The organism is Caloramator sp. ALD01 (genome assembly GCF_000472625.1).
GTDB classification, from domain to species: domain Bacteria; phylum Bacillota; class Clostridia; order Clostridiales; family Caloramatoraceae; genus Thermobrachium; species Thermobrachium proteoclasticum.
In genome coordinates this window covers 1-110,932 of the sequence record NZ_AXAA01000007.1, presented here as the reverse complement: position 1 = coordinate 110,932, position 110,932 = coordinate 1, and the positions used below count along the sequence as shown (strand labels likewise).

The window sequence follows — 110,932 nt, the reverse complement described above, 5'->3', positions numbered from 1 at the left end:
CGTGAACTCTACGAGTTTCAGAATTACAACGAGGACAAGTATGAGGCTTCTTTTTCATTTCTAAATAAATTTCATAGCAAACATTATCAAGTACTTTTGTTATAATAACATCTTTAAAACCAAGTAAATTTTTGATACAATTATTAGTGTGCACTTGTAGGATGCCTCCTTTCAGGTAATATTTTTGTAGTTAATTTAATTTTACCAGGCATCTAAAACAGGTGCATATTTTTTTTGTAAAAAAATATGCTGGGGCTACGCCCCAACATTTATTATAGAACCGTTTTTTATAGGTATTTTTTTAGATGTTTTGCAAAAAATATCTAAAAAAGAGGTGATAGTATGAAAAGGCTTACAGATATTTTAAATAAAAAGGTTGTTACTTATTCAGGAGAGGATTTAGGAAAAATAATTGATGTTTTATTTGATTGCAGAAAGTTAAATGTTACAGGTTATATAATTTCTAAAAGAAGAGGAATATTGAGTAGGTATTATTTTGTGACCCCAAAACAAATTAATATAGTATCTGATGTTATTATAATTTCTAATCTTGATAAAAATTTAAGCAAAATTAAATATAAGGTGATTAGAAAATTGAGTTTAGCTGAGAGATTAGGTAATAGTGTTTTTTCAAAAAATACAAGTTATTTAGGCAGTTTAAAGGATATAATATTCGATGAATATACTGGAGAAATAAAGGCACTTTGTGTAACAAATGGTATACTAAATGATTTGATAAATGGTAGAAATATAATTTTGGTTGATAAGGACACTAAGTTTAAATCTAAATTTATAATTGTAAATGATGACATAAGAATCTTAAATAAAGCATCAATTAATAAAATACTAAGGTAGTGTTTATTTATGATTAATAAAAAAACATTTATAATTTATTTTATATTTTTTATATTGTTTGTTTTAAGTTTATATATAATTAAAGACTTGCTTGAACCTATCATTGTTTCAATAATATTTGCATACATACTTTATCCTATAAAAAGACATCTTGAAAAAAGAGGTTTTTCTTCAAAATTGGCGGCATTAGTAGCACTAATCTTTATTATAATTCTAATAATATTTGTTTTTCTTGTAATTGTACCAAGTATAATAAAAGAAATATTTATTATTGCATCAAGCATTGACATTATAGAGGATACGCTTAAAAGGTATTTTATATTTTTAAATAGAATTCCAGCATATCTTAAGGGAAATATAGAAATTTTACTCAATAAAGTCAAAAATAATATTACATTGTACTTAGACAAAATATTTGTAAATACAATTGTTGTTTCAAAAAAGGTTCCATTATATTTATTAACACCAATATTCACCTATTATTTTTTGATAGATACAGACTATTTTAAAAAACAATTAGTAAACATAGTTCCAGCTAAATTCAGATTAGCATTATTTGAATTGGCTAAGGATATAGATGAAATTATAGGAAAATATATAAAGGGTCAGTTAATTCTATCAATTATTATATCAGTTTTTACCTTTATTGGACTTGTTGTGCTTAAAATTAGATTTCCTCTTTTTATTGCTATAATAAATGGATTTACAAATATAATACCTTATTTTGGACCTGTTTTAGGCTTTATCCCTGCACTTCTTATAGCATTAACTCAATCTATAAATAAAGCGATTATAGTTACAATCTTTTTCTTTATAATTCAAGAGGTTGAGAGTAGTATAATAGCACCAAAAATATTAGGAGATAGTTTAGGTATTCATCCTGTTTATATAATTATTATTTTGTTAATAGGTGGAAAATTTTTTGGAGGAATTGGACTTTTATTAGCAGTACCTATTGCAGGAATTATAAAAGTAACTTATAATTATTTATTGAAAAAAATATTTTAAAAGGCAATGAAGGGAAGGAGTACATACTAATGCTGTTTCAGAGAGAAGGTGGTTGGTGAAAACCTTTACAGATAGGTATGGAAGCAGTCCCTAAGCTGTGTGCTGAAATTTAAGTAGGCATTACCGTTGGCTGTCGTTAAGGCTTTAAGTGACCATTTTGGTAAATAGGGTGGTACCGCGGAAGTAATCTTTCGTCCCTAATTTTTAGGGATGAAGGATTTTTTTATTTAATTTTATATGGAATTATAGCATTTATACACTAAGGAGGTTAGAAGTATGAATTATATGGGTTTGAATGAAATTAGAGAAAAATATCTATCTTTCTTCGAAAGTAAAGCACATTTAAGATTACCAAGTTTTTCTCTTGTTCCACAAAATGATAAAAGTTTATTATTAATAAATGCAGGTATGGCACCACTTAAACCATATTTTACAGGGCAAGAAGTTCCTCCAAGTAAGAGAGTTACAACTTGCCAAAAGTGTATTAGAACAGGTGACATAGAAAGAGTAGGTAAGACAGCAAGACACGGTACCTTCTTTGAAATGTTAGGTAATTTTTCCTTTGGTGATTATTTTAAAGAAGAAGCAACTGCTTGGGCTTGGGAGTTTGCAACAGAGGTTTTAAAACTTCCAAAGGATAGACTATATGTAACAATATATGAAAATGATGATGAAGCCTTTGAAATATGGACAAAGAAGGTTGGTGTACCTGCAGATAGAATTTATAGAATGGGTAAAGAGGATAATTTCTGGGAGATAGGCCAAGGGCCTTGTGGACCTTGTTCAGAGCTATATTTTGATAGAGGAGAGGATAAAGGTTGTGGCAAACCAGATTGTAGGGTAGGATGTGATTGCGATAGATTTATTGAATTTTGGAACCTTGTATTTACACAATTTAACAAAGAAGAAGATGGCACATATTCAAAACTTGAAAATCCAAATATAGACACTGGAATGGGATTAGAGAGAATAGCAACTATTATGCAGGGTGTAGATTCAATTTTTGAGGTAGATACTATAAAGGCAATTTTAGATAAGGTATGTCAAGTTGCTAATTACAAATATAATACAGATGATAAAAAGGATGTTTCTATAAGGGTTATTACTGACCACATAAGAAGTGTTACATTTATGGTAAGTGATGGAATACTTCCTTCAAATGAGGGACGTGGATACGTATTGAGAAGACTTTTAAGAAGAGCTGCAAGACACGGCAAACTTCTTGGAATAAATAATGCCTTTCTGTATGATATATGTGATGTGGTAATTGAAAATTCAAAGGCAGCTTATCCAGAATTAGATGAAAAAAGAGAGTTTATAAAGAAGGTTATAAAGCTTGAAGAAGAGAGATTTGATGAAACTATAGATCAAGGATTAAGCATTTTAAATGGATTTATTGAAGCATTAAAAGTGAATAACAAAAATGTTTTAGATGGAGAAAGTGCATTTAAGTTATATGATACATATGGTTTCCCAATTGAGCTTACAATAGAAATTTTAGAAGAACAAAATATGACTGTTGACTTAGAAGGATTTGAAAAAGAAATGGAGGCTCAAAAAGAAAGAGCACGTTCAGCAAGAGAAGAAACTAATTATATGGGAACAGATTTAGACATATATGCCACTTTACCAGCTGATTTAAAAACAGAATTTGTTGGCTATTCAAACTTAGAAACAGATGCAAAAATACTATATATAATTAGAGAAGGACAATTTGTTGAAACTGCAAAGGATAATGAAGAAGTAACATTAATATTAGATAAGACAACCTTCTATCCAGAAATGGGTGGTCAAGTAGGCGATACGGGTGTTATAGTAGGAAAGGATTTTGAAATTAATGTTTTAGATTGTAAAAAGACACATAACAATAAAATAATACACATCTGTAAGGTTGTTAAGGGAGATGTAAAAAGAGACGCTGAAGTTATAACAAAGGTTGATGCACAAAGAAGGATGGATATTGCAAGAAATCATACTGCAACACATATATTACACAAGGCATTAAGAGAAGTTTTAGGTAGCCACGTTGAACAATCAGGTTCCTTAGTTGCAGGTGATAGATTGAGATTTGACTTTACACATTTTGAGGCAATGTCAAGTGATGAAATCAAGAAGGTAGAGGCATTAGTAAACGAAAAAATATTAGAGTCTTTAAGTGTTGAAACTATTGAAACTTCACTGGATGAAGCTAAAAAGATGGGGGCTACAGCACTATTTGGTGAAAAATATGGAAGTAAGGTTAGAGTTGTAAGAGTAGGTAACTTTAGTATGGAACTTTGTGGAGGAACTCACGTTTCAAATACATCAACAATAGGTATGTTTAAAATAATCTCTGAAGGTGGAGTTGCAGCAGGCATTAGAAGAATTGAAGCTGTAACAGGCAGAGGTGCTATTGATTTTATTAATTCGGTTGAAGCTACACTAAATGACGTTTCGAAGGTTCTAAAGACTACAACTAAAGAAGTAGTTAGAAAGGCTGAAGGCTTAATTAATGAACTTAAGGAAAAAGAAAGAGAAATTGAGGCTTTAAAGAGTAAGATGGCCAACAGTGTTGCTGATGAAATTGTAAATTCTGCAAGAGATATAAAGGGTGTAAAGGTTGCTACAGCTAAGGTAGACTTAGATGCGGATGGTTTAAGAACATTGGGAGATAGACTTAAGGAAAAATTGGGAACTTGTGTAATAGTTCTTGGAAGCAGCAAAGAAGGAAAAGTTGTATTTGTTTCTATGGCAAGTAAGGATGCAGTACAAATGGGAGCACACGCAGGAAACATAATAAGAGAAGTTGCAAAAATAGCAGGAGGCGGCGGAGGTGGAAGACCAGACATAGCACAAGCTGGTGGTCGTGATGCCTCAAAGATAGATGAAGCATTAAACAAAGTATTTGATATTGTTGAAACTATGATAAAATAATGGTATATTATGTATAAAGAATAAACAAAGGAAGGTGTTATTATGGCAGAGCACCATGAAACAATGAAGTTTAATTTTGAGTTTGAGCCTAATCAGAAGGTTAGAGAGGTATTAGATGAAGTATATCAAGCTCTTAAGGAAAAGGGATATAATCCAATAAATCAATTAGTTGGATATATATTATCAGGTGATCCAACGTATATAACCAGTCATAAAAGTGCAAGAACAATAATTAGAAGAGTTGAACGTGATGAAATATTAGAGGAGCTTTTTAAAGTATATCTTGAAAACAAGTAAAATGTTGCATTGGGATTATCCCAATGCAACTTAATTTTAAAAGGGTGATTTATGTGGAATACTATTATTTAGGTAAAACTAATTTAAAGGTATCAAAATTATGTTTTGGTAGTTTAACTGTTGGCCCACTTCAAGCAAATTTACCTATTGAAGATGGTGCTAAAATTATTGCACACGCCTTTGATAAAGGGGTAAATTTTATAGATACTGCAAAACTTTATAAAACTTACCCATATATTAAAAGAGCCTTAGAAATAACTAAAAATAAAAATATAATTATATCCTCTAAATCCTATGATTATACCTATGAAGGAATGAAGGAAAGTGTACAAGAGGCATTAGAATGTTTAGGTGTTAAAAAAATAGGTATCTTTATGCTTCATGAACAGGAGAGCAGATTAACATTAAAGGGCCATTGGGATGCATTAAGGTATTTAGTTGATGCAAAGAAAATGGGATTGATTGAAGCAGTAGGGGTTTCAACCCACGCTGTAGAGGTTGTAGAAGCAGCTGCCACAATACCAGAAATTGAAGTTATACATCCTATTGTAAATATAAAAGGATTAGGTATAATTGATGGGACTATTGATGATATGCTTAAGGCTATTAAATTTGCATATGTTAATGGAAAGGGTATTTTTGCAATGAAGCCCTTAGGTGGAGGAAATCTACTTAATTCATATGATGAATGTTTAGAATTTGTTTTAAATATACCCTATGTTCATTCTATAGCGTTAGGTATGCAAAGTATAGAAGAGGTAGATGCTAACATAGCTAAATTTAATGGTAATGAAATAGATGAGAATTTAAGAAATAAACTTAAGAATAAAAAGAAAAGACTTTTAATCGAGGATTGGTGTTCAGGCTGTGGTAAATGTGCAGAAGCCTGTCCTAATAATGCACTTTTTATAAATGAAAATAGTGCAAGAGTTAATCTAGAAAAATGCCTTCTATGTGGCTATTGTTCACAATATTGTAGAGATTTTTGTATAAAAATTGTGTAGGAGGATACAATGAGAATATTAGGTTTAGATGTAGGTGATAAAACTATAGGAGTTGCTGTCAGCGATCCATTGGGGTGGACTGCACAGGGTGTAAAAACAATAAAAAGAATAGGAATTAAAAAAGATTTGCAAGAGATACTAAATATAATAAAAGAATATAATGTAGAAAAGATAGTTGTAGGCCTTCCTAAAAATATGAATGGTACATTAGGGCCACAAAGCGAAAAAGTATTAAATTTTTGTGATAAATTAAAGGAAGTCTGTAATTTGGAAATAATATTAGAGGATGAGAGGCTTACAACGGTTGCTGCAGAGAGAATGTTAATAGAGGCTGATATGCACTGGTCAAAAAGAAAAAAAGTAATAGATACTATTGCAGCAACATATATTTTACAAGGGTACCTTGACAAAATAAAGAAATAATTTAGTTGACAATTTTTAAAATAAAACTTACAATCTAATTATAAACAAGAAAGAGGTGAATTTTATGGAAAATATGGATAATGTAATCGTTTTAACAGATGAAAATGGTCAAGAAACATCTTTTGAATTTATAACTGACTTAGAAGTTGATGGAAATGTTTACTATGTACTTTATCCAGTTGATTCAGAAGAAGAGGATGCTGTAGTATTTAAGGTTGAAGTTGATGAAGAGGGCCAAGAAGTACTTTCAGTTATAGAAGATGATGATGAGTTTGAAAAGGTTGCTGAAGCATACCAAGAATGGTTAGACAGCGACGAAGATTTTGAATTTGATGAAGAATAAAGAGGATGTACCTTCGGGTATATCCTTTTTTTATGCTAAAGGGAGGTATACTATGGGATACAAGATAGCAGGAAATAAAAAAGAAGCAATATTTATAAAAAGATTAAATAGATTTGAAGCTATAGTTGAAGTCGATGGCAAGGAGGAACTTGTACACGTACCTAATACCGGGAGATTAAAGGAACTTTTGATTCCTGAAACAAAGGTATATTTATTGGATAGCAATAATATGAAGAGAAAGACAAGATATTCCTTAATGTTTGTAAATAAAAATGACAAATTAATCTGTATCAATTCAAGCTTAGCCAATAGGGTATTAGAGGAGGCAATAATAAAAGGAGATGTATATTTAGGAGATGGTGAATTAAAAAGGGAAGTAACTTATGGGAATAGTAAATTTGATTTTTACATAAAAGGTGAAAAGCATACATTTATAGAAGTTAAATGTGCTACATATGAATTAGATGGGATTGCAAGGTTCCCAGACGCACCAACTGATAGGGGGAGTAGGCACGTAGAAGAATTGATTAATTTAAAAAAGCTTGGTTATGAGAGTAAAGTAATTTTTATTGCATTTATGGATTACGCAAAATATTTTACTCCTTATAAAGAAATGGATGATAAATTTTATAAAACTCTTTTGAAGGCAAAAGAGAATGGTGTAGACATTAAATGTTTTAGATGTTATATAACTCTTGATGAAATTGGCATTTTAAATGAAATTCCTGTTAAATTAGATATTGACAATCATTATCATTAATCATATAATATAATTGAAAATGAATTTCAATACTAAAAGGGGGATGTTAGTATGACACTTGATATGGCTAAAAGGGGACAAAAGATTTATATAAAAAAAATAAATGATGAAAAAATTAAAGTTCAAGCAATAAGACTTGGAATATATGAAGGTACAAAGGTTGACTGCTCTTTAAAAATACCATTTGGGCCAGTAATATTAAGTAATAGGATGCAGGAGATAGCTGTAGGAAGAACTTTAGCTAAAAAAATTGAAATAGACGTGATTAAGGAGGGAGCTTGATGGATTGTTGCTCAGGAATAAAAATTGACATTCCTAAGGGATTTAAAAAGCTTGTCTTAGCAGGTAACCCTAATGTAGGAAAGTCAGTTTTTTTTAATGCTTTAACGGGTATGTATGTAGATGTTTCTAATTTTCCAGGTACAACAGTTGATGTTTCACACGGAAAGTTTGAAAACTACGTTGTAATAGATACTCCAGGTGTATATGGGGTATCATCCTTTAATGACGAAGAAAGAGTTGCAAGAGATGTAATTCTTTATGGAGATGTCATACTTAATGTTGTTGATGCTCTCCATCTTGAGAGGGATTTATTTCTAACTCTACAGATAATTGATATGGGCAAACCTGTAATTGTTGCACTAAATATGATGGACGATGTTGAAAGAAATGGAATTAAAATTGATATAGATAAATTAAGTGAACTTTTAGGAGTGCCTGTAATTCCGACAGTTGCTGTTAAGGGAAGAGGGTTAGAGGAAGTTAAAAACAATATTAAAAATGCTAAAGTTGGAAACATTGATAATAAAATTAAAGAATATCTTGAGGAATATAAAAATAAGGTAGAGCACCAAAGTGAAGCTTTGATGCTTCTTGAAGATGATGATGCGATTTCAGAGAGATTAAATATTAAAACATCAGGTAAAAGAGAAGAGATATATAGGTTAAGAAGAGAAAGAGTAGATAAAATAGTTGAATCTGTAATAATTAAAGAAGGTAAAGGAAATAGACTAAGACAAAAGATAAGCTCAATGACTTTGAACCCTATAACTGGAATACCGATACTTGTGGTAGTTCTTTATTTGGTGTTTAAAGTTATAGGTGTGTGGGTTGCAGGAGATGTAGTTGGAGTTACAGAAGAAACTATTATGGTTGGGTATTATGAACCATTTATTAGAAATATAATTTTAAAAATATTTAATCAAAATACCTTTATGTATAGACTTTTAGCTGGTGAGTTTGGAATTTTAACTTTAACACCAACTTATGTGATTGGATTGTTAACACCACTTGTGATTGCTTTTTATTTCTTTATGTCTCTTATGGAGGATTCAGGATATCTACCAAGAATAGCAGCTTTAGTAGATAGAGTTTTATCCTTCTTTGGATTAAATGGAAGAGCAATTATCCCGATTATCTTAGGGTTTGGTTGTATAACTATGGCAACAATAACAACAAGACTTTTAGGAACGAAAAGGGAAAAAATAATAGCTACTATTCTGTTAGGATTTACAATACCTTGTTCAGCACAGCTTGGTGTCATTGCTGGGATGATAGCGCCACTTGGAACGAAATATATACTTATTTATGCATTTACAATATTAATAGTATTTGCTTTAACAGGTACAATACTAAATAAGACTTTGCCTGGTGAATCATCAGAGCTATTTATAGACCTTCCTCCTATGAGATTGCCTAAGATTTCTAATGTATTAAAAAAGACTTGGACAAAAACCATAATGTTTTTAAAAGAAGCAACACCCCTATTTGCATTAGGTGCTCTTATAATAACGCTGCTTGAAGAAACAAAAATAATATATAAAATACAGGATGTGTTTAAACCTATAACAGAAAGCCTTTTAAGACTTCCTAAGGAAGCTGCAAATGCATTTATTATGGGAATAATAAGAAGAGATTTTGGGGCTGCTGGTCTTACTGAGTTAAGTTTAACACCAGAGCAGACTGTAGTTGCCTTAGTTACTATTACATTATTTGTTCCCTGCATTGCATCAATTATTGTTATTTTTAAAGAGCGTTCTAAAAAGGAAGCAGCTTTAATATGGTTAGGTAGTTTCGTTCTTGCATTTTTAGTTGGTGGAGTTCTTGCTTTCTTAATTGTATAAGGAGATGATTATATGGAGATTAAATGTCCAACATGTGGAATGTTGGTAAAAAATTCGACTATATGTCCAAGATGTAGAACAGAATTGAATTCTTGCTTAAAGTGTTCAGGCAATTGCTTAAAGTGCCAGTTAAAGAAGAAGTAATTAATTACTAAAACTGTTATCAAGTTATGTATTAGCCTTATAAAGGATTTTTTAGGCATTTTCAAAAGTGTAACAAATATGCCATTTTGAAATCCTTTATGGGGCTTTTTCAATTGCTTATCACTTGACAATAGTTAAAATACAGTGTACACTCAAATTAACATATATTAGAAGCTGAGGTGCTATTTATGTTTAAAGAGGATGCAGAAAAGCTAAAGCATACTTTAAAAAGTCAAGGATATAAATTGACACCACAAAGAAGAGCCGTACTTGATGTTATTATAGATAATGAAGGTAAGCATTTATCACCTGAGGAAATATATGATATAGTAAAACAAAACTGCCCAGATATAGGACTTGCTACAGTATATAGAACACTTAATTTATTAGAAAAAATGGGTGTAGTGTGTAAAATGAATTTTGATGATGGATGTAATAGATATGAACTTGTTCACGATGAAGAGGACCACCAACATCATCATCTTATATGTAGAGGCTGTGGTAAAGTGGAAGAGGTTGAAGACGACCTTCTTGAAGTTTTAGAAGAAAAAATAGAAGAAAAATATAATTTTAAGATAAATGACCACAGCGTAAAGTTTTATGGATATTGTAGCGAATGTAGAAAGAACTTAAGGCAGTAAAATCTGCCTTTTTTTTATAAAAAGTATTTGATTATTTTTGTATTGAATATATTTTAATTGTGTATATCAAAATATTAATTTGATACTTTATTTTATTTAAATTAGATGATTTTTGTATATCAGGAAAGTATTCTTTTTTACAAAATGTAAAAAATAAAAAAAGAATAACATATTTGAGTTGATTAATTAAGTTAATATACAGTATAATAGCAGTATTGGTAATGTTCGGCTAAAAATAAAAAGGAGGGAAAGTATTTGACAAGAAAAGAAAAAGTGAAGGTAATTCCACTTGGTGGAGTAAATGAAATCGGTAAGAATATGACCGTTGTAGAATACAAAAATGAAATTATTGTTATTGACTGCGGTATGATGTTCCCAGAGGAGGAGATGTTTGGTATAGACATAGTTATTCCAGACATATCCTATCTATTAAAAAATAAAAATAAGGTAAAGGGGATAGTTTTAACCCACGGACACGAAGATCACATTGGAGCGTTACCATATGTTTTAAAACAGTTAAATGTACCTGTTTATGGGACTCGTTTGACTCTTGGTATTGTTGAAACAAAACTTAAGGAGCACGGGCTTTTAAGTGATTGCACATTAAAGGTTGTAAAACATAATGATGTTATTACCTTTAATGATTTAAGCGTGGAATTTATTAAGAACAGCCATAGTATTGCAGATTCTTGTTCTCTTGCTATACATACGCCATTAGGAACAATATTACATACTGGTGACTTTAAAGTAGATTACACTCCAATTGATGGTGTAGTTATGGATTTTGCAAGGTTAGCAGAATTAGGTAGACAGGGAGTAATTTTACTTCTTGCAGATAGTACAAACGTAGAAAGACCAGGGTATACAATGTCAGAAAGAACAGTTGGAGAAACTTTCCAAAAGATATTTAATGAAACAAGAGGAAGAATTATTGTTGCAACCTTTGCATCAAATATTCACAGAATACAGCAAATAATTGATGCAGCAATGAAGTACAAAAGAAAGGTTGCTATTTCAGGAAGAAGTATAGAAAATATTGTTGAGGTTGCTTCAAATCTTGGGTATTTAAGAATTCCAGAGGATTTATTTATAAGTATTGATGATATAAATAAATACCCAGATCATAAAATTGTTATAATAACAACAGGCAGTCAAGGGGAACCAATGTCTGCATTAGCAAGAATGTCTGTATCAGAGCATAAAAAGGTTGAAATACAAAGAGGAGATTTAGTAATAATTTCTGCAACACCTATTCCAGGTAATGAAAAGTTTATATCAAGAGTTATAAATCAGCTATTTAAGAAGGGTGCAAATGTGGTATACGAATCGTTGGCGGATATTCACGTATCAGGACACGCTTGCCAAGAGGAACTTAAATTGATACATACTCTTGTTAAACCTAAATATTTTATGCCAGTTCACGGTGAATATAGACATTTAAAACAGCATTCACTTTTAGCACAAAAACTTGGTATGGATGAAGATAATATATTTATAGCAGATATAGGTCAGGTATTAGAAATAACACACGATGGTGCTAAAATAAATGGAAATGTTACTGCAGGACAGGTTTTAGTAGATGGCCTTGGAGTTGGTGACGTAGGTAATATAGTTTTAAGAGATAGAAAACATCTTTCACAAGATGGTATTTTAACTGTAGTTGTTACAATTGAAAAAGAAACTGGTAAAGTAATAGCAGGACCAGATATAATCTCAAGAGGATTTGTATATGTTAGAGAGTCAGAGGATCTAATAGAAGAATCAAAGAAGATTGTTAAGAAGGTATTAGATAATTGTGTAATGAATCAAATAAAGGATTGGGCTACAATTAAATCAAATATAAAGGATGAATTGAAAACATACTTATATGAAAAAACAAAACGTAATCCAATGATTCTTCCAATAATTATGGAAATATAAATTGTAGGGGGGATTATGATGAATATCTATGATAAGGCACACGAGCTTGCAAGATTACTAAAAAATTCACCAGAAGTAATTGAATACAAAAAAATGATGGAGAAGATTAAAGAAAATGAAGAAAACAAGAAAATAATTGAAGACTTAAGAAAAAAGGAATTTGAAGTTTATTCTAAGCAACTACAGGGAATTCAAATAACAAAAGAAGAAATGGAAGCTATAAATAATCTATATGGAATTATTCAGCACAATTCAGTGATTAGAGAATACTTAGAAGCCGAGAGAAGATTTTCTATAATGTGGCAGGATATAATTAAAATATTAGGTGAAGCTGTAGATATTGATTTTAATAACATATAGAATGGGGGTCTTTTATGAAAAAGCCAACTATATATTATGTTAAGGCAGGGCTTATTGCAGCACTTTATGTTGTGTTAACACTACCCTTTGCAAATTTTTCATTTGGGCCTATACAATTTAGGGTATCTGAGGCACTAACAATTTTGCCTTTATTTGAAACATCAGCAATACCTGGGCTTTTTATAGGTTGTATGCTATCTAATATTTTTGGCGGATTTGGGTTAATAGATATAGTTTTTGGAAGTTTAACGACTTTAGCAGCAGCTTATTTAACATCAAAGGCACCTAATAAATATATAGGTGTTTTACCACCAATTCTTTTAAATGCATTAATTATACCAATTTGGGTAAGTAAAATGTCAAATACTCCATACATAGCAACAGTTGGTACAATTGGTTTTGGAGAATTTGTTTCAGCTGGTATATTAGGAGTTATACTTGCTACTGCAATTGAAGTTTTGACAAAAAAACACACACGTTGACAATCATATTCATTTTTCGTAAAATAAATATGATTATTATATAGGATATCGTTATGATATCCTATTTATTTTTTTGTTATGGAGGGACATAGATGAACAATTTAAACATAAGAAATGTAGCAATAATCGCACACGTAGACCACGGAAAGACTACACTTGTGGATGCAATGTTAAAACAAAGCGGAATCTTTAGAAGCAACGAAAAGGTAGAAGAGAGAGTAATGGATTCTAATGATTTAGAACGTGAAAGAGGCATTACAATTCTTGCTAAAAACACTTCAGTATATTACAATGACATAAAGATAAACATTGTTGATACTCCTGGGCACGCTGATTTTGGAGGAGAAGTAGAGAGAGTTTTAAAGATGGTAGATGGAGTACTGTTACTTGTTGATGCCTTTGAAGGGGTTATGCCTCAGACAAGATTTGTTTTAAGAAAGGCACTTGAATTGAAACTAAAGCCTATAGTTGTAGTTAATAAGATAGACAGGCCTGATGCAAGACCTTTAGAGGTTGTTGATGAAGTTTTAGATTTATTTATCGAACTTGGTGCAGATGATGAACAATTAGAGTTTCCTGTAGTTTATTGTTCTGCAAAAGAAGGAATTGCAAAATATTCACTTGATGAAGAATCAAATAATTTAAAGCCACTATTTGAAACTTTAGTTGACAATATACCTTCTCCAGAGGGAGATATTAATCTTCCATTACAGATGCTTGTAACTACGATAGATTCAAATGAGTATGTTGGAAGAATAGGAATAGGTAAAGTTTATAGAGGTAGAATAAGGAAAAATCAACAGGTTGCTGTAGTGGGTAAGGATGGTTTAGTTAGAAATGCAAAGGTTGTTACATTATATACATTTAATGGACTAAAGAGGGAAGAGATAGAGGAAGGCGTTGTAGGTGATATAGTCGCAGTTGCAGGAATAAGTGATATAAATATTGGAGAAACAGTATCAGATATTGAAAATGTTGAAGCACTACCCTTTGTTGAGATTGATGAACCTACATTATCTATGACATTTTGTGTTAATGACAGCCCATTTGCAGGTAAAGAGGGAGAATATGTAACAACAAGACATTTAAGGGACAGACTATTTAAGGAACTTGAAACAAATGTTGCACTAAGGGTAAAAGAAACAGATTCACCGGATGCCTTTGAAGTTTCAGGAAGAGGGGAACTGCATTTATCTATTTTGATAGAAACAATGAGACGTGAAGGATATGAGTTCCAAGTATCAAAGCCACAGGTAATATATAAGGAGATAGATGGAGTTTTACACGAACCAATTGAATACTTAACAATAGATGTTCCTGAAGAATTTATGGGGGCGGTAATGGAAAAATTAGGTACAAGAAAAGCAGAAATGGTTAATATGACATCAGCAATTAATGGATATGTAAGGTTAGAGTTTAAAATACCAGCAAGAGGATTAATAGGATATAGAAATGAATTCTTAACAGATACTAAGGGTAATGGAATAATGAATCACGTATTTAATGGCTATGAACCATATAAGGGGGATATACAAGAGAGAAGTAGAGGAATGCTTGTTGCTTTTGAGACAGGTGAAGCTGTAACTTATGGATTGTACAATGCACAGGAGAGAGGTACGTTATTTATTACACCTGGTACACCAGTATATCAAGGTATGATAGTTGGTATGTGTTCAAGAAATGAGGATATAGATGTTAATGTATGTAAAAAGAAGCACGTAACAAATATGAGAGCAGCAGGTTCTGATGAAGCTTTAAAATTATCTCCACCAATGGAGCTTACGTTGGAAAAATGTATAGAACTTATTTCATCTGATGAACTTATTGAAGTTACACCAAAAAGTATTAGAATGAGGAAAAAAATATTAGATTCAACAATGAGAAAGAGGGAAGCTGCAAGAAAAAAGCAATAGGAGGTTTTTGGGTTTATGGGTAAAAGTAAAAAGATTTTCATTGTGTTTCTTTTGATTATGGCAGTTGTTCTGGGAAGTATATACTATGTGATAAATGTTCCAATGTCTAAGACAAATAATAAGGGAGTAGATTTCAGAATTGGAACGAAGGCGGATATAGACTTTGTTGCAAAGAGTTTAAAAAAGAAGGGGTTAGTTAGAAGTTATCTTGTTGCTAAATACTATTTTAAGCTAAATAACTTGAAACTTAATGTAGGACCATATGAATTCAATCAAACTATGTCTTTAAAGAAAATATTTAATATGATAAATAACGGTGAAACTGATAAAAATATTATTATGGTAACAGTTCCTGAGGGATTTACGGTAAAACAAATAGCAGAAAAATTAAAAAGCTTAGAGATAATAAAAGATATTGATTCTTTTTTAGAAGAAGCTCAAAATGGCAGTTTTAATTATGAATTTTTAGATGGGATCAAAGATAGACCTTCAAGACTTGAAGGATATCTTTTCCCTGATACATACGAAATAAAAAAAGGAATGTCTAATTATGAAATTATAAATATTATGTTAAAAAGATTTGATGATGTTTATAAAAAGAATATAAAAGGAAAAATAAAAAAAGAAAATATGACATTAGATGATGTAATTAAATTAGCTTCAATTGTTGAAAGAGAAGCAAAGGTTAAGGAAGAAAGACCAATTATAGCAGCAGTTTTTTATAACAGACTTGAAAAGGATATAAAATTAGAATCCTGTGCAACAGTTCAATATGCTTTAGGAAGAACAAAAGAAAAACTATCCTTTGATGATTTAAAGATAAATTCACCATATAATACTTATATTATAAAGGGTTTACCAATTGGACCTATATGTAACCCTGGTTTAGCTTCAATAGAAGCAGCTTTAAATCCAGCGAATGTTGACTATTTATATTTTTTAGTTGATGAAAGTAAAAGGGATGGTAGTCATTTTTTCACCAAATCCTATGAAGAGTTCTTAAGAAAAAAGCACAGTAATAAATGATTATCTTCTATTTAGTTGGAGGAGATTATGAGTAAAATAGTTCACGATTATGTTGAAGATTATATAAGGGGTTTAATAACTGAGAATAATGAATTATTAAATGAGTTAAGATTGTATGCCGAGGAAAATAATGTTCCGATTGTTCACAAGGAAGTAGCACAATTTCTAAAGGTTATAATTAAGGCAAACAATATTAAAAGAATTCTTGAGGTTGGAACTGCAATTGGGTATTCAGCACTTTTAATGGCTGATGCTGCAGGAAGTGATTGTGAAATTGTAACAATTGAAAGAGATGAAAATATGTATAATACTGCCTTAGAAAATATAAAAAGGGCAAAGGCAGAAGAAAAAATAAAAATAATTAAGGGAGATGCCCTTGAGGTTTTAGATAAATTAGATGGTAAATATGATATGATATTTATTGATGGAGCAAAGGGACATTATAGTGAAATGCTTAATAAAATAAATAGACTTTTAAAATTAAATGGAATTGTATTTGCTGATAACGTTTTATTTAGAGGTATGGTTTGTTCAAATGAACTGCTCATAAGGAGAAAAATAACAATTGTAAAAAGGATGCGTAAGTATCTTAAGGAAATATCTGATTCATCAACATTTGAAACAGTTGTTCTTCCTGTTGGAGACGGGGTGGCCTTGAGCACCAAAATAAAGGAGGAATTATAATGAAGAGGGTAGAATTATTAGCACCAGCTGGTAATTTAGAAAAGTTGAAGACAGCATTTGTTTATGGAGCAGATGCAGTTTATATAGGTGGGGAAAATTTTAGCCTAAGAGCTATGGCAGATAACTTTACAATTGAGGAAATGAAGGAAGGAATTGAATTTGCACATAATTTAGGTAAAAAGGTGTATGTTACAATAAACATATTCCCTCATAATAATGATTTAATTGGACTTCCTGCGTATATAAAAGCATTAAGGGAGATAAATGTTGATGCTGTGATTGTATCAGATTTAGGTATTTTTTCAATTGTAAAAGAGGTTGCACCAGACTTAGAAGTTCACATAAGTACACAGGCCAATAATACTAATTATAAATCAGCAGAAGCTTGGTATAAATTAGGAGCAAGTAGAGTTGTATTAGCAAGAGAATTAACACTTGATGAAATAAGAGAAATTAGGGATAAAGTCCCAAAAGATTTAGAACTTGAAGCGTTTGTACACGGTGCTATGTGTATATCCTATTCAGGTAGATGTCTTTTGTCAAATTATATGACCAATAGAGATTCAAATAGAGGTATGTGTGCTCATCCGTGTAGATACAAATATTATTTAGTTGAAGAAAAAAGACCTGGACAATATTTTCCTGTCTTTGAGGATGAAAGAGGAACATATATTATGAATTCTCAAGATCTATGTATGATAGAATACATACCTGAGCTAATTAGAGCAGGTATATCAAGTTTCAAGATTGAGGGACGTATGAAGAGTTCCTATTATGTTGCGTCAGTTGTTAAAGCCTACAGGGAGGCGATAGATTCTTATTATGATTTAGGAGATAATTATAAATTCAATCCAAAATGGCTTGAGGATGTATCTAAATCCAGCCATAGAGAATTTTCAACTGGTTTTTATTTTGGAAAACCACAAAAACAAATATATGATAGTTCATCTTATATAAGAACTCACGATATAGTAGGGCTTGTTTTAGATTATGATAAAGAGACAAAAATGGCAACAATAGAGCAAAGAAATAGAGTATTTAAAGGAGAAAAGGTTGAAATATTAACTTCAAAGGGATCAAATTTTGAATTAACTATAGATAATATGTGGAACGAGGAAGGACAAGAAATTGAAGTTGCACCTCATCCACAGATGATATATAAAATAAAGTCAGAAAAAGAATTAAAGCCATACGATATGTTGGTAAAAGAGAAAGGGGATTGAAATGAGTAGACCTATAATTATTGGTATTGCAGGAGGAACAGGTTCTGGTAAAAGTACGGTAGCACAGGAGATTTATAATAGTCTCCCAGAAGAGAGCATTGCAGTTATAGAACAGGATAATTATTACAAAGATCAAAGCCATCTTTCATTTGAGGAAAGAATAAAAACTAATTATGATCATCCAGATGCCTTTGATACAGCCTTGTTACTTGAACACCTAAAAAAGTTGTCAATGGGAGAGGCAATAGACAAGCCTATATATGATTTTTCAAATCATACAAGAAAAAAAGAAACTGTCAGGGTTGAACCAAGAGACATAATAGTTTTAGAAGGTATTATGATTTTAGTTGAGCCAGAAATTAGAAATATGTTAGATATTAAGATATTTGTAGACACAGATGCTGATGTTAGAATAATAAGAAGAATTAAGAGAGATATAAAAGAGAGAGGAAGGACATTAGACTCTGTTATTGATCAATACATTAATGTGGTTAGACCAATGCATCTACAATTTGTTGAACCTACAAAGAGATATGCAGATATAATTATACCTGAAGGTGGATACAATAAAGTAGCAATAGATATTATGATTGCAAAGGTTAATGAAATTGTTAGAAGAAAGCAAGGACTGAAATAATATTTTACTATGATTAGCTCTACAGCAATATTGTAAACTGTCTGTAGAACTATAAATTTTTATAGTTAATGTATAATTATGTATTTATGATTTGAAAAATTTATGATATAATAAAATTACACATAAGATTACTATGAACAAAACCCTCCTGAGCTGCATATAATGTACATAGGCCTATCAGGGGGGTGTTTTATTGATAATAGAAACTATATGTAGCTTTTTAGATGGACTATTTCTACTTGCAGGCTATATAACAAATGGGACTTCATTTCCAAAACCCCTCACCGAAGAGGAAGAAAAGAGATTGTTTAATGAATATAAAAATGGTAATCAACAGGCAAAAGCAGAACTTATTACAAGAAATTTAAGATTAGTAGCTCACATAATTAAAAAATTTGGACCTATTGGTAAGGATTCTGATGATTTAATTTCTATAGGCACTGTTGGATTAATTAAAGCTATTGAAAGCTTTGATTATGATAAGGGAAACAGACTTGCGACTTATGCTGCAAGATGCATTGAAAACGAGATACTAATGTATATGCGTTCTGTAAAAAAGGTGAAAACAGAGGTATATCTACAGGATCCTATTGGTGTAGATAAAGAGGGGAATGAAATATGCTTGATGGATGTTTTAGGTACTGAAAGTGATAAAATATTGGATGAAGTAGAAAGTAAAATTTCTATTAGAAAACTCTATAGGATTATAGATAAGGTTCTAGAAGAAAAGGAGAAAATAATAATAAAGCTCCGCTATGGATTATGTGGAGAACCAAAGACACAGATGGAAATTGCACAGATGTTAGGTATATCAAGGAGTTACGTATCAAGGATTGAAAAAAGAGCACTTAAAAAATTGGCTAAGGAAATGCAAAGATAAAATCTATATAGTGTATTGTTCTATGGTGCCGAGAATTTTAGTTCAAGGCACCTTATTTTTAAAATATCAAAATATTAGTAATTTTATTTAGACATTAGACTGATATTTTGATAAAATATAGAAAAATATAGATAAAGGTGGTAAGTATGAATAATTTATTAAAGCCTGATTATTATTTTAAAAGTATTTATGATATAGATTTAAAGTGGCTAAATAAACAAAATATAAAAAATGTAATTTTAGATATAGATAATACATTGGTTTGTTGGGGTGCTAAACAAATTGATGATAAAGGAAGAACATTTATTGAGGAACTTTTAAAAGAGGGATTTAGAGTATGCCTACTTTCAAATAGTTCAGCAAAACGAGTTAAAAACTTTATTAGTAATGATAAGATTTTATACTATACAGGATTTGGTATAAAACCAATGAAGAAAAAATTCTTAGGTGCAATTAAGCTTTTTGATAACAATATAGAAGAAACTTGCATTATTGGGGATCAAATATTTACTGATATATTGGGAGGTAATAGAGTTGGTATAAAAACTATTCTTGTTGATCCTATAGATTCGAGGGAGTTTATAACGACAAAATTTTTTAGAAGATTAGAAAAGAAGATAAAAGTAGATTTAAGATACAGCTAATATTAGGAGTTTAAATAATAAAATTCCTGTGCATAATTTTATTAGCCTAATTTAGGAGGAGATATATTGAGTAGCACAGGAATTTTATTTAATATAGAAACTAAAATCATAAAAGATAAAAGTAAACTTGATGTGTTAAAAGAATATAAACAAATGAATAGTTGTTCTACAGAGGATGCTCTTTTAGATTTAGGTTTTGTTTTAGAAGAGCAATTGTTAGATGACTTAAAATATAATTTAGGATTGGAAGTAGTGGATTTAGATAAAATTTCAATTAATCAAAAGGCAATTGATTTGGTTTCATCTGAATTAATATTTGAAAATTCTATATTACCCTTTGATGAAGATGGAGATATCATAAAGGTTGCTACATATAAATACATTGATTCAAGTATTATTGAAAAAATAAAACAGGTATCGGGACGAAGAGTTAAATTGTATTTAAGTAGAAGAAGCGATATTAAAATTAATATAGAAAAGCATTATAAGAGTAAAAAAATACTTTATTTAGCAGATAAAGTAGAAGAGAGTATAAGTAAATTAAATACTAATTTATATACCCAGCAGTTAAAGATTAATAATTCACCCGCTATAAATTTGATTGATGATATTTTACATATGGCCGTTAATATTAATGCAAGTGACATACATATAGAACCTATGATAAATAGTTTAAAAATTAGGTTTAGAATTGATGGTGAACTTATTGAAATGTATAGTTTATCAAAAAATATAACTCAATGTGTTATAGGTAGAATAAAGGTTTTAGCAAATATGGATATATCAGAAAAGAGGTTGCCACAGGATGGTAGAATAGTTGTTAATATGGATTCAAAGTTAATAGACTTCAGAGTAAGTTCTATTCCGACAATTCACGGTGAAAAAATTGTTATTAGAGTATTAAAAAAGAATAATATCAATTTAAGTAGATTAGAGTTAGGCTTTAATAAAGCAGAAGAAGATATCATAAGAAGATTGATAATACAAAATAGTGGATTGATTTTAATATGTGGTCCTACAGGTAGTGGTAAGACAACAACCTTATATTCAATTTTAAATGATTTAAATGGTAAGAATAAAAATATTATTACTATAGAGGATCCTGTTGAATATATGATAGATGGAATTAATCAAATAAACATAAATCCTAAAATAGGATTGGATTTTTCAAGCTGTCTTAAGGCTGTCTTAAGGCAAGACCCAGATATTATAATGGTAGGTGAAATTAGAGATTTAGATACAGCAAGAATAGCACTAAGAGCGGCAATTACAGGACACTTAGTTTTAAGTACAATTCATACCAATGATGTAGCATCTGCTATTTTAAGGCTTGTTGATATGGGGGTAGAAACATATTTAATTTCTTGTGCTGTAAAGGGTATTATCTCACAAAGATTAGTTAGAAAAATCTGTCCATACTGTAGGGTTGCTTATTATGCAACAGAATATGAAAAGAAAATATTAGAATTAGATGATAAAGAGGATATTTTGTTAAGTAGAGGAGTTGGTTGTAAGGAATGTAATGGCAGTGGATATATGGGTAGAATAGGTGTATTTGAGGTAATAGAAATTGATAAAGAGATTAGAAATATGATAATTAAAAATCATAATATTGACATATTAAGGGATTTGTGTATTAATAAAGGTATGAAAACTTTGAAAAATTCCTGTAGAGAAATGGTTATATCTAAAATAACAACTATAGATGAAATGGTAAAAATCATTTCTAATATTGATTAGGGGATACAAAGGGAGGATAGATATGCTAAGATTTCAAGAATTGTTAGAGAAAGTTGTAGAAATAGGAGCGTCAGATTTACACATCACAGTTGGAATCCCTCCAACGGCGAGAGTAAATGGTTCTTTAGTTCAAATAACTGATGAAAAATTAACAACAGAAATGGCAGAACATTATGTTAAGGAGGTTTTAAGTGAAGAGCAATATAAAAAGTATTTAGAAGTTGGGGAATTGGATTTTTCTTATTCAATTCAAGGTATTGGCAGATTTAGAGTAAATGCTTTTAGACAAAGAGGTAGTGATGCAATGGCATTAAGGGCAGTTGCAGCCCAGGTACCTACACTTGAAAAACTTAATATGCCTTCAGTTCTTAAAGAACTTACAAATAAAACAAGAGGACTTATATTAGTAACAGGCCCTACAGGAAGTGGTAAGTCAACAACGCTTGCAGCAATGATTAATGAAATAAATCAAAACAGAAGTTGCCATATAATTACTCTTGAAGATCCTATTGAATATCTTCACAAGCATAAAAAAAGTATAGTTAACCAAAGGGAAATTGGACACGACTCAAAGTCCTATGCTAACGCACTTCGTGCAGCATTAAGAGAGGACCCAGATGTAATATTAGTTGGTGAGATGAGAGATTTAGAGACAATTTCAATTGCTATAACAGCGGCTGAAACAGGTCACTTAGTTTTATCAACTTTACATACAATTGGTGCCTCAAAAACTGTTGACAGAATAGTGGATGTTTTTCCACCTTATCAACAACAACAGATAAAAGTTCAACTTTCTGCTGTTTTAGAGGGAGTAATATCGCAGCAACTAATAAAAAGAGCAGATGGAAATGGACGTGTTTGTGCTATGGAGATAATGGTTGCGACTCCAGCTATAAGAAATCTAATAAGAGAAGGAAAAACTCATCAAATAGATTCAGCAGTTCAAACAGGTGCAAAGTATGGAATGAAAACAATGGATATGTCTCTTGTAGAACTTTACAAAAAAGGTTTAATAACTTATGAAGATGCACTTAATTATTCAGTTGATAGAGATATTGTTATGAGGCTTTTAAATCTATAGTTTTTGGCTGTGGGGTGTTTGTATGCCAAAATACTTTAATAGAGAAAAAATAATAAAGGATAAATTATTAAGTAGATTAATACAAACTGAAGGTATTGAGGTAACAGACACTGTTCTTAAAAGGAGCAGTGTCTCTCCTATTTTTAATATAAAAAAGATAGATATAAAATTTGAAAGAAAATTGAATAGTAAGGATTTTTATTTTATATGCAAGCAATTACATATTTCAAGTCAATCGGGTTTAGATATTTTAAGAACTATTGAGCTTTTGATTGAACAATCAGAAGGAAGGCTAAGAAATGTTTTTGAAGATGTTTATAGCAATGTACAGACTGGATTGCCGTTATCTAAAGCCTTTGAAGATACTAAAAAATTCCCATATTTTTTTATTAATATGATAAGGGTTGGTGAATTAAGTGGCAATTTAGAGGAAATCTTTAGTATGCTGTCAGATTACTACTATAAACAATACTCGTTAAGTAATAAGATTAAACAGGCAACCGCGTATCCAAAGTTAGTATTTGTATTGACAATAACCATTATGATGGCTCTATTTAATAAAATTATACCTATGTTTTCAGATATATTATATCAATTTAATAAACAAGAAGTTCCCTTACCTACTCAAATTGTTATTAAAACATCATATTTTATAAGAGAATACCAAATAGCTATTTTAAGTTTTTTGATATTATTATTCTTAATTTTAAAAATTAATAAAAGAATAGATTCAGCAAACAAGGCAAAGGAGTATATATCTATTAATTTACCTATTATTAAGAAAATAAATGTATTAAATACATCTGTTCAATTCACAGCTATTTTAGCAATGCTAACAAATGGTGGAATTCCAATTGGTAGGTCAATAGAAATATTAACAAATGTAGTTGAAAATAGATTTATAAAAGAGAAGTTTAAAAGGGTAGCTTTAGGGGTTCAAATGGGAGTTAGCCTAAGTGAGTCGCTATCACAGGTTGATTTTTTTCCTAAAATGCTTATAAATATATTAAGAACATCAGAGGAAACGGGTACATTAGATAAAACCTTAAAAAATATGTCTGAGTATTACTATCTTGAACTTGATGAGTATATTAAGAGGGTTATGGTTTTTGTAGAACCTACACTAATAATATTAGTTGCAGTACTGATAGGATTTATAGTTATGGCTTTGATGTTACCAATATTTAAGATTTATAGAAGCATAATTTAAAGTTTAAACCATAAAAACCTGTCAATAATTATTATTGAAATTATTGACAGGGAGGTATCTATATGAAAAAAAAGAAGGGTTTTACACTAATTGAGCTTATTGCAGCAATAGCCATAATTGGTATTTTGGCAGCAACCTTAATACCAGAAGTAACAAGCTATACTGTAAATGCAAAAAATACTAAACTTAGGTCTGAGGCAAGGATGCTTTTAAATGCAATTGAACTTTATAATGCCTCTGTTCAGGGAACGACTAATGGAGAATTAAATGCAAACACACAAATATCAGATTTATCAATTGATGCAAACAATCCTAATGCGACTGGACTTAAAAATTTGATTGATAAACTTACAGAAAAAAACAGTGAGTTATTAAATTATACTATCAATGAATTAAAAGCCCTTGTAGAAGAAGGTACTTTAAAACCAGTAGCAAATCAAAATTAATAAATCTAATCTGGAGGGGAGTTTATGGAAACTACATATTTTATTTTTTCTATAATTTTTGGACTGATTATAGGTAGTTTTTTAAATGTATGCATATATAGAATTCCAAGGGAGGAATCAATAGCATATCCACCATCCCACTGTACAAATTGTGGATATAAATTAAGGTGGTATGATTTAATTCCAGTAATTAGCTATGTCATTTTAAAAGGGAGATGTAGAAGTTGCAGGCAAAGGATTTCAATTATTTATCCAATTATTGAAATTATGACAGCTATTTTGTTTGGAGTACTCTATATAAAGTTTGGAATTAGTATTGCCTTTTTTAAATATGCAGTATTGTTTTGTTTTTTAATAGTTATTGGTACAATTGATTATTTAACTCAAGATGTATATTTTAATACAACATTAATGGGAATATTGTTTGGTATTTTTTTTGTTATTTTAGAAAAGTATTATTTAAATATTCCAATAAAAAGCAGCATATTAGGAGGTTTACTTGGAGCTTTATTTATAGGAGCAATAGTGTTTTTAACAAAGGCTATGGGTGAAGGCGATATTGAAATTTGTCTGCTATGTGGAATCTATTTAGGCTTTATAAATACATTTTTAATGCTCCTTTTATCCTTTATAATTGGAGGGGTTGTAGGCCTACTACTTATACTTTTTAAGATAAAGGGAAGAAAGGATTATATACCATTTGGACCTTTTATTTCGTTAGCCACAATTATAGTTGTTTTATTTGGTGATGTGATAATTAACTGGTATATATCACTCTTTTAAAGAAGGGATATTTTGAATAAAAGAGGTTATACATTAATTGAAATAATATGTACTATAGCTATTATAATAATTTCCTTAAGTGTGATTAATTTGGATTTAAATTTGTTTAAGAAGGATATATTAGATAGTACTATTGAGACTATAATTACTGATATGCAGGAGGCAAAAATGCTGGCAATAAACAGCAGAATAAATGAGGTTAAGGTGTTTTTTACATTAGATGAATATCAACACGATTTTAATGGCTATGAAATATACATTGGAGGACAAAATAGAAAGGTATTAAAGAAAAGAAGACTAAATAAGGATTATATAATTAGTAGGGTTAAAAGCACTATTCCTGAAAACGGAATAGTTATTTTTAAACCAGATGGTAATATATCTCCTCACGCCTGTACTATATCAGTTTATGATAAAAATACTAATAAATTTAGAAATATTACATTAACGATAGGATACACAAGGATTATGGAGGTTAAGTGATAAGTTTGAAAAAAAAGGGTTTTACTCTAATAGAAGTTGTATGTGTATTAATGTCAATTGCTATTTTAATCCCAGTTATAGCAGAAATAAATATGAGCAATATAATTTTATATAGTAAAAATAGAGATAACAATAATATGTATTTAATTGCGATGTCCCTTTGTGAGATGTATAAAAAGAGTAATACTTATTATGATGATTTAAAATGCAATATATATTTAAATTCTTCTTATGAACTTTTAGATACAATTGACCAAAATATATTTAGTTTAAACAAGGATAATAGTGAAAGATTTATTGTTATTCTTCAGTTTAAATATCTTGATACTAATCTTTATCAATTAAGTGTTGAGGTTAAGGATAGGGTAAATGGAGATTCTTTAAAATTATCAAGTTATAAATAGGTGATTTATTGATGAAGAAAAAAGGATTTACATTAATTGAATCTATTGTAGCTCTTTTTATATTTTTAATTATAGTGTTTATTTCATTGGATTTTTATAGCTTTACTATTGGTATAAACAAAAAGGTAGGTAAAGATAACTCAGATATAATAAATGCTACTATTGCATTAGATTTTATTTCTGATAAAATAAGGACTGACAAAATACAGCTAATAAATTCGATGAATAAAAATAGATTGGAGATTTTTAAGACATCCGATGGAGGTATTTTATATATAAAAAATGGAATTTTAAGATTTAATGTAGATTCGCAACAAATAGTGCCTCAAATAGATTATGTTTTGGTTGAGAAAAAGTCAGAAAAATTATATAAGATAACTATAACAACAAGTTTAAATAATAAGTACACTTGCTTTATAGGTGAAGCATATGAAAAGTAGAGGTAGTGTAGCAACATATTATATACTTATTGCATTCTTGCTTATTACATTAGTATTTATGACTACATCGATTTTGATGAGTTCTAATATAATTCAAAATAGTACACTTTTATCAGAACAAGCCTACAACAATGCTGAAGCGGGGTTGCTTTATGTTTATAGGAATATAATTAAAGTGGAAGGAGAAATAGCAAAAGATAGAACAGTTGTCTTAAATTTTGATAATAATAACAGTGTTGAGGTGGTTTTTAAAAATAAAAAATATGAGAAAAAGTATACTATATCTGTAAAAGGTAGATGTGGTACATACATAAAATCCATTTATAAAGAAATAAGTTATAAATAATCTTAAGTTAATTTTATTAAAACATTAAGTTTATATATTGATTTTTATTTCAATATTTATAGATTTACTCAAGATAAATTAATTATATAATAAAGGTGATGCTTTATGAATATTGTATTGATAGGTATGCCAGGATGTGGAAAAACAACATTGGGTAATATTTTGGCACAAAGGTTAGGCATACCTTTTTTTGATTCAGATAAAGTTTTAATTGATACTTATGGAGAAAGCATAGAGGAGATGTTCCATAAAGGAGAAGCTTATTTTAGGCAAAAGGAATCAAAAATAATTGAAATACTATCAAAAAAGGACAGATGTGTCATATCAACTGGAGGAGGAGTAGTTTTAAATTATAATAATATATTAAATCTTAAAAAGAATGGTGTAATTATATTTATAAATAGAAATATAGAAGATATAAGTAATACATTGAGTTTGGAGGGTAGACCGATTATAAAAGACAAAAATAAACTGTATGAACTTTATGAGCAAAGAATAAGTCTATATAAAAATTATTGTGATTATGAAGTTGAAAATTATAATTTAGAAGAAACAATTGATAAAATATTAGAAATATGCAAAACATATATTTAAAGCATTTAAAGGGAGGATAATATGACAGCAAAATTTGGACCATCTGGTAACTCAAAAGGTTTTTATGATGAAGGGTATAAATCTTCAGTAGATATGCCAAAATGGTTAAAGGAAAAGGGACTTGATGCTTATGAGTATTCCTTTGGACGAGGAATCAACATAGGATTTGAAACAGCTGAAAAGATTGGTAATGCTGCCTTTGAAAACAATATACTTCTTTCTATACACAGTCCATACTATATAAATTTTGGGAGTTCTGATGTTGAAATGCAGGATAAATCCCAAGAATATTTAAGAAAAACCTTAATACTTGCTGATAAAATGAGGGCTGATCGTGTAGTTTTGCATCCTGGTTCAGTAGGTAAAATCTTAAGAAAACAGGCCTTTGAAAATTTAGTTGTAGCTATAAAAAAATCATTAATTATGCTTAAGGAATTAAACCTATACGGTAAAATTTTTATATGCCCTGAAACTATGGGAAAGAAAAATCAATTAGGTACATTAGATGAAATTTTAGAGATATGCCAGATAGATGAGACATTAATTCCTACAATAGATTTTGGACATATTCATGCATTAGGCAGAGGTGCTATTAATTCAATTGAAGATTACGAATTTATTTTCAACAGAATTGAAAATGCATTAGGTAGATATAGGTTAGATAATCTACACTGCCATTTTAGCAGAATAGAGTTTACGGAGGCAGGAGAAAAAAAGCATTGGACATTTAATGATACACAATATGGACCAGAATTTGAACCATTAGCAGAACTTCTTGTAAAAAGGAAAATATCACCAAGAATTATATGTGAATCAAGAGAAAATATGGCTGAAGATTCACTTAAGATGAAAAAAATATATATAGAATATCTTACTAAATTAAACTATAGTTTGCAATCTGAGCAATAATCTGCTAAAATACTATTGTTATTGTATGTTAAGGGTGATATTATGAAGGTATTGGTTGTAAATGGTCCTAATTTAAATTTATTAGGTGTTAGAGAAAAAGAAATATATGGTAATTTAAGTTATGAAGAGCTGTGTTCTTATATAAAGAAAAATGCAGAGGAATTAAATATACAAGTTGAAATCTATCAGAGTAATATAGAAGGTGAGTTGATTAACTTTATACATAATAATTATAAAGATGCTGATGGATTAATAATAAACTTAGGTGCATATACCCACTATAGCTATGCTTTATATGATTGTATTAGGTCAATAAATAAGCCAACAATAGAAGTACATCTTACCAATATATATGCAAGAGATGAATTTAGACACAAATCCGTTACTGCACCAGCCTGTATTGGTGTAATAACTGGCTTAGGAGAAGTAGGTTATAAAATTGCCTTAATGGCAATAAAAGATATAGGGGGTAACAAAAATGAGTGAAAAGAGATTACAAAAATTTTTAAGCAAGTTTAATGAATTAAATATTGATGCAGCTTTAGTTTATAAGGATGAAAATAGAAATTATCTAAGTGGTTTTACTGGAGATGATAGTTTCTTATTTATTACAAAGGAAAAGGCATATTTTATAACAGATTCAAGATATACTGAACAGGCACAAAATGAAGTAGCTGGTTTTGAAGTTTTAGAATATAAGCCACCAATTTATGATTTTATAAAAATGCTATCAGATAAACACAATATAAAGAGATTAGGTGTAGAAGAAGACAGAATGTCATTTGCCGATTATATTACATATAAGGAAAAACTTGAAGGAGTAGAAATAGTAAAACTTGAACAAACTATAGAAAAGATAAGAATGATTAAAGATGAAGAAGAAATAAAATTAATAGAAACAGCAGCAAGTATAGCAGATAAAGCATTTGAACACATCTTAAATTATATAAGACCTGGTGTTTCTGAAATTGAGGTTGCGTTGGAATTAGAATTTTTTATGAAAAGAATGGGAGCTTCAGCTTTATCATTTCCAACTATAGTAGCATCAGGTAATAGGTCATCATTGCCTCACGGTACAGCTTCAGAAAAAATAATAAATGAAGGAGAATTTGTAACTCTGGATTTTGGATGTGTATATAAAGGTTATTGTTCAGATATGACAAGAACAATTGTTGTTGGTAAAGCAAATGAAAAGCAAAAAGAAATATATAATACAGTATTAGAGGCAAATGAAGCTGCACTTAAGGCTGTAAAGCCTGGAATAAGTTGTTTTGACCTTGACAAAATTGCAAGAGACATTATAGTAGAAAGAGGATATGGTGAAAGATTTGGTCATGGATTAGGACATGGAGTTGGAAGAGAAGTTCACGAATTACCATATGTTAATTTTAGAAGTAAGTTTAATTTAGAAACAGGTATGGTTATAACAGATGAACCAGGTATATATATACCTGGCTTTGGAGGAGTAAGAATTGAGGAATTAGTTCTTGTTACTGAAGATGGATATAGAGTTCTTTCAAAATCACCAAAGCATCTTATTGAACTGTAGTTTATAATTAAAAATTAACTATAAATTTACTATGGAGGGATTATATACAATGATTACAGCAGGAGATTTCAAAAAAGGTTCAACTTTTGAGATGGATGGACAAGTTTATACTGTTATTGAATTTATGCACGTAAAGCCAGGAAAGGGTGCTGCTTTTGTTAGAACAAAACTTAAGAATGTTGTTACTGGAGCAGTTATAGAAAAATCCTTCAGCCCAACAGAAAAGTTCCCAGAAGCAGTAATTGAAAGAAAGGAAATGCAATACCTATACAATGATGGTACTCTATATTATTTTATGGATACTCAAACTTATGACCAAGTACCACTTAACTACGAAAAGGTTGAAGATGCAATTAAGTATCTAAAGGAAAATATGAATGCAATAATCAAGTTCTATAAGGGTGAAGCGTTCTCAGTAGAACCACCAACATTTGTTGAACTTGAAGTTGTTGAAACAGAGCCAGGAGTTAGAGGAGATACTGCAACTAATGCTATGAAGCCTGCAACAGTTGAAACTGGTGCAACATTTATGGTACCTCTATTTATAAACCAAGGTGATATAATTAGAATAGATACAAGAACTGGTGAATATATGTCAAGAGTATAATGCATACTAATAATAGAACAGTGGCTTCGGCCACTGTTAATTAATATATGAAGGAGGAAAAATTATGCAAAATATTAAGGAAAGGGTTGCATATCTAAAGGGATTATCAGATGGTCTGGGAATAACTCACGAAACAAAGGAAGGCAGGCTACTTATTGCTATTATTGATGTTTTAGATGATATAGCAGAATCAATTGAAATGCTTGAGGAAAATCAAAATGAATTAGACGAATATGTAGATGCAATCGATCAAGATTTGGCTGATGTTGAGGACGAAATATTCGAAGACTATGATGATGACGATTATGATGAAGATTTTGAAGATTATGATGATTTTGATGAAAATGGTTTTGTGGAAGTAGAATGTCCTAATTGCCACGAAAAGGTTTATTTAGATAAAGATATGTTTGAAGATGATGATGAAGATGGAGAAATAGTTTGTCCAAACTGTGATAAGCCAATATATTTTGTTGAACACTGCCATTGTGATTCAGAAGAATGTAATTGCGATAAAGAATGAAAAACTTATAAAACATATGTATTCATTTTAGCTCTATGATGGAATGCTTTAAAATCCATCATAGAGCTTTTTTATTATTAGTTTAATTTTTTTGCATATTTTAATGAGGGAAAGACTCCCTCATTTTTTTGTAATAAATAACTTTAATTAAAAATATAATTTGTATTAAGAAAGGGGGAGGGTAGATGAATACATATGAAAAGGAAAAAGTTATACAAACGTTTAAAAAGGATATATTTCCAATACTAACAGAAAGAATTAGGGAACCAATAATTAAAATGAAGAATTTTGGTTTTTATGAAATTGAGGAAATAAGGCTTAGAGCAAATAAACCTCTAATGTTATATAAAAATAATCAAGGTTTTTTTTTAGATGAAAAGGGTGAAATAAAAAGTGAAAATGGTCTTATAGTTACTAAAGATGATATAGAAAAAACATATTTATTAATGTGTGATTATTCGCTTTATACAATGGAGGAGGATATAAAACAGGGTTTTTTAACATTAAAAGGTGGACATCGTGTTGGTATTGCTGGGAAAGTTGTAAGTGAAGGTGGAAAAATCAAGACAATAAAAAATATATCCTGCCTAAATATAAGAATTGCAAAGGAAGTTAAGGGCTGTGCACTAAATTTAGCAAAATCTATATATAAAGATGGTATAAAACATACTCTTATTGTTTCGCCACCTGGATGCGGAAAAACAACAATCCTTAGGGATTTAGTAAGACTATTGAGCAATGGTATAAAGGAAATTGAGTTATCAGGGAAAAAGGTTACTGTTGTTGATGAAAGAAGTGAAATTGCATCCTGCTATTTAGGGGTACCACAAAATGATGTGGGTATTAGGACTGATGTATTGGATGGATGCCCAAAGGTTGATGGTTTAATGATGGCAGTAAGAACAATGTCTCCAGATGTTATTGCAGTTGATGAAATAGGAAGTATAAAGGATGCAGAAGCAATTATGGATGCAATAAATACAGGAGTTAAGGTAATATCTACAGTACACGGCAAAGATTTGGATGATGTATTAAAACGAAGAGGAATAAAATTATTGTTTGAAAATGAATGTATAGATGTTGTTGTTTTTTTAAGTAATAGAAATGGGCCAGGTACTATAGAAAATATTATAAAAATAAACTAAAGGGGGATGATAATATGCTTAAGATTTTAGGTGGTTTGATGATTATTTTATCTACTTCAGCTATGGGATATCTTTATTCCTTCGGCTATAAGGAAAGGGTTCGTCAGATTAGAGAACTTCAGTTTTGCATAAATAGTTTATCAAGTGAAATACTGTATTCCTCTAATCCCTTGTGGGTGGCACTTAATAATGTTTCAAAAAACTGTTCTTCACCTTTTAAGGAGCTTTTTAGTAAGATGTCCAACTATTTAAAGGAAAAAAAATTAGAATCAATAGGCGAATGTTTTAATTTAGCCTTCAGTGAATGTAAACAGAATTTATATTTAGAGAAGGAAGATGTAGAAATATTAAATACATTTATACAGGGGCTTGGGAGCAGTGACTTTGAGGGCCATAAGAAAAACTTTAATATTGTTTTAAAAAAGCTTGAAGGGATTGAAAAGGAGGCAGAAGTAACAAAAGAAAAAAATGAAAAACTCTATAAATACTTAGGTGTTTTAGGAGGACTCTTGATTGTTATTATTTTAGTGTAAGGAGGAATTAGGGTATGCAGCTTGATTTAATTGAAATTTTAAAAATAGCTGTATTTGGTATTATATTAGCTATCTTAGATAAGGTATTAGAAAGTGTAGATAAAAAAGAAATTTCAACTTTAGTTTCAATAATTGGTTTAATAATGATTTTAATTATGACAGTTTCTTATATGTCAAATCTATTCAAGAGTTTAGTTGCGATGTTTCATTTATAGAGGGTGATTAGATGGAGATTGTTCAAATTGTTCTTATGGCTTTAATATTGGCTGTAATACTTACTCTATTGAGCAAGGAAAAAAAGGAAATTGCTATACAGGTAAGTATATTATTTGGAATAGTAATTTTCTTTATGATGCTAACTAAATTTACTGTTGTAATTCAAGCTATGCAGGAAATTGCATTAAAGGCAAATATTGATTATACATACGTTAACATTGTATTCAAAATAATAGCTATTTCTTATATTGCCTCCTTTGGTATTGAAATATGCAAAGATATTGGACAATCCTCGTTGGCATCAAAAATTGAATTTGCGGGGAAAATATTAATTTTAGTTATGGCAATACCAATTATAATGGCAGTAATGGAGATGGTGCTAAAATTATTACCGTAGGTGATGAAAATGAAATATAAATACATATTAATTTTTTTAATTATATATATGTGTATACCTATTAAACCTTTGGCTTTAGGTAAAAGTATAGATAGTCCTAATGTTGATCTTCAACAGATAGAAGAGACAGCAAAAATAATACAGCAGAGAAGTGATTATATACCTAATTTTAGTTTTAGTGAACTTGTGGAAGAATATAAAAATACGCACTCATTAAAAGGTGTAATTAAAAATCTTTTAGATGGTTCCAAAAAGTATATTTTTAAAGAGATTCTGGCAAATTCAAGACTGATGATTGAACTTCTTTTTTTAGGTGTGTTTTGTGCTCTTTTGAAGAATTTACAATCCTCTTTTTCAAGTACATCAGTATCTAATATAGCTTTTTATGCCTGCTATTTACTTATAGTTGTAATAATAATTAAGTCTTTTACGTTAATTGTTGCTTTAAGTAGAGATACGATAGAGCAGATGATAAATTTTGTTAATTCCCTTATGCCATCTTTAATGATATTAGTTGCATCAGTTGGTGGTTTTGCTACTGCAACAATGCTTGATCCAGCGATTATGTTCATAAGTAAACTTTTTAGCGATATAATTAAAGATTTTATATTACCTTTAACCTTTTTAATTGTTGTTTTGAATATAGTAAACAATTTAAGTGATGATATAAAGATATCAAAGTTAATAAAGTTGCTTGAACAGACTACTCTTTGGGTATTAGGATTTATTATGACAATTTTTGTTGCCTTTATAACTATTAGAAGTAGCACATCTGCATCAATTGATCAAGTAACATTAAAGACAACTAAATTTATGGTAGATAGCTTTATACCAATAGTAGGTAAATCCTTATCTGATGCAGTAACCACAGTAGCAGGTTACTCAATGATTTTAAAGGATGCAATAAGTGTTGTTGGTCTCGCTGTTATGTTGAGTATATGTATTTTTCCACTTATAAAACTTATAATACTGGCTTTTATTTTTAAATTTGTTGGTGCTATTATGGAGCCTATTGTAGATGGAAAGATAATTGATTGCTTATCATCGGTTGGTGGAGCAATTACCATTTTGTTTTCAAGTATTTTATCCGTTGCGATTATGTTTTTTATAATTATAACTATAATCGCTTCAACAGGTAGACTTTTAATTACGGTAGGGTGATGCAGATGATTAATTTTTTAAAGGGTTGGATAACTACAATAGTTACTTTGATTATATTTTTAACACTTGCTGAATTGATACTTCCTGAGAATTCAATGAAGAAATATTCAAAATTTGTAATTGGAGTAATAGTTATTCTTAACATACTTATGCCTGTGTTTAAATTGTTTGATAAAAGTTTTAATTTGGAATCAAGTATATCATTATACGAAAAAAAGTACGAGCCAATTTTAAACAATAATGAAAATGCAGTTTCTCTTCAAAATAGAATGCAGGAAGTAACTATAAATGAATTTAAAGAAAAGCTTAAGGAGAATATCGAAAAAGATGTATTTAAAAATACAGGTAAAAAAATAACGGTAAAAAGAATTGATGTTAATACAAAAATTGGTTCGGATGATTTTGGAAGTATAAAATATATTGAATTAAAAAAGGACTATTCTTCTGATATAAGACCAGTTGATAAGGTTGTAATAGGAAACAACAACTCGAATAATTTATATGATAATAAAGACAAGGATATTGTTAACTACATTACAAAATCATATAGAATTTCTGAAGAAAATATAGTTTTTGTAAAGTGAGGGATGAGTATGGGTTTTAAATTTAATTTTAAGTTAAATGGAGAAAATATAAAAAAGTATATGATTAATTGTTTGATAGTATGTTTAATAGGTATTTTAATTATGTTGGCAGCAAATATTTTATCTTCAAACTATAGAAGAAATAACAATAATAACGAAGATGCAGAACAAACAAATAGCAAAAATGTAGAAGTTAATTTAAGCACAAGTTATGAAGATAAGATAAAAAGAGAGCTTATTGATATATTATCACAAATTAAGGGTGTAGGCAGAGTCAATGTTATGGTATATTTTGAAGGAAGTACCGAATCGCAGCCTGCTTATAACATAAATGAAAATAACAGAACTATACAGGAAAAGGATAGTCAGGGTGGAACAAGAACAACTAATGAAAATAACAAAAGTATAAATGTGGTTATGATGAATGAAGGAAGTTCACAAAAACCATTTATTTTAAAACAAGTAAATCCATCAATTGGAGGCGTTATAGTTGTAGCAGAGGGTGCTGAAAATCCTATAGTTAAGGAGACAATTAAAAATGCAGTTAAAACAGTCTTGAATTTACCTGCCAATAAAGTTACCGTTGAAGCAATGAAAAAATAGAGAATATAAGTTTTAATAGTTACATATAAATTATTTAGAAATAATATTTTGGGGGGAGTTAAATGGAACAATTTAGAAAACAAACTGCAATAATCGCTGTGTTGGTAGTACTTATTACCTGCTCTGCTTGGTATGCAAAGAAGTTTAATGATCAATCAAAGGGTGTTTCAAATCTAAAGGACAAAACAACTCAAACTTCAAAGAGCAATTCGAACTATTTTGTTGAAGCAAGAAGTGGAAGAGATAATCAATTAAGTATTCATAAGCAGGAACTTGAGAATATCATCAATAACAAGAATTCTACTAAGGAAGCAATAGCACAAGCCCAAGCTAAATTAATATTACTGGCAGATTGGGCAGATAAGCAAGCAAGAGTTGAACAATTAGCAAAGCAGAGAGGTTTTGAGGACGCTGTATGTTTTATCAATGAAAATGGCGTTGAACTTTGTGTAAAGAGTGCAGAGGACTTAACCAGTGAGCAGGCAGCACAACTTATGGATGATGTAGTTAGAACAACAAGTATATCACCAACAAAAATAATTATTAAAAATCAAAAATAATAAAATTTGTAAATAAAACTATTGATTTTATTTAATATTAGTTGTACACTAATATTTGAAGTAATTTGTAAATATTTAGATTTTATATATTCGGGCTTTTAGCCCGAAAATTATTACTTTTTGAAAAATTGGAGGTGGATTTAATGGGTGAGAATACAATTTATACAAATGGAATAGGAGAAGTTGTTATAGCACCTGAAGTGGTTAGTATTATAGCATCGATTGCAGCAACAGAGGTTAAAGGTGTAGTTGGAATGTATGGTGGCTTTACAGAGGAGTTTGTTGAAAAATTTGGTGTAAAGTCATCAAATAAGGGTATTAAAGTTCAAATTAATGAAGAAGGAGAAGTTGTAATTGATTTGAATTTGATAATAGAATATGGTGTTAGAATACCTGATATTGCATTTGAAGTACAACAAAATGTTAAAAGATCAGTAGAGACTATGACTGGATTAAAGGTTTTAGATGTTAATATTCATATTCAGGGAATTAATATCACAAAAGAAAATAAAGAAGAGGAAAAGAAAAATAAATAAGAATGTGAGAGGCTCATATAAATGCGATATAGACAGGCATTGTATGAGCTTCAAATATGAAATAGGGGTGAGCAAATGAATAAACTATTAGGAAGTATTTACATATTAATAGTAACTGCCATTTTGTTTTTTTTGTTTTCAATTTCAGTAGGAGTATATGACTATAGTTATTTTATAAACATATTAGACAAAAATTATAATTCTATATATACTATACTTGTGATTAGTGTATTAATATTAATAAATTTAGTTATTTTAGCAGGGCTTATAAAATCTAATAAAAACAATTTTCATTTAATAAAATATACAACAGAAGGTGAAATCACAATTACCTTTGAAACAATTAAATCGATTGTATATAAAGCTGTATATCAAATAAGGGGATTTAAAGAAATAAAGGTATTTGTGAAACCACAGGGTGATAAAATAAGCATAATGATAAAGGGAGTTATTCTACCAGAGCTTAATATACCTCAAACAGTAATAGAAGTTCAAAAACTTGTAAAGGAAAAGGTTGAGGCTTTAGTCGAAATACCTGTTGAGGAAGTTAAAGTGGTTGTTGAAAATTTATCAACAACTACGAGGCTTCGTTAAAGGAGCGATTTAAATATGAATAGGGAAGCATTCATTAAATTTTTAGTAGAAAATAAGGGGAAAATTTTGGGGGTAGCTATAGGTTTAGCATTTTCAATTCTTGTTTTATTAATAGGTTTTTTTAAAACTGTGTTTATTGTATTTTGTGTTCTTTTAGGTTATTATATTGGCAATAAGATTGATAATAAAGAAAACATATTAGAAACAATAGAGAAAATAATACCAAACGAATGGAAGTAATGGAGGAATGCATATGAGTAGAAAAGCAGCAAGAGAAATGGCTATGAAATTAGTATTTCAGATGGAGCTAACTAAGGAGTCCGCTGTTGAAACATTTAATAAAATTAATGAATTAGATGAGTATAATAATTTACAGGACCAGTTAGAATACATTGAAGATTGTGTTAAGGGAGTAGATAAGAATAGACAATTATTAGATGAGTACATAGAAAAATATTCAAAGGGTTGGAAAATAAATAGAATTGCTAAGGTAGATTTAGCAATAATGAGACTTGCACTTTATGAAATGCTTTATAGAGAAGATGTACCTAATGCTGCAGCAATCGATGAAGCGATTGAATTAGCAAAAAAATACGGTGGAGACAATTCACCATCCTTTATAAATGGTATATTAGGAAATATTATTAAGGAGCTAAAAAATGAGTAGAGTACTTGGAATAGATACAAGTAATTATACAACCTCTATATGTATAGTTGAGGACAATAAAGTAGTTTGCGATAGGCGAAAAATTTTATATGTAGAAAATGGAAAAAGGGGCTTGAGACAATCAGAAGCCCTTTTTCAGCACATAAAAAATATTCCAGATTTGCTTAATGATAATAAAGTTTCAAAAATAGATGCAGTATGTGTTAGCACAAGACCAAGACCCTACTACAATTCATATATGCCTGTATTTAAGGCGGGTGAATCTATAGCAAAATCAATTTCAAGTGTGCTAAAAATTCCATATTATGAAACAACGCATCAGGAAGGGCATATAGAATCTGCAAAGTTTTCAATTGGGTTTAATGAAGAAGAATTTATTGCTATTCACATTTCAGGGGGAACCTCTGAAATATTACTTTACAAAGATAACACTAATCCTTCCATAGAACTTATTGGAGGTACAAAGGATATAAGTATTGGACAATTTATTGATAGAGTAGGAGTAGCTTTGGGATTTGATTTTCCTGCAGGTAAATATATAGATGATTTAGCCATAAATACTTCTAAAACTGAATTAGTTATTCCGTCTAAGGTAGATGGGTTTTATTTTAATTTGTCAGGACAAGAAACAAAGGCCATAGGATTTTTAGAAAAGGGTTATCCTAAGGATGAAATAGCTCTATCTACGATGAAATGCGTTGTTAAGACATTGGATAAATTAATAAATAATATTGTTGTAAAGTATGATAAAAAAGTATTATTGTTTGGAGGAGTTGCTTCAAGTAAATTTATTAGTAGTTACTTAAATGAAAGATATAAAGGGAGAGTATATATATCAAAACCAGAATATTCATTAGACAATGCTGTTGGTGTCGCTTTAATAGGATATAAAAGGTTAAATCAAAATAGGAGAGATAAGAATGAACAATAATGCTTTAACTGTAACAGAACTTAATTTATATATTAAGGATATAATCGAAAACAATATTCAACTATCTAATATAATTGTAAAGGGCGAAATATCGAATTTTAAGCATCATAGTTCAGGTCATATGTATTTTACTTTAAAGGACAATGATAGTAAAATAAAATGTGTAATGTTTAAGGGGTATAACTCTTATTTAAAGATTAAATTGGAAGATGGTATGAAGGTTTTAGCAAGAGGATATGTATCTGTATACGAAAGAGATGGAGTTTATCAGCTATATTGCACGGATATTAAAAAAGATGGATTGGGAGATCTATACTTAGCATACGAAGAGTTAAAGAAGAAATTGGAGCAGGAAGGTTTATTTGATGAAAAACATAAAAAGAAACTTCCCCTTTTACCAAGAAGAATAGGAGTTGCAACATCAAGTACAGGTGCAGTTATAAGAGATATTATTAATGTTGCAAGTCGTAGATTTTATAACGTAAATATACTCTTGTATCCTGTAAAGGTACAGGGGGAAGGTGCTGCTGAAACAATTGTAGAGGCAATAGAATATTTTAATGATAGGGATGATATTGATGTCATAATTATTGGTAGAGGTGGAGGCTCTATTGAGGAACTTTGGGCATTTAATGAGGAAATTGTAGCAAGAGCAATCTATAAAAGTAAAATACCAATTGTTTCAGCTGTAGGACACGAGACAGATTTTACAATAGCCGATTTTGTAGCAGATATAAGAGCTTCAACTCCTTCACATGCAGCAGAAATAGTGGTTCCTTCATATTCAGAGCTATTATACAAAATAACAAGTTTAAAAACAAATCTATATAACAGCGTTAATAATAGAATTAAAAGGGATAAGATTTTAATTGAAAATCTGTCTTCCAAAATAAAGCTAAACTCACCACAAAATAAAATCAATGTGCATTATCAGTATTTAGATAATTTAAGGGACAAATTAATCAATAGCACAAATAACACATTAATAAAGAAAAAGCACAATCTAATGCTAACAGTACAAAAGTTAGATGGTTTAAGTCCATTGAAGTCAATAAGTAGAGGATTTGCTGCGGTTGTAAAGAATGAAAAGTTAATAAAAAGTATAGAGCAGGTAGAAAAAAATGATATAATAGAGGTATATTTTGAAGATGGAAAATTAGATTGTATTATAAAGGAAAAATCGGAGGTAAAAATATGGCAAGAGTAAAAAAGGATGGGTTAACCTTTGAAGAAGCAATAAAGAGGCTTGAGGAAATAGTTTATGAAATAGAGGATAAGGATTTGAGTTTAGAGGATACAATTGTTAAGTTCAAAGAAGGTATGGAACTTGCAAATCTTTGCAATAAAAAGTTAGATGAGGCGGAAAGAAAAATTAATGTACTTTTAAAGGGTGAAAAACAGGAATTAGTCGAAGATAATTTTACCGTTGAGGTGGAAAATGATGCTTTTTAATCAACAACTAAAAGAAAGACAACAAATGGTTAATGTAAGATTATCTGAACTTTTGGATAGTGCTAATATACCAAATGTAATATACGAACCGATGAAATATAGTGTTGATGCAGGAGGTAAAAGAATAAGACCTATTTTAACACTTTCAATAACAGAGGCTTTAGGTGGAGATTTAAAGGATGCCTTAGATTTTGGATGTGCAATTGAGTTTATTCATACATATTCTTTAATTCACGATGATTTGCCAGCGATGGATAATGATGATTTTAGAAGAGGAAAACTAACTAATCATAAAGTTTATGGAGAAGCAATTGCTATTCTTGCTGGGGATGCCTTATTGAACTTTGCCTTTGAGGTTCTTTCAGAAAAGCTTGAAGAAAACAATAATCCATTATATGTAAAGGCTGTTAAAGAGATAGTTAAGGCATCTGGTTCAAGAGGTATGGTTGCTGGTCAAGCAATTGATATTAAAAGTGAAAATAAACAGTTAAAATTAGAAGAGCTTTATAATATGCATAGATTAAAAACAGGTGCAATAATAGAAGCAGCTTGTGTAGCTGCAGCGTATATTTCAAATAGAGAAGAAAGTGTTAAAATTATAAGAGATTTTAGTAGACACCTGGGAATAGCCTTTCAAATAGTTGATGATATATTAGATTTCATAGGTGACGAAAAGAAACTTGGCAAAACTGTAGGGAAGGATAAAGAAGCTAATAAAGCAACTTATGTTACTATTTTAGGTATTGATGAGGCTAAAAAGCGAGCACAAGAACATTCTAAAATAGCAATAAAAATTGCAAATGATATTGATAAAAGTGGATTTTTATCAAAGTTAACAGAATATCTTCTATTTAGAGATAATTAAATTATATTATCTAATTCCAAACTTGTATAAAAAATTATATTGTATGTATGATATAATTATGTTACAATAACATTCTGCTTAGGGTGGTGCAGTATTCTAGTCAGCTTAATCCATTCTGAAGGCGGGGCTAAAAATCCGCCAAAGGGCACATCGATGAAGTTCCTTGTGCTGGCTCGCTACGCCCAGTAGTGGGTTGGTACTGGGAGTAAGGGGGATGGGGCGACCGCAATGGCATGCGTAATCGACCCTACCCCCGCGGAGACCCTAAATTGTGGAATCACGAGGTTCTATGATTAGGGATTAAACCTGCATCGTGGTTGAAGCTGCGTGCAGTGTAGCCTGCCTTGAGCGAGTGTGGTGGAGGGTAGATCAGGCTTAATGGTGAAGGGCCCTCACTATTAAGTTATTGCTACAGGAAACCACATTTGCAAAAGAGGCTAGGAATGGATGATGCTGTTGAGGAAAACTCCTAGACTGTTCCAATAAGGAGGCAATTGAGGGATTGCAGTGTGGACTAAGTGGTAATCCAGCCCCATATACGGCAACGGTATGGGTTTTTGGTTAAAGGGAAACCGCCAAAATGGCGACGTTTTGGTCCAAAAACGGGAAATCCTGCTGGACCTAAGCCGCAAACTTAACCTCAATTGCTACCACCCGAGTACATAAAAGGTGGTATAAATGGGTAAGACAAATAAAAAAATCAAACTACATAAAAAGAAAACGAGTGATAAAAATGCAAATATTAAATGGATAGTTTTAATTATAATATGGACATTTATAATATCAGCAAGTATAAGTTTTGTATCAAATTCTCTACTTAGTGGTGTGGGAATTTTTTTTGCATTTTTCGTATTAGTATCGATTATACTTATAGGTATTATTTTTGATATAATAGGTGTGGCTGTAACTGCAGCAGAAGAAGCACCATTTCATTCTCTTGCCTCAAGAAAAGTAATAGGTGCTAAAACAGCCGTAAAACTAATTAGAAATGCTGATAAGGTATCTAATTTCTGTAATGATGTTATAGGTGATATTTGTGGAGTTGTAAGTGGTGCTGCAGGAGCAATTATTATATCAAAATTAATATCTAAAGGTATTAGCAACAATCAAACAGTTTTATCACTAATTGTGAGTGCTACTATTGCTTCGCTTACTGTCGGAGGAAAGGCAATAGGTAAAAATTTTGCAATGACACAAAGCAACAACATAGTGTTTAAAACGGCATGGATTATAGAAACAATTAGATTAAATAGAAAATAGGGTGAAAGTATGAGGTATTTAGAAAAAATAAATAAACCAAATGATATAAAGAATCTTTCAATTAATGAATTGAATTTATTATCAGGAGAATTGAGGGAATTTTTAATAGATACTGTATCAAAAACAGGTGGCCATTTAGCATCAAATTTAGGTGTTATTGAGCTAACATTGGCTTTATTTTATGTTTTTAATTTTGAAAAGGATAGAATAGTTTGGGATGTAGGGCATCAAACTTATATACATAAAATACTAACTGGAAGAAAAGATAAATTTTATACACTTAGAAAATATGAAGGTATAAGTGGATTTCCAAAGCCCACAGAGAGTAGTTATGACCATTTTGTTACTGGGCATAGTAGTACTTCTATATCAGCAGCTCTTGGAATGGCAAGGGCAAGGGATTTAAAGGGTGAAAAACATAATGTTATTGCTGTTATAGGTGATGGTGCTTTAACTGGTGGTATGGCCTTTGAGGCTTTAAATGATGCAGGAAGTTCAAAAACTAATTTAATTGTTATATTAAATGATAATGAGATGTCCATATCACAAAATGTGGGTAGTTTATCTTGTTATTTAAGTAAGATAAGAACAGCCCCTGCCTATATAAATTTTAGAGATGAAATAGAACAAATGTTAAAAAAGATACCGGCAGTTGGTAATAATTTATATAAATCAGCTGAGAAGTTTAAGGATGGATTAAAGCATCTTGTAGTACAAGGAATGTTATTTGAAGAATTAGGATTTAAATACTTAGGTCCAATAGATGGACATAACATTGAGGTTTTAACTGATGTATTAAAAAGAGCACAGACAATAAAGGGACCTGTAATTATTCATACTATAACAAAAAAGGGAAGAGGATACTGCTATGCTGAAGAAAATCCAGAGATTTTTCACGGTGTTGATGCCTTTGAAATAGAGACAGGGGAAAGAATAGCTAAGAGGAAGGAAACCTATTCAAAGGTTTTCGGAGAAGAAATAGTTAGGGAAGCAGAAGATAATAACAAAATAATTGCTATAACAGCTGCAATGCCAGATGGTACAGGTCTGACAGAATTTTCAGAAAAGTTTCCTGAGAGATTTTACGATGTCGGTATTGCAGAACAGCATGCAGCTACTATGGCAGCTGGTCTTGCTAAGGAAGGTTTTAAACCAGTATTTGCTGTATATTCTACATTTTTACAAAGAGCCTTTGATCAAGTTATACACGATATTTGTATACAAAGGCTTCCAGTAATTTTATCTATTGATAGGGCAGGAATAGTTGGTGAAGATGGAGAGACTCATCAAGGAGTATTTGATTTATCTTACCTTAGATTGATACCAAATTTAACTATACTATCACCAAAGGATTTAGTTGAGTTTAGGTATATGCTACGCTGGTGTTTTAAACAAAATAATCCAATAGCTATTAGGTATCCAAGAGGTGGAGATTTAGATATAAAGTTTGATAAATATGATGATATAAATCTTGGTAAATGGGAAAGATTATTAATAGGTAACAAAGTTACAATTCTTGCAGTTGGCAAAATGGTTCAACATTCAATGAAGGCAGCAGTAAGATTAAAAGGTAGAGGAATAGATGTTGAACTTATAAATTGTAGATTTATAAAGCCATTAGACAAAACAATGTTAGATAATCTAATAGAAAGATCAGATCATATATTTACAGTTGAGGATAATGTCTTATATGGCGGTTTTGGTTCTGCCATTAATGAATATTTAATAAGCAAAAATTATAAAGGAAAGGTTGTAAATATTGCTTTTCCTGATGAATTCATACCACACGGTAGTGTTGATATACTTTATAAAAAATATGGTTTAGATCCAGATGGAATATATAATACAATAATAAAAAACATTGATTAAGAGGAGAGAAAGATGGCGGATAAGGAAAGAATTGATGTTTTGTTAGTTGAAAAAGGCTTTTTTGATTCAAGAGAAAAGGCAAGAAAGAATATTATGGCTGGCCTTGTCTTTGTAAATAATCAAAGAGTGGATAAACCAGGCGAAAAGGTTAATGTTGACTCTGAAATAGAAGTAAAAGGACAAGCAATTCCCTATGTAAGTAGAGGTGGGTTAAAGCTTGAAAAGGCAATAAAATCCTTTAATATTAGTTTAAATGATAAAGTTGCAATGGATGTTGGAGCATCAACAGGTGGTTTTACAGATTGTATGTTAAAAAATGGTGCATCTAAAGTGTTTGCAATAGACGTTGGATATGGACAAATGGCTTGGGAACTAAGAAATGATAAGAGAGTAGTTTGTATGGAAAGAACCAACATAAGATATGTAACTAAGGAAGATATTGGAGAACCCATAGATTTTACTTCAATAGATGTATCCTTTATATCATTAAAACTTGTTTTGCCAGTAGTTAAAGAACTTTCAAAGGAGGAGGCTGAAGTCGTATGCCTCATAAAGCCGCAGTTTGAAGCTGGAAGAGAAAAGGTAGGCAAAAAAGGTGTTGTGAGAGATAAAGAGGTTCATATTGAAGTTATAAAATCAGTACTTGAGTTTGCAATTTCTATAGGTTATTCTTTAAAAGGATTGACTTTTTCACCTATAAAGGGCCCAGAAGGGAATATAGAATATTTAGCCTATTTGATAAATAAACAGGATTTAGCACAAATATATGATAAAATGATACAAGATGTTGTAGAAGAAGCTCATAAATCATTAAATGCGTAGAAGGAAAAAAGGATGTTGTGTAGAATTTTTTATTAGGGAGTGAATTATGTTAAAGGTTGGGATTTTTGTTAATAGAGAAAAGGATGAGGGTTTTAAATTCACAAAAGATATAATCAAGTGGTTATTGAATAATGGTTTTATAGTTTACATAGAATATGATTTAAACATATACAACAACAACCTTAATATAGTGGATAAGGATTTAATGTACAGTAATTCGGACTTTATTATTGTTTTAGGTGGAGATGGAACAATATTAGGCGTTGCAAGGGACTTGATAAGATATAATACCCCAATTTTAGGTGTGAATCTTGGAAATTTAGGATTTATTACAGAAGTTGAACTTAAAGATATATTAAATTCACTTGAAAATATAAAAAATGGAAACTATAAGATTGAAGAAAGAATGATGCTAAAAGCAGATATTTATAGAGAAAAGTATAAACTAAAAACCTATTATGCACTAAATGATGTGTGTATAACAAGAGGATATATGTTAAAGCTTGTAAAGCTAACGGCATTTATTGGACATAATTTAATTGATAAATATAATGCAGATGGATTGCTTATATCAACACCAACTGGTTCAACTGCATATTCCCTTTCAGCTGGTGGCCCAATTGTAAGTCCAACAATGAATTTAATGCTAATTACACCAATATGTCCTCATTCATTAAAATCAAGAACGATTGTTGTTCCAGATGATGATGAGATTATAATTGAAGTTGATGCATCACAAAATGGGAAGGTATATTTAACAGCCGATGGTCAAGAAGGTTGTGAATTGTTACCAGAAGATAGGATTCACATAAATAAAGCACAAAATTCATTGAGGCTAATAAAAACTAATAATAGATCTTTTTATGATATATTAAGAAACAAACTAAAAGATAGATAAGCGGGAAGAGAGGGGAATTTATGAAGATTTCAAGACACGCAAAAATTCTTGAAATAATAAACAATAAGGAAATTGAAACCCAGGAGGAGCTTGTTGATGAGTTACGTAAAATTGGAATGGATGTAACTCAAGCTACAGTTTCAAGGGATATTAAGGAACTAAAGTTAATAAAGGTATTGACTAAAGATGGTAAGTACAAGTATGCCTCTATGGCACAAGGGGATAATTATCTAACAGAAAAATTAGTCAGCATATTTTCACAAACAGTTTTAACTATAGACTATGTAAATAATATGATAGTTTTAAAAACTTTATCTGGTTCAGCATCAGCAGCAGCTGAGGCAATTGACACATTAAGATGGGATGGAATAGTAGGTACTATTGCAGGAGACAATACTATTTTTGTTATGGCAAGGTCTAATGAGAAGGCAGAAGAATTAGTTGCTAAATTTAGAAGATTAATAAACGAATAAGGAGGCATAATATGCTTCTAAAACTGAGGATAAAAAACTTTGCATTGATTGATGAATTAGAACTTGATTTTTCTGGAGGATTTAATGTTTTAACTGGAGAAACAGGGGCAGGAAAGTCAATCTTAATAGATTCTGTAAGTTTTTTAGTTGGTGAAAAGTTTAATAGAGAGATAATTCGTACAGGTTGTGATTATGCTTATGTAGAGGGTATTTTTGAAATAAAGAATGATAAGATTAACTATTTATTGAGGGAAAACGGAATAGACAATGATGATTATTTGATACTTGCAAGGGAAATTAATCAAAATAATAAGAGTATATTAAGAGTTAATGGTAGAACAACAAGCTTATCTTTTATAAGAGAAATAAGTAAATATTTAATAGATATACACGGGCAACACGAACATCAATCTCTATTAGACGAAGCAAAGCATATTGATATTTTAGATTCATTTTGTGGAGATGCTTTTAAAAGTATAAAAATAGGTTATAGAGAATTATTTGAAAAGTTAAAATCAATAGAGAAGGAAATAGATAGACTGACTCAGGATGAACAATTAAGGCTTAGAAAAATAGATTTATTAAAATTTCAGGTTCAAGAAATAAATGATGCACAGCTAAAAGAAGGAGAAGAAGAAGAGTTAATTCAAAGAAGGGATATACTAAAAAATGCAGAAAAAATATTCTCCTGTTTAAATTTAGCCTATCAGAAGATTTATAGCAGTGATGATTATGAGAGTGCATTTGATTCTATAGGTTCAGCTATGGTTAGCTTAGAACAGATATCTCAATATGATGACAAATTGAATACAATAAAGATGGCTATAGAAGAAGTTTATTATAAATTAGAAGATGCAATTGAATCAATAAGAGAATATAAAGATAAAATTGAATATAATGATGAAGAGTTAAATGAAATAGAAAATAGATTGGATCTAATTAATAAGCTAAAGAGAAAGTATGGTAAGGATATTAAAGAAATTTTAAATTATTATAATAATATTAGTATTGAGTTGGAAGAATTAGAAAAGAGCGACGAAAAATTAGAAGAACTAAAAAAGGAATACGAAAATATATTAAATGAGCTAAACTTAGTAGCATATAAAATAACTAATATAAGGAAAGAGACTGGTATTAAATTAAAGGAAAAAATAGAGGCAGAATTGAAGTACTTAGGAATGGAAAAAGCAGTTTTTGAAGTTGATATTACAGAAAAGGATAAATTTGATAATAATGGAAAAGATGAAGTGAGATTTCTTATATCATCAAATATTGGTGAACCTTTAAAACCTTTACATAAAGTTGCATCTGGTGGAGAAATATCAAGAATTATGTTAGCAATAAAAAGTGTTGTTGCTGATGTTGATAGTATTCCTATATTAATCTTTGATGAAATAGATACAGGTATTAGTGGAAGAACAGCACAGAGTGTGGCAGAAAAAATGGTACTTATCTCAAAGAAACATCAAATACTTTGTGTAACACATCTTCCGCAAATTGCATCAATGGGAGACAAGCATTTTAAAATACAAAAAATTGTAATTGATAACAAAACTATTACATTAGTAAGTGACCTACAAAATCAAGATAGAATAGATGAGATTGCAAGAATGCTTGGTGGAGCAATAGTGACAGAGCTTACTAAAACTAATGCAAAAGAAATTTTATTATTAGCAGAGCAACTTAAAAATCAAATAAGACATTAATAGGACTTAATTATTAAGTCCTCAGCCTGTTCAAAAAGTTATATATTGATTAGCCCCATGAAGGATTTCTTGGGCATTCGTTCATTTTGCTAAGCAATTCTAAGCTTTTCTTTGTTTGAAAAAGTCCTACCCTCGCGATGCCATCGTCCTGATGGCCGCTCGGCTCGGCACGTCCTGTGCCGAATTACGGACTTTTTCAAAGTCGAAAACCTAAGAATTGCTAAAGCTCATGAAAGAGCCTATTGAAATCCTTTCATGGGGCTTTTTCATACTTTAGTTAACAATTAAGTTTGTCAACAATCTGATAGGACTTAATTATTAAGTCCTTTTTGTTATACAAAAAATGTAAAAGTCAATTTTGTAATTTTTATATTTTAAAATGTAATAGTTTTTTATTTAAACATAACCTTACAAATAAAGTTTATGATGTATAAGTTTCATTCTATATTATAGTATATGTAGACATAAAAAAGGTTAACTTAAAATTAAAGAAAGGAAGGTGGAGTTATAAAGAATGGCAGAGGAGTGATAAAATGAAAACCAAAGCAAAAAAATCAGCAAAATTTATGCTGTTTACTATATTAATATTTTTAACATTTTTTATAAGTTATATTAATCAAATACCTTCTTCAATTAACGTTACTAAAGATGTAAATTATATAAAACTAACAAAAAGCAATATCATTAAACTTACCACAAGTGACATAGATTTAGTGAGTTCTCAAAACAAAAACAGTGTAAAAGGTTATGTTAAACTATTTGGGTTAGTTCCCATAAAAGAAGTAACTATAAATTTTAATAAGGATAGGAAGGTTTATGCAGGTGGTCATTCAATAGGAGTTAAACTTTATACTGAAGGTGTATTGGTTGTTGGTTTTTCAGATATTGAAACAAATAGTGGGAAAAAGCAAAGTCCAGCTGTTGTATCAAATGTTCAAATAGGTGATATGATTGTAGAAATTAACGGAAAAAGAATTAAATATATTAAAGATTTATCGGAAGAAATATCAAAATCGAATGGAAATGCTCTAAACTTAAAATTAAAACGGAGGGATAAATATATAGATACAACAATAAATCCGGTACTCAATAAAAACAATCAATATAAGCTTGGAATGTGGGTTAGGGATTCAACATCTGGTATAGGAACTTTAACGTTTGTTGATCCAAAACTAAAAAAATTTGCAGCTTTAGGTCACCCAATAAATGATATTGATACAGGGCAGTTACTAACTGTTAGAGAAGGAAGTATATACAAGGCAAAAGTTATTGATATAACAAAGGGTGAAAAGGGAAAGCCTGGTGAACTAAGAGGTGCCTTTAGTGAGGATGATGAAATAGGTAATTTGACCAAGAACACATTATGTGGAATATATGGTAGTATAAAAAATTTAAATGATTTTGTAAAATCAAATTCAAAGGAATATACTATTGCAAGTCAAAATGAAATTAAAGAGGGACCTGCAAAAATTTTAGTGGAAGTAGATGATGATGTCAAAGAATACAATATTAATATAGAAAAAATCAATAAACAAAGTTCACCAAATTCAAAAAGTATGGTAATAAGAATTATCGATAAGAATTTAATTGAAAAGACAGGTGGAATTGTTCAAGGAATGAGTGGAAGTCCAATTATACAGGATGACAAATTGGTAGGTGCTGTAACTCACGTATTTGTCAATAGACCTGATATGGGGTATGCAATTTTTGCTGAATGGATGTATAATGAGTTAGATGATGGTTTTTAATGAAGAAAGCTGCAAAATGCAGCTTCTTCATTAAAAAAATTTATTTTCTTAGAAGGAAATTAAATGTATTTGTCGAATAGTTTTATTATGAAATTAATTAGGATTAGGCGGGTAGGGGAGGTCAAATTATGAATGGTGAAAAAATAAAAATTGTCATTGCAGATGATAATAAGGAATTTTCAACAATACTTAACGAATATCTTAGCACTCAAGAGGATTTTGAGGTTTTAGGAGTAGCAAAGGACGGTAATGAAGCAGTTGATTTAGTTCAAAAAACTAACCCTGATGTATTAGTATTAGACATAATAATGCCCCATTTAGATGGTCTTGGGGTATTAGAAAAAATTAACGCATTTGAAGATACAAAGATTCCGAAGGTAATAGTTTTGTCAGCTGTGGGACAGGACAAAATAACTCAAAGAGCAATAAATTTAGGGGCTGAATATTATGTAGTTAAGCCATTTGATATGGAGATATTCTCAAAAAGAATAAGACAGATGTTTAATCAAGGTGCTGTTGAAACAAGTAAAAAAGTAACATTTGTAAGATCTGAACCAACAATAAATAAGTTAAACAATCCCAATAATTTAGAAGCGGAAATAACAAATATAATACATGAAATTGGTGTTCCAGCACATATAAAGGGATATATGTATCTAAGAGATGCTATTCAAATGGTTGTTAATGATATTGAACTTTTAAGTGCAATAACAAAGGAACTTTATCCATCAATAGCAAGAAAATATAATACTACTCCAAGTCGAGTAGAAAGGGCTATAAGACACGCTATAGAAGTTGCATGGGCAAGAGGACAAGTAGAAACTATAAATAAAATATTTGGCTATACTATTCACAATGATAAGGGCAAACCAACTAATAGTGAATTTATAGCTATGATTGCAGATAAATTAAGATTAAAACAAAAATTAGGTTAAAATAATCCATTTAAATGGATTATTTTTTTTAAAAGGAGTGATTATATGTTTAAAGAAAAGACACTAAAAAGTAATTATTTGTTTAAAGGAAAAGTAATTAATCTAAGAATTGATGAAGTTGAGACTTATTCGAATAGAATATCCACACGAGAAATAGTTGAACATAATGGCGGAGTGGGAATTGTAGCAGTTGAGGATGGAAATGTATTTCTTGTTAGACAATATAGAAGACCCTTTGATGAGATAATATACGAAATACCAGCTGGAAAGCTGGAAATGGGTGAAGAACCTTTAAGTTGTGCATATAGAGAATTAGAAGAAGAAACTGGCTATAAGGCTTTAGATATGAAGCTGATGACTTCAATTTATACATCTCCAGGATTCTGTACAGAAAAATTATATATTTATTTTTGCGATAAAATGGTGAAAACTAAAACTAATTTTGATGAAGATGAATATTTAGAATTAATTAAGGTACCTATTTTAGAAGCAAAAAAAATGATATTAGACGGTACTATAAAGGATGCAAAATCAATAGTGGGAATATTAATGTTAAACGATTTTATACATAAGTAAAGAATATTTTAAAAAGCCTCCTCATATATTTAAATTAGACTAAAGAGGAGGTGTATTATTATGCCAACAATGAATAATAATAATTTTTTTTCTAAACATTTAAAGGAAAATTTTTTACTGTATTTTTTTGTAACACTTTTTTTTGCGATAGGATTATCTATAGGGGCTTTTATGTCTAAGGGTTTAGATACAAACAGTAAGCAAAGTGTATTAGTATATATAAACAATTTTTTTCAAATAGTAGGTAATGAGAATGTTGATACTTCTTCTATTTTTATAAGATCTTTAAAAAATAATGGACAAACTCTTTTACTTATACTAATTTTATGTATTACATATATCGGTGTTCCTTTGATATTTATTTTTGATGCATTCAAAGGCTTTATTTTAGGTTTTACTATATCATTTTGCTTACAAACTATGGGATATAAAGGGTTACTGTTTTTATTTATAACAGTTATTCCTCAGAATGTAATATATATTCCTTGTTTAATTGTTGCATCTGCTATAGCAATAGAGCACGGCTTTTGGATATATAAGAAAAATATACAGAAGAGTAGTTTTTTAAAACAAAAGAATGGCTTACTTGATATTACGTTGGTTTTTATATTTTTATTTTTGATAATGTTGGTTGGAAGTTTATATGAATCCTTTGTGGTTCCCTTCATATTAAAAAGTTTATCAGGGTATCTTATCATACAATAGGTGATTTTTATGAAGAAGATTAAAAAATTAATTTATAATTTTATTTTTGTTTTTTTATTGATGCTATTTATTTATATACTATTAAAGGGGTTTCGTTCTTTTATACAATTAAAGCCTGATGGCGATGCCAGACTTGTAATGTATAATCTTGATAAAAAAGAAAGTAAAATATTTTTAATAAGGTTATTAATAAATAGGGCTTTTTTCCGATAATAAAATGAAGGAATTTATAAAAAAATGTAGAATAAAATAAGTATAATATATATACAAAGGGGTACTGCAAATGAATGAATTAGTTAAAGATTTTATTAATGAAATTGCATTAACTAAATCTTTAAGTCGAAATACAATTGAAAGCTATAGTAGAGATTTACAACAATTTTTAGAATATCTAAAAAATGAAAATTTAGATTATAGAAAAGTAAAGAGAACTAATATTATTGCTTATATATTATACCTTCAAAAGGAAGGAAAAGCTACATCATCCATTTTAAGAAGTTTGGCAACTCTTCGTGCCTTCTATAAGCAAAATATAGTTAAGGGATTAATCGAACAAGATCCTACAATTGATATCGAAGCTCCAAAGGTTGAAAAAAAGTTCCCTGAGATATTAACTATTGATGAGGTTGAAACACTTCTTGCAATGCCAAATGAAGGAGAACCAAAAGGAGCAAGAGATAAGGCAATGCTTGAGATTTTGTATGCAACTGGTATTAGGGTAACAGAATTAATAAATCTAAATATAGATGATGTAAATTTGCTTTTAGGATATGTAAAATGCAATGGTTCAAAAGAAAGGATTGTTCCAATAGGAAAGCTTGCAATAGAAGCATTAACAAATTATGTGGAAAAATATAGATATACATTCTTAAAAAATGAAGAAGAGTGTGCTTTGTTTTTGAATCATAGAGGAGAAAGGCTAACAAGACAAGGATTTTGGAAAGTAATAAAGTATTATGCCAAATTGGCAAATATACAAAAAGAAATAACCCCTCATACCTTAAGACATTCATTTGCAGCACATTTAATAGAGAATGGAGCAGATTTACGTTCGGTTCAGCAAATGTTAGGACATTCTGATATATCAACTACTCAAATCTATGCAGAATTATTAAAAAACAAAATTAGTGATGTTTATAAGAAGTCTCATCCAAGGGCATAAACGATATAAAATTCTCTAAAAGATAAAAAAACAATCTTTTAGAGAATTTTATTTTTAATTTTTAAAGATTTAGTTAACTTAATAGTTTAAAGTCTTTTCTTTTTTGAAAAAATAAGATATAATAAAAATCCCAAGATTATTAAGAAAATTATTAAAACAAGAGGTGATTTTATGGTTAATAGGGTTACATTAATTGTACTTGATAGTGTAGGAATTGGGGAGTTACCAGATGCACACGAATATAATGACCAAGGAAGCAATACTCTTGGTAATATAGCAAAGGAGATTAAAAACTTTGAGCTTCCTAATCTGCAAAGACTTGGTTTGGGGTATATAGAAGGGGTAAATGAATATAAAAAAGTAGATAATGTAATTGGTTCATATGGTAGATCACTTGAGATGTCAAAGGGTAAAGATACAACTACAGGCCATTGGGAAATATCAGGACTCATTTTAGAAAAGGCATTCCCAACATATCCAAATGGATTTCCTAAAGAGTTAATTGAGGAATTTGAAAACAAAATAGGTAGAAAAGTCATAGGAAATAAACCTGCATCGGGAACAGCTATTATTGAAGAATTAGGAGATGAACACGTAAGAACGGGATATCCAATTGTTTATACTTCAGCAGATAGTGTTTTTCAAATTGCTGCACACGAAGAAATAATTCCATTAGAAGAGCTTTATAAAATGTGCCAAATAGCAAGAGATATGCTAAAGGACGAACATGGAGTTGGTAGAGTAATTGCAAGACCATTTGTGGGAACAAGTGGAAGCTATAAAAGAACTCCAAACAGAAGAGATTTTTCAATGAAGCCATTTAAAAAGACATTGCTAAATTATATTGCAGAAAATGGTATGGATGTTTGTGCTGTTGGTAAGATAGAAGATATTTTCGGAGGATATGGTATTACAAAGGCTGTACATACAAAAAATAATATGGATGGAGTAGATAAAACAATTGAATATTTAAAGGAAAATACAAGAGGGTTAATATTTACAAATTTAGTTGATTTTGATATGGTGTACGGACATAGAAATGATGTTGAAGGATATGCAAGAGCGTTAAAGGAATTTGATGAAAGAATACCAGAAATCATTAATAATTTAAAGGATGATGATATTCTTATTATAACAGCTGACCATGGATGTGATCCAACAACACCAAGTACTGACCACTCCCGTGAGTACATACCAATTTTCGTTTATGGAAAAAATATTAAACCGGGAGTGAATATTGGTACAAGAAAGTCCTTTGCTGATATTGGTAAAACAATTGCAGAATTATTAAATATAGAAACTGATATTGCAGGAGAAAGCTTTGCAAAGGAAATCTTAAAATAACAGGAGGTCATATACAATGAATTATATGGAGAAGTTAAATGCAGCATGTCAATATATTAAAGATAAGATAAAGGAAGAACCTAAAGTAGCGATTATATTAGGTTCAGGTCTTGGTAGTTTAGCTGATGAAGTTAAAAATAGAGTTGAATTAAACTATAATGAAATACCAAACTTCCCAGTATCAACAGTTGAAGGTCATGCAGGAAAATTTATATATGGTGAATTGAACGATAATAAGGTTATTATGATGCAGGGAAGATTCCATTTCTATGAAGGGTATGATATGCATACAGTAACTTTCCCAATAAGAGTTTTAAAATTATTGGGTGTAGAAAAGTTAATAGTTACTAATGCTGCTGGTGGTGTTAATACTAATTTTAAGCCTGGAGATTTAATGATAATAAATGACCATATTAACTTTTCAGGTACAAATCCTCTTATAGGAGCAAATTTAAAGGAATTTGGACCAAGATTCCCAGATATGTCAAATGCTTATTGTAAAGAATTAATTAATACTGCAAAGGATGTGGCAAAGGAATTAGGAATAGAATTAAAAGAAGGTGTTTATTTTATGATGACTGGTCCATCCTATGAAACACCAGCAGAAATTAGAATGATTAGAATTTTAGGTGGAGATGCAGTTGGTATGTCAACTGTCCCAGAGGTAATTGTTGCTAATCACAGTGGTATGAAGGTTTTAGGTATTTCCTGCATTACAAATATGGCTGCAGGAATATTAGAAGTTCCATTAAGTCACGAAGAAGTTATTGAAACATCCAACTTAGTTAAGGATAAATTTAAAAATTTAGTAAGCGGAATTGTGGCAAGAATGTAAAGGGGGAATACATATGAGAATGTATGATATAATTCTTAAAAAGAGAAATGGCGAAGAATTGACAAAAGAAGAAATAGACTTTTTTGTTGATGGGTATACAAAAGGAGAAATACCAGATTATCAGGTTTCTGCACTATTAATGGCAATATTTTTTAATAAAATGACGAAGAGAGAAACTGCGGACTTAACAATGGCAATGGTTAATTCAGGAGAAACTATAGATTTGTCAGAGATACAAGGAATAAAAGTAGATAAACATAGTACAGGTGGTGTTGGAGATAAGACTACTCTTGTACTTGCTCCAATGGTGGCAGCCTGTGGAGTTCCAGTTGCCAAAATGTCAGGAAGAGGCTTAGGACATACAGGAGGTACAATAGATAAACTAGAATCTATAAAGGGCTTCTCTGTTGAAATGACAAAAAAACAATTCATAGAAAATGTGAATAGAATTAAGATGGCAGTTGGAGGACAAACAGCTGATTTAGCTCCAGCTGATAAAAAGTTATATGCTCTAAGAGATGTTACTGCAACTGTTGATAATGTTTCGTTAATTGCATCAAGTATAATGAGTAAAAAGATAGCAGCAGGTGCAGATGCGATTGTTCTTGATGTTAAAACAGGTACTGGTGCATTTATGAAAACATTAGACGATTCCTTTGAACTTGCTCAAGAAATGGTGGATATAGGTACTAATGTAGGTAGAAATACTATAGCAGTTATTTCAGATATGGACCAACCATTAGGATATGCTGTTGGTAATGCTTTAGAAGTGAAAGAGGCAGTTGAAACACTTAAAGGAAAAGGACCAGAAGATCTATTAGAACTATGTATTGTTTTAGGAACTCAAATGCTACTTCTTGCAGGTAAAGCAAAAACTGAAGAGGAAGCAAGAAAAATGTTACAGGAAACAATAACATCAGGATCTGCTTACGAAAAGTTTAAGGAGTTTGTAAAGGCACAGGGTGGAGATGTTTCAGTAATTGAAGATTTAGAACTTTTACCAAAGGCACAACATATTATAGAAGTTAAGGCAGATAGAGAAGGTTATATTACAAAAATTATAGCTGACCAAATAGGTATATCTGCATTAATATTAGGTGCAGGTAGAGAGACTAAGGAGAGTCCAATAGATCCTGCAGTTGGTATAATAATCAAAGAAAAGGTTGGAAGCTATGTAAAAAAAGGAGATGTAATAGCATATCTATATGCTAATGATTTAAATAAAGCAAAGATATCAGAACAAAAATTATTAGAGGCGTATCATATAGAGGAACAAAAATTAGAAGAAAGACCATTGATTTTTGGTATTGTTACAAAGGATGGAATAAAGAGATTTTAATTTTTAAGCGGCATTAACTTAAATTAGTTAATGCCGCTTTTCTTTTTTGTTATTTGTTTTTATTAATACATTTTGAAAAACAGGGAAAACTAACAATAAATAAAAATCTTTAGGGAGGGAAATAAAAATGAATAAAAGATTAAACGTAATTTTCCTTACTATACTACTTGTTTTTATGTTTACATATCAAGCAAAGGCGGAAGTAAAGGTTGAACCAAATTTGAACTGTAGGTCAGCAATATTAGTAGAATTTACAACAGGTAAGATACTGTATGAATACAAATCCCACGAAAAACTTGCACCTGCAAGTGTTACTAAAATAATGACTATGCTTCTTGTTATGGAAGCTATAGATAGTGGTAAAATAAAGCTATCTGATAAAGTTGTTGTTAGCGAAAATGCTAAAAGATTAGGTGGTAGTACTATGTATCTTGAGACTGGCGAAGTTAGAACTGTTGAGGAACTTTTAAAGGGAGCAGCAGTAGAATCAGCTAATGATGCTTGTGTTGCTTTAGCAGAATTTTTATGTGGAACAGAAGAAGAATTTGTAAAAAAGATGAACGAAAGGGCAAAAGCATTAGGAATGAATGATACACATTTTGTTAACAGCTATGGTTTTTATGATCCTAATCACTATACATCAGCCTATGATATAGCAATTATGTCAAGGGAATTATTAAAGCATTCCAAGATATTAGATTATACAACTATTTGGATGGAGACAATAACTGAAGGCAGAAAAACACCTTTTACACTTGTAAATAGGAATAAGATGTTAAAGGCATATAAAGGTTGTGACGGATTAAAAACAGGCTATACAAAGGAAGCTATGTATTGTATTTCAGCAACAGCTAAAAGAGGAAACGTTAGACTAATATCTGTTATTATGGGGGCTCCAAGTGCAAAAGAAAGAAATGCAATGGCAGCACAATTGCTTGATGTCGGATTTGCAAAATATGATAGTTTTGATGTAGTTAAAAAGGGTGAAGTGGTAGGTGAAGTTAGTATTCCTAAAGCAAAGCCTGAAAGTGTAAAGGTTGTTGCAAAGGATAACTTGAATGTTGTTGTTGAAAAGGGTAATAAACCGAATATTCAAAAGAAAATAGAAATTTTTAAGGATTTAAAATTACCAATTAATAAAGGTGAGACAGTTGGTGTAATAAAGGCGGTAGATGGTGATAATGTTTATGGTCAAGTAGAAGCTATAGTAGATCGTAAGATAGAAAAGATGAAGTTTATAGATACTCTAAATAGAGTATTTAAGAGTTTCTTAAACGCTAATTGAGGAGTTGAATTATCAACTCCTTCAGATTGTTGACAAATCCACTTGTAAGCTAAAGTATAGAAAAGCCCCATGAAAGGATTTCAATAGGCTCTTTCATGAGCTTTAGCAATTATTGCTTTTCGGCTTTGAAAAAGTCCGTAATTCGGCACAGGACGTGCCGAGCCGAGCGGCCATCAGGACGATGGCATCGCGAGGGTAGGACTTTTTCAAACAAAGAAAAGCTTAGAATTGCTTAGCGAAATGAATCGATGTCCAAGAAATCCTTCATGGGGCTAATCAATATATAACTTTTTCAACAGCCAGGAGGAGTTGAATTATCAACTCCTTTTTGTTTAAATATATTTTTTATGTTATACTATTTAAGGTGGGTGGTATAAATGTATGATAATGTAGTAAGAAAAATTATAGAAATATTAAAAGAATATAAAATAAAGTTCTATTTAGTTGGAGGTGCTGTTAGAGATTTAATAATTGGTATAGATCCAATTGATTATGATTTCGTAGCACAGGTAGATAGAAAAAAACATTTAGAAATAAGTCAAAGTATTTCCAAAAAATTAAATTGTGAATTTATCTATAATAAACATTACTGCACCGCAAAGTTTATTATAGATGGAGAGGACATTGATTTTGTAATGGCAAGGCAGGAAACATATGATGGAATAGCTTCAACTCCATTGGTAAAAGAAGGTACATTATATGAAGATTTAAAAAGAAGGGATTTTACTATAAATACAATTGCCTATGATATTTTGAATGATAAATTTATTGATTATTTTAACGGGATAAATGATATAAAAAATAAAAAAATTGTAGTATTACATTCAAAAAGCTTTAGAGATGATCCAACTCGTTTTTTTAGAGGAATAAAATATGCAAGTAGATTAAATTTCAATTTTTGTAATTATACATACGATTTAATGAGAGATTGTGTAGAAAATAAATATTTTGATTACCTACCTATAAGTAGAATCAGAAGGGAGATTGATGATTTACTAAAAATAGATGATTATAAAGTTGTTATTACGCTATTTATTTATTTTGATTTTTTTAATGAGTATTTCAACTCCTCAATTGATATAAACATACCTATAGGTAATTTTAAACTACTTGAATCTGAAGAAAAATATATATGTTTATTCTTTAAAAATAATGAAGAGACATTAGAGATAATAAAAAATAGACTGAGTTTATCAAAAAATTTCATTCAAAAATGTTTGAAATTAAGAGAATTAAATGGTATTCTAAAGTATGATGATTATGATGTATATAGATATTTAGTATTAAATAAAAAGCAATTTAATAGTGCATTACTCTTAAATTGCTTTAGGGATAAAAGAATTGATAACTTTGCAAAAAATATAAATTATAAGATAGACAATGATAAGATATTAAATGTAAATCCAAGGGATAGAAGTGATTATATTGTAAATGCTACAGTACAACATTTAATTGATTTAGGAGGTAAAAATGTTTAATCGTTCTTTAAGTGAATTAATATTTGTAAGTATAGCTGTTATTGTATCATTAACTATTCACGAGTATTCACACGCTTTAGCAGCTACTTTGCTTGGGGATGACACACCAAAGGCATATGATAGGTTAACTTTAAATCCTTTTTCACATATAGATATAGCAGGTTTGATTGCACTTTTAATAGTTCGCTTTGGATGGGCAAAACCTGTACCTGTTAATCCTTACAACTTTAAAAATAAAAGAATAGGTATAATAATAACATCTTTGGCGGGACCATTATCAAATATAATTCTTGCATTTTTTTCTATTGTGATTTTATTTAAAGTGAATTTTACACAGGAGACACTTGGAGTTGCTGAATTTTTAAAAATATTATTTTTTATAAATACAGGACTTGCTGTTTTTAATATCCTACCAATTCCACCTTTAGATGGATCAAAGATATTTGCAGAATTATTTAGGGGTAAGGTAGCCTACTATATCTATTCTATGGAGAGGTATTCAACAGTTGTATTGCTTATGTTGCTTTGGTTTACTCCGTTTAGGAATCTATTAGTATTTATGAATCAGAAATTAGGTATTTTACTAATAAGATTAGCAGAAATTTTAATTTAAGGTGAGGTTAAATGTCAATAAATATTAAAATAGAAGTATTTGAAGGGCCATTAGATCTACTATTACATCTTATTAAAAAGGCAGAGGTAGATATATACGATATACCTATAGCAGAAATAACAGAGCAGTATATTCAATATTTAAAGACAATGGAGGAGCTAAATTTAGATATAGCGAGTGAATTTTTAGTGATGGCAGCAACATTACTTGAGATTAAGTCAAAGATGCTCCTACCAAGAAAGAAATCACAGGAGGATGAACAGGTTGAAGAGGATCCAAGAAAAGAGATAGTTGAAAAACTTATAGAGTATAAAAAATATAAAGAGTTTGCAGAACAGTTAAAAATGATTGAGGAACAAAGTTCAATTTATTTTAAGCCACCAGAAATAATTGATGATATTGAGAGTAAGGATGTATTTTTCAAAAATATAACCTTAGAAAATTTAATGTTTGCATTTAAAAAAGTAATTGAAGCATATGAAAGAAGAACAAATAAAAAAAATCTGATAGATGAAAATATAAGCCATGATGAATATAGAATTGAGGATAAGATGAATTATATTATAGGATTAGTTGAAGTCTATAAAAGAATTAGGTTTACGCGTTTTTTTGAGGAAGCAAAATGTAAACTTGAACTTATTGTAACATTTCTTGCTATGCTTGAACTTATAAAAATAAAAAAAATAAGAGTATATCAAAGTGGAAATTTTGAAGATATATATATAGAAGGGCAGGAGGAAGAATGGCAGAATCAGATTTTTTAAAGGAATTTGGACTATCTGAGAATACTGAAAGAATAAAGGGTATTATTGAGTCAATCCTCTTTGCAGTTGGAGATGGAGTTGAAATTAAAGAGTTATCTTCAATTATTGATATTGACTTAAAAGAGTTAAAAAGCATATTAAAGGATTTATCTTTAGATTATGAAAAAGATAATAGAGGGTTAATGTTAATTGAATACAATAATAAAATTCAATTGGCAACAAAACCTGAGTATTCAACATATATTAAGAAGATTTTAAAGCCAGAATCTAAGCAAAATTTATCACAAGCAGCAATAGAAACATTAGCAATAATTGCATATAAACAGCCAATAACTAAGGTAGAAATAGATGAAATTAGAGGTGTAAGAAGTGATAGGGCAATAAGCACTCTTCTTGAAAGGGGACTTATCAAAGAGAGTGGAAGGCTTGATACAACAGGTAGACCAATACTTTATTGTACAACAGATGAGTTTTTAAAGTATTTTGGGTTTAAAAATATTAATGAATTACCTGAGCTGATTGAATTAAAATTGGAAAATGAGGAAGAATAATATAATAGATTATTCTTCCTCATTTTTTTAATTTAGGTGGTTTATTATGATATATGTTATATTGTTAATTTTTATATTAATACTGTTTATTCCTATAAATATATCAATAATTTATGATGAAAAAAGGTTTTATATTAAAATTTACAATTTTAAAGTAATAAATTTAACTAAAAAAAAGAAAACTAATAGAGTAAAACAAAAAACTAAAATAAAGTTTGATTATAGACTTATTTTTCCTTACATTAAACCAACAGTTAAAAATATAAATTATCTTATAAAAAGAATAAAATTAAGATTAAGATATAATATAAAAGTTTCAAGTAGTGATGCATTTTATACTGCAATGATTTTTGGAGTTTTAAATTCCGTTTTACCTGTTTTATTTACATATTTATCAATTAATTATAAGTTTAATCATAATGGAAGTATTTATTGTGATTTTAATTCAACAAAACCAAAACTTGAGTTTACAATATTTATAAGTTTAAATTTAATGATAATAATAATATTTTTAATAAAATCTTTTTTAATCTTAATAAAAATTTACAAGGGTGGTGTTTTATATGGCAGAGCATCCAATAGAAGGATTAATGAGAACTACAATGGATAATTTAAAAAAAATGATTGATGTTAACACAATTGTTGGTGAACCTGTTGAGACAAAGGATGGAAAAGTTATTATACCAATTTCTAAAGTATCAATGGGATTTGTATCGGGTGGAAGTGAATTTAAGCAATCAGACTCAGACAAAAATAATTCTTCATATCCATTTGGAGGAGGAAGTGGAGCGGGAGTTTCAGTACAACCAATTGCATTTTTAGTTGTTGGTGAAGATGTTAGACTATTACCTGCAACTGAAATGAACTATGTTGAGAGATTACTTGACAACGTTCCTGAACTTTTAAAGGATTTAATAAAAAATTTTAAAAAGAAAAAAGAAAATAAGGAAGATGAAAATTTTAATCCATCATAAGAGTAATTAACAATTACTCTTATATAGGAGTGTTCAAAATGAAAAGATACTTAAACATATTATTATTAATACTGATTTTTATACTCTCGTCAAGTTTAAAAATGCATTCAGTTCCTACAAGTAAAAAAATAACATTAAATTCCTATGCTGCTGTTGTAATAGATCAGAATTCAGGTAGAATTTTATACAGTAAAAACAGTGATATAAGACTTCCTATGGCAAGTACAACAAAAATAATGACTACTATAGTTGCATTAGAAAAGGGTAATTTAAATGATAAGGTAATAATAAGTAAAAAAGCAGCTTCAATAGGAGGTTCAAATGTTGGGCTTATTGCTGGTGAAAAAATTTCGTTAGAAGAGTTATTATATGGATTGATGTTGCGTTCAGGTAATGATGCAGCTATTGCTATAGCAGAACACATAGGTGGAAATGTAGATAATTTTTTAAAGATGATGAATGAAAAGGCAATTGAAATTGGTGCATTTAATACATCCTTTAAAACACCTCATGGACTTGACGCTGATGGCCATTATACAACGGCTGAAGATTTAGCTAAAATTACAGCGTATGCTATGAAAAATGAAATTTTTAATAAAATAGTTTCAACAAAAGAGATATCTTCAGGTATTAGTGGTAAATTTAATAGAAGTTACTCTAATATAAATAAATTCTTATATAGAGTTGAAAATGCCGATGGAGTTAAGACAGGTTATACAGGTGGTGCGGGGAAATGTTTAGTTGCATCAGTGAGGCACGATTATGGTAGATATATTTGTGTTGTTTTAAATAGTTCCGATAGATGGAAGGATGCAGAGGAACTTGTGAAATATGCAAAAGAAAATTATAAATTTATAAAGCTTTATAATAAAGGTGATGAAATAAAAAGTCTAAGAGTATTTGGAGGAAAATCAAGATATATAATATCCTTAACCGAAAATGATGTTTTTATTCCGATAAAATCCGAAGAGGCCCAATATATTAGAACAGAGGCATTTGTTCCTTCTGTAATCTTCTCACCTATAAAAAAGGGTGATGTTTTAGGTAATTTAGTTATCTATTATGACGGAAATATAATTGCTAAATATCCTGTAGTTAGTGATAGAGATGTTGACAGGAAAAATTTAATAAATACAATAACTGATACCTTTAAAAGTATAACAATTAAATAATTATATGCGGGGCTACCTATATTTAGGTAGCCTTTTTGTAACAATTTTTTATAAACTGAATAATCTATAAAAGAAGGGGGGGTTTTGGTGTATAGATTTGTTGAGTGCATAGACGCAGGCTCTGATTTTTGTCCTTGCCATTTAGCAGAAAAGGGAGAATGTATAATCTGTAGCCAACTTCAAAACAAGATTTTCTGTGATTGTTTATATTGGAAAGGAACTTGCATATATCAAGAACTAATTAACAATGGGAACAAAGCCAAAAAAAATAGAGAATATAAAAAATACAATATAGTATCTGTTAAAAAAATAAGAGATGATTTATATTTGTTTGAAGTAAAAGTCACAAATTATTTGGTTAGAGAGTTGGACAATTTTGGAGCATTTGTTTTTATTAAGAAACCTCAAAATCCAGATTATTTTGGCACTCCTATTTCAATTATGGATGTTGATTATGAAAAATCTACTATAACTATGCTAATAAAAGTACACGGGGTAAAGACTAAGGATATAGCAGAGTGTAGTGAAAATATTATGATAAAGGGACCATATTGGAATGGAATACAGGGACAAAGATTTTTAAGAAATCTAAAAAATACAAATGTATTGATTTTAGGTCGTGGAGTTGCAGCGTCTCCAGGTGTACTAGCTACAAGAAGACTAAAACTATATGATAACAATATATTTGCTCTACTTGATAAGGGAAGAAGCCAAGAGAATGCGTGTACTTCGTATTATAAAAAGTATGGAGCAAATGTTGAAAATTTAAATATTGTCAACTATAAAACAAATTATTTAACAGATGATTTTATAGATAAAATTGATAAAATTTTAAGCTCAAATAAGATACCAGTGATATTAGTTGCTGGAGATGATGATTTTAATAGATTACTAATTAATTATATATATAAATTAAATAATAAAATATATTTTGCCAGTGTTAATAACCATATTATGTGCTGTGGAGAAGGTGTATGTGGAAGTTGTCAAATAAAATTATCAGAAAAGTATATACGTTCCTGCAAGCAACAATACAATCCGATTGAATATTATTTAATGGAGGATGGTAATAAATGAGGGTTGTTGTAGTTGGTGGTGGTTGGGCCGGCTGTGCTGCTGCGTTACAAGCAAAAAAATGTGGAGCAGATGTTATTTTAATAGAAAGAACTGATATGCTTTTAGGGTTAGGTAATGTTGGTGGAATAATGAGAAACAATGGAAGATTTACTGCTGCAGAAGAACTAATTGCTTTAGGAGCAGATGATTTGTTTAAAATAATTGAGAGGTGCACAAGACATAAAAATATAGATTTTCCAGGACATAAACACGCAGATTTATATGATGTAACGATTATAGAGGCAAATATAAGACGATATCTTTTAAGTTCAGGTATCGAAATAAAATTTGAAACAAGAGCAGTGGATGTAGATGTTGAAAAGAATCATATCAACGCAATTTATCTTCAGGATGGGCAGAGTATTGAAGGAGATGTATATATTGAAACAACAGGTTCAACAGGCCCTATGGGTAACTGTATAAGATATGGCAAAGGATGTTCTATGTGTATATTAAGATGCCCAGCATATGGGCCAAGAGTTAGTTTAAGTCAAAGAGCAGGAGTAGAAGATATACTTGCAATGAGAGATGATGGTATCTTTGGAGCAATGAGTGGTTCTTGCAAACTTGATAAAAATTCTCTATCAGAGGAAATAAGATCAGAATTAGATGCTAAAGGTGTATATATTACAGATGTACCAAAGGAGGATATACATCCAGAAAAATTGAAAATGAAGGTATGTCAGCAATATGCTCTTAAAGAATTCGCAGAAAAGGTTATTTTATTGGATACTGGACACGCAAAGCTTATGACGAGTTATTATCCGTTGGAAAATTTAAGAAAGTTAAAGGGTTTTGAAAATGTAAGATTTATTGACCCGTATGCAGGAGGAAGAGCAAACTCTATAAGATATCTATCAATGGCACCAAGGGATAATACAATGAAGGTAGTAGGACTTGATAACCTTTTTGTTGGTGGAGAAAAGAGTGGGTTATTTGTGGGACACACAGAAGCAATAGTAACAGGAACCTTAGCAGGATATAATGCTGTAAGAAGTGTACTTGGATTGAAATGCATAGAATTACCATCATCATTAGCAGTTGGAGATATAATTAAATATGAAAACGAAGGTAAGAAAAATAAAAAAGGACTTACTAAAAGATATACTTTTGCAGGTTCGGAATATTTTGAAAGAATGAAGAGTTTAGGATTATATATAACAGATGTTGAAGAAATAAAACAAAAGGTAAGTAAGCTAATGATTGATGGAATATTTAAAGAAAAGCTTATTTAGGGGCAAATGATGCCCCTTTGTCTTTTGCAATAATCCATATATATGTTTGCAGCAACTAATGTATCATCGTATGCTCTATGGCTTTTCAAATTTAACCCATAGAAGTTTTTTATTGTTTCTAATTTATGATTTGGAAGTTGTGGGTATATTTTTTTTGCTATTTTTACAGTATCTATAAAAATATTATTTATAATATCTTTATTATACAAGTAAAAAGAAGAATATTTAATGAATTTACCATCAAAACCTGCATTATGTGCAACTATGGGTAGATCTTCAATAAATTTTATAAATTTAGGAAATACTTGATCTATAGTAGGTTTTGTTTTGACCATATCATTAGAAATACCATTAATTGAAGTTATATAACTTGGTATTTCTATTTTAGGATTAATTAGTGTATGAAAGGAATCAATTATATTATAATTATCATATTTTATTGCTGCTATTTCTACTATTTTATCACTTTCTGGATGAAGTCCAGTTGTTTCTAAATCCAATGCTACAAAAGATTTGTATACTTTTTCAGAATAAATTATTTTTTTTATTGACATTTTTTCAGCTCCTTTTAAAAGATTACAAGATATTATAACATTTTTAGGAAGTAAATAATAGATATTTTATTATGTAAATAAATATGTAATTAGTTATTTATGGCTACTATGTTGTTTTAAACATCTTTTATTATTATAATTAATAACAAGAAGGGAGTGTAAAGATGAAGGAGAGAATTCAAAAGTATATAGCAAGATGTGGTATAGCTTCAAGAAGGAAGGCTGAGGAATTAGTATTACAAGGTAAAGTAAAGGTCAACGGTAAAGTAATAAAAGAAATTGTAACTGTAGATACTGAATTTGATGTTATAGAAGTAAATGGTAAAGTAGTAAAGCCAGAAGAAAATAAAGTTTATATTATGCTGAATAAACCAACTGGTTACATAACATCAGCTAAAGACCAATTTGGTAGAAAAACAGTAGTAGATTTAGTTGATGTAAAAGAAAGAATATTTCCAGTAGGTAGATTAGATTATGACACATCTGGACTACTTATATTAACTAATGATGGTGAAGTTGCAAACAAATTAATGCATCCTTCAAAGGAGATAGACAAGGTATATATAGCAGAAGTTGAAGGAGTACCAACAAGGGAAGAGATGGAAAGATTTAAAAGGGGATTAAAGATAGAGGATTATATAACTGCACCAGCAAAAATTAAATTACTAAAGATAAGGGATAAAACAAGTATTGTTGAAGTAATAATACACGAGGGTAGAAATAGACAGGTTAGAAAAATGTGTAGTGCCATAGGACATAAGGTATTGAAGTTAAAGAGGGTTAGAATTGGTAGTTTAGAATTAGGAAATTTAAAAGAGGGTGAATGGAGATATTTAAATAGTGATGAAATAGAATATTTAAAATCATTATAGTGAGGGGATTATATGTTATATCTACAGTTATTTGAAAGAATGTCAATTATAGCTTTGGCAGCTTATGTCTTTTCTCAAACAATTATGTTTAAAAAACTTTTTACAAGAAAAATGATGAGTTTTGAAAAATTTATGTTGGTAACATTTTTTTCTATATTATCAATTTTAGGTACATATTTAGGTGTTAAGGTTCAAGGGGGAGCAATTGCAAATATAAGACCTATAGGTGCAATAGTTGCAGGACTTATAGGCGGCCCACTTGTAGGTATTATTGTAGGTGCTATTGCAGGATTACATAGGTATACATTAGGTGGATTCACAGCCTTATCTTGTGCCTTTTCAACTGTTGCAGAAGGATTAGTTGGTGGTATATTTAAATCCTATATTAAAAAAGGTAAGAGTGACATTATAATAAGTTTCATTGCAGGAATAATAGCAGAGATAACGCAAGTAATTATTATTTTATTGTTGGCAAAACCCTTTGAGGCAGCATTGGAGTTAGAAAAAAACATTGGTTTGCCGATGATATTAATAAATTCCTTTGGTGTAGCTTTGTTTATTAATATAATTAATAATGTAAAGGATGATTTAAATAAAATTGCTGCTTTTAATGCCTATAGGGCATTAAACATAGCTAAGAAATCTTCAGTTTATTTAAAATTAGGATTAAACAGGGATAGTGCAAAGGAAATCTGCAGCATAATATCAAAAGAAACAAGAGCGAAATGTGTATTTATATGCATTGAAAATGAGGTTCTTTATACAACAAAATATGATGAATTCTATATAAAAGATATTTTACTTAATTTAGATTTAAGAAAAAAATCTGAACTGGTTGAACATAATAATAATTGTTTTTATATAGCAAAACTTTATTCAGAAGATAATTTAAAGGGGTATTTAGGCGTTAGCATTAAAAATTATAATGAAATAGATAGATATTATATAGATTTTCTTGATGAATTAGCAGAACTTTTATCAATACAAATGGAAATAATGAGATTAAATACAATAGCACAAAATATTTATAAATCTGAACTTAAAGCACTTAAAGCTCAAATACATCCGCATTTTTTATTTAATGCATTAAATACAATTGCATCATTTTGCAGAACAAATCCTTTAAAGGCAAGGGAGTTAATATTAAGTTTATCTAATTATTTTAGAGGAACATTAAAAAGAAATGATGAATTTGTAGAAATAAAGGATGAGATAGATTTAATAAATTCATATATCGAAATAGAAAAGGCAAGATTTGGAGATAGATTAAATTTTTACTGCGATGTTGAAGATAAAATAAAGGAATATAAAATACCTACCTTTATTTTGCAACCAATAGTTGAAAATTCAATTAAACACGGTATTTCACCAAAGGCGGTTGGAGGGAGTGTTTTTTTAAAAGGGTTCCAAGAAGATAAATATTTAACTTTTATAATTGAGGATACAGGAGTTGGATTTAATAAAAATTATTGTGATTCAATAAGCAAAGGAGAAGGTATTGGAATTACAAATATTATAGAGAGACTAAAGTTATATTATGGAAAAAATTACTTATTTGATATTCAAAGTGCTTTAGAGGAAGGAACTAAAACAACAATAAAGATTCCAATTATGGAGGGATAAAATGAAAAATATTGAATGTCTTATTGTGGAAGATGAAGTTCCTGCAATAGAGGAGATCAAATTTAATCTTTCAAGGTATAATGATATTATTATTAAAGGCTGTGCTACAAATTATATAGATGCTTTAGCTAAAATAGAGAAACAAGATTTTGATGCAGTATTTTTAGATATAAATATTCCAGGGGGAAGTGGAATAGAGCTTGGAAGAATTATCAAGAGAAAGAGTAATAAGACGGATATAATTTTTATAACTGCCTATGACGAATATGCAATTAAAGCCTTTGAATTTAACGCATTAGATTATATATTAAAGCCAATTGATGAAAAAAGGTTTGATGAAACTATAAATAGATTAAGAGAATCGTATAAAAGAAAAAATAATAATATTTATTATATTGATGAAAAAATAGAGGAGGTAATGAAGAGGGTCTTAAAGGAAAGGGAAAAGGCCATTCCTTGTGAAGTAAATGGGAAAATAATATTAATAAGTTTAGATGATATTATTTATTTTTCTATTGAGCAGGATAGGACAATAATTAAAACCTTTAATAATACGTATGAAACAAAGTTTACACTAAATGAGTTGGAAGAAATGACAGGATTTTTAAGAACACATAGAAGTTTTTTAGTTAATCCTAATAAAGTCAAAGAAATTCATCCTTGGTTTAATGGTACATATAAGATGATTATGAAGGATAACAACAATTCTGAAATTCCAGTAAGCAGAAGTAAATCAAGATATGTTAGGGATTATTATAATATATAATTTTTTCTAAAATGCAAATAAACCTTCAAAAATTGCATTTTAAGATAATAATAATGCATTTTACCCTCAATTAAATGATAAAAGATATTTTTAGTGTTATTATTAAAATGTAAATTGTACAAACATTCAAAAAATACAAAGGAGGGTTAAAATGTATTCATTCATTTTTGGAATTATACTATTACTTCTTGGGTATTATGTCTATGGAACTTATGTAGAAAAACAATTTGGTGTCAATGAAAAAAGAGTAACACCTGCATATGCTCTTCAAGATGGTGTTGACTATGTACCAATGGCAACGTGGAAGGTCTACTTAATACAGCTACTAAATATTGCTGGACTTGGTCCAATATTCGGAGCCATTCAAGGTGCACTATTTGGACCAGCAGCATTTTTGTGGATAGTTTTTGGAAGTATATTTGCTGGAGCAGTTCACGACTATCTATCAGGTATGATTTCTATAAGACATAAGGGTGCAAGCTTATCTGAAATACAAGGTATTTATTTAGGAAAAAAGATACAAAATATAATGAGAGTCTTTACAATAGTTCTTTTGGTTTTAGTTGGTGTTGTTTTTGTTACAGGACCTGCTAAGCTACTTGCAGCAATAACCCCATCAAGTCTCACAGTTACATTTTGGGTAGTTGCAGTTTTTGCATATTATTTCTTAGCGACGATTCTACCAATAGATGTTTTAATTGGAAACTTATATCCTATATTTGGTGTAGCTTTAATTGTTATGGCAGTAGGTGTTGGTGGAGGTATAATTGTAAAGGGATACCATATACCAGAAATATCATTGGTTAATTTACATCCTAAAAAGTTACCAATATTCCCAATGATGTTTATAACAATAGCCTGTGGTGCGATTTCAGGTTTCCATGCTACACAATCACCACTTATGGCAAGATGTATGAAGAACGAAAAATATGGTAGAAGCGTTTTTTATGGAGCAATGATAGCAGAAGGTGTTATTGCACTTGTTTGGGCAGCAGCTGGTATGGCATTTTATAAAGGAGTACCTGGACTTGCAGCAGTTCTTGGAAAGGTTGGACCAAGTGGTGTTGTTCTTGAAATCACAAAGACATTGCTTGGACCAATTGGTGGAGTACTTGCTATGTTAGGTGTTGTAGCTTGTCCTATAACATCTGGTGATACAGCCTTCAGAGGTGCAAGATTAATGCTTGCTGATATGATAAAATTCCCTCAAGATAAGATAACTAAAAGATTATTATTAGCAATTCCATTATTTGCTGTAGGTATTGGATTAACATTTATTAATTTTGATATAGTTTGGAGATATTTTGCTTGGGCAAATCAAACACTTGCGATGGTTACACTTTGGGCAGCAGCAGTTTATCTATATAAATATAAAAAGAATTACTGGATAGCTGTAGTTCCTGCAACATTTATGTCATATGTTTCAATCAGCTATATATTACAGGCAAAGGAAGGATTTAAACTACCAGCAAATATCTCAAATGTTATAGGATTAATAGTGGCAGGGTTACTTTTAGCTATATTTATGATAAAAACAAAAGAATTTGTAAAAACAATAAAGGATGTGGAAGAAGAAGTAGCCATAACAGAATAAAAGGTGTAAAATATTTGAGGATGCATTAGCATCCTCAAATTCATTTTTTGTGTAAGGAGTGGTTTGATGTATAAAGTAGTTTTAAAGGCAACGAGTTTAGCACATAAGATAGTAGAGAAAGTTGTAGTAGATGGAGATGTGGTAGTTGATGCAACTTTAGGTAATGGAAATGATACTTTGTTTTTAAGTTCGCTAACCATAAATGGGATGGTATATTCCTTTGAGGTACAAAAATCTGCTGTTGACAGGTTTAACAAAATTATAGATGAAGAGGGAATTAAAAATATTAAAGTTATAAATGACGGTCATCAAAATATGGATTTATATATAGACAAAAAAGTTAAAGCAATAATGTTTAATTTGGGTTATTTGCCAGGTTCAGATAAGACCATAACAACAAAAAGTGATACTACTTTAGAGGCAGTTCAAAAGGGTTTGAAATTATTAGTTCCAGGTGGAGTGATGACAATTGCTGTATATGTTGGTCACGAGGAGGGACAAAGGGAGGCAGAGGACTTACTTAAGGAAATAACCGAATTAGATTCAAAGCATTTTTCTGTTATGAATATAAATTTCATTAATAGAAAAAATGCACCTTTTTTATTAGTTATTGAGAAAAACGACAGTTATCGTGAAGATATATAAACTGCTTTTTATTTGTAGTAAATTCAATAACTTTAATCTTAGAGGGAGTATTTATTTTTTTACCACATTTTAAACAGGTATAGTTACCTGTTACTATATAGTCATAATGAATTTGTAGTTGAGTATCCGAATACTTTTTCCAACTATTCCAGGCTGTTTTACATAGCTTTACTCTATTTTTTTTATCTGCAAATACCCATCTTAGCATTTTATGAAAGTGAAATGGGTATTTTGTATACCTTAAATAATCATATGGTATACCAATTTGTGTGCAGTAATCAATAAAAGATGATTCTATAAGTGATTGTAAAGGGTCAGATATTTTTGTACTTTTTACATTATAATTACTTTTTGCAAGAAAATCACGTGTTTTATTAAATATATAACCTTGGCAAATTTCTATTGGTTCATTTTTATCAACATTTAAATATTTTAAATATTTTTTTATTATAGAGAGAGTATAGTCCTCATAACGCTTATTTTCGAAATATGGAGAAGTGAAATACTTTATTGGGATTACATCCCACATATATTCATTTGTTTCAATCCTTAGAATTCCAACGGCTGTTCCACCAACTAAGCTTCCACTACCTGCATCGTCTATTTGTATCATTGTGTTACTCCTTTCATAGTATTTATTAATATTATGTATAAAAAATGGTGATTATATTAAAAAAAGGAGGCTTCTTTATGCGAATTTTATTAACCAACGACGATGGAATTAAAGCAGAAGGAATAATAGCATTAGCAAAGCTTCTTCATTTGGAACACGAAGTAACAGTTATTGCACCTGATACTCAAAAAAGTGCCTGTGGGCATTCAATTACAATATATAGACCATTAACAGTTAGAGAACATAAAATTGAAGGTTTAAATTGCAAATGTTTTTCTATTGATGGAACACCTGCAGATTGCGTAAAGATGGGTATAAATAAGCTGATGGAGGGAAATGTAGATTTAATAATATCTGGAATAAACGATGGATTAAATGTTGGAACAGATGTATTGTATTCTGGTACGGTATCAGCTGCTATTGAGGGGGCTATATATAAAATACCATCTATAGCTGTTTCTATGGACAGAGAAAATGGAAATATAAATTATAAAGTTGCAGCAATGTTTATAAAAAAATTATTAGAAAATGTGGATGTGACATCTATAGGGAATGATGTTGTACTTAACATTAATGTTCCTAATTTAGAGTATTCTAAAATAAAAGGCTATAAGGTATGCAATTTAGGTACCAGAATTTATTCAAATATATTTATTGAAAAATTTAGTAATGAAATAGAAAGAATATTTGAAATTCAAGGAAAACCAACGGATGATGCAGTAGAAAATACGGATGTATGCTTTATTAATAAAGGATTTATAACAATAACTCCACTGCACTATGACTTAACTAATTTTAAATTATTAAAAAGAGTAGAAAATGAATTTAAAAATGAATTTTTATTTAAATGACTAAATAAATGATGAATTTACAACATTGCATTATTCAAATGCAAAATATATTGCAATTTAATGAAAAAGATGTTAGAATTATTTTAGACAATAAAGACTAAGAAGAGGGATGGTAGCATGCAGGAAAACAAGCAGGATTTAATGAAACTTATTCAATTGAAGTTTCCAAGACTTAGTAAAGGACAGAAGTTAATAGCAGAATATATATTAAAACACTATGATAAGGCTGCATTTATGACGGCAGCAAAGCTTGGAACAACAGTAGGAGTTAGTGAATCAACAGTAGTTAGATTTGCCAATGAACTTGGATACAGTGGATATCCTAAATTACAAAAAGCATTGCAGGAAATGATTAAAAATAAACTTACAAGTGTTCAAAGAATAGAAATATCTAATGATTATTTTGTAGAAGAAAATCCACTTAAAAGTGTTTTAAAGGCGGATATGGAAAACCTTAGGGCTACTTTGGAAAAAATAAATATCGATACCTTTGATTCTGCAGTAGATGAAATACTTAAAGCTAAAAGAATTTATATAGTTGGTTTTAGAAGTTCACAGGCCTTAGTTGAGTTTTTAGGATTCTACTTAAATTTAATATTAGATAATGTAAGAATAGTTTCAACAGGTATAAGTGACGTATTTGAAAAACTTCTAAGGGTTGGCCCAAATGATGTAGTAATTGGAATAGGTTTTCCAAGATATTCCACAAGAACTATTGACGCTATGAAATTTTCAAAAAGTAGGGGTGCAAAGGTTATAACTATAACTGATAGTCTTTTATCTCCACTTGCAACATATTCAGACTATACTTTAATTGCACAAAGTAATATGGTTTCATTTGTTGATTCACTTGTTGCTCCTTTAAGTGTAATTAATGCACTTGTTGTAGCAGTTGGGTTAAAGGAAAAGGAAAAAACACAAGAAACATTTAGAACCCTTGAAGAAATTTGGGAAGAACATAACGTATATAGCTATAAAAATAAAATCAATAATGAGTAAAAAGCCCACGGGGCTTTTTATTTATTTTTTGCAAAATATATGATATTGTATTGTAAGGCAGATAGTTAGATATAATAACAAAAAAAAGTAAGGAGCGAAGTATATGAAGAAGGTTGTAGTTGTAGGTGGAGGAGCAGCAGGGATGATGGCAGCAATTAAAGCTGCACAGAGAGGTAACAGAGTTATTTTAATAGAAAAGAATGAAAAATTAGGTAAGAAATTATTCATAACAGGTAAAGGAAGATGTAATGTTACAAGTAACAAGGATATAGAAGAAATTATTCAAAATATACCAGGGAATGGCGAATTTATGTATAGCTCTTTATATACATTTACTAATTATGATTTAATGGATATGATAGAAGCAAAGGGCGTAAAACTTAAGGTAGAAAGAGGAGATAGAGTCTTTCCTCAGTCAGATAAATCAAGCGATATTATAAAATGTTTTGAAGAATATTTAAAGGAAAATAATGTTGAAATATTGCTAAAAACAAAAGTAACTGATATCATAGCAAAGGATAATAAAATATATGGTGTTGAAATAAATAATAATGAGATTATAAGATGTGATTCAGTAGTTCTTGCAACAGGTGGGAAATCTTATCCAGGCACAGGTTCTACGGGAGATGGGTATACCTTTGCAAAAAAATTAGGACATACAATTGTTGATATAAGACCATCATTAGTTCCACTTGTTTGTAAAGAGGGATGGGTAAAAGATTTAATGGGATTGTCTTTGAAAAATGTAAGTATTAAGGTTAAGAATAAAGGTAAAACAATTTATGAGGATTTTGGTGAGATGCTTTTTACTCATTTTGGTGTATCAGGACCTATTATTTTGTCTGCAAGTAGAAAAATATCCGATATATTACCTGATGAAGTTGAAATATTTATTGATCTAAAGCCAGCATTAAATTATGAAGAACTTGATAAAAGAATATTAAAGGATTTTCAAAAGTACATAAATAAACAGTTTAAGAATGCATTAGATGATTTACTTCCACAAAAACTAATTCCTGTTGTAGTTAATTTAAGTGGTATACCAAGTGATAAAGTAGTTAATTCAATTACAAAAAAAGAAAGAGGTCAGCTTGTTAACCTGTTAAAGTCCTTTAAAGTTACAGTAATAGGAACAAGACCAATAGAAGAAGCTATAATTACAAGGGGTGGAGTTAGCGTTAAGGAGGTTGACCCATCAACAATGGAGTCAAAAATTGTTAAAGGCCTATTTATTGTAGGAGAGTTGCTTGATGTTGATGCATTAACTGGTGGTTTTAATCTCCAAATAGCATTTAGTACAGGATATTGTGCGGGTATGAACTGTTAGGGAGGTAAATATGTTTTCAATTAGAGGTGCAACAACTGTTGAAAAGGATGAAAAGAAATATATTTTAGAAGAGACTGAACTGCTATTAAAAGAAATGATATTAAAAAATGAAGTGGAAATTGAGGATATAGTATCAATAATATTTACAGCAACAAAGGATTTAAAGTCTGCTTATCCAGCAGAAGCTGCAAGAAACATAGGAATTAAGTATGCGGGACTTTTGTGCTTTCAAGAGATGTATGTTGAAAACTCTCTGGATAGATGCATTAGGGTATTAATGTATGTTAACGGCAATAAAAAACAATATGATGTTAAACATATTTTTCTAAAGAGAGCTACAATATTAAGACCAGATCTCTTGAAGGAGTTTTAATATTTTTATAGAAATATATATATGACAGGAGGCTTAATATGAACAAGATTGCAATTGCTATTGATGGACCTGCAGGTGCAGGAAAAAGCACTATATCAAAATTAATTGCAGAAAAGATGGGAATAGAATATATCGATACTGGAGCAATGTACAGAGCTATAACATTAAAGCTATTAAATAGGGGGGTAGATATAAAAGATATACAATCTGTGAAAGATATAGTAGATGAAACAAAGGTTGAGTTAATAAATGGTAGAGTTTATTTAGATGGTGTTGATGTATCTGAAGAAATACGTATGCCATATGTTAGTTCTAAAGTATCAGATGTGGCTGCAATCTCTTGTGTTAGGGAGAGATTGGTTTATTTACAAAGGGAAATGGCAAAAAAGTCAAGTGTAATAATGGATGGAAGAGATATTGGTACAAATGTATTAAAGGATGCACAGGTTAAAATATTTTTAACTGCATCAGTTGAAGAAAGGGCTAAAAGGCGTTTTGTAGAGATGAAAAATAAAGGAATAGATATATCATTTGAAGAAATCTGCAATGATATAAGAAATAGAGACACTATAGATTCAAACAGAGAAATTAACCCTTTAAGAAAGGCAGAGGATGCAATTTTAGTAGATACTACAGGAAAGACAATACAAGAGGTTGTTGATGAAATTATTTCAATTATTAGAGAGGGTGCTAACCTATGAGTTTTTATAGATTTTGTCAAATATTTGTTAAAGGTTTATTTAAGTTAGTTTATAAAGTAGAGATATTTGGAAGTGATAACATACCAAAGGATAAAGGAGCAATTATATGTCCAAATCATTTTCATTGGATGGACCCAATAATAGTTGGAGTGTATACAAAAAGACAAATTAGGTTTATGGCAAAGTATGAGCTTTTTGATAAACCAATATTAAATAAGTTAATTAAAAAATTAGGTGCTTTTCCTGTAAGAAGAGGAGAAGCTGATTTAAATGCTGTAAAAACTACATTGAAGCTATTAAAGGAAAATAATTTAGTTGGTCTTTTCCCTGAAGGAACACGCTCAAAGACTGGCGAACTTGGAGAGGCAAATGCAGGTGTTGCTATGTTTGCCATAAAATCAGGAGTGCCTGTAATACCTGTATGTATTGTTGGAAATTATAGACCCTTTACTCGTATAAAAATAAAATATGGACAACCAATTGACTATAATAAATATAAAAAAGAAAAGATGACTAATAGTGACTATTTGGAATTAAGCCAGATAGTTATGCAAGAAATTAAAAAATTAAAAGAGGGGATGTAATATGGAAATTTTGGTAGCAAAAACAGCAGGATTTTGTTTTGGAGTTAAAAAAGCCATTGAAAAGGCCTTTAATGAAAAGGGAGAGAGGATTTTTACTTATGGTCCTATAATTCACAATAAACAGGTTGTAGAAGAATTGAAAGATAGAGGAATTGATGTGGTTGAAAACTTGGATAATATACAACCTAACGATAAAATTATAGTAAGGTCTCACGGGATTTCAAAGGGAGAATATGAGAAGATAGAACAAATGGGTGCTGTAATTGTAGATGCAACTTGTCCATATGTTAAACATATACATAAAATAGTTGAACAAAGATTTAATGATGGATATAAAATTATAATTGTTGGTGATGAAAATCATCCAGAGGTTAGGGGTATAAATGGTTGGTGTAACAATACTGCAATAATAATTAATGAAATAGAAGATTTAAATAAAATTGATAAAAACTTAGGAAGGATTTGTATAGTTGCACAAACTACCTTTAATCAAAATAAGTGGTATAAGATATCAGCAGAATTAATTAAATTTGCTAAAGAAATTCTAATTTACAATACTATCTGCAGTGCCACTGATGAAAGACAAAATGAGGCGATAGAACTATCAAATAAAGTTGATGTTATGATTGTAATTGGTGGAAAAAATAGTTCGAATTCAAGAAAATTATATGAGATTTGTAGAGATAATTGTAAAAAAGCGATTTTCATTGAAGATGAGAATGAACTTAATTTAGATGAAGTTGCTGGTGCAAGTAAGGTTGGTATTACAGCGGGAGCATCTACTCCAGATTATACAATTAAAGCAGTTATTGAAAAGTTAGATTCATTAAATAAATTAGAGGATAGAACTTATGAATCAGATGATGAAATAGATTATAATTTTAAAAATCTTTCAGTTGGAGAAATAATAGAAGGAAGGGTAATACATATAACAAATGATGAAGTATTTTTTGATATAGGATATAAAGCTGATGGTATATTACCTAAAAATTTAGCTTCTAATAGAATTATCAACTTAAAGGAAATATTCAAAATTGGAGATGTTTATGATTTAGAAGTAGTAAAGCTTTCAGATAAAGAAGGAAATGTTGTGTTGAGTAGATTAAATATAGAAAAATACGATATTTTAGAAGAGTTAGAAAAAATTAAAGAAGAAGGTATATTAATTAAAGTTAAGTTGATAAGTGAAATAAAGGGTGGTTATGAATGTTTATATAATAATATAAAGGCATTTTTACCTGAATCTCACTCTGGTATAACTCAAAGGGATGAAGTTAAAAATCTTTTTGGAAAGGAAATAGAAGTAAATATATTAGATGTAAAATTACAAAAGAATGATAGCATAGAAATTGTTGTTTCAAGAAAAAATGTAATTAAGAAGATTATGGAAGAAGAAAAAAGAAAATTTATTGAAGAATTGAGTTTTGGACAGGAATTAAAGGGAAGAATAAAATCCTTTATAGAATCTGGTATTTTTGTTACAGTAGGGCCTATTGATGTTTTTGTTCCTAATTCAGAGGTGTCTTGGGATAGAAAAGTAAAGCCTCAAAAGGAGTTTAAGATAAATCAAGAGGTCAACATTGTTATAACAAAAATAAATAAAAATGAACATAAGGTATCAGGTAGTATTAAAAGGACTATGAAGGAACCTTGGGATGAATTTATTTCAAAGTATAAAGAAGGAGATGTAATAACAGGTAAAGTTGTTGCTTTTGCTGATTATGGAGCGTTTGTTGAAATAATTGAAGGAGTAGATGGCTTAATACACATTTCACAAATAACAACAAGAAGAATTGATAAGCCAAGTGATTATTTAAAGATTGGTCAAGTAGTTAAACCTAAGATAATAAGTATTGATTATGATAAGAAAAAGGTTTCTCTTTCTTTAATAGTGTAAAAAAATTAATTTAAAATGCCAAGAACTCAGTTCTTGGCATTTTTGATATTTTATTCAACTACAGCAGATAGTGGTGGGATTACCTGTTTCTTTCTTGATACAACGCCTGGCAAGTAAACACTGTTTTCACCAAGCTGAACGTTAAAGGCTTTAGAAATTAATTCTTTATCTTCGCCTACAAATAGAGCTTCAGAACCTTCCTTAATTATATCTGTTAATAGAAGCATAATTAAGTTATAGTTTTTGGCTTTGCATAAGTTATCCATAAAGCTTATTAATTCCTTCTTTAAATCTTTTAGTGCATCTGTGTCCATTGTGTTGACTTGACCAACTCCGATTTTATATTTTCCAAGCGTAAATTCTTTGAAATCTTGATAGAAAATTTCTTCTGGAGTTTTTCCGCTTAATGATGTTCCGGCTTTAAACATTTCATCAGCAAATTTATCAATATCGATTCCTGCAATTTCAGCAAGTTTCTCTGCAGTCATTTTATCTATGTATGTGCAGGTAGGAGACTTAAATTTAAGTGTATCTGATAAAATAGCTGCACATAGGATTCCTGCAATTTGCTTTGAAGGTCTTATTCCGTTTTCAAAATAAATATTTGCAACTATTGTTGATGTACTACCTACAATTTCATTTCTAAAGTATATTGGTTTGCCTGTTTGAATATCGGCAATTCTATGATGGTCAATTATTTCAAGAAGTTCTGCTTCATCAATTCCGTGAACAGATTGAGCTCTTTCGTTATGGTCCATTAAAATAACCTTTTTCTTCTTTTGTGATATTAGATGGTATCTGGAAATTGTTCCTATTAATTTATTATTATCATCCACAACAGGGTAGCTTCTAAATCTGGTTTGTAACATTTTTTCTTTTATTTCATCAACAAAGTCATCCAGATTAAAACTTACTATATTTTCTTTTGTCATTACATATTTTACAGGAACACTTTGATTTATTAATCTTGCAGTTGTGAAGGTATCATTTGGAGTAACTATTATTATACATTTAAAGCTTTCTGCTAATTTTATTATTTCTTGTTCAATTTCTGAACCACCAGTTACAATTAATAGGTTTGCACCACTTTCTATTGCAACTTTTTGATTATCACTTCTGTTGCCAACAATTACAATATCACCCTTATCTACAAATGGCTTCATTTGTTCTGGTGCCATAGCAGCAATAACAACTTTGCCACTTGTATTGAATATATCTTGACTGCCAGTAATTAATTTTGCATTTAATGTTTCAATAATGTTTGAAAGTGGAGTTTTGCTGGTTGCAAGAATATTTGTGTCCAATGTACTCATATAGTTATTAGTGATATCTGATAATGTAACAATACCAATAAGTTTTTCATTTTCATCAACAACAGGAAGTGATTTAATATTATTTTTTTTCATTAATGACCAAGCAGTTTTAATTGAAATATCCTTTGAGACAGGTACAACCTTATCCATATTTAGATCTGCAACCTGAGGTTTAACAGTAGGCAAATACTCAGGTACAGGGATTCCAAAATAATTTAATATAAATTCAGTTTCCCTATTAATTTCACCTAATCTTTTTGGTTCAGCGTTATGCCCAAGTTTTCTTTTTAGTTCAGCATAAGCAATTGCAGAACAGATTGAATCTGAGTCAGGATTTCTGTGACCAGTAACATATATAACATCCTTCAATTTATTCACCTCCTAAAGAAATTACATTAAATTATTATATACTATAAAGTGGTAAATAGTAAATACAAATAAAAAATTATAGAAAATTAAAACAAATATAAAGTTATAGTATAAAGAAATTTTAAATATATATATAGAAGATGTAAGTGGGGGTGGTATTGTGCAACTTGATTTTGAAAACCAATTTTTAGATGGATTATCAAGCATAGAAGCGAAAAAAAGGTTACAAAAATTTGGGTATAACGAAATTGTGGTAAATAAGAAAAAATCAAAGTTTAAAATATTTTTATCACAATTTAATGATTTTATTGTATGGGTATTGATAGCAGCTACAGTTATATCTGGAATTATGGGAGAAAAGGCTGATGCTATAACAATAATTGCAATTATTTTACTGGATGCAATTTTAGGTTTTATACAGGAATATAGAACTGAAAAATCTTTAGAGGCACTTAAAAAATTGTCAGCACCTACTGCAAAGGTTATGAGGGATGGAAAGATAAGTATAGTTAATGCAGGTGAAGTTGTTATAGGAGATTTAATTGAAGTTGAAGCGGGAGATAGAGTACCTGCAGATGCAATAATTATAAAAAGTGAAGCTATAAAATGTGATGAGTCTATTTTAACAGGTGAATCAGTATCTGTTGAAAAAAAGAGCTACAATGGTAAAACTGCTTTAAAGGAAAACTACTTATATATGGGATGTACGGTTACTAATGGAAAGGCACTTGCAAAGGTAATTGCAACAGGAATGAATACAGAGATGGGAAAAATTGCAAATATGCTGCAGAGTATCGATGAGATGCGTACACCACTGCAGGAGAGGCTTGATAATTTAGGACAATATTTAGTTTATGTATGCTTAATAGTGTGTGGAATTGTTACAGTTACTGGTGTTTTAAGAGGTGAAAATATCTATGATATGTTCCTTATCGGTGTTAGCTTAGCGGTTGCTGCAATACCAGAAGGATTGCCTGCAATAGTTACAGTATCTTTAGCATTAGGAGTACAAAGAATGGTAAGAAAAAATGCATTGGTAAAAAAGCTACCAGCTGTAGAGACACTTGGTTGTACAAATGTTATATGTTCAGATAAAACAGGTACGCTTACACAAAATAGGATGACAGTAAAGAAGGTTGTTTTGTATAATAAAGAAATTGATATAACTGGGGATGGATACGAATTTAAGGGTGATTTTTTTATAAATGGTATTAAAAAAAATATTGATTCTATAATGGATAGCAATCTACATAAATTATTAGATGCCTGTATTCTTTGTAATAATTCATATTATATATTAGATAGAAAAAAAATAAATTTTTATGGGGATCCAACAGAAATAGCACTATTAGTGTTAGCTGAAAAAGCAAAATTAAGTAGAGAAAAATATAAAAATACTTATAAAAGAATAAAGGAAATTCCATTTGATTCAGATAGAAAGATGATGTCTGTAGTTGTTTCAGATGGTAAAAATAAAATTATGTATACTAAGGGTGCTGTTGAAAGTATAATTAAAGCTTGTAGTTACATTGAAATAAATAATAAAGTAGTTCCTCTTGATTTAAATTATAAGCGAAGGATAATTGAACAAAATGAAAATATGGCAAAAAATGCTCTAAGAGTTATAGCCTTTGCTTATAAAAATAATGAGTCTAATTTTATAGAAAAGGATTTGGTTTTTTTAGGTCTTGTTGGAATGATGGATCCTCCAAGAAGAGAAGTTTTATATTCTGTTCAGGAGTGTAGGGCTGCAGGTATAAAACCTGTTATGATAACTGGAGATCATAAACTAACTGCAGAGGCGATTGCAAAGGAGATTCAGATAATAAATTCAAATGAATTGGTTTTAACAGGAGATGAATTAGATAATTTAAGTGATGAAAAGCTTGTTCAAAATATTGATAAGATAGCTGTATTTGCAAGAGTAAGACCAGAACATAAATACAGAATTGTTAAGGCATATAAGAGTAAGGGGTATATAGTTGCTATGACGGGTGATGGTGTTAATGATGCACCTGCTGTAAAGGAAGCAGATATAGGAATTGCTATGGGAATACAAGGAACGGATGTAACAAAGGAAGCAGCTGCAATGATTCTGATGGATGACAATTTTTCAACTATTGTAGAGGCTGTACGTGAAGGAAGAGTAATATATGATAATATAAGAAAATTTATAAGATATCTTTTATCCTGTAATATAGGTGAAATATTAACTATGTTTTTAGCAACAATATTAAAGTTGCCAGTACCTCTTATTCCGATTCAAATATTGCTGGTAAATTTAGCCACAGATGGTCTTCCAGCTATGGCACTTAGTTTAGAAGGAGCAGAAAATGATGTTATGTTCAGAAAACCAAGAAACAGAAAGGAGAGTATATTTTCTGAGGGATTATTATTTAAAATACTAAATAGGGGTGCATTAATTGGTATTTGTACAATACTATCCTTTGTTTACACATTGGTTAAATACGATTCTGATATAGTTTTGGCAAGGACTGTTGCGTTAAGTACTTTAATTATGTCGCAGCTTTTTCATGTTTTTGAATGTAGGAGTGAAAGACAATCTATATTTAACTTAGGAATTTTTACTAATGTATATCTTGTATGGGCAGTTTTAACTTCATTTGTTATGTTGATTATAGTAGTATATATACCTATGTTCCAGACCATTTTTAAAACTAAATCACTTAACTTATGGCAGTGGATAATCGTTTTCATTTGTTCCGGTTTAATTTCAATTATTTCAAGTATAATTAATTATAAAAGGGGCTAAATGCCCCTTTTATAATTCTAATTTACTTATAATATCCTTCATTATATTGGCAGAATCCAATAATTTATTTTTTTCTTGTTCAGTTAAAGGTAATTCTAATACTTCTTCAACACCATTTTTGCCAACTATTGTTGGAACACTTAATGCTACATCCTTTAATCCATATTTATTTTCTAAATAAGACGAAACAGTAAGTATACTCTTTTCATCTCTTGCTATACACTCAACTATACGTTTTACTGCAACAGCTACTGCATAATATGTAGCACCTTTTTTGTTTATTATTGTATAGGCAGAATTTCTCACGTCATTTAATATCTGCTCTTTAAATTGTCCGTTACAGGGATGATTACATATATTACAGAAATAATCTATTGATGTACCAGCAATGTTTGTTAAACTCCAGGCTGCTATTTCAGAGTCACCGTGTTCTCCAATTATGTAACCGTGTATATTTCTTGGGTCGATTCCATAATGCTTACTTAAGAGGTATTTATATCTTGAACTATCAAGTACTGTGCCTGATCCAATAACTTTATTTTTGGGTAGGCCTGAAATCTTTAATGTAACATATGTTAAAATGTCAACAGGATTAGTTACAATCAAATAAATAGCATCTTTATTATACTTAACAAGTTTAGGTATCATATCTTTAAAAATTGAAACATTTTTCTTAACTAAATCAAGTCGTGTTTCTCCAGGTTTCTGATTTGCTCCAGCAGTTATGATTATTATATCTGAATCCTTTACATCTGAAAATTCGCCAGAATATACTTCAACAGGAGACATTAATGGAACTCCGTGGCTTATATCAAGTGCATCTCCATAGGCTTTATCCTTATTAATATCAATAATTACAATTTCTTCAGCAAGACCATTCATAGCAATTGTAAAAGCAGTAGTAGAACCAACAAATCCTGAACCAATTATTGAAACTTTTTTCATATATATCACCTCAAGGAAAATTATTATTATATAACAATAATAAAAGATATGGTAAAGTTAGTCAATATTTAGTGTATATATTTATGCATAAAATAAAAAGCATATGGTTGTCCACATGCTTTATTTTATAAATTGTCTTTGTTGCACTCTTTGTATTTTTTGATCTATTGGAATTAAATCTACTTTAGTTGTAAGGTTTCGTATGTTAAGTATTTGAATTACTTCAGAAGCTTCCTTTCCTTTTTTAGGCTTTAAACCTTGAATAATAACACTATGTCCTTGTCTTACATCAATAAAGGATGGCATCTTAAACCATTTTTTAGCTTTATATCTACATTTTATTACTGCTTTGCTTCTTTCAGGTTTTACAACAACATCAACAGTTAGAATATTGAATATCCATAGTATTGTCTTTGTTGTAGTTTTAATGCTTAAAACGTGACCACTGAATTGGGTAAGCCTGTCACCATACTTTTTATAGTATGTTTCAGCATATTTTTTGGCAAGTGTCTCTCTAAAACTCATAATGACTCCCCTTTTCTAAATAATTTATTATTGCAATTATCTATTATATCATATTTTATTTTTCCCATATAGATGAAATTAATAAATTTATTTGTTTGAATTAAATGATTTTTTGTATTATAATAATAACAGAATGATTAAATAAATGCAATAGGTGTCAAGAAGTATTGATAATACAGAAACAAACTGTTATAGTATAGTTTGGAGATTGTTAAATATTTAATTAGATAGGTGATAGGTTTGAAAAGAGCAAAAATATATGTAAATGGAATAGTACAAGGAGTAGGATTTAGACCTTTTATTCATAAATTAATTACGGAGTATAACCTAAAAGGCTGGGTTAAAAATACTTCAAACGGAGTAGAAATAGAAGTTGAGGGAGAATGCGTTAATATAAAAAAATTTATAGATGATATAGATAAAAAAAAGCCAAAATTATCAGTAATAGAAAGTTTAGAATATAGCTTTTTTGATGATTTAGTTGGATACAAAGATTTTACAATAATAAAAAGTACAGATAATGTATCTAAGTTTACATTGATTTCACCAGATGTTGCAACTTGTGATGATTGCCTAAGAGAATTGAAGGATAAAAATGATAGACGATATGGATTTCCATTTATTAATTGCACAAATTGTGGACCAAGGTTCACTATAATTAAGGATGTGCCCTATGATAGAGATAAAACGACAATGAAGAACTTTATAATGTGTAATAGTTGCCAAAAAGAATATCAGGATATAGAGGATAGAAGGTATCACGCACAGCCTAATTGTTGCTTTGAGTGTGGACCAGAATTATTCTATATCGATTCTCATAACAACATTATAAAGGATAAAGTTATAGATTGTGTTAAACAAGAATTAAAAATGGGAAAAATATTAGCTATTAAAGGCATAGGAGGATTTCACTTAGCCTGTGATGCTAAAAACAAAGAAACAGTAGAAAGGTTAAGATTATTAAAAAATAGAGAGGAAAAGCCATTTGCTTTAATGTGTAGGGATTTGGATACAGTAAATGCTATATGTAATATAACAGAAGATGAAAAGGAGTTTTTAACAAGTTTTAGAAGGCCTATTGTACTTTTGAGAAAAAAGAATAATAGTTTTGATTATATTTCAGTTGATAATAACTACTTAGGTGTTATGCTACCATATACACCTGTACATCATCTTTTGTTTGATGATGATTTGGATGTTCTTGTTATGACAAGTGCAAATAACAAGGATTGCCCAATAATAAAGGATAATGATGAGGCAATAGAGAATTTAGATGGAGTTGCAGATGGATTTTTACTAAATAATAGAGATATACATATAAGATGTGATGATTCACTTTTATATGTTTTTGAGGGAAAAGAGTATTTTATAAGACGATCAAGGGGCTATACCCCTTTCCCCATAAAGGTTAATTTTGAATGCGAGGATACTTTATCCTGTGGTGCAGAACAAAAGGCATCCTTTTGTCTTCTTAAACAAAACTATGCCTTTCTAAGTCAGCATATTGGTGATTTAAAGAATATTGAGACATACAATCATTATACTCAACAAATTGAGCATTTTAGAAGGTTGTTTGATATAAATCCTAAAAAAGTAGTTTGCGATTATCACCCTGATTATATGTCAACAGAGTATGCAATAAACTTTGCTAAAAAACATAACTGTGATATTTTTATGGTTCAACATCACCATGCCCATATGGCATCCTGTATGGCTGACAATAATTTAGATAGTAATGTGATAGCTTTGACTTGGGATGGAACAGGTTTAGGCCTTGATAATACGCTATGGGGTGGAGAAATCTTATATGGAAATTATAAAGAATTTGAAAGAAGAGCAACAATAAAGAGAATAAATCTTGTAGGTGGAGATGTTGCAACAAAAGAGATATATAGGATTGGGTATGATTTGTTATATCAGTCATTAGGATATCTTGAAAGCAATATTATTGAGAACAAGAATAGTTCTGTTATCAAAAAAATGTTAGAAAATAATATTAACATATACAAGACTTCAAGTATTGGTAGGTTATTCGATGGTGTTTCTGCTATTTTAGGATTGAAATCAGTTGTATCTTATGAAGGACAAGGTGCTATTTTAATTGAAAAGTATGCAGATTTTAATGAAGATTGTAATTATAGTTTTAGTTTAGATACAATGGGTATAACTGAATTTAATTGGATTCCTATGATAAAAGAAATAGTTTATGATATAGAAAATGGAGTAAAAAGAGAAACTATATGTGCAAAATTTATGAATACTTTAGTTTTATTTGCAGTTCTTGTGGCTGAGCAAATAAAACAAGAGACTGAATGTATAGATGTTGTATTATCAGGTGGGGTATTTCAAAATATGTACCTACTAAATAAAATAAAAATTAAATTAATGGAAAAAGGGTTTAATGTTTATACACATAGAAGGGTTTCTACAAATGATGAAGGAATATCTTTAGGACAAATTGCAGTTGTAGCAAATGGAGGTGGAATAAAATGTGTTTAGCAGTTCCGCTAAAGGTTATAAGTATTGAAGGTAACACAGCACAAGCAGAAATAGAAGGAGTTAAAAGAACAATAAGGATTGATTTTGTTAAAAATGTTAATGTTGGAGATTATGTTATTGTTCACGCAGGTTTTGCAATAGAAAAATTAAAGGAAGAGGATGCGATTGAAAATTTACGCTTGATTAAGGAGGTTACAGATGCACTTAAGTGAATTTAAAAAACCTCAAGATATATATGTTGTAATAAATTACTTAAAGGGAATAGATAAAAAGATAAATATAATGGAGGTTTGTGGTACGCACACGATGGCTATTGCAAAGTCAGGAATTAAAAGCCTTCTGCCTCCAAATATAAAATTAATATCCGGCCCAGGATGTCCAGTATGCGTAACTCCGTCTGAGGAAATAGATGCTGTTTTAGAATTATGTAAGAATAATAAGAATTTAATTATTACTACCTATGGTGATATGATTAAGGTTCCAGGTTCAAAACCAAATGAAAGTTTAGAAAGATTAAAGGCACAGGGACAGGATGTTAGAATAGTTTATTCAGCTTTAGATGCTGTTGATATTGCTAAAGAGAATAAAGAAAAAGATATTGTTTTTTTAGGTATTGGCTTTGAAACAACAACACCAGGCACAATTTTAGCTCTTGAGGAGGCAATAAACCAAAAGATAAATAACTTTTACATTTACTCTATGCATAAATTAGTTGAACCTGCATTAAGAGCATTACTTGAGCAGCCAGATTTTGATATTGATGCCTTCTTGTGTCCTGGACACGTAGGTGCTGTAATTGGAGAAGAAGGTTTTGAATTTTTAGTAAAGGAGTACAATAAACCATCTGTAATATGTGGTTTTGAAGCTGGAGATATATTAATAGCAATTTATAAAATTGTTAATCAAATATTAAATAATAGAGTAGAATTAGAGAATGAATATAAAAGAGTAGTTAAGAAGGAAGGAAATAAGATTATTAAAAATAAAGTAGAAACATATTTTAAGGTTTCTGATGATTTGTGGAGAGGCTTAGGTTTGATACAAAATAGTGGCCTAAAATTAAAGGATGAATTTAAAGAATATGATGCATCAAAAAAGTTTAATATAACTTTAAAACAATCAAATATTAATAGTGCATGTAAATGTGGCGATGTAATAAAGGGAAAAATTGAACCAACTATCTGTCCTCTTTTTGGGAAGGTATGTACTCCAGAAAATCCAGTAGGTCCTTGTATGGTATCAAGTGAAGGTGCTTGTGCTGCATATTATAAATATTTAGTATTTTGAGGTGATTAGATGGATGATATAATTACTTTGTCATATGGAAGTGGGGGGAAGAAAACATCACATTTAATTGAAGATATAATACTTCCTTCACTTTCTTGTGATGAATTAAATAAATTATCAGATGGAGCAGTTTTAGATGTATTCTCAAATAAAATTGCCTTTTCTACAGACAGCTTTGTAGTGAGTCCTTACTTTTTTCCAGGAGGAGACATCGGAAAGCTCGCAGTTTGTGGAACAGTAAATGATTTATCTGTATGTGGTGCAAAGCCAGAATATTTAAGTCTGAGTTTAATTATAGAAGAAGGGTTTAAAATTGAAGAATTAAAAAAGATAATAAAATCTATTGAAGAAACTTCAAAAATATGTAATGTTAAAATAGTAACTGGAGATACTAAAGTTGTTGAAAAGGGGAAAGGCGATGGTATCTATATAAACACATCTGGAATAGGTAGATTAATATATGAAGATTTGGGAAAAGATAAGATATCAGAGGGAGATGCAGTGATTGTAACAGGATGTATAGGTGACCACGGAGCAGCTATTATGGCATCAAGAAATAATTTAGTTGACGAATTTAATGTTAAATCTGACTGTGCACCTGTATATGAATTAGCACAATGTATATTACAATATGGTGATAAAGTAAAAATAATGCGTGATCCTACAAGAGGAGGAGTAGCAACTACTTTAAATGAGTTTGTAGAGAATTCAGAATTTACAATAGAAATATCTGAAGAAAAAATACCAATAAACGTTGAAACAAATAATTTATGTGAAATATTAGGAATAGATCCGCTCTATTCTGCAAATGAAGGAAAAATATTAGCGATAGTAGATAGTAGTGTGGCAGAAAATGTGGTAAACGATTTAAGAAAAATTGAACTTGGTAAAGATGCCGCTATAATTGGATATGTTACTAAAAACTTTCCATCTAAAGTTGTTTTACATACAAATCTTGGTGGGAAAAGAGTTCTTTCAAAATTAACAGGAGCTCAGTTACCAAGAATATGTTAATGATACATAGGAGGTGCGTTTATGCAGGAATTTAAATCATTTGAAATCAAAAAGGAGGAGATTGTTCCTTTAGCAAAAAAAATGAAGGAAAATGGCCACAGATTAGTTATGATTCACGGTTTCGTTGATAAAGAAGGTAAGCATGTAGTGAATTATCAGTATGAAGTAGGAAACTGTATTGAATCATATACAGTTAAGGGTGAAGATACTCTACCTTCAATATCAGAAATTTATGATGTTGCAGCTTCTTGGCCAGAGGAAGAACTTTATGAACTAATGGGAGTTAAGTTTGAAGGCTTAAATATGAGAGGAAGATTATTCTTACCAGATACAATGCTTGAGGGTCAAGGACATATTCTTGTAACTCCATTAGATGAATTAAGAAAGAAGACACTTAAGGAGGGAGAATAATGGGTTATACAATACCAATAGGACCATACCATCCATCATTAGAAGAACCTATTCATGCAAAGCTTTATACTGAAGGGGAAGTTATTAAGGATGCGGAAGTATTCATAGGTTACAATCATAGAGGTATTGAAAAACTCGCTACCGAAAGAAACTTTATCCAAACTTTAACTTTAGTAGAGAGAGTATGTGGTATATGTTCACATTCACATCCATTTGCCTATGCTATGGCAATTGAAAATATAGCACAAATGGAGGTTCCAAAGAGGGGGCAGTATATTAGAGTAATAATGGCAGAATTAGAAAGACTACATTCCCATTATTTATGGATTGGTCTTGCATGCCACTTAATTGGATATGATTCATTGTTTATGTATGTTTGGAATGCAAGAGAAAGGATTATGGATATACTTGAGGAAATATCAGGTAATAGAGTCAACTATGGAATGGTTATAATAGGTGGTTCAAGAAGAGATATTGATGATGAAAAGAGAAAGAAAATTTTAAATATGTTGGATGATTTAATTGAACCACATAATAGAATGAAGGATATATTCCTAAATGATAAAACTGCAGCATTAAGAACAAAAGGAGTAGGAGTGCTACCAAAGGATGTAGCAGAAAGAATGGGAACAATTGGACCTCATGCAAGAGCGTCAGGTGTTAATGTTGACGTTAGAAAAGATGCTCCATATTCTTGTTATGATGAATTTGATTTTAATGTTCCTGTTCTAAATGAAGGAGATGTATGGGCAAGAGTAGTTGTTAGAGTCTTAGAAATAGAAGAAAGTATAAAAATAATAAAACAGGCACTTGAAAATCTACCAGAAGGGCCAATTAATTTAGGAAATAAGCTACCAAAGGTACCTGCTGGCGAATTCACAGCAAGACACGAGGCACCAAGAGGTCAAGTAGTTTATTATGTTGTAACCGATGGAGGACAAACAAATTATAGAATAAGCATACACGTTCCAACATTTAAGACTGCTCCAACAGTTCCATATATGCTGAAAAATAATACAATAGCAGATGCTGGTTTAATTATTGCATCAATAGACCCTTGCTTCTCTTGCTTAGATAGGTAGTGATAAAATGCATGAATTAGCGATAACTGAAGGAATTATTAAAATTGTTGAGAAAGAATCACAAAAGTATAATTTTAATAAGGTTAATGCAATAAAGTTAGTAGTTGGGGAATTATCAGGTGTTTTTCCCCAACTAATTCAGGACTATTTTGATATTGCAAGTAAAGGAACAATAGCTGAGGGAGCAGAACTCATCATAAGAAGAGTAGAAGCCAAAATGAGATGCAATGAATGTGGAAGTGAGGCAAAAGTTGAAAATCATAGATTGAGATGTCGAAATTGTGGAAGTTTAAATGTAAAAATTACTTCTGGAAAAGAATTTTATGTGGATAGTCTGGAGGTCGATTGATTTGGAAATTAAGGTAGTAAAACAGATTCTTGAATGGAATGAAGATTGTAGCAATGAAATAAAAAATACGTTCAATGATAAAAATATATTTATGATTAATGTTATGGGTTCACCTGGTGCTGGGAAAACAAGTTTAATAATGAATCTAATAAATGAATTAAGAAATGACTATAAAATTGCAGTAATCGAGGGAGATATAGCAGGACAAATTGATGCCGAAAAGATAAAACAAATGGATATACCAGTTGTACAACTTAATACCGATGGTGCTTGTCATATTGAGGCTATGTCAATTAAACATATATTAGAATATTTTAATTTAGATGAAGTAGATGTAATTATAGTAGAAAATATAGGTAATTTAGTATGTCCTGCTGAATTTAATATAGGAGAGGACATAAGGGTAGCAATCTTAAGTATTCCTGAAGGAGATGATAAAGTAGAAAAATATCCACTTATGTTCTCAACATCTGAAATTTTAGTTTTAAATAAATATGATATGAAGGAACATTTTGATTTTGATGACAACAAAGTTGAGAATGTAGCAAAGGAATTAAACCCAAATATATCAGTATTTAGAGTATCAAATAAAACAAAATCAGGTTTAGATGAGCTTGTTAATGCATTAAAAAATGCAATAAATAAAAAAATTAAAAAGTAAGGGGGGCTTTAATTGAAATCCACAAAATTTAGTTCAATATTATCAACCTTTATATTTTGCTACTTATTTTGGATACTGTTTACTTGGACATTTACTTCACAGGAACTTATAACAGGTGCTGTGGTAAGCTTTTTAGTAGCAGTATTGACAGCAAGATTTTTTATTCATCAAAATGCCTTTCATCTTTTTAATCCAGTAAGATTTTTTAATTTAGTTCTTTATATATTTGTATTTTTGAAGGAACTTTGGAAGGCAAATGTCGATGTTGCTAAAAGAGCACTAAATCCAAACTTACCAATAAATCCAGGAATAGTAAAAGTGCCTGTAGGTTTAGAATCAGAATATGGAATGTCAATGCTTGCTAATTCGATAACATTAACTCCTGGAACAATAACAATGGATATAACTGAAGAAAATGGAAAGAACTATTTTTATATTCATTGGATTGATGTTGCTGAAAAGGATAGAGAAAAAGCTGGAGATGCTATTAAGGGTACTTTAGAAAACTGGATAAGGAGGATTTGGAAGTGAATGGTTTAATTATAGTTTCAATATTTTATATTTTATTAGCATTAGCTCTTTCATATAGAGTGTTTAAGGGGCCAAGTGCTGTAGACAGAGTAGTAGCAGCAGATAGCATAGATTTGTTAACTGTAGTTGCACTTGTTCTGTTTTCAGTATTTAGCAAAAGAGCTATCTACTTAGATATTGCACTAACTATTGCAATACTTGGCTTCATAGGAACACTATTAATTTCAAAGTATCTGGAGGGAAAACTATGATATATGTAGCTTATATTTTTATGATAATAGGTTGTTTTTTTGCCTTTGCAGGTACTGTAGGTGTTTTAAGAATGCCTGATGCATATTGTAGAATGCAATCAAGTACAAACATAGCAACACTTGGTACCTTAGGTGCATTACTTGGTGGATTTATTTTTTCATTAACATTAAAAAATACATCAATGGCTTTAAAAATATTGTTTATAGCAATTTTTATAATAATAACAAATCCAGTAGCTGGACATGCTATTTGTAAGGCAGCATATAAATCAGGTGTTAAAGCTGAAAAATTGACATGTGATGATTATGGGAGGGATTTTCCTAATGAATAATATTGTTTTATTAAATATATTAATTTTAATTGGTATTCTTGTTTCAGCCATCTTAACAGTTTATTTCGATGATTTATTGTCATCTATTGTTGCATTAGGAGCTGTAGGTTCATTTGTTGCACTTGAATTTATACTACTACACGCACCTGATGTTGCAATTGCAGAGGCTGCAGTAGGTGTTGTACTACAACCAGTTATATTTATTGTAGCCCTTAATAAAGTAAGGGGGGTTAGAAAATGAAGAAGTTTTTAACATACTTTTCATTAACAGTCTTTTTAATAATAGGTTGCTATACAGCATTGGAAATGTCAAAATTAGCACCAACATTTGATGGTGAAAAGATAAATGTTGTTGAATTATATAATAATCCCCAAAATTATGATTATAATGATGTGGATGGAGTAGCAAATTTAATGGTTAAGCAAACAATTGATAAAACACACGCAATTAACGCTGTTACAGCAATAGTTTTTGACTTTAGAGGCTACGATACGTTAGGCGAATCCTTTGTATTATTTACTGCCATTTCAGGTACTGTTGTAATTCTAAGAAATGCTATGAAAGGAAGGGCAGATTAATATGAGCAATAAGAATATTAAGGTTAAAGATTATATAATTAAATCTGCTGCAGACTTTTTTACACCTATCGGATTAGTCCTTGGACTTTATATAATTTTACACGGACACTTGAGCCCAGGCGGAGGTTTCCAGGGTGGTGTAATTGTTGCTTCAGCAGTAGTTTTAATCTACTTAGGTTATGGATATGAAAAATCATCAAGTACTTTTAAACCAAATATATTAAAAAAGAGTGAAGCAATAGGTGCATTGATGTATACATTCTTTGCGTTACTTGGTATATTTTATGCAGCAAATTTCTGTAGAAATGTATTCTTTAATATTGGAAATCCAGGCGATCTATTTAGTTCAGGTACAATATTTTTAATGAATGCAGCAGTTGGATATAAGGTTTTAACAGGCGTAGGATTTTTAATAATATTAATGTTTGGTTTATTAGGTAATAAAGAAGCATAGATAGGGGTGATTAAATGTTATTAATGAATTATATAACGTGTATAATTCTAATTGTATTAGGTTTATATACAATAGTTACAAAGAAAAACTTAATGAAAATTGTAATAGGAATGGGACTATTAGATTATGGTATAAACCTACTTCTTATAAGTGTAGGGTTTAAAGCAGGGGGTACAGCTCCTATATTTACAATAAATGAACTTGACAAAAGCTCCTTCTTCGTTGACCCTGTACCACAGGCATTAACACTTACATCAATAGTTATAGGTGCCTGTGTAACAGCTCTTGCTCTTGCATTAGTAGTTATGATTAACAAACATTATGGTACTCTTGATACCGATAAGGTAAGGAGGTTAAAAGGATGACACAACATTTGCCTATTTTATCTATAATTTCTTTGTTCATTGGAGCATTTATAGTAGCATTAATAAAAGAAAAAAATGAAATGCTAAGAAATACAATAGTATTAATTGCTACATTTTTATCATTTGTTTTTACAATAATGATGTACAGACCAATCATTCTTGAAGGAAACATATTAACGTATTGGATGGGAAATTGGGAGCCTATTAAAGACTGGGCTATTGGTATAGGTCTTGAAGTTGATCAATTAAGTTTATTCTTTGGTTTATTTATATCACTATCAATAGTTCTATCAGCACTTTATTCTTTTAGATATATTGAAAGGGAAACAGGAAAAGACAAGTACTATGTTTTATTCTTAATGATGTCAGCAAGTGTAATGGGTTTTATATTTACTGGAGACCTTTTCAATATGTATGTAATGATTGAAATTATGACTTTTGCATCAGTTGCTTTAACAGCATTTAGAAATGATAGACCAGAAGCGGTTGAGGCGGGTTTTAAATACATTGCTATTGGTTCTATCGGTTCTTCACTAATACTACTTGCAACTGTAATTATTTATGCACAATTCCATACATTAAATCTGGCACAACTTGCTGGTGAGTTATATAATAACTATACAGCTATAACTATTTTTGCACTTGCATTAATGATAGTTGGTTATGCTGTAAAGGTGTTTGCAGTTCCTACACATTTTGTTGCACCAGATGCTTATATGGTTGCCCCATCATCAATATCAATGCTATTTTCAGGAATAGTCAACAAAGCAGCTGTATATGGTATTTTAAGAATAATATATGTTGTATATCAAAGTATGAATTTATCATCAATGCAATTCTTATTAGTATTTTGGGGAACAGTAACTATGTTTATAGGTGTAACTATGGCTCTTGCCCAACACGACTTTAAAAGACTGTTGGCATTCCATAGTATATCCCAAATTGGTTATGTATTAACAGGTATAGGTTTAACTACTGCACTTGGTATAACAGGGGGATTGTACCACGCATTAAATCATACACTATTTAAAGGATTATTGTTCCTTTGTGCTGGTGCAGTATTCTATGCAACAGGAACTACCGACCTTGATAAACTTGGCGGACTTGCAAAAAGAATGCCACAAACTACTTTAATCTTTTTAATAGGTGCATTTTCAATAAGCGGTATACCACCATTTAATGGTTTTGTATCAAAGTGGATAATATATCAAGCATCATATGAAGCAGGATATGCACCTGTTACAATAATAGCATTAATTGTAAGTGTAATGACATTAGCTTCTTTTATAAAGGTTGCTCAATCTGCTTTCTTTGGACAATTACCAAAGGAATTTAAAAATGTTGAAGAAGTTCCACTTTCAATGAGAATTCCAATGTGGATTATGGCGATTTTATGTATTGTAGGTGGTATTGTGCCTTCAACTGTTACAAAATATTTAATTACACCAGCAGCAAATGCAGTTATGAATTCAGCAAAGTATGTTGAAGTTATGATGGGAAAAGAGTTTGCTTCAAAATTTTACAGTAATTTAGGAAGTGCTCCAGTTATTGATTATAAATTAGCAGGATACTGGCAACCAATTGCATGGCTAATTTTATTTGGAATACTACTCCTTGCATTTACATTAGTAGCAGTACTTGGTGGATTTAATCCAAAGAAGTTTAGCTATGCTGATGAGGAAGATGCAAAATATGACGTATTCTTTAGTGGTGAATCAGCTGAGTTTTCACACGTAGGTGGAAGTGACTTATTCTGGGGCTTAAAATATCAATTCAGACATTACTTTGATTTTATGCACAAAATTCATAGTGGATTGGTTAATGACTATGCCCTCTCTGTTGTATTAACAGCAGCAGTAATATTACTTTATGTATTTACTTTTGTTAGATAAGGAGGGACTGTAAGGTGGAATTACTAAAAACGATATTATATATATTGCTTTATCCAGGCTTGATATATTGTGTAATAGGGGGGTTAATATTATCAGGTATAGATAGAAAACTTCTTGCAAGAATGCAAAAAAGAATTGGTCCTCCGATATTACAGCCTTTTTATGATTTCTTTAAATTGCTTGGAAAAGAAACAATAGTGCCAAGAAATGCGGCAAAAAAAGCTTTTTTAGCTGCACCTGTAATAGGTTTAATAAGTTTAATTACAGTATCATTATTCATTCCTGTTTTTAAGTTTAGTCCATTTAGCACCTATGCTGATTTAATAGTTGTAATATATCTATTAACAATTCCTGCAGTGGCACTAATTGTTGGTGGTTCTGCATCAGGTTCACCTTATGCAGGGGTTGGTATATCAAGAGAAATGGTTGCTATAATATCCTATGAACTACCTATGGTAGTATCACTGCTTGCTATAGCTAAAAAGGTAGGATTAGCTTTAAATAATGGGGTAATGACATTTTCATTAGCACAAATAGTTGAATACCAAGCACAAAATGGCCCATTATTTACTAAGATATCTATTATACCAGCTTTTATTGCAATGCTTCTTGTAATTCCTTGTAAAGTAGGAAGCTTGCCATTTGATATTGCAGAAGCAGAAATAGAAATATGTGAAGGACCACTTGTTGAATATAGTGGAGCTCCGCTTGCAATATTTAAACTAAATCATGCTATAAAAATGCTTGTTATGACATCACTTTTTGTAACACTTTTCTTAAGTGGAGCAGGAACTGGTATTTTGGTAGTAGACGCTTTAATACAATTTATATTAATAATTATTGTTATGTTCTTCTCAATTACACTTTTAAAGGCCATAACAGCAAGATTAAGAGTTGAACAAACTTTAAAATTCTATTGGACTTACCCTACAGCCCTTGCATTTTTAAGTTTAATACTTGTTTATTTTGGGTTGTAATTTAGGAGGTGTTTAAATGTTTGAGAAGCTAATAGAGAAGGGACTTGAAAAATCAGCTTGGTTATATCATTTAAATACAGGTTCTTGTAATGGTTGTGATATTGAACTTGTGTCAGTTATAACTCCAAGATATGATGCTGAGAGATTTGGATTTAAAATTGCTGGTTCTCCAAGACACGCAGATATTATAGTGGTTTCAGGGCCAATAACATCTCAATCAAGAGATAGACTTATAAGAACTTTAGCACAGGTTCCAGATCCTAAGGTTGTTGTTTCATTAGGTTCATGCCCAAGATCCTGTAATGTATTTAATGGAAGCTATTGTGTAGAAGGTCCATTAGACAAATATACACCAATTGATGTATCAATTGCTGGTTGTCCTCCAAAACCAGAAGCAATAATGGCAGGACTTGTTAGAGCTGTTGAAATATTAAAGGAAAAAAGGAGGGCAATGAAATGAAATTCCCTTATTTAAAAGAAGCAGTAAAATCATTGTTTTCAAAGCCTTCAACTGAGAATTTTCCAAAGGAAGTAAAGGAAGCTCCAGAGGGCTATAGAGGAAAAATTGCCTTTTATCCTGAAAAATGTGTAAATTGTGGTATGTGTATTAGAGTATGTGCCCCAGGTGCAATTACAAGAACAATTGAGAAGGTTGAAGAAGGAGATAAAATAACATTCCAATTTTATATGGGACAATGTACCTTCTGTCAACTTTGCCAAGACTTCTGTGCGAGAAAAGCAATAGAATTAACAAAGGAATATATAATGATTGCTGAGGATGAGGAAGATTTAATGGTAAGAGGTACTTTTATTAAAAAGGCACCTCCTAAACCACCTGTACCACCAGCAAAACCAGCTACTCCAGCTGCCAATAATGTTGAAGCAAAAAAGGAAGAAGCGAAGTCTGAATAGTTTTTAGGCTGTTGACAAAATAGTCAACAGCCATTTTGTTAAAAAAAGTAATTTAAAAGCGAGAGTACATATTTAGAATTAAAATTAAAATAAAGTTTAAAATAAAAGAGAGAAAGTATTTGAAAATTTCATTATTTTAAGTTAAAATATAAAATGCGACTTTGAAAGGAGGAATAATATGATTACAAAGGAATATGTAGCATCTATAATTGACCACACAATACTAAAGGCTGAAACAACTCCTGAAGATGTAAAAAAGGTATGCAGTGAAGCAAAGGAAAATAATTTTGCTTCTGTATGCATTAATCCTTGCTATGTTAAGCTTGCAGCAGAAGAATTAAAGGGAACAAATGTAAAGGTTTGTACAGTAATTGGTTTTCCATTAGGAGCAAATTCATCAGATGTAAAAGCTTTTGAGACTAAAAAGGCTATAGAAGATGGTGCTCAAGAAGTTGATATGGTTATAAATATAGGAATGTTAAAGGCAAAGGAATATGAATATGTTAAAAAGGATATTGAAGCTGTAGTGAATGCTGCAAAGGGTAAAGCTTTAGTTAAAGTAATAATTGAAACTTGTTTATTAACTGATGAGGAAAAGGAAATAGCATGTAAGCTATCAGTTGAAGCAGGTGCAGATTTTGTGAAAACATCAACAGGATTTAGTAAATGGGGAGCTAAAGAAGAAGACGTAAGATTAATGAGAAGAGTTGTAGGAAGTGAAAAAGGCGTAAAGGCTTCAGGTGGAGTACATAGTTTTGAAGATGCAGTTAGAATGATTGAAGCAGGTGCAAATAGAATAGGTGCCAGCTCATCATTAAAGATAATAGGAAAGTCAAGTGAAGAAAAGGCATATTAATAAATTTTAAATTAAAAGTCCTCTATAGGAAAAATAGAGGACTTTTAATTTTTTTATCCTTAAAATTACAAATTCAGAATATTATATAATAAGTAAGGAGGTGAGCATATGTCACCAGTAAAAAAATTATCTGTAGAAGATTTAACAGTAAAATTTAATCTACCTAAATTTAAGAATACTTCAGAAATAAAACCAGAATACAAATTAATAGATCAAGATAGAGCAATCGATGCAATTAACTTTGCACTTGATATTCAACAGTTTGGCTACAATATATATGTTTGTGGATATGAAGGGATTGGAAAAAGGAGCTATTTAATTGATTTGTTAAAGAAAAGAGCAAAGGATGAAAAAACACCTTCTGATTGGATATATGTATATAACTTTGAGGATGTGTATAAGCCATTGGCTATAGAATTAAAGCCAGGTACAGCAAATATATTAAAAAACGATTTAAATCAATTTGTTGATGAATTATGTGAAGAAATTACAGAATTATTTAGTAGTGAAGAGTATGAGAAGAGAAGAAATGATTTGATAGACTATTATGAAAAAATGATTATAGATTTAGCAGATGAACTAAACGAAAAATCAAAGGAAAAAAAATTGATATTCAAATATACAAATGATGGCTTTGCCTTTATACCTATAAATTGTAATAATAAAGAAATGACTGAACAGGAATATATAGATTTGCCAGATGAAGAGAAAGAACAGATCAATAAAAATGTGAGTGATTTAAGAAATTTAGCATATGAAGTTTTAAGAAAGACAAAAGCTTTGAAAAAAAAAATGAACCAAAAACTTAAAGATTTAGAATTCAGCTTTTTTACATTGTATATAGAGGATAAAATTAGCTCCCTAATAGATAAATACAACTATAACGATAAGTTAGTAAAGTACTTTAATTCATTAAAAAATGATATTATAGATAATTTAGATGTGTTTATTGATATTGAAAATGTGGATAAGGATTTTTTGGAGGCATTTTTATCAAGATATGATGTAAATGTGTTTGTTAATAATTTAGGAGAAGGTGCACCTGTTATTATAGAAGAAACTCCAGAGTATCAGAAATTGATAGGACTAATTGAATATGAAAATAAATCTGGAAATTTAGTAACTGATTTTACAATGATACAACCTGGTAGTCTTCATTATGCAAATGGAGGATATCTTGTTGTTGACGCACGAAAATTGCTTGAAAGCTTTTGGGGGTATGAAGCATTAAAAAGAACTTTAATGTTAGGTAAAATTACAATTGAAAATTTTAAAAATCAACTTGATATAATACCTATTGAAAACTTAAAACCTGAAGCAATTCCTATTAAGACAAAAGTTATTATGATTGGAAGCCCAGAAATATATTATCTTTTATATAATTACGATGAGGATTTTAAAAAACTTTTCAAAATTAAAGCAGAATTTAATAACAAGATAAAAGATAATTATGATAATATAAATTGCTTTTTAAAGTTAATAAAATATTTAATTGATGAAAAAAAGTTTAAGGATATAACCTACGAGGGTGTACAGGAACTTGTTTATTATTCTAAAAAGCTTTCTGAGAATAAAAATTATTTAACGTCAAACATTTCGAATATTTTGGAAATTCTTGAACAAGCTAATCATATAGCAAAGAATAATAAGAGAAAGTTTATAGATCAAGATGACATCAAAGCTGCATTAATAAAGAAGGAGAAAAGGAATTCTCTAATTAGAGATGAAGTTATAGAACTATATGAAAATAATAAATATCTAATAGATGTTAAGGGCTACAAGGTAGGTCAAGTAAATGCATTATCAGTTATTGATTATGGAGATTATGAATTTGGAAGAGTAAATAGAGTTACTGTTAACACTTTTAGTGGAGTAGGTAATATTATTAATATTGATAGAGAGGTTGGTTTAAGTGGAAGTATATTTAATAAAGCTATATTAATTTTAACAGGTTATATAGGTGAACGATTTGGTAAGGTTAATAATTTATCATTTAATGCAAGTATATGTTTTGAACAAATGTATGGTGAAATTGATGGAGATAGTGCTACATTAGCTGAAACTGTAGCCTTAATATCAAGTTTAGCTGAAGTACCAATTAATCAGGGAATTGCAATAACAGGGTCAGTAAATCAAAAAGGTACTGTTCAAGCAGTTGGAGGTGTAAATACAAAAATAAGAGGATATTTTGATATTTGTAGGCTTTATGGATTAGATGGAACACAAGGTGTTATTATACCTGAATCAAATTTAGATGATTTAGTGCTTGATGATGATATAATTGAAGCTGTTAAAGAAAATATGTTTAGTATATATACAGTAACTAACGTTGAAGATTGCTTTGATATAATGCTTGAACCTACATTTAAGAAGGGAAGAAAGAATAAAAATTTTGATTTGATAGAAGAGAAAATTTTAAAAAGAATTGAAAAGTTAAAGGAAATAAAGGAGAAGAGTAAAAAAGAATAGGCTGCAAAGGCAGCCTATTTTTAAACATTGAAACGAAATACAATCACGTCTCCATCTTGCACAACATATTCTTTTCCTTCAAGTCTAATAAGTCCCTTTTCACGTGCAGCAGTTTCTGAACCACTTGAAACTAAATCCTCAAATGAAATTACTTCTGCACGTATAAATCCACGTTCAATATCTGAGTGTATTTTTCCTGCAGCCTGAGGAGCTTTAGTTCCTTTTCTTATTGTCCAAGCTCTAACTTCTTTTGGACCAGCTGTTAAGAAGCTAATTAAACCAAGTAAATCATAGCTGGCTCTAATTAACTTATTTAATCCAGGTTCTTCAAGTCCATAATCACTTAAAAATTCTTGTTTTTCATCATCGGATAGCATTGATATTTCTTCTTCAAGTTTTGCACAAAGAGGTATTACTTGCGAATTTTCAGCTTTTGCATATTCTATTACTTTATTTAATAATCTGTTATTGTCATATCCATTTATTATGTCATCTTCAGATAAATTTGCTACATACAGAACTGGCTTTGAGGTTAGTAAAAAATACTGCTTTAAAAATTCTCTCTCTTCATCAGTCATTTCAATAGTTCTTGCAGGTTTCATTTGTTCAAGATGTGCCTTTAGTCTTTCCATAAAATTGAGCTCCTCTTGAGCTTTTTTATCACCTGATCTTGCTGTTTTTCTTGTCTTATCTATTCTTCTATCAAGAACTTCCATATCAGAAAATATTAGTTCAAGATTTATTGTTTCAATATCTCTAATAGGGTCAACTGACCCTTCAACGTGAACAATGTTTGTATCTTCAAAACATCTAACAACGTGAACTATTGCTTCTACTTCTCTTATATGAGATAAAAACTTGTTACCAAGACCTTCACCTTTGCTTGCACCTCTTACTAAACCTGCTATGTCGTAAAACTCAACTATTGCAGGGGTAACCTTTTCTGGGTTATACATATTTGCAAGCACATCAAGTCTTTTGTCAGGTACAGCAACAACACCAACGTTTGGCTCAATTGTACAGAAGGGATAATTAGCTGATTCGGCACCAGCTTGAGTTATTGCATTAAAAAGAGTACTTTTACCAACATTTGGCAATCCTACAATACCAAGCTTCATATATATCTTCCTTTCTTTGTTTTCTATTAATTACACAAAATAAATTTTAGCAAAAGTAGGCTAATTTTTTCAAGTGTTAAAAAATAAAAGGCTGCTAATGCAGCCTTTGGTGCCGAAGGCGGGGGTCGAACCCGCACGGGTGTTACCCCACCGGATTTTGAGTCCGGCGCGTCTGCCAATTCCACCACTTCGGCAAGAACAATTTGATATTAGCATATTTATATATTTTTGTCAATAGATAAAATTGGTTATATTAATTATAAAAAAAGGCAGAATCATTTACTGCCTTTTTTTATTCTATTTGGTTTTGGTTTTGGACGACCTATAACAGGTTTTTGTTTTTCAATTTTAGCTAATCTTATTAATTCAAAATAAGTTAAGAAAAACACAACAAATAAAGTTGTTTGAAGAAGTTGTAGAGTAATTGATTTTATGTAATATGCTTTAAAAATAAATGGGAAAAATAATGTAAATCCAATCAATAGAAAAAGTAACCATTTTTTACCCTTAAAAAAATTAATTAAGTAGGGCTTTGACACATTAAAAATTGATAACGAAATTATAGTTAAAACAATAATTAAAAATATTTGATATAAAATCTGCATCTATAAATACCTCCCTTTCAATTATATTATATCAATATTTAAAAATATTTCTATAGCTAATAACTAATTGAAGAATATTTAATATAGTGTTATTATATTAAAAAAAGAAAATGGAGTGTGAATAGTAGATATGAGTAATAAACTGCTAATAATAGATGGTAATAGCTTAATGAATAGAGTTTTTTATGCGTTACCACCAATGAACAATAGCGAAGGGAAACATACTAATGCGGTCTATGGATTATCGGTAATTCTTTTAAAAATTATAAAAGATTTAAAACCTAATTATATTGCAGCAGCTTTTGATAAGAAGGCTCCAACTTTTAGGCATATTGAATATGAGGAATACAAAGCAGGTAGAAAAAAAATGCCTGATGAGCTTGCAGAACAATTTCCAATAGCAAAGGAATTGTTAAGAGCCTTTAATATAGGGATATATGAGATAGAAGGATATGAAGCCGATGATATTATTGGAACAATGAGTAGTAAATTTGAACAGGATGGTTTTGAAATATATATATTAACTGGGGATAGGGATTCTCTACAGTTAGTTTCAAATTCTACAAAGGTATTAATAACTAAAAAAGGCATTACTGATTTGGAAGTATATGATATAGAGGCTATTAGAGAAAAATATGGTTTTGATCCTATTAAAATAATTGATTTAAAGGGTTTAATGGGTGATACTTCAGATAATATACCTGGTGTACCTGGTATAGGTGAAAAAACTGCAATAAAATTATTAAGCGAATTTGGAAGTATTGAAAATATATATGAAAATATAGATAAAATAACGGCTAAAAAAGTAAAAGAAAATTTAATAAATAATAGAGAACAAGCTTTCTTGAGCAAAAAGTTGGCAACTATTAATAAAAATGTACCTATAAGTTTCAATCTTAATGAAATGAATATAGAAAACTATGATTATCAAAAAGTTATGGCTATATTTGAAGAATTGGATTTTAAGAGTTTAATTAATAAGATACCAAATGTTGAAGAACAAAAAAAGGAGGAAGTTAAAAAAGTTGAGCTAAATTTTAATATCGATGAATTAAAACTATTTTTAAAAAACAAAGGTGAAATTTATTTTTATTACATAAAAGAAGAGGATACATTAGTATTTGAAAATGGTTATGCAGTAAAAGGAAATCGTTTATGGGAATTTAAGACGTTATTTGAGGATAAAAATATTGAGAAAAATACATATGATGCAAAGGCATTATATAATAGGCTTATGGCCTATGGCATAAAGCTAAGGGGGCTTAAAAATGATTTAGGAATAATTTTATATCTTTTAAACCCATCAGATGATTTCTCATCAAATAATAAGGTAATTGCCAATATATTGAGGTTGAATGAAAATCAATTAACAAATGAGCATATACCAATTTTTATTGGTTTTATGAAGAATATAATTGAAGAAAAGCTAAAATTAATAAAGGAGTACTCCCTTGAAAAACTGTTATATGAGATAGAAATTCCATTGATTGAAGTTTTAGCATCAATGGAACATTATGGATTTAAGATAAACAAGGAAGTATTAAAAGATATAGGGTTTAAACTATCAGAAGAAATAGATAAATTGACTTCAGAGATTTATGACATAGCTGGTGAAGAATTTAATATTAATTCACCAAAGCAATTAGGGGTTATTTTATTTGAAAAATTAAATTTACCAGTTATTAAAAAGACAAAAACAGGATACTCAACCAATGCTGAAGTACTTGAAGAATTAAGGGATAAACACGAAATTGTATCAAAGATTATAACATATAGACAACTTGTAAAACTTAAGACAACATATATCGATGGATTAATGAATGCAGTACAAGCAGATGGAAAGATTCATTCGAATTTTAATCAGATGATAACTGCTACAGGAAGAATATCAAGTACTGAGCCTAATCTTCAAAACATACCTATAAAATTAGAACAGGGAAGAGAAATTAGACGTGCCTTCGAACCTGAAAATAATAATTATGTAATTTTAACAGCTGATTATTCTCAAATAGAATTGAGATTGCTTGCACATATTTCAGGTGATGAAAATTTAATTGAGTCCTTTAAAAATGGTGAGGATATACATAAAAGAACAGCATCAGAGGTCTTTAATATACCAATTGATGAAGTTACAGCAATACAAAGAAGTAGAGCAAAAGCTATCAATTTTGGCATAGTGTATGGATTAAGTGATTTTGGATTGGCACAGGATTTAAAAATTACAAGAAAGGAAGCAAAGGAATATATAGAAAATTATTTTGCAAGATATACTGGAGTTAGAAAATATCTTGGTGATGTAATAAAAAGAGCAAAAGAAAATGGGTATGTAAAGACAATATTTAATAGAATAAGGTTTATACCTGAAATTAATTCATCAAACAGAAATATAAGGATGCTTGGAGAAAGACTAGCAATGAATACTCCAATACAGGGTTCAGCAGCTGATATAATTAAAATTGCAATGGTAAATGTTTATAGAAAGTTAGAAGAATTGGGATTAAAATCAAGAATTATTTTACAAGTTCACGATGAATTGGTTTTAGAAGTTCATAAAGAAGAAATAGAAGAAGTGGAGAAAATAGTGAAATTTGAAATGGAGAATTGTGTTGAGTTAAAGGTTCCACTAATTGTAGATATAAAATGGGCAAATAACTGGTACGAAGCTAAGTAGGTGATTTTATGAAAATAATTGGATTAACTGGAGGAATTGCCTCTGGTAAATCTACAGTTTCTAATTACTTAATTTTAAAGGGATTAGATGTTATAGATGCAGATTTAATTTCAAGAGAGATTTATCAGATTGGGGAAAAAGCATATAAAATTGTAGTAGATGTGTTTGGTAAAGGTATCCTAAATGAAGATTTAACAATCAATAGGAAAAAACTTGGACAAATTGTATTTAGTAATAATGAACAATTGAAAAAATTAAATGAGATTACTCATCCGATTATTTTTGAAAAAATTAAAAAAAGAGTATATGAAATTAATAAAATGAACAAAAGAGTATGTATAATCGACGCAGCACTTTTGTTTGAAAGTAATTGGTATAATATATGCGATATTAAATGGCTTGTTTATGTTGATAAAATAACACAAATTAAAAGGCTAATTGAAAGAGATAAAATAAGTGAAGAGGATGCAGTTAAGAGGATAAGTGTCCAAATGCCTATTGAGGAAAAAATAAAATTGGCGGATTTTATAATTAATAATTCAGGAGATTTAAGATATACTTATGAGCAAGTAGACATATTATTAAACATAGCACTTAATGGAGGAAGTAATGAATAAAGTTTTAAGGCTTTTATGCTTAATATTAATTGTATTGATGGCAATAAACCATAAAGCGATTTTAAGAAGTATTTTTCCTTTAAAGTATAATAATCTGGTTTATAAGTATTCCAAACAATATAATATCGATTCAATGTTGGTTTTTGCAGTAATTAAAGCAGAAAGCAACTTTAATGAAAATGCAGTATCCAAAAAAGGAGCTGTTGGGCTTATGCAAATTACTCCAAAAACAGGGGAGTATATTGCTGATTTAATCGATGATAAAACTTATGAGAGTGAAAAATTATTTGAGCCAGAATTCAACATAAAATATGGATGTTTTTATTTGAGGAGAATGATAAATCAATATGATGGGAATATAGAGCTTGCACTTATGGCATATAATGCAGGCTCTACAAATGTTAACCGATGGATTCAGATGTTTGGAAAAGATTTTGATGTTGATTTAATTCCGTTTAATGAAACAAAAAATTATGTAAAAAAAATAAAAAAATACTATAAATTATATCAATATATTTATACGGATATTGACATTTAGTTATTAAAATGTTAATATAAATGTGTAAGCGGAGATGGCGGAATCGGCAGACGCGCACGTTTGAGGGGCGTGTGGGTATCCCGTGCGGGTTCAAGTCCCGCTCTCCGCACCAATGGTGATAAAAAAGGCCTTTGTCAAAGGGCCTTTTATTTTTGGCTCTTTGTCAATTGTTGGGGCGGGTATTCGATTAGAATGCCTGTCCTTTCTTGTTTGAAAATTATTTAAGAAAGAAGGCTGTATTTTGGAGTGTATCCTTTAAAAATTGTAAAATAAAAAACTAATGCAATTTGGAATTTAAAATTGGTTATTATAATTTTTTAACTATAAAAAACATAATGTTTGTTGTTAAAAACATAGAAGGAATTTTTATTTTTTTGAAGAATTAATAAAATATAAATTATTTTTAGGTGATAATATGATACCAATTTTAATAAATGAGGGAGAATTAACCATAAAATCAATAAACAAAAAGGACTTAAATAGTATATACAATTTTTTAAAAGAACTAAACGGTAAGCATAAATTGTATTACGACAATGATTTGAGTTTTGATTATATTAAAAAAAGGTATATTGAGACTCTAATAAATTCTATGGAATATTTTTGTGGTATATACAGCCAAAATGAGTTAATTGGTATTTTAAAGGGGAGATTAGAAGTAAAGGGAGAACTGGAATCTTGGCTAATGGCTCTTTATTTAAAGAAAAATTTATTACAAAAAGAAGAAGGAAATTTGATATTAAAAAATTTTGAAGAATACTTATACCACGTGTATAATGTTAGGGTTTTTAATGTAATTGTAAATGATAGGTGTGAATGTGATGAATTCTGGGAAAAAAATGGATATAATTTCAATCGAAAATTAAATTATCAAGATAGAGTATTTAATTCATATATATATACAAAAAGAAGGGGAGGATAATATGGATTATAATACTAATTGGTATTATGATAAAAAAATTGAAAGGACAAAAAAAGCACTGGAGAAAAATAACTATGAAGTATATGTTGTAGATAATGTTGAAGAAATGAAGGAGAAGGTTTTAGAATTAATACAAGATAAAAGCAAAGTGTCCTTTGGTGGTTCAATGACTTTAGTTAATTCAGGGATATTAGAGGATTTAAGGAAAAAGGATATAGTATTTTTAGATAGATATAAAGAAGGTTTAACAGGAGATGAGATAGGTAATTTATATAGAGAAACTTTTTTTGCTGATTATTACATAACAAGCAGCAATGCTGTAACTGAAAATGGGGAGTTAGTTAATCTTGATGGAACAGGCAATAGAGTTGCAGCTATGATTTTTGGACCTAAGAAGGTTATAGTTTTAGTAGGTAAGAATAAAATTGTCAAGGATTTAGATGAGGCATATGATAGAGTGAGAAACTATGCTTCTCCTATTAATGCAAAAAGGTTAAATAGGCGAACCCCTTGTTGTGAAACCGGATATTGTATGGATTGTAATTCAAGCGATAGAATATGTAATCATTATGTGGTTACCTATAGACAAAATATAAAGGGAAGAGGAATAGTAATAATTGTTAAAGAAGATTTAGGTTACTAATGTTGAAGTTTTAATTTTTTTATAGTATAATATTTATTGTATAAATTATTAATTGCCGAATCTCCATTGGAGTACGGAGGAACCAATAATTGGGGTGAAGCTATTTATTAGCGGGGATACCTTCTCCCTAACCCGTCAGCTAACTCCGGAGGCGAAGAAGGGATGGTGTATTGGATGTTAAACAAAAAAATGCTGTCAGTAACTTTATCATTAACGTTGATATTGGCCTCAGCTTTAAATGTTGATGTACAAGCAGCAAAAACAACAAAGCAAAATAAAAGGGTTGTTGTGCAAAAGAAAACTAATAAGAAGGTAAGTGTAAAAAATAATAAAAAGACAATTAAAAGAACTGCATCAAGGGGTAGAATATATTCAAGAGGTTCAGGAGCAGTGCTTGCTGTAGGAAATCTCGAGGAAGTTGAGGACATTGCAAAGTCATTGCTTGGAGTAAGGTATGTTTATGGTGGAACATCAACAAGTGGATTAGACTGTTCAGGTTTTGTGCAGTATGTTTATAAACAGCTGGGGGTAATTTTACCAAGAACAGCGAGTCAGCAGGCAAGAGTAGGATTAGCTGTGTCAAAGGATAATCTTAGAAAAGGTGACCTTGTGTTTTTTGAAACAGTAAGTTCGGGCATCTCTCACGTTGGAATTTATTTAGGTGATGGAAAGTTCATACATGCATCATCAACTAAAAAAGGTGTTACCATATCATCATTAGATTCAGGATATTATAGCGAAAGATATAGAGGAGCAGTTAGAATTTTAAAATAAAGCCTATTAAAGGCTTTATTTTTTTGGCTCTTTGTCAATTGTTGGGGCGGGTATTCAATTAGAATGCCTGTCCTTTCTTGTTTGAGAGTGATTTTATAAAGATAGGTTGGATGGGGGAGAGTCCCCTGCAAAAAATTGCAGGACAAAAAGACCAACGGGAGTTGGTTTTCTAAAATTTGGTATTATAATTTACTTTAATTACAGCAATGAAGAATTCTATTTCTAAACCTATCAAAGTTTTTAAAGCCGAAGGCATTTCTTTTAATAACTTTAATTTTGTTATTAAAGCCTTCAGTACAAGCA

124 protein-coding genes, 2 tRNA genes, 1 riboswitch and 1 other annotated feature are annotated in these 110,932 nt (G+C 30.0%); of the genes, 117 read left to right on the top strand and 9 right to left on the bottom strand.

All coding sequences use genetic code 11. The features are described from left to right. Window positions 1–342: 342 nt before the first annotated feature. The 76 genes from A3M9_RS0105395 to A3M9_RS0105010 all read left to right on the top strand — a co-directional run bounded on the left by A3M9_RS0105395 (window position 343) and on the right by A3M9_RS0105010 (window position 66,496). Window positions 343–855, top strand: coding sequence for a PRC-barrel domain-containing protein (locus tag A3M9_RS0105395; protein WP_027308319.1), 513 nt, complete (start codon window positions 343–345; stop codon window positions 853–855). A gap of 9 nt (window positions 856–864) precedes the next feature. Then, on the top strand, window positions 865–1,863 hold the full coding sequence (locus tag A3M9_RS13235; protein ID WP_051350609.1) for an AI-2E family transporter: 999 nt from the start codon (window positions 865–867) through the stop codon (window positions 1,861–1,863). Continuing rightward, window positions 1,861–2,065, top strand: a binding site (T-box leader). It overlaps the preceding gene by 3 nt. 74 nt (window positions 2,066–2,139) lie before the next feature. Next, window positions 2,140–4,776, top strand: a complete 2,637-nt coding sequence (gene alaS, locus A3M9_RS0105385; RefSeq protein ID WP_027308318.1) for an alanine--tRNA ligase — start codon at window positions 2,140–2,142, stop codon at window positions 4,774–4,776. A gap of 42 nt (window positions 4,777–4,818) precedes the next feature. After that, complete coding sequence (locus A3M9_RS0105380; protein ID WP_027308317.1) at window positions 4,819–5,073, top strand: IreB family regulatory phosphoprotein; 255 nt, start codon at window positions 4,819–4,821, stop codon at window positions 5,071–5,073. Window positions 5,074–5,126: 53 nt separating this feature from the next. Next, window positions 5,127–6,077: an aldo/keto reductase gene (locus tag A3M9_RS0105375; RefSeq protein WP_027308316.1), complete on the top strand. Its 951-nt coding sequence runs from the start codon at window positions 5,127–5,129 to the stop codon at window positions 6,075–6,077. A 9-nt stretch (window positions 6,078–6,086) separates the two neighbouring features. After that, a complete protein-coding gene (gene ruvX, locus A3M9_RS0105370) occupies window positions 6,087–6,500 on the top strand; it encodes a Holliday junction resolvase RuvX (protein WP_027308315.1) in 414 nt (137 codons plus the stop codon). 64 nt (window positions 6,501–6,564) lie between these two features. Next, on the top strand, window positions 6,565–6,843 hold the full coding sequence (locus A3M9_RS0105365) for a DUF1292 domain-containing protein (protein ID WP_027308314.1): 279 nt from the start codon (window positions 6,565–6,567) through the stop codon (window positions 6,841–6,843). A 52-nt stretch (window positions 6,844–6,895) separates the two neighbouring features. After that, entirely contained in the window at window positions 6,896–7,603 is a 708-nt protein-coding gene (sfsA, locus tag A3M9_RS0105360; protein WP_027308313.1) for a DNA/RNA nuclease SfsA, read from the top strand. A gap of 51 nt (window positions 7,604–7,654) precedes the next feature. Continuing rightward, complete coding sequence (locus tag A3M9_RS0105355) at window positions 7,655–7,885, top strand: ferrous iron transport protein A (RefSeq protein ID WP_027308312.1); 231 nt, start codon at window positions 7,655–7,657, stop codon at window positions 7,883–7,885. Further along, a complete protein-coding gene (gene feoB / locus A3M9_RS0105350) occupies window positions 7,885–9,726 on the top strand; it encodes a ferrous iron transport protein B (protein ID WP_027308311.1) in 1,842 nt (613 codons plus the stop codon). Before A3M9_RS0105355 ends, feoB begins: the two co-directional genes overlap by 1 nt. A gap of 332 nt (window positions 9,727–10,058) precedes the next feature. Beyond that, the gene (locus A3M9_RS0105345; protein WP_027308310.1) at window positions 10,059–10,511 is read left to right on the top strand and encodes a Fur family transcriptional regulator; all 453 of its coding nucleotides are present in this window, start codon (window positions 10,059–10,061) and stop codon (window positions 10,509–10,511) included. A gap of 255 nt (window positions 10,512–10,766) precedes the next feature. Further along, the gene (locus A3M9_RS0105340) at window positions 10,767–12,431 is read left to right on the top strand and encodes a ribonuclease J (RefSeq protein WP_027308309.1); all 1,665 of its coding nucleotides are present in this window, start codon (window positions 10,767–10,769) and stop codon (window positions 12,429–12,431) included. An 18-nt stretch (window positions 12,432–12,449) separates the two neighbouring features. After that, window positions 12,450–12,791 carry a YlbF family regulator gene (locus tag A3M9_RS0105335; protein ID WP_027308308.1) on the top strand — a complete coding sequence of 114 codons (342 nt, stop codon included), beginning with the start codon at window positions 12,450–12,452 and terminating at the stop codon, window positions 12,789–12,791. Between the two features lie 14 nt (window positions 12,792–12,805). Continuing rightward, entirely contained in the window at window positions 12,806–13,273 is a 468-nt protein-coding gene (locus A3M9_RS0105330) for a QueT transporter family protein (protein ID WP_027308307.1), read from the top strand. A 92-nt stretch (window positions 13,274–13,365) separates the two neighbouring features. Continuing rightward, on the top strand, window positions 13,366–15,186 hold the full coding sequence (typA, locus tag A3M9_RS0105325; RefSeq protein WP_027308306.1) for a translational GTPase TypA: 1,821 nt from the start codon (window positions 13,366–13,368) through the stop codon (window positions 15,184–15,186). Window positions 15,187–15,201: 15 nt separating this feature from the next. Beyond that, window positions 15,202–16,212: an endolytic transglycosylase MltG gene (gene mltG, locus A3M9_RS13230; RefSeq protein ID WP_035165904.1), complete on the top strand. Its 1,011-nt coding sequence runs from the start codon at window positions 15,202–15,204 to the stop codon at window positions 16,210–16,212. Between the two features lie 27 nt (window positions 16,213–16,239). Next, the gene (locus tag A3M9_RS0105315; RefSeq protein ID WP_027308305.1) at window positions 16,240–16,896 is read left to right on the top strand and encodes an O-methyltransferase; all 657 of its coding nucleotides are present in this window, start codon (window positions 16,240–16,242) and stop codon (window positions 16,894–16,896) included. Further along, on the top strand, window positions 16,896–18,119 hold the full coding sequence (locus tag A3M9_RS0105310; protein WP_027308304.1) for a U32 family peptidase: 1,224 nt from the start codon (window positions 16,896–16,898) through the stop codon (window positions 18,117–18,119). Before A3M9_RS0105315 ends, A3M9_RS0105310 begins: the two co-directional genes overlap by 1 nt. Before the next feature lies 1 nt (window position 18,120). Further along, window positions 18,121–18,756 carry a uridine kinase gene (gene udk / locus A3M9_RS0105305; RefSeq protein WP_027308303.1) on the top strand — a complete coding sequence of 212 codons (636 nt, stop codon included), beginning with the start codon at window positions 18,121–18,123 and terminating at the stop codon, window positions 18,754–18,756. 193 nt (window positions 18,757–18,949) lie between these two features. After that, the gene (sigK, locus tag A3M9_RS0105300; RefSeq protein ID WP_027308302.1) at window positions 18,950–19,636 is read left to right on the top strand and encodes an RNA polymerase sporulation sigma factor SigK; all 687 of its coding nucleotides are present in this window, start codon (window positions 18,950–18,952) and stop codon (window positions 19,634–19,636) included. A gap of 146 nt (window positions 19,637–19,782) precedes the next feature. Continuing rightward, complete coding sequence (locus A3M9_RS0105295; RefSeq protein ID WP_027308301.1) at window positions 19,783–20,280, top strand: YqeG family HAD IIIA-type phosphatase; 498 nt, start codon at window positions 19,783–19,785, stop codon at window positions 20,278–20,280. A 66-nt stretch (window positions 20,281–20,346) separates the two neighbouring features. Then, entirely contained in the window at window positions 20,347–22,020 is a 1,674-nt protein-coding gene (locus tag A3M9_RS0105290; protein ID WP_051350608.1) for a GspE/PulE family protein, read from the top strand. Between the two features lie 22 nt (window positions 22,021–22,042). Next, window positions 22,043–23,101 (top strand): type IV pilus twitching motility protein PilT, encoded by a 1,059-nt coding sequence (locus A3M9_RS0105285; RefSeq protein WP_027308299.1) that lies wholly within the window; start codon window positions 22,043–22,045, stop codon window positions 23,099–23,101. 22 nt (window positions 23,102–23,123) lie between these two features. Next, window positions 23,124–24,311 carry a type II secretion system F family protein gene (locus A3M9_RS0105280; RefSeq protein ID WP_027308298.1) on the top strand — a complete coding sequence of 396 codons (1,188 nt, stop codon included), beginning with the start codon at window positions 23,124–23,126 and terminating at the stop codon, window positions 24,309–24,311. 62 nt (window positions 24,312–24,373) lie between these two features. Next, on the top strand, window positions 24,374–24,757 hold the full coding sequence (locus tag A3M9_RS15010; RefSeq protein ID WP_051350607.1) for a prepilin-type N-terminal cleavage/methylation domain-containing protein: 384 nt from the start codon (window positions 24,374–24,376) through the stop codon (window positions 24,755–24,757). A gap of 24 nt (window positions 24,758–24,781) precedes the next feature. Continuing rightward, window positions 24,782–25,540: an A24 family peptidase gene (locus A3M9_RS0105270; RefSeq protein ID WP_027308297.1), complete on the top strand. Its 759-nt coding sequence runs from the start codon at window positions 24,782–24,784 to the stop codon at window positions 25,538–25,540. A gap of 12 nt (window positions 25,541–25,552) precedes the next feature. Continuing rightward, window positions 25,553–26,023 carry a prepilin-type N-terminal cleavage/methylation domain-containing protein gene (locus tag A3M9_RS0105265; RefSeq protein ID WP_027308296.1) on the top strand — a complete coding sequence of 157 codons (471 nt, stop codon included), beginning with the start codon at window positions 25,553–25,555 and terminating at the stop codon, window positions 26,021–26,023. 5 nt (window positions 26,024–26,028) lie between these two features. Continuing rightward, window positions 26,029–26,427 carry a type II secretion system protein gene (locus tag A3M9_RS0105260; protein WP_159431461.1) on the top strand — a complete coding sequence of 133 codons (399 nt, stop codon included), beginning with the start codon at window positions 26,029–26,031 and terminating at the stop codon, window positions 26,425–26,427. Window positions 26,428–26,438: 11 nt separating this feature from the next. Then, the gene (locus A3M9_RS0105255) at window positions 26,439–26,867 is read left to right on the top strand and encodes a PilW family protein (RefSeq protein WP_027308294.1); all 429 of its coding nucleotides are present in this window, start codon (window positions 26,439–26,441) and stop codon (window positions 26,865–26,867) included. Then, window positions 26,857–27,213, top strand: coding sequence for a hypothetical protein (locus A3M9_RS0105250; protein ID WP_027308293.1), 357 nt, complete (start codon window positions 26,857–26,859; stop codon window positions 27,211–27,213). The genes A3M9_RS0105255 and A3M9_RS0105250 overlap by 11 nt, the downstream gene beginning before the upstream one ends. Window positions 27,214–27,318: 105 nt before the next feature. Then, entirely contained in the window at window positions 27,319–27,807 is a 489-nt protein-coding gene (locus A3M9_RS0105245) for a shikimate kinase (protein ID WP_027308292.1), read from the top strand. 21 nt (window positions 27,808–27,828) lie between these two features. Next, window positions 27,829–28,716 (top strand): TIM barrel protein, encoded by an 888-nt coding sequence (locus A3M9_RS0105240; RefSeq protein WP_027308291.1) that lies wholly within the window; start codon window positions 27,829–27,831, stop codon window positions 28,714–28,716. Between the two features lie 42 nt (window positions 28,717–28,758). Beyond that, entirely contained in the window at window positions 28,759–29,202 is a 444-nt protein-coding gene (aroQ, locus tag A3M9_RS0105235; protein WP_027308290.1) for a type II 3-dehydroquinate dehydratase, read from the top strand. Beyond that, window positions 29,195–30,265 (top strand): Xaa-Pro peptidase family protein, encoded by a 1,071-nt coding sequence (locus tag A3M9_RS0105230; protein ID WP_027308289.1) that lies wholly within the window; start codon window positions 29,195–29,197, stop codon window positions 30,263–30,265. Before aroQ ends, A3M9_RS0105230 begins: the two co-directional genes overlap by 8 nt. 49 nt (window positions 30,266–30,314) lie before the next feature. Further along, window positions 30,315–30,872: an elongation factor P gene (efp, locus tag A3M9_RS0105225; protein WP_027308288.1), complete on the top strand. Its 558-nt coding sequence runs from the start codon at window positions 30,315–30,317 to the stop codon at window positions 30,870–30,872. A gap of 64 nt (window positions 30,873–30,936) precedes the next feature. Next, the gene (locus tag A3M9_RS0105220; protein WP_027308287.1) at window positions 30,937–31,392 is read left to right on the top strand and encodes a CD1247 N-terminal domain-containing protein; all 456 of its coding nucleotides are present in this window, start codon (window positions 30,937–30,939) and stop codon (window positions 31,390–31,392) included. Window positions 31,393–31,577: 185 nt separating this feature from the next. Further along, a complete protein-coding gene (gene spoIIIAA, locus A3M9_RS0105215; RefSeq protein WP_027308286.1) occupies window positions 31,578–32,537 on the top strand; it encodes a stage III sporulation protein AA in 960 nt (319 codons plus the stop codon). Between the two features lie 14 nt (window positions 32,538–32,551). Continuing rightward, window positions 32,552–33,070, top strand: coding sequence for a stage III sporulation protein SpoIIIAB (spoIIIAB, locus tag A3M9_RS0105210; RefSeq protein WP_027308285.1), 519 nt, complete (start codon window positions 32,552–32,554; stop codon window positions 33,068–33,070). Window positions 33,071–33,084: 14 nt separating this feature from the next. Next, window positions 33,085–33,285 carry a SpoIIIAC/SpoIIIAD family protein gene (locus A3M9_RS0105205; protein ID WP_027308284.1) on the top strand — a complete coding sequence of 67 codons (201 nt, stop codon included), beginning with the start codon at window positions 33,085–33,087 and terminating at the stop codon, window positions 33,283–33,285. A gap of 11 nt (window positions 33,286–33,296) precedes the next feature. Then, window positions 33,297–33,683 carry a stage III sporulation protein AD gene (gene spoIIIAD, locus A3M9_RS0105200; protein ID WP_027308283.1) on the top strand — a complete coding sequence of 129 codons (387 nt, stop codon included), beginning with the start codon at window positions 33,297–33,299 and terminating at the stop codon, window positions 33,681–33,683. A gap of 9 nt (window positions 33,684–33,692) precedes the next feature. Next, a complete protein-coding gene (spoIIIAE, locus tag A3M9_RS0105195) occupies window positions 33,693–34,844 on the top strand; it encodes a stage III sporulation protein AE (protein WP_027308282.1) in 1,152 nt (383 codons plus the stop codon). A 5-nt stretch (window positions 34,845–34,849) separates the two neighbouring features. Then, on the top strand, window positions 34,850–35,428 hold the full coding sequence (spoIIIAF, locus tag A3M9_RS0105190; protein ID WP_027308281.1) for a stage III sporulation protein AF: 579 nt from the start codon (window positions 34,850–34,852) through the stop codon (window positions 35,426–35,428). A gap of 9 nt (window positions 35,429–35,437) precedes the next feature. After that, window positions 35,438–36,031, top strand: coding sequence for a stage III sporulation protein AG (gene spoIIIAG / locus A3M9_RS0105185; protein WP_027308280.1), 594 nt, complete (start codon window positions 35,438–35,440; stop codon window positions 36,029–36,031). A gap of 62 nt (window positions 36,032–36,093) precedes the next feature. Next, window positions 36,094–36,591 carry a SpoIIIAH-like family protein gene (locus A3M9_RS0105180; RefSeq protein ID WP_027308279.1) on the top strand — a complete coding sequence of 166 codons (498 nt, stop codon included), beginning with the start codon at window positions 36,094–36,096 and terminating at the stop codon, window positions 36,589–36,591. A 143-nt stretch (window positions 36,592–36,734) separates the two neighbouring features. After that, window positions 36,735–37,127 (top strand): Asp23/Gls24 family envelope stress response protein, encoded by a 393-nt coding sequence (locus tag A3M9_RS0105175; protein WP_027308278.1) that lies wholly within the window; start codon window positions 36,735–36,737, stop codon window positions 37,125–37,127. Window positions 37,128–37,202: 75 nt separating this feature from the next. After that, entirely contained in the window at window positions 37,203–37,721 is a 519-nt protein-coding gene (gene amaP, locus A3M9_RS0105170) for an alkaline shock response membrane anchor protein AmaP (protein WP_027308277.1), read from the top strand. A gap of 15 nt (window positions 37,722–37,736) precedes the next feature. Further along, on the top strand, window positions 37,737–37,961 hold the full coding sequence (locus A3M9_RS0105165) for a DUF2273 domain-containing protein (RefSeq protein ID WP_027308276.1): 225 nt from the start codon (window positions 37,737–37,739) through the stop codon (window positions 37,959–37,961). A 13-nt stretch (window positions 37,962–37,974) separates the two neighbouring features. Then, window positions 37,975–38,388 carry a transcription antitermination factor NusB gene (nusB, locus tag A3M9_RS0105160; protein WP_027308275.1) on the top strand — a complete coding sequence of 138 codons (414 nt, stop codon included), beginning with the start codon at window positions 37,975–37,977 and terminating at the stop codon, window positions 38,386–38,388. Next, entirely contained in the window at window positions 38,381–39,319 is a 939-nt protein-coding gene (locus A3M9_RS0105155; RefSeq protein WP_027308274.1) for a hypothetical protein, read from the top strand. The genes nusB and A3M9_RS0105155 overlap by 8 nt, the downstream gene beginning before the upstream one ends. Continuing rightward, complete coding sequence (gene xseA, locus A3M9_RS0105150; protein WP_035165898.1) at window positions 39,309–40,526, top strand: exodeoxyribonuclease VII large subunit; 1,218 nt, start codon at window positions 39,309–39,311, stop codon at window positions 40,524–40,526. The genes A3M9_RS0105155 and xseA overlap by 11 nt, the downstream gene beginning before the upstream one ends. Next, window positions 40,514–40,771, top strand: coding sequence for an exodeoxyribonuclease VII small subunit (xseB, locus tag A3M9_RS0105145; RefSeq protein WP_027308272.1), 258 nt, complete (start codon window positions 40,514–40,516; stop codon window positions 40,769–40,771). Before xseA ends, xseB begins: the two co-directional genes overlap by 13 nt. Then, complete coding sequence (locus tag A3M9_RS0105140; RefSeq protein ID WP_027308271.1) at window positions 40,761–41,636, top strand: polyprenyl synthetase family protein; 876 nt, start codon at window positions 40,761–40,763, stop codon at window positions 41,634–41,636. The genes xseB and A3M9_RS0105140 overlap by 11 nt, the downstream gene beginning before the upstream one ends. A 678-nt stretch (window positions 41,637–42,314) precedes the next feature. Beyond that, window positions 42,315–42,896, top strand: coding sequence for a hypothetical protein (locus A3M9_RS0105130; protein WP_027308270.1), 582 nt, complete (start codon window positions 42,315–42,317; stop codon window positions 42,894–42,896). Between the two features lie 9 nt (window positions 42,897–42,905). Then, a complete protein-coding gene (gene dxs / locus A3M9_RS0105125; RefSeq protein WP_027308269.1) occupies window positions 42,906–44,765 on the top strand; it encodes a 1-deoxy-D-xylulose-5-phosphate synthase in 1,860 nt (619 codons plus the stop codon). A gap of 12 nt (window positions 44,766–44,777) precedes the next feature. Next, the gene (locus A3M9_RS0105120; RefSeq protein ID WP_027308268.1) at window positions 44,778–45,587 is read left to right on the top strand and encodes a TlyA family RNA methyltransferase; all 810 of its coding nucleotides are present in this window, start codon (window positions 44,778–44,780) and stop codon (window positions 45,585–45,587) included. Between the two features lie 46 nt (window positions 45,588–45,633). Beyond that, complete coding sequence (locus A3M9_RS0105115) at window positions 45,634–46,485, top strand: NAD(+)/NADH kinase (protein ID WP_027308267.1); 852 nt, start codon at window positions 45,634–45,636, stop codon at window positions 46,483–46,485. 20 nt (window positions 46,486–46,505) lie between these two features. Continuing rightward, the gene (locus tag A3M9_RS0105110) at window positions 46,506–46,958 is read left to right on the top strand and encodes an arginine repressor (protein ID WP_027308266.1); all 453 of its coding nucleotides are present in this window, start codon (window positions 46,506–46,508) and stop codon (window positions 46,956–46,958) included. Window positions 46,959–46,969: 11 nt separating this feature from the next. Further along, on the top strand, window positions 46,970–48,664 hold the full coding sequence (gene recN, locus A3M9_RS0105105) for a DNA repair protein RecN (RefSeq protein WP_027308265.1): 1,695 nt from the start codon (window positions 46,970–46,972) through the stop codon (window positions 48,662–48,664). Window positions 48,665–49,197: 533 nt separating this feature from the next. Continuing rightward, a complete protein-coding gene (spoIVB, locus tag A3M9_RS0105100; protein WP_027308264.1) occupies window positions 49,198–50,412 on the top strand; it encodes a SpoIVB peptidase in 1,215 nt (404 codons plus the stop codon). A 128-nt stretch (window positions 50,413–50,540) separates the two neighbouring features. Next, window positions 50,541–51,347, top strand: coding sequence for a sporulation transcription factor Spo0A (gene spo0A, locus A3M9_RS0105095; protein WP_027308263.1), 807 nt, complete (start codon window positions 50,541–50,543; stop codon window positions 51,345–51,347). 45 nt (window positions 51,348–51,392) lie between these two features. After that, a complete protein-coding gene (locus A3M9_RS0105090; protein ID WP_035165893.1) occupies window positions 51,393–51,923 on the top strand; it encodes an NUDIX hydrolase in 531 nt (176 codons plus the stop codon). Window positions 51,924–51,983: 60 nt separating this feature from the next. Then, entirely contained in the window at window positions 51,984–52,628 is a 645-nt protein-coding gene (gene spoIIM, locus A3M9_RS0105085) for a stage II sporulation protein M (protein WP_027308261.1), read from the top strand. Window positions 52,629–52,911: 283 nt separating this feature from the next. Next, a complete protein-coding gene (gene xerD, locus A3M9_RS0105075; RefSeq protein ID WP_027308259.1) occupies window positions 52,912–53,790 on the top strand; it encodes a site-specific tyrosine recombinase XerD in 879 nt (292 codons plus the stop codon). 171 nt (window positions 53,791–53,961) lie between these two features. Next, on the top strand, window positions 53,962–55,134 hold the full coding sequence (locus tag A3M9_RS0105070) for a phosphopentomutase (protein ID WP_027308258.1): 1,173 nt from the start codon (window positions 53,962–53,964) through the stop codon (window positions 55,132–55,134). A gap of 16 nt (window positions 55,135–55,150) precedes the next feature. Next, entirely contained in the window at window positions 55,151–55,969 is an 819-nt protein-coding gene (locus A3M9_RS0105065) for a purine-nucleoside phosphorylase (protein ID WP_027308257.1), read from the top strand. A 13-nt stretch (window positions 55,970–55,982) separates the two neighbouring features. After that, window positions 55,983–57,308: a pyrimidine-nucleoside phosphorylase gene (locus tag A3M9_RS0105060; RefSeq protein ID WP_027308256.1), complete on the top strand. Its 1,326-nt coding sequence runs from the start codon at window positions 55,983–55,985 to the stop codon at window positions 57,306–57,308. 127 nt (window positions 57,309–57,435) lie between these two features. Then, window positions 57,436–58,593, top strand: a complete 1,158-nt coding sequence (locus A3M9_RS0105055; RefSeq protein WP_027308255.1) for a D-alanyl-D-alanine carboxypeptidase family protein — start codon at window positions 57,436–57,438, stop codon at window positions 58,591–58,593. A gap of 377 nt (window positions 58,594–58,970) precedes the next feature. Next, window positions 58,971–60,071 (top strand): CCA tRNA nucleotidyltransferase, encoded by a 1,101-nt coding sequence (locus tag A3M9_RS0105050; protein ID WP_027308254.1) that lies wholly within the window; start codon window positions 58,971–58,973, stop codon window positions 60,069–60,071. Further along, window positions 60,064–60,684: a site-2 protease family protein gene (locus A3M9_RS0105045; RefSeq protein WP_027308253.1), complete on the top strand. Its 621-nt coding sequence runs from the start codon at window positions 60,064–60,066 to the stop codon at window positions 60,682–60,684. Before A3M9_RS0105050 ends, A3M9_RS0105045 begins: the two co-directional genes overlap by 8 nt. An 11-nt stretch (window positions 60,685–60,695) precedes the next feature. After that, window positions 60,696–61,448, top strand: a complete 753-nt coding sequence (locus A3M9_RS0105040; protein ID WP_027308252.1) for a segregation/condensation protein A — start codon at window positions 60,696–60,698, stop codon at window positions 61,446–61,448. Beyond that, on the top strand, window positions 61,427–61,999 hold the full coding sequence (gene scpB, locus A3M9_RS0105035; RefSeq protein WP_051350606.1) for an SMC-Scp complex subunit ScpB: 573 nt from the start codon (window positions 61,427–61,429) through the stop codon (window positions 61,997–61,999). Before A3M9_RS0105040 ends, scpB begins: the two co-directional genes overlap by 22 nt. A gap of 46 nt (window positions 62,000–62,045) precedes the next feature. Continuing rightward, entirely contained in the window at window positions 62,046–62,609 is a 564-nt protein-coding gene (locus A3M9_RS0105030; RefSeq protein WP_027308250.1) for a hypothetical protein, read from the top strand. Then, on the top strand, window positions 62,563–62,973 hold the full coding sequence (gene ytfJ, locus A3M9_RS0105025) for a GerW family sporulation protein (protein WP_027308249.1): 411 nt from the start codon (window positions 62,563–62,565) through the stop codon (window positions 62,971–62,973). The genes A3M9_RS0105030 and ytfJ overlap by 47 nt, the downstream gene beginning before the upstream one ends. 38 nt (window positions 62,974–63,011) lie before the next feature. Beyond that, a complete protein-coding gene (locus tag A3M9_RS0105020) occupies window positions 63,012–64,145 on the top strand; it encodes a D-alanyl-D-alanine carboxypeptidase family protein (RefSeq protein ID WP_027308248.1) in 1,134 nt (377 codons plus the stop codon). Window positions 64,146–64,232: 87 nt separating this feature from the next. Then, entirely contained in the window at window positions 64,233–65,222 is a 990-nt protein-coding gene (locus A3M9_RS0105015) for a sulfide/dihydroorotate dehydrogenase-like FAD/NAD-binding protein (protein ID WP_035165891.1), read from the top strand. Next, window positions 65,219–66,496, top strand: coding sequence for an FAD-dependent oxidoreductase (locus tag A3M9_RS0105010; RefSeq protein ID WP_027308246.1), 1,278 nt, complete (start codon window positions 65,219–65,221; stop codon window positions 66,494–66,496). The genes A3M9_RS0105015 and A3M9_RS0105010 overlap by 4 nt, the downstream gene beginning before the upstream one ends. Here the strand turns inward: A3M9_RS0105010 and A3M9_RS13220 are convergent. Further along, window positions 66,493–67,050, bottom strand: coding sequence for a PolC-type DNA polymerase III (locus A3M9_RS13220; protein ID WP_051350605.1), 558 nt, complete (start codon window positions 67,048–67,050; stop codon window positions 66,493–66,495). The two genes, A3M9_RS0105010 and A3M9_RS13220, sit on opposite strands and share 4 nt — an antisense overlap. A gap of 164 nt (window positions 67,051–67,214) precedes the next feature. Between A3M9_RS13220 and A3M9_RS0105000 the strand changes: the two genes are divergently transcribed. From A3M9_RS0105000 to A3M9_RS0104980, 5 genes are all read left to right on the top strand, one after another. Then, window positions 67,215–67,922, top strand: a complete 708-nt coding sequence (locus A3M9_RS0105000; RefSeq protein WP_027308245.1) for a pseudouridine synthase — start codon at window positions 67,215–67,217, stop codon at window positions 67,920–67,922. Window positions 67,923–67,934: 12 nt separating this feature from the next. Beyond that, on the top strand, window positions 67,935–69,545 hold the full coding sequence (locus A3M9_RS0104995; RefSeq protein ID WP_027308244.1) for a LytS/YhcK type 5TM receptor domain-containing protein: 1,611 nt from the start codon (window positions 67,935–67,937) through the stop codon (window positions 69,543–69,545). Between the two features lies 1 nt (window position 69,546). Next, window positions 69,547–70,311 carry a LytTR family DNA-binding domain-containing protein gene (locus tag A3M9_RS0104990; protein ID WP_027308243.1) on the top strand — a complete coding sequence of 255 codons (765 nt, stop codon included), beginning with the start codon at window positions 69,547–69,549 and terminating at the stop codon, window positions 70,309–70,311. A 151-nt stretch (window positions 70,312–70,462) separates the two neighbouring features. Beyond that, entirely contained in the window at window positions 70,463–71,905 is a 1,443-nt protein-coding gene (locus A3M9_RS0104985; RefSeq protein WP_027308242.1) for a carbon starvation protein A, read from the top strand. A gap of 66 nt (window positions 71,906–71,971) precedes the next feature. Then, window positions 71,972–72,550, top strand: a complete 579-nt coding sequence (locus A3M9_RS0104980; RefSeq protein WP_027308241.1) for a class I SAM-dependent methyltransferase — start codon at window positions 71,972–71,974, stop codon at window positions 72,548–72,550. Here the strand turns inward: A3M9_RS0104980 and A3M9_RS0104975 are convergent. After that, complete coding sequence (locus A3M9_RS0104975; protein ID WP_027308240.1) at window positions 72,513–73,163, bottom strand: hypothetical protein; 651 nt, start codon at window positions 73,161–73,163, stop codon at window positions 72,513–72,515. The genes A3M9_RS0104980 and A3M9_RS0104975 overlap by 38 nt on opposite strands. Window positions 73,164–73,240: 77 nt before the next feature. Between A3M9_RS0104975 and surE the strand changes: the two genes are divergently transcribed. From surE to A3M9_RS0104940, 7 genes are all read left to right on the top strand, one after another. Next, window positions 73,241–74,014 carry a 5'/3'-nucleotidase SurE gene (surE, locus tag A3M9_RS0104970; RefSeq protein WP_027308239.1) on the top strand — a complete coding sequence of 258 codons (774 nt, stop codon included), beginning with the start codon at window positions 73,241–73,243 and terminating at the stop codon, window positions 74,012–74,014. 117 nt (window positions 74,015–74,131) lie between these two features. After that, window positions 74,132–75,013: a MurR/RpiR family transcriptional regulator gene (locus A3M9_RS0104965; RefSeq protein WP_027308238.1), complete on the top strand. Its 882-nt coding sequence runs from the start codon at window positions 74,132–74,134 to the stop codon at window positions 75,011–75,013. Between the two features lie 103 nt (window positions 75,014–75,116). Next, entirely contained in the window at window positions 75,117–76,340 is a 1,224-nt protein-coding gene (locus A3M9_RS0104960; protein ID WP_027308237.1) for an NAD(P)/FAD-dependent oxidoreductase, read from the top strand. Window positions 76,341–76,350: 10 nt separating this feature from the next. Then, window positions 76,351–76,713 carry a chorismate mutase gene (gene aroH, locus A3M9_RS0104955; RefSeq protein ID WP_027308236.1) on the top strand — a complete coding sequence of 121 codons (363 nt, stop codon included), beginning with the start codon at window positions 76,351–76,353 and terminating at the stop codon, window positions 76,711–76,713. Window positions 76,714–76,751: 38 nt separating this feature from the next. Then, window positions 76,752–77,414 carry a (d)CMP kinase gene (gene cmk / locus A3M9_RS0104950; protein WP_027308235.1) on the top strand — a complete coding sequence of 221 codons (663 nt, stop codon included), beginning with the start codon at window positions 76,752–76,754 and terminating at the stop codon, window positions 77,412–77,414. Next, on the top strand, window positions 77,411–77,998 hold the full coding sequence (locus A3M9_RS0104945) for a 1-acyl-sn-glycerol-3-phosphate acyltransferase (protein WP_027308234.1): 588 nt from the start codon (window positions 77,411–77,413) through the stop codon (window positions 77,996–77,998). The genes cmk and A3M9_RS0104945 overlap by 4 nt, the downstream gene beginning before the upstream one ends. Before the next feature lies 1 nt (window position 77,999). Next, window positions 78,000–79,895 carry a bifunctional 4-hydroxy-3-methylbut-2-enyl diphosphate reductase/30S ribosomal protein S1 gene (locus A3M9_RS0104940; protein ID WP_027308233.1) on the top strand — a complete coding sequence of 632 codons (1,896 nt, stop codon included), beginning with the start codon at window positions 78,000–78,002 and terminating at the stop codon, window positions 79,893–79,895. 50 nt (window positions 79,896–79,945) lie between these two features. On the opposite strand, the gene A3M9_RS0104935 is transcribed toward A3M9_RS0104940, so the two are convergent. Next, a complete protein-coding gene (locus tag A3M9_RS0104935; protein WP_027308232.1) occupies window positions 79,946–81,577 on the bottom strand; it encodes a putative manganese-dependent inorganic diphosphatase in 1,632 nt (543 codons plus the stop codon). Between the two features lie 160 nt (window positions 81,578–81,737). Between A3M9_RS0104935 and A3M9_RS0104930 the strand changes: the two genes are divergently transcribed. Beyond that, the gene (locus A3M9_RS0104930) at window positions 81,738–84,350 is read left to right on the top strand and encodes a calcium-translocating P-type ATPase, SERCA-type (RefSeq protein ID WP_370882843.1); all 2,613 of its coding nucleotides are present in this window, start codon (window positions 81,738–81,740) and stop codon (window positions 84,348–84,350) included. 9 nt (window positions 84,351–84,359) lie between these two features. On the opposite strand, the gene A3M9_RS0104925 is transcribed toward A3M9_RS0104930, so the two are convergent. Both A3M9_RS0104925 and A3M9_RS0104920 read right to left on the bottom strand, forming a co-directional pair. Then, the gene (locus A3M9_RS0104925; RefSeq protein ID WP_027308230.1) at window positions 84,360–85,295 is read right to left on the bottom strand and encodes an L-lactate dehydrogenase; all 936 of its coding nucleotides are present in this window, start codon (window positions 85,293–85,295) and stop codon (window positions 84,360–84,362) included. 120 nt (window positions 85,296–85,415) lie between these two features. Further along, window positions 85,416–85,820 carry a hypothetical protein gene (locus A3M9_RS0104920; protein ID WP_027308229.1) on the bottom strand — a complete coding sequence of 135 codons (405 nt, stop codon included), beginning with the start codon at window positions 85,818–85,820 and terminating at the stop codon, window positions 85,416–85,418. A gap of 240 nt (window positions 85,821–86,060) precedes the next feature. On the opposite strand from A3M9_RS0104920, the gene hypF reads away from it, so the two are divergent. The 21 genes from hypF to A3M9_RS0104815 all read left to right on the top strand — a co-directional run bounded on the left by hypF (window position 86,061) and on the right by A3M9_RS0104815 (window position 102,741). Continuing rightward, window positions 86,061–88,319, top strand: coding sequence for a carbamoyltransferase HypF (gene hypF / locus A3M9_RS0104915; protein ID WP_051350604.1), 2,259 nt, complete (start codon window positions 86,061–86,063; stop codon window positions 88,317–88,319). Then, window positions 88,310–88,531, top strand: a complete 222-nt coding sequence (locus A3M9_RS0104910; protein ID WP_027308227.1) for a HypC/HybG/HupF family hydrogenase formation chaperone — start codon at window positions 88,310–88,312, stop codon at window positions 88,529–88,531. Before hypF ends, A3M9_RS0104910 begins: the two co-directional genes overlap by 10 nt. Continuing rightward, window positions 88,518–89,606 carry a hydrogenase formation protein HypD gene (gene hypD, locus A3M9_RS0104905; protein ID WP_027308226.1) on the top strand — a complete coding sequence of 363 codons (1,089 nt, stop codon included), beginning with the start codon at window positions 88,518–88,520 and terminating at the stop codon, window positions 89,604–89,606. The genes A3M9_RS0104910 and hypD overlap by 14 nt, the downstream gene beginning before the upstream one ends. Before the next feature lie 9 nt (window positions 89,607–89,615). Next, window positions 89,616–90,620, top strand: coding sequence for a hydrogenase expression/formation protein HypE (hypE, locus tag A3M9_RS0104900; RefSeq protein ID WP_027308225.1), 1,005 nt, complete (start codon window positions 89,616–89,618; stop codon window positions 90,618–90,620). 21 nt (window positions 90,621–90,641) lie between these two features. Then, window positions 90,642–91,031, top strand: coding sequence for an NADH-quinone oxidoreductase subunit C (locus tag A3M9_RS0104895; RefSeq protein ID WP_027308224.1), 390 nt, complete (start codon window positions 90,642–90,644; stop codon window positions 91,029–91,031). Then, a complete protein-coding gene (locus A3M9_RS0104890; protein WP_027308223.1) occupies window positions 91,031–92,113 on the top strand; it encodes a nickel-dependent hydrogenase large subunit in 1,083 nt (360 codons plus the stop codon). Before A3M9_RS0104895 ends, A3M9_RS0104890 begins: the two co-directional genes overlap by 1 nt. Before the next feature lie 7 nt (window positions 92,114–92,120). After that, window positions 92,121–92,462 (top strand): hydrogenase maturation nickel metallochaperone HypA, encoded by a 342-nt coding sequence (hypA, locus tag A3M9_RS0104885; protein WP_027308222.1) that lies wholly within the window; start codon window positions 92,121–92,123, stop codon window positions 92,460–92,462. Between the two features lies 1 nt (window position 92,463). Next, entirely contained in the window at window positions 92,464–93,123 is a 660-nt protein-coding gene (gene hypB, locus A3M9_RS0104880) for a hydrogenase nickel incorporation protein HypB (RefSeq protein WP_027308221.1), read from the top strand. Between the two features lie 12 nt (window positions 93,124–93,135). Further along, window positions 93,136–93,654, top strand: a complete 519-nt coding sequence (locus A3M9_RS0104875; protein ID WP_051350603.1) for a Na+/H+ antiporter subunit E — start codon at window positions 93,136–93,138, stop codon at window positions 93,652–93,654. After that, entirely contained in the window at window positions 93,651–93,905 is a 255-nt protein-coding gene (locus tag A3M9_RS0104870) for a monovalent cation/H+ antiporter complex subunit F (RefSeq protein ID WP_035165888.1), read from the top strand. Before A3M9_RS0104875 ends, A3M9_RS0104870 begins: the two co-directional genes overlap by 4 nt. Then, window positions 93,902–94,237, top strand: coding sequence for a monovalent cation/H(+) antiporter subunit G (mnhG, locus tag A3M9_RS0104865; protein ID WP_027308218.1), 336 nt, complete (start codon window positions 93,902–93,904; stop codon window positions 94,235–94,237). Before A3M9_RS0104870 ends, mnhG begins: the two co-directional genes overlap by 4 nt. Continuing rightward, complete coding sequence (locus A3M9_RS0104860; protein ID WP_027308217.1) at window positions 94,230–94,478, top strand: hydrogenase subunit MbhD domain-containing protein; 249 nt, start codon at window positions 94,230–94,232, stop codon at window positions 94,476–94,478. The genes mnhG and A3M9_RS0104860 overlap by 8 nt, the downstream gene beginning before the upstream one ends. Next, window positions 94,475–94,816, top strand: coding sequence for a hydrogen gas-evolving membrane-bound hydrogenase subunit E (gene mbhE / locus A3M9_RS0104855; protein WP_027308216.1), 342 nt, complete (start codon window positions 94,475–94,477; stop codon window positions 94,814–94,816). The genes A3M9_RS0104860 and mbhE overlap by 4 nt, the downstream gene beginning before the upstream one ends. A 1-nt stretch (window position 94,817) precedes the next feature. Then, complete coding sequence (locus A3M9_RS0104850) at window positions 94,818–95,270, top strand: MnhB domain-containing protein (protein WP_027308215.1); 453 nt, start codon at window positions 94,818–94,820, stop codon at window positions 95,268–95,270. Between the two features lie 14 nt (window positions 95,271–95,284). Then, window positions 95,285–95,635: a sodium:proton antiporter gene (locus A3M9_RS0104845; RefSeq protein WP_027308214.1), complete on the top strand. Its 351-nt coding sequence runs from the start codon at window positions 95,285–95,287 to the stop codon at window positions 95,633–95,635. Next, entirely contained in the window at window positions 95,632–97,527 is a 1,896-nt protein-coding gene (locus A3M9_RS13215) for a proton-conducting transporter membrane subunit (RefSeq protein ID WP_051350602.1), read from the top strand. The genes A3M9_RS0104845 and A3M9_RS13215 overlap by 4 nt, the downstream gene beginning before the upstream one ends. A gap of 14 nt (window positions 97,528–97,541) precedes the next feature. Next, window positions 97,542–98,504 carry a respiratory chain complex I subunit 1 family protein gene (locus A3M9_RS0104835; protein WP_027308213.1) on the top strand — a complete coding sequence of 321 codons (963 nt, stop codon included), beginning with the start codon at window positions 97,542–97,544 and terminating at the stop codon, window positions 98,502–98,504. Window positions 98,505–98,520: 16 nt separating this feature from the next. Next, window positions 98,521–98,964 (top strand): NADH-quinone oxidoreductase subunit B family protein, encoded by a 444-nt coding sequence (locus tag A3M9_RS0104830; protein WP_027308212.1) that lies wholly within the window; start codon window positions 98,521–98,523, stop codon window positions 98,962–98,964. Continuing rightward, the gene (locus tag A3M9_RS13210; protein ID WP_051350601.1) at window positions 98,961–99,416 is read left to right on the top strand and encodes a 4Fe-4S dicluster domain-containing protein; all 456 of its coding nucleotides are present in this window, start codon (window positions 98,961–98,963) and stop codon (window positions 99,414–99,416) included. Before A3M9_RS0104830 ends, A3M9_RS13210 begins: the two co-directional genes overlap by 4 nt. Window positions 99,417–99,594: 178 nt before the next feature. After that, window positions 99,595–100,272 carry a deoxyribose-phosphate aldolase gene (gene deoC / locus A3M9_RS0104820; RefSeq protein ID WP_027308211.1) on the top strand — a complete coding sequence of 226 codons (678 nt, stop codon included), beginning with the start codon at window positions 99,595–99,597 and terminating at the stop codon, window positions 100,270–100,272. 108 nt (window positions 100,273–100,380) lie between these two features. Beyond that, window positions 100,381–102,741, top strand: coding sequence for a Lon protease family protein (locus tag A3M9_RS0104815; RefSeq protein ID WP_027308210.1), 2,361 nt, complete (start codon window positions 100,381–100,383; stop codon window positions 102,739–102,741). 20 nt (window positions 102,742–102,761) lie between these two features. On the opposite strand, the gene ychF is transcribed toward A3M9_RS0104815, so the two are convergent. The 3 genes from ychF to A3M9_RS0104800 form a co-directional block, all read right to left on the bottom strand. Next, the gene (gene ychF / locus A3M9_RS0104810) at window positions 102,762–103,859 is read right to left on the bottom strand and encodes a redox-regulated ATPase YchF (RefSeq protein ID WP_027308209.1); all 1,098 of its coding nucleotides are present in this window, start codon (window positions 103,857–103,859) and stop codon (window positions 102,762–102,764) included. A gap of 107 nt (window positions 103,860–103,966) precedes the next feature. Further along, a tRNA-Leu gene (locus tag A3M9_RS0104805) sits at window positions 103,967–104,053 on the bottom strand. Between the two features lie 81 nt (window positions 104,054–104,134). Continuing rightward, complete coding sequence (locus tag A3M9_RS0104800) at window positions 104,135–104,464, bottom strand: hypothetical protein (RefSeq protein ID WP_027308208.1); 330 nt, start codon at window positions 104,462–104,464, stop codon at window positions 104,135–104,137. 130 nt (window positions 104,465–104,594) lie between these two features. On the opposite strand from A3M9_RS0104800, the gene polA reads away from it, so the two are divergent. The 7 genes from polA to A3M9_RS0104760 all read left to right on the top strand — a co-directional run bounded on the left by polA (window position 104,595) and on the right by A3M9_RS0104760 (window position 110,629). Further along, window positions 104,595–107,135, top strand: coding sequence for a DNA polymerase I (gene polA, locus A3M9_RS0104795; protein ID WP_027308207.1), 2,541 nt, complete (start codon window positions 104,595–104,597; stop codon window positions 107,133–107,135). An 8-nt stretch (window positions 107,136–107,143) separates the two neighbouring features. Beyond that, window positions 107,144–107,752 carry a dephospho-CoA kinase gene (gene coaE, locus A3M9_RS0104790; protein WP_027308206.1) on the top strand — a complete coding sequence of 203 codons (609 nt, stop codon included), beginning with the start codon at window positions 107,144–107,146 and terminating at the stop codon, window positions 107,750–107,752. Next, window positions 107,745–108,290, top strand: coding sequence for a lytic transglycosylase domain-containing protein (locus A3M9_RS0104785; RefSeq protein ID WP_027308205.1), 546 nt, complete (start codon window positions 107,745–107,747; stop codon window positions 108,288–108,290). Before coaE ends, A3M9_RS0104785 begins: the two co-directional genes overlap by 8 nt. Before the next feature lie 28 nt (window positions 108,291–108,318). Further along, window positions 108,319–108,402: transfer RNA gene (locus A3M9_RS0104780), tRNA-Leu, on the top strand. A gap of 303 nt (window positions 108,403–108,705) precedes the next feature. Then, window positions 108,706–109,212 (top strand): GNAT family N-acetyltransferase, encoded by a 507-nt coding sequence (locus tag A3M9_RS0104770; protein ID WP_027308204.1) that lies wholly within the window; start codon window positions 108,706–108,708, stop codon window positions 109,210–109,212. 1 nt (window position 109,213) lies between these two features. Then, the gene (locus tag A3M9_RS0104765; RefSeq protein ID WP_027308203.1) at window positions 109,214–109,855 is read left to right on the top strand and encodes a lactate utilization protein; all 642 of its coding nucleotides are present in this window, start codon (window positions 109,214–109,216) and stop codon (window positions 109,853–109,855) included. A gap of 43 nt (window positions 109,856–109,898) precedes the next feature. After that, window positions 109,899–110,024, top strand: a riboswitch (cyclic di-AMP (ydaO/yuaA leader). A 5-nt stretch (window positions 110,025–110,029) separates the two neighbouring features. Further along, entirely contained in the window at window positions 110,030–110,629 is a 600-nt protein-coding gene (locus A3M9_RS0104760; RefSeq protein ID WP_242826180.1) for a C40 family peptidase, read from the top strand. Between the two features lie 194 nt (window positions 110,630–110,823). Here the strand turns inward: A3M9_RS0104760 and A3M9_RS14395 are convergent. Beyond that, window positions 110,824–110,932, bottom strand: a 109-nt coding sequence (locus A3M9_RS14395) for a transposase (protein WP_156897870.1), incomplete at its 5' end; no start/stop codon positions are given.

Bases quoted from the DNA above. Each gene is read 5' to 3' on its own strand.
- aroH (WP_027308236.1), top strand. From the start codon at position 76,351: ATGTTTTCAATTAGAGGTGCAACAACTGTTGAAAAGGATGAAAAGAAA.
- A3M9_RS0105115 (WP_027308267.1), top strand. From the start codon at position 45,634: ATGTTAAAGGTTGGGATTTTTGTTAATAGAGAAAAGGATGAGGGTTTT.
- A3M9_RS0105040 (WP_027308252.1), top strand. From the start codon at position 60,696: ATGTCAATAAATATTAAAATAGAAGTATTTGAAGGGCCATTAGATCTA.
- hypE (WP_027308225.1), top strand. From the start codon at position 89,616: ATGGATGATATAATTACTTTGTCATATGGAAGTGGGGGGAAGAAAACA.
- A3M9_RS0105380 (WP_027308317.1), top strand. From the start codon at position 4,819: ATGGCAGAGCACCATGAAACAATGAAGTTTAATTTTGAGTTTGAGCCT.
- scpB (WP_051350606.1), top strand. From the start codon at position 61,427: ATGGCAGAATCAGATTTTTTAAAGGAATTTGGACTATCTGAGAATACT.
- A3M9_RS0104890 (WP_027308223.1), top strand. From the start codon at position 91,031: ATGGGTTATACAATACCAATAGGACCATACCATCCATCATTAGAAGAA.
- A3M9_RS0105345 (WP_027308310.1), top strand. From the start codon at position 10,059: ATGTTTAAAGAGGATGCAGAAAAGCTAAAGCATACTTTAAAAAGTCAA.
- efp (WP_027308288.1), top strand. From the start codon at position 30,315: ATGATTACAGCAGGAGATTTCAAAAAAGGTTCAACTTTTGAGATGGAT.
- A3M9_RS0104980 (WP_027308241.1), top strand. From the start codon at position 71,972: ATGTATAAAGTAGTTTTAAAGGCAACGAGTTTAGCACATAAGATAGTA.
- A3M9_RS0105060 (WP_027308256.1), top strand. From the start codon at position 55,983: ATGAGAATGTATGATATAATTCTTAAAAAGAGAAATGGCGAAGAATTG.
- A3M9_RS0104770 (WP_027308204.1), top strand. From the start codon at position 108,706: ATGATACCAATTTTAATAAATGAGGGAGAATTAACCATAAAATCAATA.
- A3M9_RS0105285 (WP_027308299.1), top strand. From the start codon at position 22,043: ATGCTAAGATTTCAAGAATTGTTAGAGAAAGTTGTAGAAATAGGAGCG.
- spoIIM (WP_027308261.1), top strand. From the start codon at position 51,984: ATGCCAACAATGAATAATAATAATTTTTTTTCTAAACATTTAAAGGAA.
- A3M9_RS0105175 (WP_027308278.1), top strand. From the start codon at position 36,735: ATGGGTGAGAATACAATTTATACAAATGGAATAGGAGAAGTTGTTATA.
- mltG (WP_035165904.1), top strand. From the start codon at position 15,202: ATGGGTAAAAGTAAAAAGATTTTCATTGTGTTTCTTTTGATTATGGCA.
- A3M9_RS0105030 (WP_027308250.1), top strand. From the start codon at position 62,046: ATGATATATGTTATATTGTTAATTTTTATATTAATACTGTTTATTCCT.
- ytfJ (WP_027308249.1), top strand. From the start codon at position 62,563: ATGGCAGAGCATCCAATAGAAGGATTAATGAGAACTACAATGGATAAT.
- deoC (WP_027308211.1), top strand. From the start codon at position 99,595: ATGATTACAAAGGAATATGTAGCATCTATAATTGACCACACAATACTA.
- A3M9_RS0105165 (WP_027308276.1), top strand. From the start codon at position 37,737: ATGAATAGGGAAGCATTCATTAAATTTTTAGTAGAAAATAAGGGGAAA.
- A3M9_RS0105205 (WP_027308284.1), top strand. From the start codon at position 33,085: ATGCAGCTTGATTTAATTGAAATTTTAAAAATAGCTGTATTTGGTATT.
- spoIVB (WP_027308264.1), top strand. From the start codon at position 49,198: ATGAAAACCAAAGCAAAAAAATCAGCAAAATTTATGCTGTTTACTATA.
- A3M9_RS0105280 (WP_027308298.1), top strand. From the start codon at position 23,124: ATGCCAAAATACTTTAATAGAGAAAAAATAATAAAGGATAAATTATTA.
- xerD (WP_027308259.1), top strand. From the start codon at position 52,912: ATGAATGAATTAGTTAAAGATTTTATTAATGAAATTGCATTAACTAAA.
- A3M9_RS0104785 (WP_027308205.1), top strand. From the start codon at position 107,745: ATGAATAAAGTTTTAAGGCTTTTATGCTTAATATTAATTGTATTGATG.
- A3M9_RS0104845 (WP_027308214.1), top strand. From the start codon at position 95,285: ATGTTATTAATGAATTATATAACGTGTATAATTCTAATTGTATTAGGT.
- spoIIIAA (WP_027308286.1), top strand. From the start codon at position 31,578: ATGAATACATATGAAAAGGAAAAAGTTATACAAACGTTTAAAAAGGAT.
- A3M9_RS0105330 (WP_027308307.1), top strand. From the start codon at position 12,806: ATGAAAAAGCCAACTATATATTATGTTAAGGCAGGGCTTATTGCAGCA.
- A3M9_RS0105365 (WP_027308314.1), top strand. From the start codon at position 6,565: ATGGAAAATATGGATAATGTAATCGTTTTAACAGATGAAAATGGTCAA.
- A3M9_RS0105090 (WP_035165893.1), top strand. From the start codon at position 51,393: ATGTTTAAAGAAAAGACACTAAAAAGTAATTATTTGTTTAAAGGAAAA.
- A3M9_RS0104925 (WP_027308230.1), bottom strand. From the start codon at position 85,295: ATGAAAAAAGTTTCAATAATTGGTTCAGGATTTGTTGGTTCTACTACT.
- A3M9_RS0104985 (WP_027308242.1), top strand. From the start codon at position 70,463: ATGTATTCATTCATTTTTGGAATTATACTATTACTTCTTGGGTATTAT.
- A3M9_RS0105045 (WP_027308253.1), top strand. From the start codon at position 60,064: ATGTTTAATCGTTCTTTAAGTGAATTAATATTTGTAAGTATAGCTGTT.
- ychF (WP_027308209.1), bottom strand. From the start codon at position 103,859: ATGAAGCTTGGTATTGTAGGATTGCCAAATGTTGGTAAAAGTACTCTT.
- A3M9_RS0104990 (WP_027308243.1), top strand. From the start codon at position 69,547: ATGAAAAATATTGAATGTCTTATTGTGGAAGATGAAGTTCCTGCAATA.
- sfsA (WP_027308313.1), top strand. From the start codon at position 6,896: ATGGGATACAAGATAGCAGGAAATAAAAAAGAAGCAATATTTATAAAA.
- A3M9_RS0104830 (WP_027308212.1), top strand. From the start codon at position 98,521: ATGTTTGAGAAGCTAATAGAGAAGGGACTTGAAAAATCAGCTTGGTTA.
- A3M9_RS0104850 (WP_027308215.1), top strand. From the start codon at position 94,818: ATGAGCAATAAGAATATTAAGGTTAAAGATTATATAATTAAATCTGCT.
- A3M9_RS0104895 (WP_027308224.1), top strand. From the start codon at position 90,642: ATGCAGGAATTTAAATCATTTGAAATCAAAAAGGAGGAGATTGTTCCT.
- coaE (WP_027308206.1), top strand. From the start codon at position 107,144: ATGAAAATAATTGGATTAACTGGAGGAATTGCCTCTGGTAAATCTACA.
- A3M9_RS0105020 (WP_027308248.1), top strand. From the start codon at position 63,012: ATGAAAAGATACTTAAACATATTATTATTAATACTGATTTTTATACTC.
- ruvX (WP_027308315.1), top strand. From the start codon at position 6,087: ATGAGAATATTAGGTTTAGATGTAGGTGATAAAACTATAGGAGTTGCT.
- spo0A (WP_027308263.1), top strand. From the start codon at position 50,541: ATGAATGGTGAAAAAATAAAAATTGTCATTGCAGATGATAATAAGGAA.
- alaS (WP_027308318.1), top strand. From the start codon at position 2,140: ATGAATTATATGGGTTTGAATGAAATTAGAGAAAAATATCTATCTTTC.
- A3M9_RS0104815 (WP_027308210.1), top strand. From the start codon at position 100,381: ATGTCACCAGTAAAAAAATTATCTGTAGAAGATTTAACAGTAAAATTT.
- mnhG (WP_027308218.1), top strand. From the start codon at position 93,902: ATGATATATGTAGCTTATATTTTTATGATAATAGGTTGTTTTTTTGCC.
- A3M9_RS0105180 (WP_027308279.1), top strand. From the start codon at position 36,094: ATGGAACAATTTAGAAAACAAACTGCAATAATCGCTGTGTTGGTAGTA.
- spoIIIAD (WP_027308283.1), top strand. From the start codon at position 33,297: ATGGAGATTGTTCAAATTGTTCTTATGGCTTTAATATTGGCTGTAATA.
- A3M9_RS0105140 (WP_027308271.1), top strand. From the start codon at position 40,761: ATGCTTTTTAATCAACAACTAAAAGAAAGACAACAAATGGTTAATGTA.
- A3M9_RS0105130 (WP_027308270.1), top strand. From the start codon at position 42,315: ATGGGTAAGACAAATAAAAAAATCAAACTACATAAAAAGAAAACGAGT.
- A3M9_RS0105335 (WP_027308308.1), top strand. From the start codon at position 12,450: ATGAATATCTATGATAAGGCACACGAGCTTGCAAGATTACTAAAAAAT.
- A3M9_RS0105050 (WP_027308254.1), top strand. From the start codon at position 58,971: ATGTATGATAATGTAGTAAGAAAAATTATAGAAATATTAAAAGAATAT.
- A3M9_RS0104995 (WP_027308244.1), top strand. From the start codon at position 67,935: ATGTTATATCTACAGTTATTTGAAAGAATGTCAATTATAGCTTTGGCA.
- polA (WP_027308207.1), top strand. From the start codon at position 104,595: ATGAGTAATAAACTGCTAATAATAGATGGTAATAGCTTAATGAATAGA.
- A3M9_RS0105230 (WP_027308289.1), top strand. From the start codon at position 29,195: ATGAGTGAAAAGAGATTACAAAAATTTTTAAGCAAGTTTAATGAATTA.
- A3M9_RS0105120 (WP_027308268.1), top strand. From the start codon at position 44,778: ATGGCGGATAAGGAAAGAATTGATGTTTTGTTAGTTGAAAAAGGCTTT.
- A3M9_RS0105070 (WP_027308258.1), top strand. From the start codon at position 53,962: ATGGTTAATAGGGTTACATTAATTGTACTTGATAGTGTAGGAATTGGG.
- udk (WP_027308303.1), top strand. From the start codon at position 18,121: ATGAGTAGACCTATAATTATTGGTATTGCAGGAGGAACAGGTTCTGGT.
- A3M9_RS0105065 (WP_027308257.1), top strand. From the start codon at position 55,151: ATGAATTATATGGAGAAGTTAAATGCAGCATGTCAATATATTAAAGAT.
- mbhE (WP_027308216.1), top strand. From the start codon at position 94,475: ATGAAGAAGTTTTTAACATACTTTTCATTAACAGTCTTTTTAATAATA.
- recN (WP_027308265.1), top strand. From the start codon at position 46,970: ATGCTTCTAAAACTGAGGATAAAAAACTTTGCATTGATTGATGAATTA.
- A3M9_RS0104765 (WP_027308203.1), top strand. From the start codon at position 109,214: ATGGATTATAATACTAATTGGTATTATGATAAAAAAATTGAAAGGACA.
- A3M9_RS0105110 (WP_027308266.1), top strand. From the start codon at position 46,506: ATGAAGATTTCAAGACACGCAAAAATTCTTGAAATAATAAACAATAAG.
- A3M9_RS0105055 (WP_027308255.1), top strand. From the start codon at position 57,436: ATGAATAAAAGATTAAACGTAATTTTCCTTACTATACTACTTGTTTTT.
- surE (WP_027308239.1), top strand. From the start codon at position 73,241: ATGCGAATTTTATTAACCAACGACGATGGAATTAAAGCAGAAGGAATA.
- A3M9_RS0105245 (WP_027308292.1), top strand. From the start codon at position 27,319: ATGAATATTGTATTGATAGGTATGCCAGGATGTGGAAAAACAACATTG.
- cmk (WP_027308235.1), top strand. From the start codon at position 76,752: ATGAACAAGATTGCAATTGCTATTGATGGACCTGCAGGTGCAGGAAAA.
- A3M9_RS0105220 (WP_027308287.1), top strand. From the start codon at position 30,937: ATGCAAAATATTAAGGAAAGGGTTGCATATCTAAAGGGATTATCAGAT.
- A3M9_RS0105355 (WP_027308312.1), top strand. From the start codon at position 7,655: ATGACACTTGATATGGCTAAAAGGGGACAAAAGATTTATATAAAAAAA.
- amaP (WP_027308277.1), top strand. From the start codon at position 37,203: ATGAATAAACTATTAGGAAGTATTTACATATTAATAGTAACTGCCATT.
- A3M9_RS13235 (WP_051350609.1), top strand. From the start codon at position 865: ATGATTAATAAAAAAACATTTATAATTTATTTTATATTTTTTATATTG.
- A3M9_RS0105395 (WP_027308319.1), top strand. From the start codon at position 343: ATGAAAAGGCTTACAGATATTTTAAATAAAAAGGTTGTTACTTATTCA.
- A3M9_RS0105310 (WP_027308304.1), top strand. From the start codon at position 16,896: ATGAAGAGGGTAGAATTATTAGCACCAGCTGGTAATTTAGAAAAGTTG.
- aroQ (WP_027308290.1), top strand. From the start codon at position 28,759: ATGAAGGTATTGGTTGTAAATGGTCCTAATTTAAATTTATTAGGTGTT.
- A3M9_RS0105240 (WP_027308291.1), top strand. From the start codon at position 27,829: ATGACAGCAAAATTTGGACCATCTGGTAACTCAAAAGGTTTTTATGAT.
- A3M9_RS0105155 (WP_027308274.1), top strand. From the start codon at position 38,381: ATGAGTAGAGTACTTGGAATAGATACAAGTAATTATACAACCTCTATA.
- hypD (WP_027308226.1), top strand. From the start codon at position 88,518: ATGCACTTAAGTGAATTTAAAAAACCTCAAGATATATATGTTGTAATA.
- feoB (WP_027308311.1), top strand. From the start codon at position 7,885: ATGGATTGTTGCTCAGGAATAAAAATTGACATTCCTAAGGGATTTAAA.
- A3M9_RS15010 (WP_051350607.1), top strand. From the start codon at position 24,374: ATGAAAAAAAAGAAGGGTTTTACACTAATTGAGCTTATTGCAGCAATA.
- A3M9_RS0104965 (WP_027308238.1), top strand. From the start codon at position 74,132: ATGCAGGAAAACAAGCAGGATTTAATGAAACTTATTCAATTGAAGTTT.
- A3M9_RS0104960 (WP_027308237.1), top strand. From the start codon at position 75,117: ATGAAGAAGGTTGTAGTTGTAGGTGGAGGAGCAGCAGGGATGATGGCA.
- xseA (WP_035165898.1), top strand. From the start codon at position 39,309: ATGAACAATAATGCTTTAACTGTAACAGAACTTAATTTATATATTAAG.
- A3M9_RS0105255 (WP_027308294.1), top strand. From the start codon at position 26,439: ATGAAGAAAAAAGGATTTACATTAATTGAATCTATTGTAGCTCTTTTT.
- A3M9_RS0104975 (WP_027308240.1), bottom strand. From the start codon at position 73,163: ATGATACAAATAGACGATGCAGGTAGTGGAAGCTTAGTTGGTGGAACA.
- A3M9_RS0105270 (WP_027308297.1), top strand. From the start codon at position 24,782: ATGGAAACTACATATTTTATTTTTTCTATAATTTTTGGACTGATTATA.
- A3M9_RS0105250 (WP_027308293.1), top strand. From the start codon at position 26,857: ATGAAAAGTAGAGGTAGTGTAGCAACATATTATATACTTATTGCATTC.
- A3M9_RS13220 (WP_051350605.1), bottom strand. From the start codon at position 67,050: ATGTCAATAAAAAAAATAATTTATTCTGAAAAAGTATACAAATCTTTT.
- A3M9_RS0104910 (WP_027308227.1), top strand. From the start codon at position 88,310: ATGTGTTTAGCAGTTCCGCTAAAGGTTATAAGTATTGAAGGTAACACA.
- A3M9_RS0104800 (WP_027308208.1), bottom strand. From the start codon at position 104,464: ATGCAGATTTTATATCAAATATTTTTAATTATTGTTTTAACTATAATT.
- spoIIIAE (WP_027308282.1), top strand. From the start codon at position 33,693: ATGAAATATAAATACATATTAATTTTTTTAATTATATATATGTGTATA.
- A3M9_RS0105315 (WP_027308305.1), top strand. From the start codon at position 16,240: ATGAGTAAAATAGTTCACGATTATGTTGAAGATTATATAAGGGGTTTA.
- typA (WP_027308306.1), top strand. From the start codon at position 13,366: ATGAACAATTTAAACATAAGAAATGTAGCAATAATCGCACACGTAGAC.
- A3M9_RS13210 (WP_051350601.1), top strand. From the start codon at position 98,961: ATGAAATTCCCTTATTTAAAAGAAGCAGTAAAATCATTGTTTTCAAAG.
- A3M9_RS0104920 (WP_027308229.1), bottom strand. From the start codon at position 85,820: ATGAGTTTTAGAGAGACACTTGCCAAAAAATATGCTGAAACATACTAT.
- spoIIIAF (WP_027308281.1), top strand. From the start codon at position 34,850: ATGATTAATTTTTTAAAGGGTTGGATAACTACAATAGTTACTTTGATT.
- A3M9_RS0104945 (WP_027308234.1), top strand. From the start codon at position 77,411: ATGAGTTTTTATAGATTTTGTCAAATATTTGTTAAAGGTTTATTTAAG.
- A3M9_RS13215 (WP_051350602.1), top strand. From the start codon at position 95,632: ATGACACAACATTTGCCTATTTTATCTATAATTTCTTTGTTCATTGGA.
- spoIIIAB (WP_027308285.1), top strand. From the start codon at position 32,552: ATGCTTAAGATTTTAGGTGGTTTGATGATTATTTTATCTACTTCAGCT.
- dxs (WP_027308269.1), top strand. From the start codon at position 42,906: ATGAGGTATTTAGAAAAAATAAATAAACCAAATGATATAAAGAATCTT.
- A3M9_RS0105295 (WP_027308301.1), top strand. From the start codon at position 19,783: ATGAATAATTTATTAAAGCCTGATTATTATTTTAAAAGTATTTATGAT.
- spoIIIAG (WP_027308280.1), top strand. From the start codon at position 35,438: ATGGGTTTTAAATTTAATTTTAAGTTAAATGGAGAAAATATAAAAAAG.
- hypA (WP_027308222.1), top strand. From the start codon at position 92,121: ATGCATGAATTAGCGATAACTGAAGGAATTATTAAAATTGTTGAGAAA.
- A3M9_RS0104760 (WP_242826180.1), top strand. From the start codon at position 110,030: ATGTTAAACAAAAAAATGCTGTCAGTAACTTTATCATTAACGTTGATA.
- A3M9_RS0104940 (WP_027308233.1), top strand. From the start codon at position 78,000: ATGGAAATTTTGGTAGCAAAAACAGCAGGATTTTGTTTTGGAGTTAAA.
- xseB (WP_027308272.1), top strand. From the start codon at position 40,514: ATGGCAAGAGTAAAAAAGGATGGGTTAACCTTTGAAGAAGCAATAAAG.
- nusB (WP_027308275.1), top strand. From the start codon at position 37,975: ATGAGTAGAAAAGCAGCAAGAGAAATGGCTATGAAATTAGTATTTCAG.
- A3M9_RS0105010 (WP_027308246.1), top strand. From the start codon at position 65,219: ATGAGGGTTGTTGTAGTTGGTGGTGGTTGGGCCGGCTGTGCTGCTGCG.
- A3M9_RS0104860 (WP_027308217.1), top strand. From the start codon at position 94,230: ATGAATAATATTGTTTTATTAAATATATTAATTTTAATTGGTATTCTT.
- A3M9_RS0105000 (WP_027308245.1), top strand. From the start codon at position 67,215: ATGAAGGAGAGAATTCAAAAGTATATAGCAAGATGTGGTATAGCTTCA.